Annotated in this window: 98 protein-coding genes and 1 pseudogene (1 of these 99 running past the window's edge); 75 read left to right on the top strand and 24 right to left on the bottom strand. The window is 32.6% G+C overall.

Annotated features, from left to right (window positions below):
* From B7R65_RS10780 to B7R65_RS10770, 3 genes are all read left to right on the top strand, one after another.
* Nucleotides 1-1,548, top strand: partial view of a sensor histidine kinase gene (locus tag B7R65_RS10780; RefSeq protein WP_088042790.1) — the 3' portion only. Its footprint begins 285 nt before the window's first position; the window shows 1,548 of its 1,833 coding nt (coding positions 286-1,833); the start codon falls outside the window, past its left edge; the stop codon is at nucleotides 1,546-1,548.
* Nucleotides 1,529-3,106, top strand: a complete 1,578-nt coding sequence (locus B7R65_RS10775) for a response regulator transcription factor (RefSeq protein WP_088042789.1) — start codon at nucleotides 1,529-1,531, stop codon at nucleotides 3,104-3,106. The genes B7R65_RS10780 and B7R65_RS10775 overlap by 20 nt, the downstream gene beginning before the upstream one ends.
* Before the next feature lie 461 nt (nucleotides 3,107-3,567).
* The gene (locus B7R65_RS10770) at nucleotides 3,568-4,542 is read left to right on the top strand and encodes a phosphotransferase enzyme family protein (RefSeq protein ID WP_088042788.1); all 975 of its coding nucleotides are present in this window, start codon (nucleotides 3,568-3,570) and stop codon (nucleotides 4,540-4,542) included.
* Nucleotides 4,543-5,144: 602 nt separating this feature from the next.
* Here B7R65_RS10770 and pstA read toward each other — a convergent pair.
* From pstA to B7R65_RS10750, 3 genes are all read right to left on the bottom strand, one after another.
* Complete coding sequence (gene pstA / locus B7R65_RS10760) at nucleotides 5,145-6,023, bottom strand: phosphate ABC transporter permease PstA (RefSeq protein WP_088042786.1); 879 nt, start codon at nucleotides 6,021-6,023, stop codon at nucleotides 5,145-5,147.
* Nucleotides 6,024-6,025: 2 nt separating this feature from the next.
* On the bottom strand, nucleotides 6,026-6,970 hold the full coding sequence (pstC, locus tag B7R65_RS10755; RefSeq protein ID WP_088042785.1) for a phosphate ABC transporter permease subunit PstC: 945 nt from the start codon (nucleotides 6,968-6,970) through the stop codon (nucleotides 6,026-6,028).
* Nucleotides 6,971-7,055: 85 nt separating this feature from the next.
* On the bottom strand, nucleotides 7,056-8,012 hold the full coding sequence (locus B7R65_RS10750) for a PstS family phosphate ABC transporter substrate-binding protein (protein WP_088042784.1): 957 nt from the start codon (nucleotides 8,010-8,012) through the stop codon (nucleotides 7,056-7,058).
* Between the two features lie 200 nt (nucleotides 8,013-8,212).
* On the opposite strand from B7R65_RS10750, the gene B7R65_RS10745 reads away from it, so the two are divergent.
* Together B7R65_RS10745 and B7R65_RS10740 are read left to right on the top strand one after the other, a co-directional pair.
* On the top strand, nucleotides 8,213-8,902 hold the full coding sequence (locus tag B7R65_RS10745) for a winged helix-turn-helix domain-containing protein (protein WP_088042783.1): 690 nt from the start codon (nucleotides 8,213-8,215) through the stop codon (nucleotides 8,900-8,902).
* A 189-nt stretch (nucleotides 8,903-9,091) separates the two neighbouring features.
* On the top strand, nucleotides 9,092-10,876 hold the full coding sequence (locus tag B7R65_RS10740; protein WP_483861138.1) for a methyl-accepting chemotaxis protein: 1,785 nt from the start codon (nucleotides 9,092-9,094) through the stop codon (nucleotides 10,874-10,876).
* Nucleotides 10,877-10,977: 101 nt separating this feature from the next.
* On the opposite strand, the gene B7R65_RS10735 is transcribed toward B7R65_RS10740, so the two are convergent.
* The gene (locus tag B7R65_RS10735) at nucleotides 10,978-11,124 is read right to left on the bottom strand and encodes a BH0509 family protein (protein WP_088042781.1); all 147 of its coding nucleotides are present in this window, start codon (nucleotides 11,122-11,124) and stop codon (nucleotides 10,978-10,980) included.
* Nucleotides 11,125-11,558: 434 nt separating this feature from the next.
* On the opposite strand from B7R65_RS10735, the gene B7R65_RS10730 reads away from it, so the two are divergent.
* The 16 genes from B7R65_RS10730 to rfbB all read left to right on the top strand — a co-directional run bounded on the left by B7R65_RS10730 (nucleotide 11,559) and on the right by rfbB (nucleotide 26,551).
* Nucleotides 11,559-12,305 carry a YveK family protein gene (locus B7R65_RS10730; protein ID WP_088042780.1) on the top strand — a complete coding sequence of 249 codons (747 nt, stop codon included), beginning with the start codon at nucleotides 11,559-11,561 and terminating at the stop codon, nucleotides 12,303-12,305.
* Nucleotides 12,298-12,990, top strand: coding sequence for a CpsD/CapB family tyrosine-protein kinase (locus tag B7R65_RS10725; RefSeq protein ID WP_088042779.1), 693 nt, complete (start codon nucleotides 12,298-12,300; stop codon nucleotides 12,988-12,990). The genes B7R65_RS10730 and B7R65_RS10725 overlap by 8 nt, the downstream gene beginning before the upstream one ends.
* A complete protein-coding gene (locus tag B7R65_RS10720) occupies nucleotides 12,987-13,760 on the top strand; it encodes a tyrosine-protein phosphatase (protein WP_088042778.1) in 774 nt (257 codons plus the stop codon). Before B7R65_RS10725 ends, B7R65_RS10720 begins: the two co-directional genes overlap by 4 nt.
* 89 nt (nucleotides 13,761-13,849) lie before the next feature.
* Nucleotides 13,850-14,716 (top strand): UTP--glucose-1-phosphate uridylyltransferase GalU, encoded by an 867-nt coding sequence (galU, locus tag B7R65_RS10715; protein WP_088042777.1) that lies wholly within the window; start codon nucleotides 13,850-13,852, stop codon nucleotides 14,714-14,716.
* A 29-nt stretch (nucleotides 14,717-14,745) separates the two neighbouring features.
* On the top strand, nucleotides 14,746-15,426 hold the full coding sequence (locus B7R65_RS10710; RefSeq protein WP_088042776.1) for a sugar transferase: 681 nt from the start codon (nucleotides 14,746-14,748) through the stop codon (nucleotides 15,424-15,426).
* A 57-nt stretch (nucleotides 15,427-15,483) separates the two neighbouring features.
* A complete protein-coding gene (locus tag B7R65_RS10705) occupies nucleotides 15,484-16,485 on the top strand; it encodes a glycosyltransferase (RefSeq protein WP_088042775.1) in 1,002 nt (333 codons plus the stop codon).
* An 82-nt stretch (nucleotides 16,486-16,567) separates the two neighbouring features.
* On the top strand, nucleotides 16,568-17,647 hold the full coding sequence (locus B7R65_RS10700) for a CDP-glycerol glycerophosphotransferase family protein (protein WP_088042774.1): 1,080 nt from the start codon (nucleotides 16,568-16,570) through the stop codon (nucleotides 17,645-17,647).
* A 94-nt stretch (nucleotides 17,648-17,741) separates the two neighbouring features.
* Nucleotides 17,742-18,152 carry a glycerol-3-phosphate cytidylyltransferase gene (tagD, locus tag B7R65_RS10695; RefSeq protein ID WP_088042773.1) on the top strand — a complete coding sequence of 137 codons (411 nt, stop codon included), beginning with the start codon at nucleotides 17,742-17,744 and terminating at the stop codon, nucleotides 18,150-18,152.
* Between the two features lie 190 nt (nucleotides 18,153-18,342).
* Complete coding sequence (locus B7R65_RS10690) at nucleotides 18,343-19,608, top strand: oligosaccharide flippase family protein (protein WP_088042772.1); 1,266 nt, start codon at nucleotides 18,343-18,345, stop codon at nucleotides 19,606-19,608.
* A complete protein-coding gene (locus B7R65_RS10685) occupies nucleotides 19,595-20,518 on the top strand; it encodes a glycosyltransferase (protein WP_088042771.1) in 924 nt (307 codons plus the stop codon). Before B7R65_RS10690 ends, B7R65_RS10685 begins: the two co-directional genes overlap by 14 nt.
* A 116-nt stretch (nucleotides 20,519-20,634) precedes the next feature.
* Nucleotides 20,635-21,993 carry a glycosyltransferase gene (locus B7R65_RS10680; protein WP_088042770.1) on the top strand — a complete coding sequence of 453 codons (1,359 nt, stop codon included), beginning with the start codon at nucleotides 20,635-20,637 and terminating at the stop codon, nucleotides 21,991-21,993.
* A gap of 15 nt (nucleotides 21,994-22,008) precedes the next feature.
* Complete coding sequence (gene cps2T / locus B7R65_RS10675) at nucleotides 22,009-23,166, top strand: beta 1-4 rhamnosyltransferase Cps2T (protein WP_088042769.1); 1,158 nt, start codon at nucleotides 22,009-22,011, stop codon at nucleotides 23,164-23,166.
* A gap of 34 nt (nucleotides 23,167-23,200) precedes the next feature.
* A complete protein-coding gene (gene rfbA, locus B7R65_RS10670) occupies nucleotides 23,201-24,079 on the top strand; it encodes a glucose-1-phosphate thymidylyltransferase RfbA (RefSeq protein WP_088042768.1) in 879 nt (292 codons plus the stop codon).
* Nucleotides 24,080-24,104: 25 nt separating this feature from the next.
* Entirely contained in the window at nucleotides 24,105-24,674 is a 570-nt protein-coding gene (rfbC, locus tag B7R65_RS10665) for a dTDP-4-dehydrorhamnose 3,5-epimerase (protein WP_088042767.1), read from the top strand.
* Nucleotides 24,671-25,525: a dTDP-4-dehydrorhamnose reductase gene (gene rfbD, locus B7R65_RS10660; protein WP_088042766.1), complete on the top strand. Its 855-nt coding sequence runs from the start codon at nucleotides 24,671-24,673 to the stop codon at nucleotides 25,523-25,525. The genes rfbC and rfbD overlap by 4 nt, the downstream gene beginning before the upstream one ends.
* 3 nt (nucleotides 25,526-25,528) lie before the next feature.
* Nucleotides 25,529-26,551, top strand: coding sequence for a dTDP-glucose 4,6-dehydratase (gene rfbB, locus B7R65_RS10655; RefSeq protein WP_088042765.1), 1,023 nt, complete (start codon nucleotides 25,529-25,531; stop codon nucleotides 26,549-26,551).
* A 69-nt stretch (nucleotides 26,552-26,620) separates the two neighbouring features.
* On the opposite strand, the gene B7R65_RS10650 is transcribed toward rfbB, so the two are convergent.
* A complete protein-coding gene (locus B7R65_RS10650; protein ID WP_088042764.1) occupies nucleotides 26,621-28,150 on the bottom strand; it encodes a glycosyl hydrolase family 28-related protein in 1,530 nt (509 codons plus the stop codon).
* Nucleotides 28,151-28,530: 380 nt separating this feature from the next.
* Here B7R65_RS10650 and B7R65_RS10645 point away from each other — a divergent pair, with 380 nt between their 5' ends.
* The 3 genes from B7R65_RS10645 to wecB all read left to right on the top strand — a co-directional run bounded on the left by B7R65_RS10645 (nucleotide 28,531) and on the right by wecB (nucleotide 32,131).
* Complete coding sequence (locus tag B7R65_RS10645) at nucleotides 28,531-29,850, top strand: hypothetical protein (RefSeq protein ID WP_088042763.1); 1,320 nt, start codon at nucleotides 28,531-28,533, stop codon at nucleotides 29,848-29,850.
* 131 nt (nucleotides 29,851-29,981) lie between these two features.
* The gene (gene tagU, locus B7R65_RS10640) at nucleotides 29,982-30,914 is read left to right on the top strand and encodes a polyisoprenyl-teichoic acid--peptidoglycan teichoic acid transferase TagU (RefSeq protein ID WP_088042862.1); all 933 of its coding nucleotides are present in this window, start codon (nucleotides 29,982-29,984) and stop codon (nucleotides 30,912-30,914) included.
* Between the two features lie 107 nt (nucleotides 30,915-31,021).
* The gene (gene wecB, locus B7R65_RS10635) at nucleotides 31,022-32,131 is read left to right on the top strand and encodes a non-hydrolyzing UDP-N-acetylglucosamine 2-epimerase (RefSeq protein WP_088042762.1); all 1,110 of its coding nucleotides are present in this window, start codon (nucleotides 31,022-31,024) and stop codon (nucleotides 32,129-32,131) included.
* A 158-nt stretch (nucleotides 32,132-32,289) separates the two neighbouring features.
* On the opposite strand, the gene B7R65_RS10630 is transcribed toward wecB, so the two are convergent.
* Entirely contained in the window at nucleotides 32,290-33,219 is a 930-nt protein-coding gene (locus B7R65_RS10630; RefSeq protein WP_088042761.1) for a GDP-mannose 4,6-dehydratase, read from the bottom strand.
* Nucleotides 33,220-33,869: 650 nt separating this feature from the next.
* Between B7R65_RS10630 and B7R65_RS10625 the strand changes: the two genes are divergently transcribed.
* The 7 genes and pseudogenes from B7R65_RS10625 to B7R65_RS10595 all read left to right on the top strand — a co-directional run bounded on the left by B7R65_RS10625 (nucleotide 33,870) and on the right by B7R65_RS10595 (nucleotide 45,240).
* Nucleotides 33,870-35,081: a glycosyltransferase family 4 protein gene (locus B7R65_RS10625; RefSeq protein WP_088042760.1), complete on the top strand. Its 1,212-nt coding sequence runs from the start codon at nucleotides 33,870-33,872 to the stop codon at nucleotides 35,079-35,081.
* A complete protein-coding gene (locus tag B7R65_RS10620) occupies nucleotides 35,074-36,375 on the top strand; it encodes a glycosyltransferase (RefSeq protein ID WP_088042759.1) in 1,302 nt (433 codons plus the stop codon). The genes B7R65_RS10625 and B7R65_RS10620 overlap by 8 nt, the downstream gene beginning before the upstream one ends.
* 177 nt (nucleotides 36,376-36,552) lie before the next feature.
* Nucleotides 36,553-37,833, top strand: a complete 1,281-nt coding sequence (locus B7R65_RS10615; protein ID WP_088042758.1) for a nucleotide sugar dehydrogenase — start codon at nucleotides 36,553-36,555, stop codon at nucleotides 37,831-37,833.
* Entirely contained in the window at nucleotides 37,830-38,636 is an 807-nt protein-coding gene (locus tag B7R65_RS10610) for an ABC transporter permease (RefSeq protein ID WP_088042757.1), read from the top strand. The genes B7R65_RS10615 and B7R65_RS10610 overlap by 4 nt, the downstream gene beginning before the upstream one ends.
* Before the next feature lie 12 nt (nucleotides 38,637-38,648).
* Nucleotides 38,649-39,470, top strand: a pseudogene (gene tagH, locus B7R65_RS10605) (teichoic acids export ABC transporter ATP-binding subunit TagH); the annotation flags it as partial.
* 201 nt (nucleotides 39,471-39,671) lie between these two features.
* Nucleotides 39,672-42,338, top strand: coding sequence for a glycosyltransferase family 2 protein (locus B7R65_RS10600; RefSeq protein WP_088042755.1), 2,667 nt, complete (start codon nucleotides 39,672-39,674; stop codon nucleotides 42,336-42,338).
* A gap of 118 nt (nucleotides 42,339-42,456) precedes the next feature.
* Nucleotides 42,457-45,240: a glycosyltransferase gene (locus B7R65_RS10595; protein WP_256941263.1), complete on the top strand. Its 2,784-nt coding sequence runs from the start codon at nucleotides 42,457-42,459 to the stop codon at nucleotides 45,238-45,240.
* Nucleotides 45,241-45,312: 72 nt separating this feature from the next.
* On the opposite strand, the gene B7R65_RS10590 is transcribed toward B7R65_RS10595, so the two are convergent.
* Nucleotides 45,313-46,140 carry a glycosyl transferase family 2 gene (locus B7R65_RS10590; RefSeq protein ID WP_088042754.1) on the bottom strand — a complete coding sequence of 276 codons (828 nt, stop codon included), beginning with the start codon at nucleotides 46,138-46,140 and terminating at the stop codon, nucleotides 45,313-45,315.
* A 231-nt stretch (nucleotides 46,141-46,371) separates the two neighbouring features.
* On the opposite strand from B7R65_RS10590, the gene B7R65_RS10585 reads away from it, so the two are divergent.
* Entirely contained in the window at nucleotides 46,372-47,217 is an 846-nt protein-coding gene (locus tag B7R65_RS10585; RefSeq protein ID WP_088042753.1) for a UTP--glucose-1-phosphate uridylyltransferase, read from the top strand.
* A gap of 11 nt (nucleotides 47,218-47,228) precedes the next feature.
* Nucleotides 47,229-47,720 carry a VanZ family protein gene (locus B7R65_RS10580; RefSeq protein WP_256941262.1) on the top strand — a complete coding sequence of 164 codons (492 nt, stop codon included), beginning with the start codon at nucleotides 47,229-47,231 and terminating at the stop codon, nucleotides 47,718-47,720.
* Between the two features lie 74 nt (nucleotides 47,721-47,794).
* On the opposite strand, the gene B7R65_RS10575 is transcribed toward B7R65_RS10580, so the two are convergent.
* From B7R65_RS10575 to B7R65_RS10565, 3 genes are all read right to left on the bottom strand, one after another.
* On the bottom strand, nucleotides 47,795-48,223 hold the full coding sequence (locus tag B7R65_RS10575; protein WP_088042752.1) for a DMT family transporter: 429 nt from the start codon (nucleotides 48,221-48,223) through the stop codon (nucleotides 47,795-47,797).
* Nucleotides 48,224-48,237: 14 nt separating this feature from the next.
* On the bottom strand, nucleotides 48,238-48,936 hold the full coding sequence (locus B7R65_RS10570) for a Crp/Fnr family transcriptional regulator (protein ID WP_088042859.1): 699 nt from the start codon (nucleotides 48,934-48,936) through the stop codon (nucleotides 48,238-48,240).
* A 158-nt stretch (nucleotides 48,937-49,094) separates the two neighbouring features.
* Complete coding sequence (locus B7R65_RS10565) at nucleotides 49,095-49,508, bottom strand: pyridoxamine 5'-phosphate oxidase family protein (protein ID WP_088042751.1); 414 nt, start codon at nucleotides 49,506-49,508, stop codon at nucleotides 49,095-49,097.
* 166 nt (nucleotides 49,509-49,674) lie between these two features.
* On the opposite strand from B7R65_RS10565, the gene cax reads away from it, so the two are divergent.
* From cax to B7R65_RS10550, 3 genes are all read left to right on the top strand, one after another.
* Nucleotides 49,675-50,733 carry a calcium/proton exchanger gene (gene cax, locus B7R65_RS10560; protein ID WP_088042750.1) on the top strand — a complete coding sequence of 353 codons (1,059 nt, stop codon included), beginning with the start codon at nucleotides 49,675-49,677 and terminating at the stop codon, nucleotides 50,731-50,733.
* A 24-nt stretch (nucleotides 50,734-50,757) separates the two neighbouring features.
* Nucleotides 50,758-51,363 (top strand): YczE/YyaS/YitT family protein, encoded by a 606-nt coding sequence (locus B7R65_RS10555; protein WP_088042749.1) that lies wholly within the window; start codon nucleotides 50,758-50,760, stop codon nucleotides 51,361-51,363.
* Nucleotides 51,364-51,504: 141 nt separating this feature from the next.
* Entirely contained in the window at nucleotides 51,505-52,308 is an 804-nt protein-coding gene (locus B7R65_RS10550) for a YfkD family protein (RefSeq protein WP_373419566.1), read from the top strand.
* 150 nt (nucleotides 52,309-52,458) lie between these two features.
* On the opposite strand, the gene B7R65_RS10545 is transcribed toward B7R65_RS10550, so the two are convergent.
* Nucleotides 52,459-52,677, bottom strand: coding sequence for a hypothetical protein (locus B7R65_RS10545; protein ID WP_088042748.1), 219 nt, complete (start codon nucleotides 52,675-52,677; stop codon nucleotides 52,459-52,461).
* Nucleotides 52,678-52,974: 297 nt separating this feature from the next.
* Complete coding sequence (gene yfkAB / locus B7R65_RS10540) at nucleotides 52,975-54,096, bottom strand: radical SAM/CxCxxxxC motif protein YfkAB (protein ID WP_088042747.1); 1,122 nt, start codon at nucleotides 54,094-54,096, stop codon at nucleotides 52,975-52,977.
* Nucleotides 54,097-54,294: 198 nt separating this feature from the next.
* On the opposite strand from yfkAB, the gene B7R65_RS21300 reads away from it, so the two are divergent.
* The 11 genes from B7R65_RS21300 (at nucleotide 54,295) to B7R65_RS10485 (ending at nucleotide 68,039) form a co-directional block, all read left to right on the top strand.
* Nucleotides 54,295-54,465 carry an SE1561 family protein gene (locus B7R65_RS21300; RefSeq protein WP_088042746.1) on the top strand — a complete coding sequence of 57 codons (171 nt, stop codon included), beginning with the start codon at nucleotides 54,295-54,297 and terminating at the stop codon, nucleotides 54,463-54,465.
* Between the two features lie 125 nt (nucleotides 54,466-54,590).
* Nucleotides 54,591-56,111: a fumarate hydratase gene (locus B7R65_RS10530; protein ID WP_088042745.1), complete on the top strand. Its 1,521-nt coding sequence runs from the start codon at nucleotides 54,591-54,593 to the stop codon at nucleotides 56,109-56,111.
* Nucleotides 56,112-56,418: 307 nt separating this feature from the next.
* The gene (gene pdaA / locus B7R65_RS10525; RefSeq protein ID WP_088042744.1) at nucleotides 56,419-57,225 is read left to right on the top strand and encodes a delta-lactam-biosynthetic de-N-acetylase; all 807 of its coding nucleotides are present in this window, start codon (nucleotides 56,419-56,421) and stop codon (nucleotides 57,223-57,225) included.
* 200 nt (nucleotides 57,226-57,425) lie between these two features.
* A complete protein-coding gene (locus tag B7R65_RS10520; RefSeq protein ID WP_088042743.1) occupies nucleotides 57,426-58,286 on the top strand; it encodes a DNA-3-methyladenine glycosylase family protein in 861 nt (286 codons plus the stop codon).
* Nucleotides 58,287-58,301: 15 nt separating this feature from the next.
* Entirely contained in the window at nucleotides 58,302-59,684 is a 1,383-nt protein-coding gene (gene rlmD / locus B7R65_RS10515; protein ID WP_088042742.1) for a 23S rRNA (uracil(1939)-C(5))-methyltransferase RlmD, read from the top strand.
* A gap of 319 nt (nucleotides 59,685-60,003) precedes the next feature.
* Nucleotides 60,004-60,729 (top strand): GntR family transcriptional regulator, encoded by a 726-nt coding sequence (locus B7R65_RS10510; protein WP_088042741.1) that lies wholly within the window; start codon nucleotides 60,004-60,006, stop codon nucleotides 60,727-60,729.
* Entirely contained in the window at nucleotides 60,729-62,276 is a 1,548-nt protein-coding gene (gene gntK, locus B7R65_RS10505) for a gluconokinase (protein ID WP_088042740.1), read from the top strand. Before B7R65_RS10510 ends, gntK begins: the two co-directional genes overlap by 1 nt.
* A 20-nt stretch (nucleotides 62,277-62,296) precedes the next feature.
* A complete protein-coding gene (locus tag B7R65_RS10500) occupies nucleotides 62,297-63,643 on the top strand; it encodes a GntP family permease (protein WP_088042739.1) in 1,347 nt (448 codons plus the stop codon).
* Between the two features lie 420 nt (nucleotides 63,644-64,063).
* Complete coding sequence (locus B7R65_RS10495) at nucleotides 64,064-65,212, top strand: sugar ABC transporter substrate-binding protein (RefSeq protein ID WP_088042738.1); 1,149 nt, start codon at nucleotides 64,064-64,066, stop codon at nucleotides 65,210-65,212.
* A 115-nt stretch (nucleotides 65,213-65,327) separates the two neighbouring features.
* Nucleotides 65,328-66,848: a sugar ABC transporter ATP-binding protein gene (locus B7R65_RS10490; RefSeq protein ID WP_088042737.1), complete on the top strand. Its 1,521-nt coding sequence runs from the start codon at nucleotides 65,328-65,330 to the stop codon at nucleotides 66,846-66,848.
* A 15-nt stretch (nucleotides 66,849-66,863) separates the two neighbouring features.
* Nucleotides 66,864-68,039, top strand: coding sequence for a sugar ABC transporter permease (locus B7R65_RS10485; RefSeq protein WP_088042736.1), 1,176 nt, complete (start codon nucleotides 66,864-66,866; stop codon nucleotides 68,037-68,039).
* A 175-nt stretch (nucleotides 68,040-68,214) separates the two neighbouring features.
* Here B7R65_RS10485 and B7R65_RS21090 read toward each other — a convergent pair whose 3' ends face one another.
* Nucleotides 68,215-68,382: a YjzC family protein gene (locus B7R65_RS21090; protein WP_142288236.1), complete on the bottom strand. Its 168-nt coding sequence runs from the start codon at nucleotides 68,380-68,382 to the stop codon at nucleotides 68,215-68,217.
* A 187-nt stretch (nucleotides 68,383-68,569) separates the two neighbouring features.
* On the opposite strand from B7R65_RS21090, the gene B7R65_RS10480 reads away from it, so the two are divergent.
* The 3 genes from B7R65_RS10480 to B7R65_RS10470 all read left to right on the top strand — a co-directional run bounded on the left by B7R65_RS10480 (nucleotide 68,570) and on the right by B7R65_RS10470 (nucleotide 73,588).
* Complete coding sequence (locus B7R65_RS10480) at nucleotides 68,570-70,360, top strand: methyl-accepting chemotaxis protein (protein WP_373419565.1); 1,791 nt, start codon at nucleotides 68,570-68,572, stop codon at nucleotides 70,358-70,360.
* A gap of 819 nt (nucleotides 70,361-71,179) precedes the next feature.
* On the top strand, nucleotides 71,180-72,655 hold the full coding sequence (locus tag B7R65_RS10475; RefSeq protein ID WP_088042734.1) for a protein adenylyltransferase SelO: 1,476 nt from the start codon (nucleotides 71,180-71,182) through the stop codon (nucleotides 72,653-72,655).
* A gap of 246 nt (nucleotides 72,656-72,901) precedes the next feature.
* On the top strand, nucleotides 72,902-73,588 hold the full coding sequence (locus tag B7R65_RS10470; RefSeq protein WP_088042733.1) for a hypothetical protein: 687 nt from the start codon (nucleotides 72,902-72,904) through the stop codon (nucleotides 73,586-73,588).
* Between the two features lie 50 nt (nucleotides 73,589-73,638).
* Here B7R65_RS10470 and B7R65_RS10465 read toward each other — a convergent pair whose 3' ends face one another.
* Nucleotides 73,639-73,812 (bottom strand): asparagine synthase, encoded by a 174-nt coding sequence (locus tag B7R65_RS10465; RefSeq protein WP_088042732.1) that lies wholly within the window; start codon nucleotides 73,810-73,812, stop codon nucleotides 73,639-73,641.
* A 230-nt stretch (nucleotides 73,813-74,042) separates the two neighbouring features.
* On the opposite strand from B7R65_RS10465, the gene sleB reads away from it, so the two are divergent.
* Complete coding sequence (sleB, locus tag B7R65_RS10460) at nucleotides 74,043-74,741, top strand: spore cortex-lytic enzyme (RefSeq protein WP_373419568.1); 699 nt, start codon at nucleotides 74,043-74,045, stop codon at nucleotides 74,739-74,741.
* A 15-nt stretch (nucleotides 74,742-74,756) separates the two neighbouring features.
* Nucleotides 74,757-76,097, top strand: coding sequence for a germination protein YpeB (gene ypeB, locus B7R65_RS10455; protein WP_088042730.1), 1,341 nt, complete (start codon nucleotides 74,757-74,759; stop codon nucleotides 76,095-76,097).
* 264 nt (nucleotides 76,098-76,361) lie between these two features.
* Here the strand turns inward: ypeB and B7R65_RS10450 are convergent, their stop codons facing one another.
* Entirely contained in the window at nucleotides 76,362-77,408 is a 1,047-nt protein-coding gene (locus B7R65_RS10450) for a YeiH family protein (RefSeq protein ID WP_179194835.1), read from the bottom strand.
* A gap of 63 nt (nucleotides 77,409-77,471) precedes the next feature.
* On the opposite strand from B7R65_RS10450, the gene B7R65_RS10445 reads away from it, so the two are divergent.
* From B7R65_RS10445 to chbG, 6 genes are all read left to right on the top strand, one after another.
* Nucleotides 77,472-78,407 carry a LysR family transcriptional regulator gene (locus B7R65_RS10445; protein WP_306298461.1) on the top strand — a complete coding sequence of 312 codons (936 nt, stop codon included), beginning with the start codon at nucleotides 77,472-77,474 and terminating at the stop codon, nucleotides 78,405-78,407.
* A 398-nt stretch (nucleotides 78,408-78,805) separates the two neighbouring features.
* Complete coding sequence (locus B7R65_RS10440; protein ID WP_088042727.1) at nucleotides 78,806-79,111, top strand: PTS sugar transporter subunit IIB; 306 nt, start codon at nucleotides 78,806-78,808, stop codon at nucleotides 79,109-79,111.
* 21 nt (nucleotides 79,112-79,132) lie between these two features.
* Nucleotides 79,133-80,449, top strand: a complete 1,317-nt coding sequence (celB, locus tag B7R65_RS10435) for a PTS cellobiose transporter subunit IIC (RefSeq protein WP_088042726.1) — start codon at nucleotides 79,133-79,135, stop codon at nucleotides 80,447-80,449.
* Nucleotides 80,450-80,708: 259 nt separating this feature from the next.
* Complete coding sequence (locus B7R65_RS10430) at nucleotides 80,709-81,032, top strand: PTS sugar transporter subunit IIA (protein ID WP_088042725.1); 324 nt, start codon at nucleotides 80,709-80,711, stop codon at nucleotides 81,030-81,032.
* Nucleotides 81,033-81,045: 13 nt separating this feature from the next.
* Complete coding sequence (locus B7R65_RS10425) at nucleotides 81,046-82,377, top strand: 6-phospho-beta-glucosidase (RefSeq protein WP_088042724.1); 1,332 nt, start codon at nucleotides 81,046-81,048, stop codon at nucleotides 82,375-82,377.
* A complete protein-coding gene (gene chbG, locus B7R65_RS10420) occupies nucleotides 82,374-83,081 on the top strand; it encodes a chitin disaccharide deacetylase (protein WP_088042723.1) in 708 nt (235 codons plus the stop codon). The genes B7R65_RS10425 and chbG overlap by 4 nt, the downstream gene beginning before the upstream one ends.
* A gap of 120 nt (nucleotides 83,082-83,201) precedes the next feature.
* On the opposite strand, the gene B7R65_RS10415 is transcribed toward chbG, so the two are convergent.
* The gene (locus B7R65_RS10415; RefSeq protein ID WP_088042722.1) at nucleotides 83,202-86,228 is read right to left on the bottom strand and encodes an efflux RND transporter permease subunit; all 3,027 of its coding nucleotides are present in this window, start codon (nucleotides 86,226-86,228) and stop codon (nucleotides 83,202-83,204) included.
* 301 nt (nucleotides 86,229-86,529) lie between these two features.
* Here B7R65_RS10415 and B7R65_RS10410 point away from each other — a divergent pair, with 301 nt between their 5' ends.
* The 3 genes from B7R65_RS10410 to B7R65_RS10400 are packed head-to-tail and all read left to right on the top strand — an operon-like array spanning nucleotide 86,530 to nucleotide 89,529.
* Nucleotides 86,530-88,242: an ABC transporter ATP-binding protein gene (locus B7R65_RS10410; protein WP_088042721.1), complete on the top strand. Its 1,713-nt coding sequence runs from the start codon at nucleotides 86,530-86,532 to the stop codon at nucleotides 88,240-88,242.
* A gap of 40 nt (nucleotides 88,243-88,282) precedes the next feature.
* Nucleotides 88,283-88,741: an RDD family protein gene (locus tag B7R65_RS10405; protein WP_088042720.1), complete on the top strand. Its 459-nt coding sequence runs from the start codon at nucleotides 88,283-88,285 to the stop codon at nucleotides 88,739-88,741.
* A gap of 32 nt (nucleotides 88,742-88,773) precedes the next feature.
* Complete coding sequence (locus B7R65_RS10400) at nucleotides 88,774-89,529, top strand: class I SAM-dependent methyltransferase (RefSeq protein WP_088042719.1); 756 nt, start codon at nucleotides 88,774-88,776, stop codon at nucleotides 89,527-89,529.
* A 53-nt stretch (nucleotides 89,530-89,582) separates the two neighbouring features.
* Here B7R65_RS10400 and B7R65_RS10395 read toward each other — a convergent pair whose 3' ends face one another.
* Complete coding sequence (locus B7R65_RS10395; RefSeq protein WP_256941259.1) at nucleotides 89,583-90,497, bottom strand: bifunctional helix-turn-helix transcriptional regulator/GNAT family N-acetyltransferase; 915 nt, start codon at nucleotides 90,495-90,497, stop codon at nucleotides 89,583-89,585.
* 249 nt (nucleotides 90,498-90,746) lie between these two features.
* Here B7R65_RS10395 and B7R65_RS10390 point away from each other — a divergent pair, with 249 nt between their 5' ends.
* Nucleotides 90,747-91,493, top strand: a complete 747-nt coding sequence (locus B7R65_RS10390) for a TerC family protein (protein WP_088042717.1) — start codon at nucleotides 90,747-90,749, stop codon at nucleotides 91,491-91,493.
* 189 nt (nucleotides 91,494-91,682) lie between these two features.
* Here the strand turns inward: B7R65_RS10390 and B7R65_RS10385 are convergent, their stop codons facing one another.
* Together B7R65_RS10385 and B7R65_RS10380 are read right to left on the bottom strand one after the other, a co-directional pair.
* On the bottom strand, nucleotides 91,683-92,327 hold the full coding sequence (locus B7R65_RS10385; RefSeq protein ID WP_088042716.1) for a FusB/FusC family EF-G-binding protein: 645 nt from the start codon (nucleotides 92,325-92,327) through the stop codon (nucleotides 91,683-91,685).
* A 148-nt stretch (nucleotides 92,328-92,475) separates the two neighbouring features.
* On the bottom strand, nucleotides 92,476-92,742 hold the full coding sequence (locus B7R65_RS10380) for a CD3324 family protein (protein ID WP_088042715.1): 267 nt from the start codon (nucleotides 92,740-92,742) through the stop codon (nucleotides 92,476-92,478).
* Between the two features lie 466 nt (nucleotides 92,743-93,208).
* Here B7R65_RS10380 and anmK point away from each other — a divergent pair, with 466 nt between their 5' ends.
* The 10 genes from anmK to B7R65_RS10330 all read left to right on the top strand — a co-directional run bounded on the left by anmK (nucleotide 93,209) and on the right by B7R65_RS10330 (nucleotide 102,521).
* Nucleotides 93,209-94,357 (top strand): anhydro-N-acetylmuramic acid kinase AnmK, encoded by a 1,149-nt coding sequence (gene anmK, locus B7R65_RS10375; protein ID WP_256941258.1) that lies wholly within the window; start codon nucleotides 93,209-93,211, stop codon nucleotides 94,355-94,357.
* Nucleotides 94,358-94,397: 40 nt separating this feature from the next.
* Nucleotides 94,398-95,492 (top strand): DUF871 domain-containing protein, encoded by a 1,095-nt coding sequence (locus tag B7R65_RS10370; protein ID WP_088042714.1) that lies wholly within the window; start codon nucleotides 94,398-94,400, stop codon nucleotides 95,490-95,492.
* A gap of 178 nt (nucleotides 95,493-95,670) precedes the next feature.
* A complete protein-coding gene (locus B7R65_RS10365) occupies nucleotides 95,671-95,976 on the top strand; it encodes a PTS sugar transporter subunit IIB (RefSeq protein ID WP_088014092.1) in 306 nt (101 codons plus the stop codon).
* 33 nt (nucleotides 95,977-96,009) lie between these two features.
* The gene (locus B7R65_RS10360) at nucleotides 96,010-97,308 is read left to right on the top strand and encodes a PTS sugar transporter subunit IIC (RefSeq protein WP_088042713.1); all 1,299 of its coding nucleotides are present in this window, start codon (nucleotides 96,010-96,012) and stop codon (nucleotides 97,306-97,308) included.
* A gap of 81 nt (nucleotides 97,309-97,389) precedes the next feature.
* The gene (locus B7R65_RS10355; protein WP_088042712.1) at nucleotides 97,390-97,677 is read left to right on the top strand and encodes a hypothetical protein; all 288 of its coding nucleotides are present in this window, start codon (nucleotides 97,390-97,392) and stop codon (nucleotides 97,675-97,677) included.
* A gap of 29 nt (nucleotides 97,678-97,706) precedes the next feature.
* Entirely contained in the window at nucleotides 97,707-99,032 is a 1,326-nt protein-coding gene (locus B7R65_RS10350) for a 6-phospho-beta-glucosidase (protein ID WP_088042711.1), read from the top strand.
* 50 nt (nucleotides 99,033-99,082) lie between these two features.
* The gene (locus tag B7R65_RS10345; RefSeq protein WP_088042710.1) at nucleotides 99,083-99,394 is read left to right on the top strand and encodes a PTS lactose/cellobiose transporter subunit IIA; all 312 of its coding nucleotides are present in this window, start codon (nucleotides 99,083-99,085) and stop codon (nucleotides 99,392-99,394) included.
* 90 nt (nucleotides 99,395-99,484) lie between these two features.
* Nucleotides 99,485-100,396 (top strand): N-acetylglucosamine kinase, encoded by a 912-nt coding sequence (locus B7R65_RS10340; protein WP_088042709.1) that lies wholly within the window; start codon nucleotides 99,485-99,487, stop codon nucleotides 100,394-100,396.
* A 70-nt stretch (nucleotides 100,397-100,466) separates the two neighbouring features.
* Nucleotides 100,467-101,357, top strand: coding sequence for an N-acetylmuramic acid 6-phosphate etherase (gene murQ / locus B7R65_RS10335; protein ID WP_088042708.1), 891 nt, complete (start codon nucleotides 100,467-100,469; stop codon nucleotides 101,355-101,357).
* A gap of 303 nt (nucleotides 101,358-101,660) precedes the next feature.
* On the top strand, nucleotides 101,661-102,521 hold the full coding sequence (locus tag B7R65_RS10330; RefSeq protein WP_088042707.1) for a MurR/RpiR family transcriptional regulator: 861 nt from the start codon (nucleotides 101,661-101,663) through the stop codon (nucleotides 102,519-102,521).
* 58 nt (nucleotides 102,522-102,579) lie between these two features.
* Here B7R65_RS10330 and B7R65_RS10325 read toward each other — a convergent pair whose 3' ends face one another.
* The 3 genes from B7R65_RS10325 to B7R65_RS10315 form a co-directional block, all read right to left on the bottom strand.
* Nucleotides 102,580-103,914: a (Fe-S)-binding protein gene (locus tag B7R65_RS10325; RefSeq protein ID WP_088042706.1), complete on the bottom strand. Its 1,335-nt coding sequence runs from the start codon at nucleotides 103,912-103,914 to the stop codon at nucleotides 102,580-102,582.
* Nucleotides 103,911-105,323, bottom strand: a complete 1,413-nt coding sequence (glcD, locus tag B7R65_RS10320) for a glycolate oxidase subunit GlcD (protein ID WP_088042705.1) — start codon at nucleotides 105,321-105,323, stop codon at nucleotides 103,911-103,913. The genes B7R65_RS10325 and glcD overlap by 4 nt, the downstream gene beginning before the upstream one ends.
* An 81-nt stretch (nucleotides 105,324-105,404) precedes the next feature.
* Nucleotides 105,405-106,526: a CdaR family transcriptional regulator gene (locus tag B7R65_RS10315; RefSeq protein ID WP_088042704.1), complete on the bottom strand. Its 1,122-nt coding sequence runs from the start codon at nucleotides 106,524-106,526 to the stop codon at nucleotides 105,405-105,407.
* Nucleotides 106,527-106,879: 353 nt separating this feature from the next.
* On the opposite strand from B7R65_RS10315, the gene truA reads away from it, so the two are divergent.
* Nucleotides 106,880-107,617, top strand: a complete 738-nt coding sequence (gene truA / locus B7R65_RS10310) for a tRNA pseudouridine(38-40) synthase TruA (protein ID WP_088042703.1) — start codon at nucleotides 106,880-106,882, stop codon at nucleotides 107,615-107,617.
* 62 nt (nucleotides 107,618-107,679) lie between these two features.
* Here truA and B7R65_RS10305 read toward each other — a convergent pair whose 3' ends face one another.
* Both B7R65_RS10305 and B7R65_RS10300 read right to left on the bottom strand, forming a co-directional pair.
* The gene (locus B7R65_RS10305) at nucleotides 107,680-108,903 is read right to left on the bottom strand and encodes an MFS transporter (RefSeq protein ID WP_179194834.1); all 1,224 of its coding nucleotides are present in this window, start codon (nucleotides 108,901-108,903) and stop codon (nucleotides 107,680-107,682) included.
* Nucleotides 108,904-109,295: 392 nt separating this feature from the next.
* A complete protein-coding gene (locus B7R65_RS10300; RefSeq protein WP_088042701.1) occupies nucleotides 109,296-109,718 on the bottom strand; it encodes a VOC family protein in 423 nt (140 codons plus the stop codon).
* 584 nt (nucleotides 109,719-110,302) lie between these two features.
* Here B7R65_RS10300 and B7R65_RS10295 point away from each other — a divergent pair.
* The gene (locus B7R65_RS10295) at nucleotides 110,303-113,830 is read left to right on the top strand and encodes a S8 family serine peptidase (protein ID WP_088042700.1); all 3,528 of its coding nucleotides are present in this window, start codon (nucleotides 110,303-110,305) and stop codon (nucleotides 113,828-113,830) included.
* 205 nt (nucleotides 113,831-114,035) lie between these two features.
* A complete protein-coding gene (locus B7R65_RS10290) occupies nucleotides 114,036-114,890 on the top strand; it encodes a MurR/RpiR family transcriptional regulator (protein WP_088042699.1) in 855 nt (284 codons plus the stop codon).
* Nucleotides 114,891-115,343 lie beyond the last annotated feature (453 nt).

The raw sequence follows: 115,343 nt of genomic DNA, 5'->3' as shown, positions 1-115,343 counted from the left end.
AGGAATTTACTAAACTTGTACTTTAACCGAAGAGAAATCGAACAAATGCATCTTTACATCGAGCGTGGAAAAGATGATTATTCTGTTTACAATGCCAAGGTGAGCGGTAGAGGAAAGCTGTTGAACTTCAATGATTTTCCTGTTTATAAGACTCTAATGAAAGATAAGAAGTTTGTTGAAATTGAATCGACTCATTCGATTAGAAGCTATAATGATCTATCGGATTTTCGAGTTAAACCTGCTAAACAGGTCATATCATTCCATTATCGCTTAATGAATGTTACGACTGACCAATTACTCGGTTTTCTCTCAATTGATGTTAGATTAGACCGTATAAAAGAAATTTTCGATCGAATATATGATAAAGATCGTGAGCAATTATATGTTCTTGATGAGAATGGTAAAGTATTTTATTCATCAAATGAAACACTTATTGGAAAGAAGTTATCTAACTCATGGTACTCACATTTAAATGGGATGAAAGAAGAAAAAGGACAATATGATTTTGAAGGGAAAAACAAACATTTTAAAGGAGTCTATGTTTCAGACCAGGTAAAAGGTAGAGGCACAACATGGACAATTATAAAAAGTATTCCAAACACAAATCTTTATCAGGATGCTAATAAAATTTTAATCATAAATATTACAATTGGTGCACTATCAGTTCTATTTGTTATATTCTTAACGATTCTCGTTTCGGTTAAATTTACAAATCCGATCCACACTCTTATTCGAAATATGAAGAAAATTGAAGAAGGAGAATTAGCAGTTTCTTTTGACACTCTTGGTGATGATGAATTCGGGCAGTTAGGCCAGCATTTTACTTCTATGGTTGAAAAAATCAATGACTTATATATAAAAGAATATAAACTTCAAATAGAAAATAAAACGAATCAACTTAAAGTATTACAATCTCAAATCAACCCACATTTTTTATATAATTCGCTACAGTCTATTGGTACATTGTCATTAAAGAATGATGGTAGGAAGGTCTATAAGCTTTTAACATCCCTCTCTAAAATTATGAGATATAGTATGAGAAACAATGATGATATTGTAACCGTGCTAGACGAGATTAATCATATAAAAGATTATTTATCACTTCAAAATGAACGATACGATGGAAAGTTTACATTCACACTAAGTGTAGATGAGCATTTGTATACAAACCTGATGCCTAAAATGATATTACAACCAATCGTTGAGAATTATTTTAAGCATGGTTTTGAAACAATGCAGAAATTCGGAAAACTAGAAATTGATATTTTCCAATATGATCAGCAATCTATTTGTATCAAATTAATCGATAATGGTGCAGGTGTTTCTCAACAAAAGTTAGAGGGTATTAGAGATTCTTTAAGTAAAGTTGATAAGAACAAAAAAGAGAGCATTGGGCTTAAAAATATATATGATCGGATTCATTTATATTACGGTGAAGATAGCAAGTTTCAAATTGAGAGTAAACAACATGAGAATTTCATAGTCACAATATATTTACCATTAAATATAGATAGAGGACTGATGGGAAATGAAAGTGTTAATTATTGATGATGAAAGGCACGTGAGAGAAGGGATAAAATTATTAGCAAATTGGGAAATGGCAAATACAACAGAGATATTTGAAGCAGAAAACGGACAGATTGCTAAAGATATCATTTTAAAAGAGCGCCCACAAGTTATTTTTACTGATATGATGATGCCAGAAGTAGATGGAAGAGAATTATTGAAATGGATAAAGTCAGAGAAGCTAACGAGTAAAATAATAGTAATTACTGGATATGAAGATTATCAATTTATGAGAGAAGCAATACAAAACGGTGCATCAGATTATCTATTAAAGCCGATTGATCCAGATTCACTAAATGATACATTTATTAAAGCGGTGAAAGAGTGGAGAAAAGAAGAAGATGATAGGATTGAGTCCCATAAGTATTTACAAAAATTATATGAAATTTTACCAATTTATAGAGATCAACAATTAAGTAATGCGATAAATGGAAATTCCTATGATCAAAATTTGCTCCTGAAACTTGAATCGTCAGCAGCGAACAAAGTAGTTGTTTCTATTATTAAGATGAGAAATATCGATGCCTTCGCTGGAATATGGCCTGAGGATCTTTGTTATTTTGCTAGTTTAAATGTTGTGAATGAAATCCTTCAAGAATTAAATGCGGGTATAGCTTTTAGAAATATTCATGCTAAACAAGAAATTTGTCTCATCTATTGGGGAACTAACCCTGAATATGTCTTAAACAATATTGCGGAAATTCTCGCAAAAGTAGTACCTTTTCCGTTCCATATTTCAAAAAGTAAACATTATACCATTGAGCAGTTAAGAGAAGCATATAATGAAGCAAATAGTATCTTATTTGAGTACAATTTATTAGAAACATTAGGAACCCCAATTATAAACAAAGAGTACATAGAGGAATACTCATCAATAAACTTTGTAGAATTAATAAAAATATTAGATCAAATGATGGAAAAACATGATATTTCCATCTTTGATGAAGTCGTAAATCGTATCATCTATCAAATTAAAGAGAGAAATTATTTTTCATACTCACAATTAGAAACTTGGGATCAAGAATACAATTCATTAGTTACGAGATGGATGAAATTGAAATCACTACAGAGTTTTCTTAAATTAGATATTGATACATTTTGGAATATTAAGGGTCAGTTTGAACTGAAAGTATATTTCTCAGCTCAAAGAGAGAAAATTAGTGCGCTTTTTCTTCAACTGGGACAACCGAATAGAGAATTAAATACAATAGAAGAGATTGCTTATTATATCCAAAAAAACTATTCGGAAGAAATTTCACTACAAGAGTTTTCTGAAAAGTTTTATTTGAGTAGAGAATATATTTCCCGTAAGTTTAAGCAAATATATGGTGAAAATTTATCTGATTATCTTGTTCGAACGAGAATTAATAGAGCTAAAGAATTATTGAAATTTCCTAATTTAAAAATTTATGAAATTGCCGGAGAGATTGGATATCAAGATGATAAATATTTCAGGAAGATCTTTAAGAAAATGGTCGGAATGACTCCGAATGAGTTTAGAAAAGATTATGAAATCAATCAAAAACAAATTCACCTTTAATGAATAGTAGCTAAAGCTTATCTGATTTTTGCAGGATTTATTAGTAGTGTTGTGAAATATTTAATAAAGATGGCTCTTCTCGAGAAGATTTTTCCCTATTTTAGAATAACCTTAGTTGATTTCCGCTGCAGGATGCTCGCTTTCCGTGGGCGGGCGCTGAAGCCTCCTTGGGCCCACAGGATGTGGGTCATGCATGCGTTACGACAGGACGTCGTGGTATTAGCATGCCTGCCTTTTTGACTATTGCGGGGTCTCACCTGTCCCGCTACTCCCACAGGAGTCGAGCACCTTCCGCTCCAATCAACTTCTTCATCAAAGGAATGATTTAAAAAAAGAAGCTTTTAGTAAATAAGAATAACCTTAGTTGATTTAAAAAAGCAGTCTTTTAGTAAAAATCGCTTAAATAAAAGAATAAAACCATAATAACTAACCTATTAATTCGAATTCGGAGGTCCAAATAGATGGAACAAACCGTGGAAAGAGTGTTTACAAAAGAAATTTTACAAAATGCAGCTGCTCAATTTGGTTTGAGTGTAGATGAAAAGCCTGTAGGGGAATTTGAAAACTACTTATTTAAAGGGAAAACTGAAGATGGAGTACAACGAATTTTGAGATTAACACATTCGTCTCATCGCTCAAAAAATGCGATTGAAGGGGAACTCAAATTTTTAAAATATGCTCGAGAAAATGGAGCGAATGCAGCGGGATCACTTTTTTCATTAAACGGTAATTTAGTTGAGGAACATGTAGCTAGTGATGGAACAAGCTTTTTTGCATCAATGTTTGAATGGGCAGATGGTCAATTAGTTGATCGTTCGAATCCTAATGTTTGGAACGATCATTTAATGTTTACATGGGGAAAAACAATCGGAAAGCTTCATGCGCTAACAGTTGATTATCCAAATACAGATTCAAGAGAACAGTGGGATGAAGATGCGTATTTAGTTGAAATGCTGAACCACGAAGAAATAGGTCCATATACTAAAAAGCTATTAGAGGAAATTGGCGAATACGAAAGAAATTCAAAATCATATGGCTTAATTCACAGTGATTTACATCTACATAATTTCTTTGTAAATGATGAAGGTGAAATTACAGCATTCGATTTCGATGACTTACAGTATAATTACTTTATTTCAGATATCGCAATTGTCCTTTACTATACAGCCTGGGGAAGTAAAGAATCATTTGAAGAGAAGTCTGCGTTTGCAAAAAAACAACTTTCTATTTTTAGAAAAGGTTACGAAACAGAATATATATTAGATGAAGAATGGTATAGTAGAATTCCAGCGTTTTTAAAATGTAGAGATCATACTTTATATTATGTATTAACAATGAAATTTGAAGGAAAAGAGAAAACACCAAGAGTCATTGAACTTTGTGAGCAATTAAAAGAGCGTATTATGAACGATAAAACAATCATTGACCTAAGTTAATAAAAAGTCCCATAGCGACTATCGCTATGGGACTTTTTGTATATTTTCAATTTGCAGGGGAAGCAAATTTAGAAATGATGTTAAAGTTTTCTTCCGCTTTTCGAATTGTCTAGTTCCAGCGCCTAGCCCCTCGAGGTCATAGGCCAAAGCCCAAAAAGGTGAAATGCAACCTTTACCGTTCTTTGTCTTATGCTTGTGGGCCCACAGGAAGTGGGTCATGCATGTGTTACGACAGGACGTCGTGGTTTTAACATGCCATCCTTTGTGACCAAGGCGCTTCCACTTTTCGAATTGTCTAGTTCCAGCGCCTAGCCCCTCGAGGTCATAAGCCAAAGCCCAATAAAGGTGAAATGCAACCTTTACCGTTCTTTGTCTTTTGCTTGTGGGCCCACAGGAAGTGGGTCATGCATGTGTTACGACAGGACGTCGTGGTTTTAACATGCCATCCTTTGTGATCAAGGCGCATCCACTTTTCGAATTGTCTAGTTCCAGCGCCTAGCCCCTCGAGGTCATAAGCCAAAGCCCAATAAAGGTGAAATGCAACCTTTACTGTTCTTTGTCTTATGCTTGTCGGGGCTGACCAAGGCGCTTCCACTTTTCGATTAGTATCTATTTTGGAATTTGTTACGGATCCAGACAGCGATTCCGTTCATTATGATTAGCATGACAAGCAATACGATAATACCTGCTGCTGCAACGAATTGGAAAGCTTCTTGTGGACGTGATGTCCAGTTGAAGATTTGAATTGGCATTACAGTGAATCCAGAGAATAAATCAGTAGGTACGAATGCTACATATGAAAGTGCGCCTATTACAAGTAAAGGAGCTGTTTCTCCGATTGCACGAGAGAAAGCTAAAATGCTTCCAGTTAAAATCCCTGGTAATGCACTAGGGAAGACGATACGATAAATTGTTTTCCATTTTGTGCTTCCTAACGCATAAGAAGCTTCACGCAGTTGGTTTGGCACTGATCGAATTGCCTCTTGAGATGCAACGACGATTACAGGAAGGATAACAAGTGACATTGTTAATCCACCAGCTAAAATACTGCGGTCAAGATTGAATAATCGAACAAATACTGTTAAACCTAGTAATCCGAAAACGATAGATGGGACACCAGCTAAATTTGAAATGTTTAATTGGATAAAGCGTGTTAAAAAGTTTTTCTTTGCATATTCCTCTAAGTAAATTGCTGTTCCAACACCTAGTATTAAGGAAACTGGAATTACGACAGCCATTAACCACATTGTACCGTATAGGGCAGCTTTTATTCCGGCTCTCTCAGGAATACGAGATGCGAAATTAGTGAAAAAGTCTGCAGATATAAATGAAAATCCTTGCGTTCCAACTCGATAAAGTAAGACCGCTAATACAAATAATCCGAAGATTGTTGATAAAAAGAATAGTTGTGAGCTAAGTTTATTTTTAGTTAATCGTTTACCAATTTTAGCAGAAACTTTATTATGATCTATGAAATTCATTATTATACCTCCTCTTTAAAACGCTTCGAAATAAAGTGTGCAATGATATTCATTACTAGTGTGAAGATAAATAACGTAGTACCGACTGCATAAATACTATAGTAACCAATTGATCCATAGCCTACATCACCTTGGCTGACTTGAGCTATAAAAGCTGTCATTGTTTGAACGGCTTGGGTCGGGTCAAATGAAAATATTGGATTTGCACCGCCAGCAACTGAAACGATCATCGTTTCACCGATTGCACGTGATATTCCAAGTACAAATGACGCGATTACTCCTGACGTAGCAGCAGGTAAGACAACCTTAAGTGATACTTCTAGTTTAGTTGAACCTAAACCATATGCACCTTCACGTAATGAATTTGGTACTGAGCTCATTGCATCTTCCGATAAAGAGGTAATCATCGGTATAATCATAATTCCAATAACTAGACCTGGACTTAGTGCATTATAAATCCCTAATGTAGGAATAATTGTCTTCAATAGTGGTGTAACAAAAGTTAAAGCAAAGAAACCATATACAATTGTAGGAACACCAGCTAAAATTTCAAGAATTGGTTTAATTGTACGTCGTGTTTTATCAGTTGCATATTCACTTAAATAAATCGCTGACGTTAAACCAATTGGAACAGCTACTACTGTCGCAATAATTGAAGTCAATAAAGTTCCTGATATAAGTGGTAAAATACCGTATTCAGGTTTTGATAGAGTAGGATGCCATTGTTTACTTGTAAAAAACTCTTTAATTGAGACCTTGTCAAAGAAGTGGATCGTTTCACTGAATAATGTAAATACAATACCGAATGTAGTGAAAATAGCTACGAGAGCACAAACCAAAAATATTTTTGGCATTAATTTTTCTAAAATCATATCTGTAGAATTTTTTTTCTTCTTATTCGCTGCAATAATTTGACGTACAGGTGAAGCTTTTTTTGTTTCTAGCATTTCAAAAACCCCCTATTTTCATGAATGAAAGAGGTAAGGCTTCATCCGGGTCCTTACCTCTCTTTATTTTTCAATTTAATTCTTTTTATTTTTTAGAAGCTTCTTCTAATTTTTTAAGGTTTTCTTCATATTTCGCATCTTGTAAAGGTACATAACCAACTTCTTCAGCTAAAGTAGGAACATTTTCGTTAGCAAATTTCAAGTAGTCCATAACTTCGGCACGTTTAAGTGATTTTGTGTTTACATAAGTGAAAATTTCACGAGAAAGTGGTGCATAAGTTCCGTCTTTAATTGTTTCTTCTGTTGGAATAACTGCTTTACCAGATTCTGGGTTCACGATAGGTACGATTTTTAATTTATCTTTGTTTTCTTCATAGTAAGCATGACCAAAGTATCCAATAGCGTTTTTCTCACCAGCTACACCAGTTACTAGTACGTTATCATCTTCAGACATTTGAGCATCTTTACGCTCACCAGCCTTTTCTAGGATTGCTTCGTTAAAGTAATCGTAAGTTCCTGAAGCCGTACCTGGGCTGAAGAATTTAATTTCTTCTTTTGGCCAAGCTGGGTTAATATCGTTCCATGTTTTTACTTTGCTATCAACTGACCACATTTTATTTAATTGTTCAACTGTTAATTGATCTACGAAATCATTATCTTTACTTACAACTACTGATAATCCGTCATAAGCTAACTCTAATTGGATATAATCAATTTTATTTTGTTTAGCAATTGCATCTTCTTCATCTTTAATTGGACGAGATGCATTACTTAAGTCTGTTTCACCTTTAGTGAATTTTTCAAATCCTCCACCTGTACCACTGATACCTACAGAAGCGTGTACATCAGGTTGAGAAGAAGTATACTCTTCAGATACTGCTTCCATAATAGGAGCAACTGTTGATGAACCATCGATTAGGATATCTCCAGTTAATTTTTTATCTGAATTGCTTCCTGAAGTTTTGTCTGTATTTCCACAAGCTGCTAAAGATAAGACTGCTGCAGCTGATAAAACTAATAAAGGTTTTTTGATAAATTTCATTTTAAGTTTTCCCCCTAAAAATGGTTGTTTGTATTTCTTACATTTCCTACTTTAAAGGAGAAAAGTTAACTAGCTTTTAACTGAACGTAAAGAATTTGTAAATGTATAGTGAAAGTACCCCTTTTTTATAAATTTCAAATTAAAATGACCGTATAAATAGAAAATAGTAGAAACCAATTTACGAATAGGGGAGAAATACGGTGGAGCAGGTTGTTATCATACAAGATAAAAACGAGATTGAAAGTGTGCTTCAGCAAAGCAAGCAATTTGGGCTGTTTAAAATATGTACCTATTCCTATAGAGATTTTAAAGAAGAGGTACATCTTGGATTTTTAAAAGGTTGTCTAATTTTGAAAAAAAGTCGATCACTAGATGAATTCATACCATTAATAATGAGAATTAGAAGAGTTACAAAAGTTCCTATTATTTTATTAGTGGATATGTATGATTCGTTTGAATCGGCGATTTGCCTAGAAGCTGGGGCTGACGAATATGTTGCTTATCCCATCCATCCTAGAGATCTATCTGCAAGAATAAAAGCAGTAATGAGAAGAAGTTATCAAGAGAAATTTGAGGAAGAAAAAGAAACAATTCTTAATTTCGGTGATATCACAATTTATTTAAACAGAGAAGAAGTATATCGAAATAAAACAAGAATTGATTTAAATGGTAGAGAATTTGCTATCTTATTATACTTGTTAAAAAAGTCAGGGAGAATTGTAACTAGAGAAGAATTGATGGAGGCTATATCTGTTTATAAAAACAAAAGATTGATCGATATATATATTCATGGATTGCGTTCGAAAATAGAAGATCTTCCTAATTTCCCTAAATTTATTCGAACGATTAAAGGGAAAGGATATCGTTTTGAACATGATTACTCAATCTAAGTTATAGGAAAGAACCCTATTTTTTTAAGGGCTATTTTTTTGAAAATTCACATTATCTTTACATTCCATTAATTTCAGGTAAACATTGTCTGAATATACTTACACTTGTAGTTTCTTGTAATAAATTGAAGAAAAGTGGTGTAAGTAGTGAAAGAAGATGATGTAAAAAAAATAAGTAAAAGATCTAAAATGGATAGTAAGCAAATTGTTGAAACTGTTTTTAAAGCTAAAAAACAATTGTTTAATCTATTTAAAAGACTACTTCGAAAACGTACGAAATCGAATGTAGTTACTCTAAAGAAAGTATTCATCGAAAGATTTACACTACAATCTAGATTAGTTTTATTTACTGTATGTTTAATTTCCTTATCCATGACAGTTGTATCTGTTATATCCTATCAAAAAGCTAAAGATACAACTATATCAACAATGAATAGTCGAATTGAACGAGAAGCTTCTATTATGAAAGAAATTTCTCAAAGCTTACAATATCGATACATAGGAAATGAAGAAGGCTACCAAAAAGCCTTAAATACAGTTGTTAGAAATCAAATGGCCAATTTAGCTCAAGATGGATTAGCTGCTACAGCATTTTTTATATCTGAAGATCAACAGGTTGTACCATATAAAGTAAATCTTCATGCAAATAGTCAGATTTTAGAAAATGCAAAAACAGATATAACTAAAAATCAACACGGAGTAAATCAACTAGATTTTGAAAATAAGTCATTTACATACGGATATACAAAAATTAGTGAGTTAAAAGGATATTATGTAGTAGTCATTGATAATAACTCGTTTATGTGGAAGATATATGATATGAAAAAAATCTTTATCTATTCAATATTTATCAGTATTTTGATAACGATAATTGCTACATATTTTGTTGTTAAGAAAATAATTAAACCACTTGAGAAGTTAAGAGATGTGATGAGAGTCGTTCGAACTGGAGATTTAACGATTGAAATCGATACGAATTCAACTATTCCTGAAATCGTCTCACTAACTAAAAGTTTTAAAAGTATGATTGAGCAAATGAGACAAATGTTATCTAATATTGATACAACTACTATATCTTTAGTAAATACGTCAAAAGAATTACAACAAACAGCTGAACATTCTCTGTTTTATACGAAAAATTCATTAGAATCGATGAAAATCGTAAAAATGGGTGCAGAAGAAACGGCAGGTAGTTCTACTACTAGTAATAACGTCTTCCATAATATGAAAGAGGAATCTGAAAGTGTATTACATACAATGAAAAATGTAATGGAAGCATCTGTAATCATGAATAACTCGGCAAAAGATGGTGAAGAAAATGTCAGTTTATTATTACAATCATTTCTTCAAATTCAACAAAAATGTACTCAATTAGAAAGTACGATTCAAGAAGTTTCTAACCATAGAGCTCAAATTTCGAAAGTAGTAGGTTGGATTCGTTCAATTGCAGATCAAACTAAGTTACTTGCTTTAAATGCATCGATTGAAGCTGCAAGAGCAGGGGAAGCAGGTAAAGGTTTTGCCGTAGTTGCTAGAGAAGTTCAAAATCTCGCAATTCAAAGTTCCGAAGCTACTGAAGATATCGCTGAATCGATTAGTATAATGGAGAATATGATCGCTAATGTGACTATGGAATTCAATCATCTAGCAAAAGAATCGGAAAATAGTACGAAAACAGTTAAAACTTCTCGCTCAGCATTTAATTCTTTATTAATAACGATCTCCGACATTAACTCAAAAATAGCAAATATGCATCAAGAACTCTCGAAGTTTAAAGATACATTACCTTTAATGGAAGAAACGACACTTCAGTTTGGTTCAATTTCTCAACAAACACTTGCTAGTGCTGAAGAAATGATGGATGCATCAGATGAACAGATGAAACGGATGGAACAGACATTTGAAAATAGTCAGCAATTAAATACGGTTGCACTTTCATTAACTACATTAACTAATAAATTTAAAGTGAACTAAAAAAGCTAATTGAATCCATCTACAAATGGATTCAATTAGCTTTTATTTTCTATATTATTTAATACTGATCTTTAAACAGTGTGAATCTGATGCTAACTACCTTATTCTGCGTGATGTAACATATACGTGTAAGTTGAGTTATAAATATGCTCTAAATCTGCATCCGTCATAATAACTAAATCTTCAGTTGAAAGTCCTCTCGCCTGCGCTAAAAATTGCACCATGTTTTTTCGTTCTTCTCTACTCATGTTCAACACTCCTTTTAGATTAGTTTTGTTTACTCTGTATTAATACAGTATATTTAATTAATAATTATTATATAACAGAAATTAGAGAATGTGCTATATTTTTTTAAAAAAATTACTAAAAATTAACTTCTATATAAAAAAATCATTTCATGTTATTATTTTATTATATTGATATAATAAATATCGAATAATTTGATTTTATGATGAAATCATTACTAAAGTACTATGTAAATTTTTTAATTGTTGACGAAGAGTGAATTTTCTAATTTTTTTTGACGCTTTTTTCTTCGGATATTAATGATTATTTATGAGTATTTACCTACAAAAAGATTAACTTCAAATACTTTTGATGCTATAATGTCTTAGGTATGCGAAATTAATGATATTTTAACAAAATTTAATATAGATTTAATGAAGTTATTAAGGAGGAAACAATGGAAGAAAAGATTTCTTTAAAAGAACTATTCAACGTATTAAAAAAACGTTTAATTATGATAATTATTATTACATTAATTTTTGGTATAGCTGCTGGTTTAATTAGTAAGGTGTTTTTAACGCCAATTTATGAATCTTCAACACAGTTATTGGTAAACCAAAAAGAAACAGATAGTTCATCAATATATCAAAATAATCAAGTCCAGACAAATATACAGTTAATTAATACGTACAACGTTATAATAAAAAGCCCTTCAATATTAGATGATGTTATTCAACGAATGAACTTGGATTATACAGCTAAAGAATTAAATGAAAAAATCACTGTAGTTAGCCAGAAGGATTCACAAGTATTTGCAGTTACTGTACAGGATCCAGACCCAGAACAAGCTCGTGATATTGCCAATACGGTTGCCTACGTATTTACGAAAAAAATCGGACATATTATGAGTGTAAATAATATAAGCGTTTTAGCTAGAGCGGAAATCAGTGAACATCCAGATCCGATTAAACCAAATACAAAGTTAAATACTTTAATAGGTCTAGTTGTAGGACTAATGCTTTCAGTAGGGATTGCCTATTTATTAGATTATCTAGATAACACAATAAAAAATCAAAAGGAATTGGAAGATTTATTAGGATTGCCTGTTCTAGGAGTAATTTCACAAATGGATGAGGACAATCTAATACCACAACCAAAAAAGTCGCTTCTAGAGAGATTAAGAAAGGGTGGTAAAGGTGTTTAAAAAGAAAAAAACTATAAATAAAAAACGATTTATTGTTACATTTACAAACCCTAAATCGCCAGGTGCTGAACAATATCGTACTGTTCGTACTAATATTCAATTTTCTTCAATCGATAAAGAATTACGCACAATGTTAGTTACGTCTTCTGAACCATCTGAAGGTAAAACGACTACTATTGCCAATCTCGCTGTGACTTATGCGAATCAGGGAAATAAAGTTTTATTAGTTGATGCGGACTTACGAAAACCGCAAATACACTCCTTATTTCAAGTTGAGAATTTTGAAGGATTATCATCTGTTATTGTTCAAAATAAGCTAGTGTCGGATGTAGCACAGAAAACGAAAATTGAAAATTTAAGTGTGTTAACATCAGGCCCGATTCCACCGAATCCATCTGAATTACTATCATCTAGTAAAATGAAAAAATTAGTAGAAAGTCTAAAAACTGAGTACGATATGATTCTTTTTGATGCGCCACCAGTACTTGCTGTTACGGATGCTCAGATTATGTCGAAGAATGTAGATGGAACTGTATTAGTTGTTCGTAGTAATCAGACAGAAAAAGAAAAAGTGCAAAAAGCAAGAGAACTATTAGAAATTGTAAATGCAAAAATTCTTGGTGTCATTCTGAATGGGGTAGAGCAAAATAAGGACACTTATTACTACTATGGTAACGAACAATGATTGATTTACATTGTCATATTTTATACGGACTTGATGATGGTCCTAAAACTATAGAAGAAAGCATTGAAATGGCAAGGACTGCTGTTGCAGATGGCATCCATACAATCTTTGCTTCACCTCATCATCAAAATGGTCAGTATACGACTGAACGAAATGTTATTTTGCAGAAGGTAGACGAGCTTAATAAAGTTTTAAAAAATGAATCGATTCCTTTAACGATATTACCTGCTCAAGAGGTTAGACTTTATGGGGAATTAATTGAAGACTTGCAGAATAATAAAATTGTTACAGTGAATGAAGGGAATCGTTACTTATTGTGTGAACTTCCTTCTTCTACTATCCCATTATTTACTGACAAAATGTTTTATGAATTACAAGCTCAGCGAATTCAGCCGATACTTGTTCATCCAGAACGAAATAAAATTTTACTGAACGAGCCAGATCGTTTATATAAGCTAGTACAAAAAGGTGTGTTGACACAAATAACTGCTTCATCAATAACAGGGCAGTTTGGGAAAACAATCCAAAAATTTTCTTTAAAATGTATTGAATCTAATTTGGCACATGTCATTGCATCAGATGCCCATGATACAAAAAATAGGGTTTTCCAATTAACAGAAGCATATAAATTGATTCGTGATAAATTTGGAACACAAACGGAATTCATGCTAAAAGAAAATGTTCAGGCAATCTCAGATGGAATTGTAATTTATCCAGAAGAACCTATTAAAATAAAACAAAATAAATTGCTAAGTTTACTAGGCTTATAGCAAATTCTAAACACATAGTTAGTAGTTAATCTAATTGTGTGTTTATGTCGTTGAATAATAAAATTAATTTGAATATGGGAGGGAATGCGATGAAAAAAGTAAGAAAAGCGATTATACCTGCTGCGGGTTTAGGTACTAGATTTTTACCAGCTACTAAAGCTATGCCCAAAGAAATGCTTCCGATTGTCGATAAACCGACTATTCAATACATTGTTGAGGAAGCTGTTAAATCTGGAATTGAAGATATCATTATTGTAACGGGTAAAGGAAAACGTGCAATTGAAGATCATTTTGATAATTCATTTGAACTAGAACATAACTTAATAGAAAAAGAAAAATACTCATTACTAGAAGAGGTACAAGCCCCATCTAACATTGAGATTCATTATATTCGTCAAAAAGAACCAAAAGGTTTAGGGCATGCAGTGTGGTGTGCACGAAAGTTTATCGGAAATGAGCCATTTGCAGTTTTGCTTGGTGATGATATTGTTGAGGCGAAAACACCAGGTTTAAAACAACTAATTGACCAATATAATCAAACTTATTCTTCAGTGATTGGTGTACAAACTGTTCCAGAAGATGAAACTTATCGATACGGAATCGTGGATCCTCTTGTTCAAAATGGAAGAAGATACGAAGTGAAAAATTTCGTTGAGAAACCAGCTAAAGGTACGGCTCCATCTAACTTAGCTATTATGGGACGCTATGTATTTACACCTGAAATTTTTATGTTTTTAGAAGAACAAAACATCGGTGCTGGTGGGGAAATTCAGCTAACTGATGCAATTCAAAAGTTAAATGAAATTCAGAGAGTATTTGCATATGATTTTGAGGGTACTAGACATGATGTTGGGGAAAAGTTTGGATTTATTAAAACAACGATTGAGTTCGCATTAAAAAATGATGAATTAAGAGAAGAATTACTAGATTATTTAACAAAATTAGTTGGTAAATAAGAAAAATTTCAAAAGGGTGAGGAACATCGATGAAGACAGCTAAAGTACAAGATTCGCCTTATTATAATTACCCTTTATTAAAGGATGAAAGTATTGAGAAGAGTTTCTTTTATGTAATTTCAAAAAGGTTATTAGACATTGTCGGTTCGTTGGTTGGTCTTATATTATTGCTACCAATTTTTATTATTGTTGCAATTTTAATTAAGATTGAAGATCCAAAAGGACCGATATTTTTTAGTCAAGTCCGTGTTGGAAAAAATAATAAAGAATTTAAAATGTATAAGTTTCGCTCAATGGTTACTGATGCGGAAGAAAAATTACAGCAATTGTTAAAATACAATGAAGTATCAGGTGCTATGTTTAAAATGAAAGACGATCCGAGGATTACGAATATCGGAAAGTTTATTCGGAAAACATCGATAGACGAGTTACCTCAGTTAATGAATGTTTTAATTGGAAATATGTCGCTTGTTGGACCAAGACCGCCACTTCCAAGAGAAGTAAGTGAATATACAAATTATGATATGCAAAGATTACTTGTAACACCAGGATGTACTGGCCTTTGGCAAGTAAGTGCTAGAAATAGTGTAGGATTTGAAGAAATGGTAGAGCTGGATTTAGAGTATATTCAGAATCGAACAATTATATACGATGCAACAATCATTTTTAAAACAATAAAAGTATTATTTGGTTCTAAAAATGCTTTCTAAAATTACTTGTTTAGTAAAGTATTAGGGCATCTAGATGAATAATTACAGGAGTTGGATATGGAGATTACTGAACGAAATATTAACGTAGTAACAGTCACTTATGGAGATAGGTGGGAATATCTTAGAGAAATCATCAATAGGGTATGTTCTTTTGATGAAGTTACATCAGTAATTATTGTTGATAATAATTCATCATACAGTGTGAAAGAATATGTTAAGGGTGAATTTGATAAGTTTTCTGAAAGAATCATTGTAATAAGTTCAGAAGTGAATTTAGGCTCTGCTGGAGGGTTTAAAAAAGGCATCGAAAGGTCATTACAGGAAAAAGGAAGTCTGGTATGGCTATTGGATGATGATAATTTACCGAGTGAAAATTCAATAGAGCATCTAAAGGAAGCAGCTTATAAATTAGAAAATCAAGATAACTATATACTTTGCCTGTATAGAAAAGATTGGAAAGAATTACTTAAAAATAAAGGGCAAAAGTTAAATATGAATAGTTTTTTCCAATTCAGTATTGTTAGTAAAATTAAGAAGTTAATGTCAAAATACTCTAATAAACAAAACATTAAAAAAGATGAATTTGAGGTTTCTGATCTCTTAAATCTTGATTATGCTCCTTATGGTGGTTTGATATTCCCAAAAGAGATAGTTAGCGAAATTGGATTACCGAATGAGGATTTTTATTTATATGTTGATGACACGGAGTTCACTTACAGAATGACAAAGAGTGGATATAAAATATATTGTGTTGTAAATAGCACAATAACCGATCTTGAAAGTTCTTGGTTTAGAAAAAAACACGAGCCTATGTTTTTGAGTTTCTTTAAAACAGAACATTCATATAGAGGGTTAATGAATATTAGGAATAGGGTCTATTTTGAAAAAAAATATAATACTCAGAGTAGTATTATTTATTTTGCAAATATGGTCACATATTTAGTATTTGTTTTATTTATTTATATGCCCAAAAATAAAAATGGGTTTAAAAAGTATCTTTCGATAATAAAATCGATTCGTCAAGGATATGAAGGTAAACTTGGAAAAGATATTAGGTAATAAGACTAATTAGAAAAAATGTGTATTAACTATATGATTTCAATTGAATATAAAACTGATATTGACTTAGGAAAGGTTTAATATGAAAAAAAAGGTTATTATACATTCAATGTATTTGAAAAATATGGATTCATTTATTGATTATTATAAAAAAAATGGACTAGATAAATGGATAAAATTAATAAAAATAGAGTCTGGAAAAAGTAAAATTTCTACAGATTATATTAAAAAAATTTATTACACATTATTTAGAAATTATGATGCCATAGTTTCTGATTATCCAACAACTCTTCTTGAGAATAAAAAAGCTACCAGTATTGCAATGGGGCATGGAACTGCAATAAAAAGATTTCCTTCCACCGCTGAATTAAAGCATAAAAAAAATCTCAAATTAAGTAAAACGGTTAAATCAGCTGATTACTTTGTCACTACAAGTGATAGACAGAACAATTTGGAATATAGAAATCCTATATTGGATCAATATTCTAATAATGAATATATATCATTAGGTCTTCCTAAAAACGACTATTATTTCGATGAGAAGAATGTAATAAATACAAATAAAAAGATTAGAGAAAAGTTAGGGTTCTTAGATAATCAATTTATTGTAGTTTATGCCCCTACTTGGAGAGATTTTAAAAGTGGGAATGAAAGAATAACAAAGAACGATTTAATAAAAATAAATAAATTATTAAAAGAACTCAATGGATACTTAATATATAGACCACATCCTTTAGGTGGTACGTTTGATGGGGATATTCTGGAAGAACTTAAACTAGAAAATATTATTCCATCCAGTTCGATTGATATAGATTTATTTGAAACATTATGTATTTCAAATGCTTTAATATCAGACTATAGTTCAATTGCAATTGAATATCTTCCACTAAAAAAACCAGTGTTATTCTTTTTATTTGATCAAGAAGAATATGAAGTTGAACGAGGTATTGAATTTGACTACTTAGATTCATCGATTTCACCTGGAGTTGTAGTCAAGACGGTTGATGAATTAATAAATGAACTGAATAATGTGATTGAAAATAAATATCAAGATTCTTATTGGGTAAATAGAAGAAAAATATGCCTTGAAAATCATTATAAATACCCAGATGGTAAATCTGCTGAAAGAATTTGGAAGTTAATATTAAAAGAATTAACTTAAGCATTAATATTAGAAAAATGTATCGTAGAGAAATAAAATGATTTCCTAATTTAATACTTCTTTATGTTAAAAAATGTATAAAGGGAGTGGAGAGATGAAAAAAGTAATTACTTACGGTACTTTTGATATTTTGCATTACGGTCATATTAATATATTGAAAAGAGCTAAATCTTTAGGTGATTACCTAATAGTAGGATTATCATCTGATGAATTTAATAAATTAAAGGGTAAGAAATCTTACTATAGCTATGAACACAGAAAAGCAATATTAGAAGTTATAAAATATGTTGATGAAGTGATTCCAGAAGATAATTGGGAACAGAAGGTAACCGATGTAATGGAACATGATGTAGATATTTTTGTAATGGGTGATGATTGGGAAGGGAAGTTTGACTTCTTAAAAGACCATTGTGATGTTGTCTATTTAAAAAGGACACCAAATATCTCAACTACAAAAATAAAGCAAGATTTAAAAAAAGATGTCAAAGTATTAATTAAAAATTAAAAATTCAAGTCAAATTTCTAGCAAGAGATAAAAAAGTAAAATAATTCTAAATGATATACTTGAACATGTTTTAAGCAACTTTTTATTTAGTGATATATTTATTTGTTCTAGAAATAGCTGTTATTTTAAAATATTACGTTTTTTGTGACTATTTAAAGTTTAGTTAGATACGTGATTTTAGAGGTGAATAATGAAACTAAATAAAATAGTTGTTAATAATATACTTCAAATGGGCTTTATTCAAATGATTAACTATTTATTTCCATTAATAACAGTCCCATATTTATTACGAACAATTGGTTTATCAAATTATGGAATTATATCTGTTGAAATTTCAATCGTTCAAATTCTATTAATATTCTCTGATTATGGTTTTACTTTTACAGCAACACAACGTATTGCTGTGAATGACAAAATTGATGGCAAATTAGTAAGTGTCATCTATACGTATAAAGCGATAATGGCGCTTTTTATTGCATTTATAATGGTCGGAACACTTTTTATCCTAGATTTAAATAAAGAAATGATCGTCTTCCATATTGGCTTTTACTTTTTTTTCCTTTCACAATCGTTGATTCCTTCATGGTTGTTTAGAGGTATTAATAAAGTAAGTTATGTGTCAATTTTAACTGTTGTATCGAAACTATTAACCCTTTTATTAATGTTTTTGTTAATCGTAAAAAAAAGTGATTATTTTTTATTGGGAGTAGTATATGCAGTCCCAACTATGTTGACTTGTATAGTTGCACAGATACTTGGAAGAAAACATGGATTAAATTTTAAGAGAATTAATCGTAATTCGATAATAACTGAAATTAGTGAGGGTAAAGATATATTTATTTCAAACATTGTTGGTGTTTTATATACATCATTAAATGTAATAGTTGTTTCGTTTTTCGGTGGAAGTTATGCTGCGGGTATTTACGCAACATGTGAAAAATTGATTGGTTTAGTGAATAGTATCACAAATGCTGTATCACAAGCTGTTTATCCAACAGTTTGCAAATATATTGTTAAACAAGAATCGAAAATTGAACAGATTAAAGTATCAATCAAATATTTTGGTTGGTGGAATATTTGTACATTTATTGGTGGAATATTAATTTTGATTTTAGCTCCATTGCTATTAAAAATAATTACTGGTACCCAAGTAACTAACACACAAGTACTTACATTAAGAATAATGAGTTTTATTCCTTTTTTGATTAGCTTAGGACATTTATTTGGAATTCAAACGCTTATTCCTCTAAAAAAATCAAAATCAGTAAGAAACGCTGTGACAGTAGGTGGAGTAATTAATATAACTTTAGGGATGTTGCTATCATGGATGTTTAATGCACCTGGAACAGCAACCGCAATTCTATTGTGTGAAGTAGCTGTAGTACTAAATGAATACTTTTCAATCGTGTCTTATGTTAAACAAAAGGAAGGCGGTGTAAAAATTGTCGTCGATTAACTTGAATGCCATCATCGTAATATACAATAAAAAAATCGAAGAGTGTCCAACATATATCGGTGTTGAACACATTCTTTCTGAAACCAAAGCTGAACATATTCATAAAGTATATATATTTGATAATTCAACAGATAAAGATATAAGAGAACATAATCAGCAGTTTATAAATGCTCAACAATTGGATGTTATCAAATATATTACGCTTTTTAATAATGTAGGACTTGCTAAAGCGTATAATACAGTTTTAAAAATGATTAGTGAGGATAATTCCACACGTTTTGATTTAAGTTCGAAATGGCTTCTTATACTTGATCAAGATACTGAATTAACGAAAGAATATATTGAAGCTTTTTATAATGAGTATCAAAATAATTCTAAAATCGGATCATATGTGCCAAGAATTTATGGTAAACACCATATAATTTCTCCTTTAAAAGTAAACAGAAAATATTTTGGAGATAGTTTTGATATGGCAGATCAAGAACCATCTGGTTTGTTAACTCAAAGATTTTCCGCAATTAATAGTTGTTCGATAATAAATGTTGGCGTTCTTAAAGAATTGAATGGGTTTAATGAAAACTTTCCAATCGATTACTTAGATTACTATACTTACTATGCAATGTGGAAAAAAGGATATTTAGTTTATTGTTTAGATGTAGATATTAATCATGATTTATCATTCGATACTTTTGGTGAAGTAGGTTTTGGACGTTATAAAATCTTTCTAAATAGTCAAAGTGAGTATGTTTACGAAGTTGAAAAAAATAGTAAAAAGATGATTTTGTTAGCAAGTTTTCACAATTATCGTAGACATGCATTAAGAACATTACGCAATAGAAGGCTAATATTTTTTGTGAAGGGCTCTTTAATTAGTGCGAAAAATGTTATTAGAATAATTAATAAGAAATGATAAATATATTGTATTCGAAATGAAAGTATTTATTGATAAAGCTTATATTTGGATCTCCGTGGCAGGTCTTTGAAATGTGATTTTTAAATAAGAAAATATCGAAAGGAGGTAGAACTTTGAAAATACTCCATTACTCTTTGGGTTTACCACCATTTCGGTCCGGTGGTCTTACAAAGTATTCTCTAGATTTAATGAATACACAACAAGATTTAGAAAATGAAGTTTTGTTACTATATCCCGGTAAATATTCCATTAATCCTAATCAAAGAATTATTAAGAATAAACCCTACAATCAAATTAAGGTGTACGAGCTGATAAACCCCTTACCTATCCCTCTATTAAATGGTGTAAAAGTTCCAGAACTATTTATGAAAAAAACAAAAGTTGAGGTATTTGTTGATTTCTTATTAAAAATTAAACCTGATGTTGTTCATATTCATACGTTAATGGGTTTAAATAAAGAATTTATTGAGGCGTGTAAACAATTAAAAATTAAGACTGTATTTACAACTCATGATTATTTTGGAATATGTCCTACAGTTAATCTGTTAAACAGTAATGGAAAAGTTTGTGAAAATTTTGAAGAGGGTAAAGGTTGTATTTCATGCAATGCGAATGGATTTAGTATGCCAATGGTGTTCTTGATGCAATCATATCCTTACCGATATTTAAAAGACAACTCCTTGGTAAAACAATTGAGACAAAAGAAAAAAAGTCAAAAAAGCGAAATGCTTGAATTGGATAAATCTGATTCACAAAATGATGAAGTAGATGAGGGACTTGCAGAACAATATAAATTTTTGAGGAATTATTATATTGAAATGTTAAATCTGATTGATGATATTCATTATAACAGCACAATTACAATGAATGAATATCAAAAATATCTCACTCCAAAAGGAAAATATATTCCAATAAGCCATTCAAATATTCGAGACAATCGTATAGTTAAGAACTTTGATAAAGATAAACCACTACAGCTAGGTTACATAGGGCCAATGGATTCATATAAAGGATTTCATTTTTTAATTAATAGTTTAGAGAAATTGAAACTTCAAAATAAAAAATGGCATTTAAATATATATGGAGATGACCGCGTAATCGAAAGTTTAGAAAAAAATTATTACACCTTTAAGGGAAGATTTAACTACTCTGAATTAGAAAGAATCTTTTCTGAAATTGATTTATTAATAATTCCAAGCCAGTGGAAAGAAACATTTGGGTTTATAGGTTTAGAAGCAATGACACACGGTGTTCCAGTATTAGTATCGAATACAGTTGGTTTTAAAGATGTTTTAAGTAACGAAACTGGGATGATTTATGATGGAAGCCAAATTGACTTACTAAATAAAATAAAAAGTATCATTATTGATAGGAATATACTACAAAAAATGAATCAACATATAGTAGAACTGGAATTTAATTTTAGTATGGTTCACCATGCGAAAGAAATGATTTCATTTTACAAAAGTTAAGGAGCTTATATCAGAATGAAGGATATATTTATTATTGGGTCAAAGGGTATTCCGGCAAACTATGGAGGATTTGAAACCTTCGTAGAATTTTTAACGGAAAGAAAAGTAAGTTCCCAACTAAAATATCATGTAGCATGTTTAGCAGAAGATAATAAAGAATTTGAGCATAACGGTGCAAGATGTTTCAATGTAGCTGTGCCAAACATTGGTCCTGCTCGTGCTGTTTTGTATGATATTAAAAGTTTAAAGAGTTGTATTGAATATATAGAAAAAAATAAGATTCAAAATGCAATAATTTATATCCTAGCTTGTAGAATAGGACCGTTTTTACCATACTATAAAAAGAAATTATCTTCATTAGGGGCAAAAATTTACATTAATCCAGATGGACATGAATGGAAACGAAGTAAATGGAATAAGGCTATTCAAAAGTACTGGAAAGTATCAGAGAAATTAATGGTCAAACATTCTGAATTAATCATTTGTGATTCAAAAGGGATCGAAACGTATATCCAAAATGATTATAAAGAATTTTCGCCTAAAACAACATTTATCGCTTATGGTGCAGATACAAGTGTTTCGTCACTTCATGACGATGATACTAAACTAATCGATTGGTTTAAGAAAAAAGGATTACAAAATGATGAATATTATTTAATTGTAGGACGATTTGTACCTGAGAATAATTACGAATTAGTAATACGTGAATTTATGAAATCTAATTCAACTAAGAACCTTGCAATTATTTCTAATGTAGAAAAAAATAATTTTTACGAAGGTCTACTCGCTAGAACAAAATTTGATACTGATTCACGTATAAAATTTGTTGGTACTGTATATGACCAAGAACTGTTAAAAAAAATTCGTGAAGAAGCATTTGGTTATTTCCATGGACACGAGGTTGGTGGTACGAACCCTTCATTGTTAGAGGCGTTAGCATCTACACAGCTTAACCTACTATTAGATGTAATCTTCAATAGAGAAGTAGGCTCGGTTGGAGCAGTTTATTTTACGAAAGAAGAAAATTCTTTGGCGGATTTAGTAAACAAGGTCGAACGATTTTCAAAAGAAGAAATTTCAGATTTAGAATCAAAAGCAAAAAAACGAATAAAAGAAGAATATTCATGGAGTAAAATTATTTCTGAATATGAGGAAGTATTCCTTAATAACTAAAATTGAAAAAATAAGACATCTAGGAGATATGCAGATGAAAGGTATTATTTTAGCTGGGGGAAGTGGAACTCGCTTATACCCATTAACGATGGTAACAAGTAAACAATTATTACCGGTTTATGATAAACCAATGATTTATTATCCTCTTTCTACATTAATGTTAGCGGGCATTCGAGAAATTTTAATTATTTCAACACCTGAAGATACTCCACGATTTGAAGCACTATTAGGAGATGGTTCTCAATTTGGACTTTCATTGCAGTACAAAGTACAGCCAAGTCCAGATGGATTAGCACAAGCCTTTATTATTGGTGAAGAGTTTATTGGTAATGATCCAGTTGCGATGGTGCTAGGAGATAATATTTATTATGGTAGTGGAATGCGTAAAATTTTATTAAATGCTGCTAAAAAAGAAAGTGGATCAACAGTTTTTGGCTATCACGTAAATGATCCAGAACGTTTTGGTGTTGTTGAATTTGATGAAAATGGCAAAGTATTAAGTGTTGAAGAAAAACCAAAAAAGCCAAAATCAAATTACGCAATCACTGGCTTATATTTTTATGATAACCGTGTCGTAGAGATTGCGAAAAATGTAAAACCATCTGAGCGCGGTGAATTAGAAATTACTGCTGTAAACGAAGCGTATTTAAAACTTGGTGAGTTAGAAGTATCACTACTAGGTCGTGGATACACATGGTTAGATACAGGGACTCATCAAAGTCTTGTTAGTGCGACAAACTTTGTTAGAACTGTAGAAGAACATCAAGGAATAAAAATTGCTGCTCTTGAAGAAATAGCATTTATCAATGGATGGATTAGTAGAGAGCAATTACTTGAAGCAGGTGAATCATTAAGTAAAACTGGCTATGGACAATATTTAATGAAGGTAGCAAACGGAGAAATTAAATATTAATTCAGGGATAGCGAGGAATGAATCAATGAAAAAAACAGAAACGCCAATAAAAGATTTATTTGTACTTGAACCAAATGTATTCGGGGATCATCGAGGTTGGTTTATGGAAACTTATAGTGAATCAAAGTTTACTGAGTTAGGTATTAATTTAACTTTTGTTCAAGATAACCAATCATTTTCAGCAACAAAAGGGACTTTACGCGGTTTGCATTATCAATTAAACCCAAAAGCTCAATCGAAATTAGTTCGTTGTACTAGAGGGTCGATTTTTGATGTAGCAGTTGATATACGAAAGGGAAGCCCAACATTCGGTCAGTGGTTTGGAATTGAACTTTCAGCAGAAAATAAAAAACAACTGCTTATACCTCAAGGGTTTGCGCACGGATTTATGACATTAATGGACGATGTCGAAGTTCAATATAAGGTAGATGAACTTTATGCTCCTGATTGTGACCGAGGAATTATTTGGAATGACCCATCGATTGGAATCGAGTGGCCTATTGATATTCAACCAGTATTATCTGAAAAAGATGAAAAAGCTCCTTTATTAAAAGATGCAGAAATGAATTTTTCATATGGAGATAAAAGTGAATGAAAATAATCGTTACAGGCTATAATGGTCAACTTGGATTTGATGTTTTCCATACAGGTAAACGTGTTGGTTTAGAAATGATCGGAATAGGTAGAGAAGAATTAGATATTACAAATGAACAAGATGTATATAAATTCGTAGATAGTGTAAAGCCAGATGCAATTATCCATTGTGCTGCATATACAGCAGTTGATAAAGCTGAAGATGATCAAGAAAATTGTTGGAATGTGAATGTTGAGGGTTCTAGATACTTAGCAAAAGCTGCTGAAAAACATAACGCAAAATTTATGTACATTAGTACTGATTATGTATTTAATGGTCAAGGTGAAAAGCCTTTTACTGAAGAAGATTTACCTAGTCCAATTGGGTACTATGGTTTAACGAAGTATGAGGGTGAAAAAGTTGTTCAAGAACTTTTGGAAAAATGGTTCATCGTTCGTATTTCATGGGTATTTGGAATAAATGGAAATAATTTTATTCGTACGATGTTGAAGTTATCTGAAACTAGAGATGAATTGAATGTAGTTGGTGATCAATTTGGTTCACCAACATATACGTATGATTTGTCTCAATTATTAATTGAGATGATTGTAAGTGAGAAATATGGAATTTACCATGCAACTAATGAAGGCTATTGTAACTGGGCTGAGTTCGCAAAAGCAATTTTTAATGAAGCAAATAGAAATGTAAAAGTAAATTCTATTACATCAGAAGAGTATCCGACCCGTGCCATTCGTCCGAAGAATTCTCGATTATCTAAGCAAAAATTAATTGTTAACGGATTTAAAAAACTACCATCATGGCAAGAGGCTATGAAGCACTACATCAAGGAATTAACACATGAGGTGAAATGAAAAATGACAAAGAAAAAAGTATTAGTAACTGGTGGAGCCGGCTTTATTGGTGGGAACTTTGTTCAATACATGGTTGAAAAATATCCAAACTACGACATCTTCAATTTAGATTTACTAACTTATGCGGGCGATTTAACGAAGCATAAAGAAATCGAGCAAAGAGATAACTATCATTTTGTGAAGGTTGATATTGCAGATCGTGAAGCAGTAATGACATTATTTGAAAATGAAAAATTTGATTTTGTAACGCATTTTGCTGCTGAAAGCCATGTTGATCGTTCGATTACTCATCCAGAAATTTTCGTACAAACAAATGTACTAGGAACACAAGTTTTATTAGATGCTTCTAAAAAACACGGAGTTTCAAAATTTGTTCATGTTTCGACAGATGAAGTATATGGTGAGTTAGATTTCGATCCAACAACATTTTTTACAGAAGAGACACCATTACAACCAAATAGCCCGTACAGCGCGAGTAAAGCGTCATCGGATTTATTAGTCCGTGCATATCACGAAACATTTGGATTACCGATGAATATAACACGTTGCTCTAATAATTATGGCCCATTCCATTTTCCAGAAAAATTAATTCCACTTACAATTTCTCGTGTATTAAATGAAGAGAAGGTACCAGTTTATGGAGACGGAAAAAATATCCGTGATTGGTTACATGTATTAGATCATTGTGCAGCAATTGATTTAGTATTACACAAAGGTGTAAATGGTGAGGTTTATAATGTTGGTGGTCATAATGAAAAAACTAATTTAGAAGTAGTTAAGACTATCATTGAAGCATTAGGAAAGTCCGAAGATTTAATTGAGTTTGTAACCGATCGATTAGGCCATGATAGACGTTATGCCATCGATCCAACAAAATTAGAAAAATTAGGATGGAAACCAACTTATTCATTTGAAACAGGTATTAAACAAACAATTGAATGGTATCTGGATAATAAGTGGTGGTGGGAACAAATCATAAGTGGTGAGTACAAGAACTACTTTGAAAATCAATATAAAATTCAATAAACAAAATTAAATGACTAATTTAAGTCTACCGAAATTGGTTGCCTTAAATTAGTCATTTTCATTAGTTAGTTAATAATTACGAGACACTTCGAACCATTTTCCAGTAGTAAACCGAAATTTTATTAAACCGAATTTTGGGAGTGATGTATTAGTAAAGTTTTTTAATATTAGTTCGGAGCTATTTTTTATTTTTACATTATTATTGAATGCAATTATTGTTACTTCATTACCACTAAAAGTATCAGAAAAGCCTTTTATTTCCATTGTTTCAGTTGGATATAAATTAAATTGATTCAAACCATCTACTTCTATAAAGTTCGGATTATCTGTAATAGTTTTTGTAACGTTATTTATTGTATTTAGCCCGTTTTTATCTATATTATTTGTTGATGTACAATCACCTTCTAATGAATAGATTGAATTCGGGGCATGATTATTATTTACATAAATATTTTTAGAAGATTCATCAACTTTTATGGCATATTTTTTAATAGAAGATAAAGAATTATTACCATAATAATGATCTGCTTGACCAACCTGAGTAATAATATTGCATGATATATTTATATTCGCTGTTCCTGAGCCAATATGAATACCAGTCATACTAGGATTTTGTATTGTATTATTAGAAATGTTTCCAATCATTTCATTTGTTTTTTCGAAAATATCCCCTTTTTGAATTGAAATGGCAGGGGACGGTACACGTTGACCACTCCATGGAATATTATTATTTGAAATAAGAAAATTGTTAATTCTTTTTAATATAATTGCTTCCGTACCTGCTTCAAATAGGTTGTTACCTATTATATTAACGAAGTTTCCGAAGTCAATATTTATATTATTTAATTTAGTTTGATTTTTACTTGTGTGACTAGAAAAGAAGAAAGTATTCCCTTTAACAATTAAGCCGTCAACACCTTTACCGTATATATGGGAATAATTTATGCCTGAATCAGCTTGATTATTGATAAATTGGAAATCTCCTATTGAATAGTAGCGTCCGGATTGGAAAAAATTGTCACTATCAATGTATAAACAATAATTTGCTGAATGGAAAACATTGTTACTAATTAGGACTCTAGATGTGTGTTGTTCAATAGGTTTTGGTCGTACATAAATGCATTTATCGTAATTGAAAAATGTACAATTATAGATACGCCCTTTTCTTGCGTTCTGTAATTCGATTGCATTTTTATTCTTTGATATAGAATATCTTCGAAACGTTAGTCCTTCTATACGAAAATCTAAATCATTTACATTTTTCTGATCACCAACAACAATGCAACCATCGAGAATCGTACCATTACCAAAGAGGTGAACATCTTTAGAAGTTAGTTTAATTTCAGTTACTTTATAGTAACCAAATGGAAAAAATACTGAACCTCCTTTTGAAGGGGAGACAGATGAAATTGCTTTATTAATAGCTTCGGTATCGTCTGTTATACCATCGCCTTTGGCACCAAACCATTTAACATTAATGCCACGGTCGCCGAATTCATTATCAATCTTTACAAAATTTTCAACAATCTCTCTTAAACTAAAATTGTCTGTTTCAACCCAATAATTCATTTTTAAATTTGAAGTTTTTTTAGAGCTCATTTTTATGCCTCACCTATAATTGTAATTTTAAGAGATTGATATGTATTATTTGAAAAAAATAAAGGTTATTTTATCTCAAATATTATATTGTAAGTAAAGTTATTATTATTAGGGAAAGATAAGAGTGCATTATCTGAAAAACCTAAATATATTTAACTATTCAAAAATAACTATAAAGTTATTTTTACATTATAATAATAAGAGTGGAATCTTAAAGGATTTCCATTTTTTGTAATATTAAAATGACGAAGGTTTTTTAATGAAAATTGTCTAATTTCGTAATAATAAACAAAGTATATACCTAAAATAGATCGAAATTAAATAGTGAAAATGAACTAACTATTAGCATAAATTAAAAGGATGTTTGGAATGATGTTCGGATGAAAGAAAATAGTACAAGTATAAATCAAAATATTATAGTAAAAATTTACACATATTATTTTGTTACTTCAATTCTATTGGTTGCAGGTAATAAAACAATAACCGAATTATTTTTACTTTTAGGGGAACGGAAATTTGGGATTTTATCAAAGGAAAGGATTATATTATTGGCGTTTTTATCACTAATAGGAACGACAATATTATTCTTAAGACGAAATTTATTTATCACAAAAAAAACACTGCTCGCTATATATCTGATACTAATTTTCGTTTTATCTATTTTTATACTAGCTTTTACGAATAATCTTGGTGTTAAGAAATTTTTTGACGAAGTATTTTATTATTATTGGATCGCATTATTTTTTATGTTTTATGGAATGAAAATTACCTTTATCGAGGAAGTAAATGTTAAAAAAATGTTTGGAATATATATCCTTGCACAGTGTTTTTTAGGAATCATGCAATATGTTCTTAGAAAACCGTTTGTAATAACCACTTATAAAGGTGAACCATTATTAAATACAATTTATTATTTAAATGGAATTAGCTCTGCAAACGACATCCTTTATTATATGGGGGCGCAAGTTCGTGCTTTTGGATTAACTGACAGTGGCTTAACACTTGGCTTGTTTTCACTAGCTCTTTTTAGTGGTTACTTCTATACTGTTTTTTCGAAAAGAAAATTTGAAAAGTTAATTAGTCTATTCATTATTTTTGTTACACTGCTTTGTTCCTTTATGACTATCACGAGGAATATTTATTTAACTGGTTTATGTTTGATAATCTTATTAATATTTTTGAAATCAGTTTCTAGTTTTAAAGTGAAGATAGTTAAAATTTATTACTTAAGTATGATTATTTTTAATTTTATATTTGTTACTTCGGCAGAAATTTTTATTAATTTATTAAGTACTAAATTTACAAATTTTAATTTTAGTACTTTATATAGTCGCACAATTGGCTATCATCAAGTGTTTAACCAAATAGAAATAGATTTTGTACATATATTATTTGGTTCTGGAGTCGTACCTTCAAGGCAATTATTTATCGATAATGATTTTTTATTTATTTTTGCAAATGTTGGAATAGTTATCTATGTAATGGTACAAATAATAATTATCTGTGTCTTATTTAAAGGTCTTAACGGGCTTTTAAGCAATAAGTATAACTCAAGTTTTATTAAAGGATTAATTGTTTTTTTAGCCAGTTATCCAATTATCAGTTTAATAAATGCTGTTATTTATGTTTATTTCCCAATCGCACTTATCATTTATGCTCTATTATTGAACATGGATAAAAAACACAACAGTGTAATTTGATTATTGAGAATTCAAAGAAAATATACAGGGAATAGTTAGATATAGTAAAATAGTCATGTTAGTTTACAAAAATTAAGGATAAATGAAGGAGAATCGTTTTGTCTAGAAGAGAAAAACATTCAAAAAATAAAATGTCTACAACAAAGAAAGTTTTAATAAGCATATTAACTGTGTTGGTATTAATTGTTGCCGGAGTAGGTGTTTATGCTTATACAATTTATAATAATGTAAATAAAACTTCAGAGAAAATTCATAAAGATATTAAAAAGACTGATAAACGTGAAGAACAAGTCAATGTTGAGAAGAAACAACCATTTTCAATTTTATTAATGGGTGTGGACCATCGTAAAGGTGATGTAGGCCGTGCAGATTCGATGATTTTATTAACTGTTAATCCAGAAAAGAAAACAACAAAAATGGTTAGTATTCCACGAGATACTCGTACAGAAATAGTAGGTAAGGGAAAAGTAGATAAATTAAATCATTCTTACGCATTTGGTGGCGTGCAAATGACAATTGATTCAGTTGAAAATTTCTTAGATGTTCCAGTCGATTATTATTTAGAAGTTAATATGGAAGGTTTCAGAGATATCGTTGATGCAGTTAATGGCGTTGATGTTGTAAATGATATGGATTTTACTTACGAAGGAACACATTTTAAAAAAGGTCCACTTCATTTAAATGGGGAGTTAGCTTTAAAATACTCTCGTATGCGTAAGTTAGATCCAAGAGGAGATTTTGGACGTCAAATGCGTCAACGTCAGGTAATTGAAGCTGTAATTAAAAGAGGTGCTAACGTTTCATCTTTAGGAAATTATCAGGATATTTTAAAAGCAATCGAAAAAAATGTATCTACGAATTTAAATTTAAATGAGATGATTTCAATTCAAAAAGATTATCGAGACGCGGCAAATAAAATTGATGAAATTCAAATTACAGGTAAGGGAACAAAAATAAACGGGATTTATTATCTAATAGTTTCTGATGAAGAAAAAAATTATGTAAAAGCCGAGCTGAAAAATAACCTTGGTTTAAATGATACAAATACTACAGGAACTAAATAAAATTCATTTACTTTACATTTATAAATGTAATTCTTTACGAAGTAAGTTATGATAGGTAGGTACATAAGTGATCTACCTATTTATCGTGAAAAAAGGAGAATTGAAAAATGACAGTTAAAGTAATGACAATTTTTGGGACAAGACCTGAAGCGATTAAGATGGCTCCACTTGTTCTTGAGCTTGCAAAATATCCAGAACAAATTGAATCAATTGTTACGGTTACAGCTCAGCATCGTCAAATGCTTGATCAAGTATTAGGGATATTTGAAATTACGCCTGATTATGATTTAAATATAATGAAAGATCGTCAAACATTAATAGATGTAACAACTCGCGGACTTGAAGGTTTAAATAAAATAATGCAAGATGTGAAACCGGACATTGTCTTAGTACATGGTGATACGACTACTACTTTTATTGCGAGTCTTGCTGCATTTTATAATCAAATTGCAATTGGTCATGTTGAAGCTGGTTTACGTACTTGGGATAAGTATTCACCTTACCCAGAAGAAATGAACCGTCAATTAACAGGTGTTATGGCAGATATGCATTTTGCTCCAACTACTAAATCTGCTCAAAACTTAATGGCTGAAAATAAAAAAGAAAATACAATTTTTATAACAGGTAATACTGCAATTGATGCGTTAAAAACGACTGTAAAAGAAGAATATTCACATCCAGTACTCGATACAGTTGGAAATGATCGTTTAGTATTAATGACCGCTCATCGTCGTGAAAACCTTGGTGAACCTATGCGTAATATGTTTAAAGCGATTAAACGATTAGTAGAAAAACATAATGATATTCAAGTTGTTTACCCTGTTCATATGAATCCTGTTGTTCGTGAAATTGCGAATGAAATTTTAGGTGAAGATAACCGTATTCATTTAATCGAGCCTTTAGATGTTATTGACTTCCATAACTTCGCTGCTAGATCGCACTTAATTTTAACAGATTCAGGTGGCGTACAAGAAGAAGCACCTTCATTAGGAGTTCCAGTATTGGTTCTACGTGATACAACTGAACGCCCAGAAGGTATTGAAGCTGGAACGTTAAAATTAGCTGGAACTGAGGAAGAAGTAATTTTCTCTTTAGCTGATGAACTATTATCTGATGAAACAGCACATGCAAAAATGTCGAAAGCTTCGAATCCGTATGGTGATGGAGAAGCATCACGTCGAATTGTTGAAGCGATTATTAACCATTTTAATAAATAAAACGAAATGCGGAAGGTGTTTGTCCAACAGCGACAAGCATAAGACTAGGTTAGATAAAGGGTGTTTTTAACTTTTGTTTGGACATTTGATTCTGACCTCGAGCTACTAACGCGTGAAGCTAGACAATAAAAAAGCTGGTCACTGTTTTTATACAATGATCAGCTTTTATTTTTATAATAATTAATTGTTTTCTCTAGTCCATTAAACAAAGAATATTGAGGTGTCCACTTCAATAGTTTTTCGGCTTTATCGCAAGTTAGATAACTATACTTAATATCTCCTGGACGTTCTTCTTCATATTCTAATTCAATTTTCTGTTCGATTACTTTTTCTGCAGTCTCTATAAGTTCATGAAGTGTTGTAGGGATATTCGTACTAATATTGCATGTATCATTTATTGGATGCTCACTTGCCAATAAGTTAGCGTGTACAATATCATCTACAAAAATAAAATCTCTTGTTTGTTTTCCGTCTCCATATACTGTAAATACAGAATTCGTTACAATTCGATCCACAAGTATACTTATTACGCCACCCTCACCCTTAGGATCTTGACCTATCCCATATACATTCGCATAACGGAAGACTGAATAAGGAATGTCATATAAATCATGATAATTTTTAATATACATTTCAGGTGCAAGTTTTGAAACGCCATAAAATGAGATTGGTATTGTAGAGTGTTCCTCATCTACTCCTAAATAATTAGGATTCCCGTAAATTGCTGCAGAGGACGAGTAAACCAATACAGCATCCTTCTCTTCTTTAAGCTGTCTTAAAGATTCGAGTACATTAATTGTACCTAGTATATTTATACTTGCATCTTCTACTGGATTTTGAATAGAGAACTGTACATCTATTTGAGCGGCATGATGATTTATTATGTCTGGTTTTTCTTTTAAAACGACTTCTATAAATTGTGGACTTCGAATGTCCATTTCATAAAATGTGACGTCATTAGGAATATTATCTATTTTGCCAGTTGTTAAATTATCAATGATTATTACTTCAAATCCATTAGATTTATATGCTTGTACTAGGTTTGAACCAATAAAGCCAGCTCCGCCAGTAACAATTACTTTTTTCATGATGAATCTCCTCTAATATATAAACTTTCAATTGACTTAGTCGTTACCTTTATAATTTCATCTTACCATAATATAGGAGTATTAATCCATTTATCCAATATTGTTGGATGTAGAAAGATATTTCAAACGAACGGTATATAAATGGTGAACATCCTTCTTCTAGAATGACATTTCATTGTTCATACTAATATATAGATACGTATTTAGGCTTTTACCTAAAAGAATGTTGTTTTTATAGCATTAAGCAAATGGTTACTAAACAATTTTATTCGTAGGAGAAAGTGATAATCTCCTGCTGGAGCAACGGGACAGGTGAGACCCCGCAGTGGTCAAAAAGGTAGGCATGCTAATACGTCGACGTCCTGTCGTAACGCATGCATGACCCACATCGTGTGGGCCCAGGAGACTCAGATCGACTCCACGAAAAGCGAGTAACCTGGAACAGAAATCCACCAAAAACCTATTAAATAGCAACAAAGTTTACAAATGCATCCTAAATTTAACACAAGTGTATTCATAAGGTAATAGATTATCCACATAATTTATGCTAAAATTATTTTGTTTTGTAGCATTTTGTAGAACGTTGTAAAATGTAGATTTGGAATTGATAGACTTTCGACTTTTGTCAGCTGAAGGAGGTGCAGTCGATTATGTCATCAAAAAAACGAATTCTCTTAATATCTCAGCATTTTTATCCTGAAATCGGTAGTGCAGCAAACCGAATGAAGAATATATATTTAGAGTTACATTCAAAAGGTTACGATGTAAAAGTGTTAACATTAGAGCCTCGTTATCCTAGTAAAGAGTTATATGAGAATGAACGATTCTGGGATAGTGATTTAAATGAAGAAGATGTTATTCGAATTGAACCACTTGTAAAAAAACATTCAACGAGCATTATAAAACGATTATTTCTTTATTTAGAAGTAATGTTTCGTTTTATTATAGAGATCCTTCGATATAAAAAAGATGTAGATTATGTTTTTGTTACTTCACCACCAATTTTTGTCGGTGTTGCAGGTTTAATTGCTAAATGGAAATTAAAAGCTCCGCTTATTTTGGATATAAGAGATTTATGGCCAGAATCCATTATTGGTGTTGGTGTCTTTTCAAATCCAATTATTCTGTCTACTGCATTTAAACTTGAGGACTTATTATATCGCAAAGCAACAAAGATTATTGTAAATAGTCGTAGCTTTATTAAATATATGAGCTCAAAAAATGTACCAGTAGAAAAGATATACTTTATGCCAAATTCCTTAACTGAAGAAGAATTAAGTATTGAAGTAGCTAAAAAGATCAAAGACACTAAAAAAACTGTAATTTATACAGGGAATTTAGGTCTCGCTCAAGATATACAAAAGCTAATAAAAGTAGCTGAAAAATTAAAAGATGAAAAAGAAATTCAATTTACAATCGTAGGTTATGGATATCATTTAAATCAATTAGAAAACGTGATTAAAGAGAAAAACTTAAGTAATATAAATCTTCAATCAGCTCGATCAAGAAACGATACATTACGTTTAGTAGCTGATGCTGATATTGCTTATGTTAGTCTAGTTGATAAAGATGTATTCAAAACAGTTTTACCGGGCAAAATCATTGATTATATGTGCGTGCGAAAACCGATAATTGGTGATGTTTCAGGTTATGCTAGTGAGATTATTAATACATCAAATTGTGGGATTGTCTCAAAAGAGAATAGCGTAGATGATTTAGCAAGTAATATTTTAAAGCTAGCGAGTAACGAAGAGCTATGCAGTGAACTTGGACAAAATGGTTATCAATATGCATATGAACAACTAAGATGGAAAACCAACATTCATGTGCTAGAAAAAGCGATGGAGGACATCGATGAATAAAAAAGTTTGTGCATTTGTATTTAATCATTTTACAAATGATGCACGTGTACTTAGAGAATGTTCAGCGTTAGTAGAAGCAGGATATGAAGTAGATTTAATTGCACTGCATAATTTTGAAATGAAGGACTTACCTAAAAAAGAGCAGCGAAAAGAAGGATTTAGAGTCATTCGAGTGAATGATCGTTTACCAATGATTTTAAGATGGCCATTCATAATCGCAGAGTTTGTTAAAAATATTTTTGCGATTAATGTTATTACCAAAATCCTATCATTAATACTTGTGTTAATTTGTTTGATTTCCGCACCTATAACTACTATTATAACTGTCATCTTATTGATGTTGTTTAGCCATAGAATTGTTAAGGTTGCCAGCAGAAGAGCTTATTCGATACTTGAAATGACTTTTTATGGTGTAAGAAGAAACTATGATATTTACCATGCGAATGATTTAAATACGTTACCACAAGCTATTGTCGGTGCAAAGTTATTTCGACGTAAAAAGCTAGTTTATGATTCTCATGAAGTACAATCGAGTCGTTCTGGTTACGAAAATCCAATCTTTGGTAAAATCGAAAAATTTCTAATTAAATTTATTGATATTATGATTCATGAAAATGACACTCGTGCGAAGTTTACTCAAGACTTATACAATATTCCTTATCCAGAAGTTATTCACAACTATCCTTTCGTTTCACACCCAGAAGAAAGCCACTCAGTGAATTTACATAAACTAGTTGGCATTTCTGAAGATGAACCAATCCTTTTATATCAAGGTGGCATTCAAAAAGGGCGTGGCTTAGAGCAAATCATCCAAGCCGCACCAAAATATAAACGAGGAACAGTAGTATTTATTGGAGATGGAAAAATAAAACCGAATTTGATAAAACTTGTGGACGAGTTACAATTACATGATCGAGTAAAATTTATTGATAAAGTGCCTGTAGACGAATTGTTGAACTATACAAGAAATGCGTACTTAGGTTTTCAAGTATTAAATAATATAAATTTTAACCATTATTCTGCATCCTCGAATAAACTTTTTGAGTATATGATGAGCGGAGTTCCAGCAATAGCGTGTAGTTTCCCTGAAATTCAAAAAGTTGTAGAAGAAGAAAAAACTGGGATATGTGTAGATTCACATAATCCTGATTCGATCGCAGATGGTGTGAACTATTTATTGGATCACCCTGAGCTACGCGATGAAATGAGTAAAAACTGTCTTATCGCTCGAGAAAAGTATAATTGGAATGAAGAGAAGAAAATCTTCATCAACATTTATAGGATGTTATTTTGATTCAATGATAATTAAAAATTATATGAACATAATACAAATATAAGTAAATCGAGTATAAAAATATTTGAAGTATAAGTAGATTAGAGATAGAATGTAATATGGCGATTAGCTAGTAATTTCACATATATTTGTCGAAGAAAAAGACAATGAAAATAATCGAATGTGAGGGAATTTATAATGAAAATTTGTACTATGGGTTTAGGATATATTGGATTACCTACTTCAGCAATGTTTGCTAAGTATGGTGCAACAGTTGTCGGGGTAGACCTATTTCCAGAAGTAGTTAATAAATTAAATAACGGTCAGATCCATATCGAAGAGCCAGGTTTAGGTGAAGTTGTAAAAGATGTTGTTGAAAAAGGAAACTTCCGAGCTTCATTAACTCCTGAAGAAGCTGATGCATTCATTATCGCAGTACCAACACCTAATAATGACGATATGTATAAATCATGTGATTTAAGCTATGTACTAAAAGCAACAGAAACTGTACTGCCATTCGTAAAAAAAGGTAATGTAATTATTGTTGAGTCAACAATTGCTCCTCGTAGTATGGATGATCATGTTAAACCACTTGTTGAAGCAGCTGGTTTTACAGTTGGTGAAGACATTTTCTTAGTACACTGTCCAGAGCGTGTTTTACCTGGTCAAATTCTTCATGAATTAATCCACAACAACCGTATCGTTGGTGGAGTAACAGAAGCATGTTCAGAAGCTGGTGCGAAAGTTTACGGTTTATTTGTAGAAGGCGAAATTATCAAAACTGATGCAAAAACAGCTGAAATGTCTAAATTAATGGAAAATACTTTCCGTGATGTAAACATTGCATTAGCAAATGAATTAACAAAAATTTGTAATGTGCTTGAAATTAACGTATTAGATGTAATTCAAATGGCAAACAAGCACCCACGTGTAAACTTACACTCTCCAGGACCTGGTGTTGGTGGACACTGTTTAGCTGTTGACCCTTACTTCATCGTTGCAAAAGCACCAGAACAAGCACAAATGATTAACTTAGCTCGTGGTATTAACGTTTCAATGCCTGAGTACGTAGTTAATAATGTAAAAGAAATGGTTAGCGGAGTTGAAAATCCAAAAATCGCAGCTTTCGGCGTAACATACAAAGGAAACGTTGATGATATGCGTGAAAGTCCAGCAATGGATATTATTGATATTCTTCGTAATGAAGGTTTAGAAGTAGCAGTTCATGATCCACATGTTGAATCAGACACATTTAAATTATTATCTGCTGAAGAAGCGGTTAAAGATGCTCATGTTCTTTTAGTACTAACTGATCATGATGAATTTAAAACAATGAATACTGATGAATTAGCAGAAAAAATGGCTAATCCAGTACTATTCGATACTCGCAATTGTGTGAAAACAAATGAGGGAAAAATGCAATTTGTGAACTTCGGTAACTTGTATAAAGTAGTAAACTCTAAAAAGGTTACGGTATGAATTCGATAAAAACTGTATTATCCGAACAATTTAATAATATTTATATGATCGGTAGACTGTCTGCATATGAGCTTAAAAAGCTCTATGCAAACAGTTTTCTTGGCGGTATATGGATATTTTTAAATCCGATGATACAAATTGCAGTATATGGTGTAACATTTGGGCTAGGTATACGTGGAGGAGCACCAGTGCATGGTATTCCTTATTTTACTTGGATGGTTTGTGGTTTGATACCTTGGTTTTTTATAAGCGCATCGATCATGCAAGGTTCGAATGCAATCTATCAAAGAATAAACACTGTAGCCCGAATGAATTTCCCTCTTAGTATTACACCGACGTATGTAATAGTTGCCCAGCTTTATACACATTTAGTATTAATGATTTTAGCAATAGCTATTGTGTCACTTTCTGTTGGTATAAGTAATATTCATATTTTTGAATTGATTTATTTTATTTTCTCAAGCTTCTGCTTCTTAGTAGCATTGTCGTTTATTACTTCGACGATATCAACTATGATGAGAGATATACATCTATTAATTCAACAAATTACAAGGTTATTACTTTATTTAACACCGGTATTATGGGAGCCAAGCGACAAGGCTCCACAATTATTATTAAATCTAATGAAGCTAAATCCGTTTTTCTACGTTGTAGAAGGTTATCGTTCCGCGCTAATATACGATGACACATCGTTATTCTTAACTTCATATACACTTTATTTCTGGGGCTTAGTATTAGTAATGTTTGTCTTAGGTACGACATTGCATATTAAGTTTAGACGAAATTTCGTGGATTATTTGTAAAGGTGAATGCCTATGAGTATAAAAGTTGAATTTAAAAATGTTACTAAAAAATATAAGATGTACACTCGACAAACTGAGAAGTTAAAGGATTTGTTCACGTCTAAAGAAAGTGGAGATTTTCACTATGCTTTAAGTGATGTTTCATTTACAGTTGATTCTGGTGAAATCGTTGGGATAATTGGTTTAAATGGTTCTGGTAAAAGTACCATGTCCAATTTAATCTCTGGTGTGACAATGCCTAATGAGGGAGAAGTAAATGTGAATGGTACTGCTTCACTCATTGCAATTTCTGCAGGTTTAAATGGTCAATTATCTGGCTTAGAAAATATTGAATTAAAAGGCTTAATGATGGGGTTAAGCAAAAAACAAATTCAAGAAATCACACCGAAAGTAATTGAGTTTGCTGAGGTTGGTAAATTTATTAATCAACCTGTTAAAAATTATTCAAGTGGTATGAGATCTCGTCTTGGCTTTGCTATCTCTATTAATATTGACCCTGATATACTAGTTATTGACGAAGCACTATCTGTTGGTGACCCTACTTTTACACAGAAATGTCTTGATAAAATGAATGAATTTAAAGATAATGGAAAAACGATTTTCTTTATTAGTCACTCACTTGCTCAGGTAAAATCATTCTGTACGAAAGCGATTTGGGTTCATTACGGTAAAATTAAAGATTACGGTGATGTACTGCCTGTAACTGCACAATATCAAAAATTCTTAGCTGATTATCAACAAATGACGCCAGAAGAACGCTTGCAATTTAAAGCAGAACAATTAAAAGAAAATAGTCATGGATTACTGATGACAAATGATGTTAATACTAAAAAAGGATTATTTGATATATTTAAAAAGTGATATCAATTACATCTCAAATAGTTTTAATTACTGATACACGCCGCTTTTATATATTGCACTAAAAACACTCTTTAACTATTGAACAAATTTGAGCAGATCGCTTATCAATAGTTAGAGTGTTTTTTCATAAAAAATGCTTTATTGCAGTAACCTGTTTTGAAATGGAGTGACGAAATGAGTAATACGTTTTTTAATAGAACGAAAAATATACTTAAAAAAGCTACTGGTTCTTTGGTATTAAATACGAAAAATCGTAATGAAGAAAAACGTTGGATTATTAATAGCAAAACCGAAACAGAACCTACATTTAATATGAAAGATTTTAATCTAAAATATGAAGATGAGGCTCTAAAGAAAAGTTCATACAGTAATCATAAAAAATGGCTTTCTGAATTTCCTATTAGTAATGGGAGCAAATATTATTTAAGACATGACCTTACATTAGGTATTCTTTCAGGTGAACAATTTTTTCGTACATATGAACCTGTAGCAAATACGGTAAAAGTAGATGAAAAGAATTATCAAACTTTGGATAAACGAATCGATGTTCTTTTAATTGCTTTTGATTTAGAAAATCTACCTAAGGAATGGAATGGATTAGGTAGCTCTACTTCAGATACGGTTCGTAATAAATTAGTTAAATTAATTAATCACTTTAAAAAACAGTCAACTAGGGTGATTTATTATTCTTTAGATGAATCAGAAATTTATAAGAGAGTCAATTCTGTTATTCCAGAAACTGACGCCGTTCTTACGATCCAAAAAAGCAGTGCAGATTATTTCATATCTGAAAATTTACATAATAATGTTCACGTTTTAAAGTTAGGGATCAATCCGGTGATTCATAATCCGATTGGTACAAGACTTCATAAATATAAGAATAAGGTAGCTCTATACGAATATTGGGATCCAAAAAATCAAAGACGTAAAAATACGTTAAATTCTTTCTTTACAAGTGCAGTAAATAGTGAAAATGAAGTTATTTTATATGATTCATTGCTAGATAAAAATGATAAAACAACCATTTTTCCAAAGGAGCTTCAAGGATTTCTTGCACCTACTGTTAATTACGAATATAAATATTCATACTTAAAGTTCTTTCAATCAATTTATATGTTTAATGAATATAAAGAGAAATACTTCCCATTTAATCGTAATTTAATGGAATTCATGGCATTAGGTAATACGCTTATTACTAATTATCATTCAGATATTCATAACCGCTATCCAAATGTGTATTTGGGTTACTCTAAAACAGAAATTAAGGAAATTTTAAGTAAGTATAGTGATAATGATATTTATGAAAATCAAATGGCTGGAGTACGAAATATTTTCAAACAAGATACAGTGTTCGAACGTTTTGAAGAGTTATGCTCAATCCTGAATATTGATTTCATTAAACGAGAACGAAAAATAGCTGTTATTACAAAAGCAAAAACAGAGCATGTTGTTGAAATGTTTAATTATCAAACGTATCCTTATAAAGAACTCATATTAGAATCTGAATTAACAAAGGACATAGATAATCAGTATGATATGATTGCGTTTTTTAATGATGAATATCAATACGGTGAATTTTACTTAGAAGACTTAGTAAATGGGTTTAAATATACATTTTGTGACTACATTTCAAAGGATTCTAAACAGATAAAAGGGAATGAACCAAGTGGAGCTGAACACAATTATGTAAATGTTCTGAGTGATAAATACGCTACGTTATTTTGGGCAAAATCATTCTCATTATCTTCTCTAGTAACATTAGAAAATGGTGCGGCTTTATCGAATGGCTATATGATAGATCCATTTGAATTTGAAAAAAGAACTATTAGTCAGAATAAGATTGCCAATAAAAAATATAAATTTTCAATGATTATTCCGGTATATAATAACGGGTTGTTTTTATTGAATAAATGTTTTCAGAGCCTAAAGCGAAGTAGTATGTTTGATGAAATGGAAATATTAATTATTGATGATGGATCAACAGATAATTTCACACCAAATATTGTTAAAAGACTTAATAGGCAATATGAAAACGTAAGATGTTACTTCTTTAATGATGGAGGAAGCGGAAGTGCTTCTCGTCCACGTAATAAAGGAATCGAACTGATTACAACAGAATTTATTACTTATCTAGATCCAGACAATGAAGCGGTTAATGATGGTTATGCAAAATTGTATGACGAAATTTCAACAAATGATTTTGATATGGCGGTAGGAAATATCTATCGAGTATCTGATCGTGAAATGCGATTAAACTTTGTAAGTGCATTGAAAACTGTAAATAATCAGCAGGATGTCATTGAAGATACAAGAAGAGTCTTCATAGAAGCAGCCTTTAAAATTGCGAGTATCCAAGCACTTCTAATTCGTAAATCGCTCATTATAGATAATAATTTAGAAATGGTTGTAGGAGCTGCTGGTGAGGATTCTCTATTCTTTAAGGAACTAGTTATTTTTTCTAAGAAAATAAAACTAGTTGATGAAGACATACATATTTATTATGCAGATGTTGAGGGGTCAGTAGTAAATACAATAACAGCGAATTTTTTCAAAAAGTACTATTTGGTTCAACCTTATCAAGTCAAATTTTTGAAAGAACAATCTTTATTCACGGAGTATGCTGAAAGACGTTTTGAGTATTATTTCAAAGAGTGGATTTTGAAAAAACTAATGCAAGTAAAACATGATGATGCGCTCGAAGCTGTTAAATATTCCATTCAAATTTGGGACTATTATAAAGATTATGTAAATATTACAGAACCAGTAGTTGCAAGATTTGCAGAACTAAGTAAACTAAAAGAGTATGACAAAATTGTAGATGAATTTGTTAGTGCAAAATGATTGACTAAAGAAATAGAACAGTCTTATAGAATGATGCCAATTGTATAAGAGTAATGTAAAGAGGAGAAAATATAAATACCTCAACAACTTGATTAACCATTTGAATGGGGGAGAAATTTTGTCTGATAATCAGAAAAAGAACTCTGAACTTAAACTGAAAGTGAAGAGATCACTTGAGATTGATCCGAAAACGGATAGTCCACTATTAATTAATCTTAAAAAGGTTGTACGAAAATCAATCCGTACTGTTCAGTTAATTAATAATGGTCAAATTATTCCAGTCTTAAAGAAGAAGCTTAAAGGCGGAACAAATACAAATAATAAAAGTACTAAACAACGTAACATGACAGCAGCAGAAAAGGCAGAATATATTAACTTCCTTAAAGAAAATAGTGATAAAGGGTATTATGATGAGGTCAAACCATTAATTGATAAGATTCCTGTGAGTAATGGTAGTCGTTATTATCCTGGAATAAACGCAAATATTGGTATTATTGCTGATGAATTTTTATTTAATTCATTTAACGGTATAGCTAATTTTGTTTATATAACAAAAGATAACTATATGGAATATGTGAATACATTAGATGTATTTATCGTTGCTTCCGCATGGAAGGGATTGAATAATGAATGGAAAGGTATTGCTGTTGCAAATAACCGCACAGTAAGGGAAGAACTTTTCAAAATTATTGACATCTATAAATCGAATGGAATTAAAACGGTTTTTTATTCAAAAGAAGATCCAGTTAACTACGATCGTTTTATTGAGATTGCTCAAAAAACGGACTATATTTTAACGACAGCTGAAGAGGTTGTGGATCAATACAAAATTGATTGTAACAACGAAAAAGTTGACGTACTTAAGTTCGGTGTAAATCCTTTATATCATAATCCGATTGGTTTCAAGAAATATCGTAGAGAGAAAGAAGTATTCTTTGCTGGTTCTTGGTACAAAAAATATCCACAACGTGAAAAGGATTCTAAAACGATATTTGATGGGGTTATTAACGCAGGTTATAAATTAAAGCTTATTGATCGAAATTATAATTTGTTTTTAGAACAACATTTTTTCCCGAAAAAATATGTGAATTATATTTCTCCTTCCATAAATCATGAAGATTTGCAAAAAATTCATAAGCTATATGATTGGTCACTTAACTTGAACTCTGTAAAGTATAGTCCAACAATGTTTGCGAACCGAGTTTTTGAATTACAAGCACTTGGAAACTTAATGCTATCGAATTACAGTATGTCGATTAATAATAAATTCCCGAACGTGTTTATCGTTCATGATTCAAATGAAATTGAACATATTCTTAAAGGCTATTCAAATGATGAGTTATATAAGCAACAAGTACAAGGAATTCGAAAAGTAATGACTCATGAAACAACTGTACAGCGTTTGGAGAAACTCCTTCAATTTGTAGGTTTTCCACATAATCCATATCAGCGCTCAGTTGCAGTAGTCGTTGAAGAAAAAACTGATAAGATTCAAGAGATGTTTGATTATCAATCATATGAAAATAAACATTTATTAACAATTGGGGAGTTTACAGAAGCAGTAAAAGATCAATATGATATTATTGCATTTTTCCATGAAGAGAAAGACTACTTTGAGTATTATTTAGAAGATATGATTAATGCTTTTAAATATACAAACAGTACGTATATAACAAAAGATGGTTTTTACGATGGTGAAAACTTAATTGATGGAATAGAGCATGATTACGTTTCAGTCATGAAAGACAAGTACCGAACACTTTTCTGGGCTGAATTATTTAGTGTAAATAATTTAATTGATATGAATGGTGAAATCGCACTTGTGAATGGATATAGTGTAGATCATTTTGAATTCAATAACCAAATTAAACAAGTTCAACGTGCTAAAAAGAATTATAAGTTTTCAGTTATTATTCCAGCTTACAATAATGGAGAATACTTATTAAACAAATGCTTCAATAGTCTAAGAAGAAGTACGATGTTTGAAGAGATGGAAATCATTATTGTTGATGACGGTTCAACTGATTCATATACACCGACAGTTATTAAACGAATTGAAAGAGAGTACTCTAATGTAACGACTTATTTCTATGCTGATGGAGGTAGTGGAACAGCTTCTAGACCTCGAAACAAAGGTGTTGAAATGAGTACAACAGATTATATTACTTTCTTAGATCCTGACAATGAAGCAGTAAATGATGGATATGCTGAGCTATACAAAGAAATCGAAGGAAATAAATTTGATTTTGTTGTAGGGAATATTTATAGGGTATCTGATCGAGAAGTACGCTTGAATTATGTAAATGCTGTGAAGGATGTGAACAATCAACAGTATGTGATCAGTAATAATACGAAAAAAGTATTAGTTGATTCTTCATTTAAAGCAGCTAGTATTCAAGCATTACTTGTTAAAAAGTCATTAATTACAGATAATAATTTACGAATGGTAGAAGGCGCAGCAGGTCAGGATACACTTTTCTTCCACGAATTATTACTAAATGCTAATAATGTTAAATTAATTAATTTAGACATTCACATTTACTATGCAGCGGTATCTGGCTCAACTGTTAATACGATAACAAAGAATTTCTTTAGAAAGTTTAAAATCCTAGAAGTTGAAAGAATCGAAGCGTTGAAAAAGTATGAGATTTTAGACGAATACTTAGAGAAACGTTTTGAATACTACTTCAAAAATTGGTATTTAGCGAAATTAAAGAAAATAAAAGAAACTGATGCAATGGAATCAATTGAAATTCTATGCAGTATTTGGGATATTTACAAAAACTATATCGACCCAATCGATCCTGAAATTCTACGTTTTTCAAAATTAGCTGAGAAGCGTGATTTTGAAGGAATATATAACGAGTACGTAGTAACTGAAACCGAATTAATAAATGTATAAATTTAGTCTTAAAGAAAAGGAACCCTATAGGGTTCCTTTTTTGATTATGCTCTTTTGTTTTTTATTTTAAAGTTACTTCATATTTCTAACTTTATTTATATAGACAATCGTATCTTCGAGTTCTAATGGGTTATGTCCTTGTTCTTTATTTGAATATAGTTCTATAGTTAAGCGGTTGTAAGCTACAGTATCTTTAAGTGTATTTAATCCTCTAACAAATGGCATGAAGTGTTTTACAATGTCATGATCACACGCAGTGTTTTGTAGATAAAAGACATATGGCACATAATTAATTTCTTTAAAGAACTCGAGCACACTTAATCTAGACGCATATTTTTTTACTGATTCTTCAGTCGAAATTGTTGGATGGGCTGCTTCAAGTAATCGATTTACATGTGACTGATAGTAATTTGGAATAATCGTTTGTGGATTATTTACTAAAGCCTTAGAACCTTTTATAAAACCAGCAAGAATCATCGACATAAATCCACCACCTGATGAACCGTAAAATAATGTCTCTTCTGCCTTAACAGTTAATTTCTTCATTAATTTTTCAATGATTTTAGCCATTCTTTCTAAGAAGAACGTCTCATCATTACCGTGTCCCCACCCTAAACTCATTTCACCTAAATAAAGTGTAGGATCATTATAATAAATCATATTTGAATCAAAGTGTTCAGTCCAAGAGTGTCGTTGGAAAATTGGTGGCTTCATTTTAGCAGGATCATATGCACCAGAACCAAATACAAGTAGTTCATTAGAAGATGAGTTGGCTCTAATTAAGAACTCATATTTTACATTATCCCAATCGATTGAAAGGATGAACGGAGTAGTTCCAGATAAGTTTAATTCTTCAATATTTTCGAATGTAGTATGGATACTTTGATATTTATTGAGCATTATTTTCACTCCTTTTGCTGGATATGTAGTTTCCAAACTTAAGTATACATATAATTTTATCGATAAATCAACGTAATCGCCTATTTTTAGTTAAAGAAATGACAGATTTATTACGATATAAAGAATAGAAAGTTTATTGATCTTTAAGTTCTTTGTAACTGATTGTAATTGGTTTATAAAAGTTGAATTTTAACAAAAACATCTTAGATGACGTAGAAAAGAGGAAATCAATTGAAAAAGATTAGAAAAGCAATTATACCAGCAGCTGGTTTCGATACTAATTTTTTACCAGCAACAAAAGCTATGCCAAAAGAAATGTTACCAATTATTGATAAACCAACTATTCAGTACGTAGTAGAAGAAGCAATCGAATCTGGTATAGAAGATATCATTATTGTCACAAGTGGTGGAAATCATGCGATTGAAGATCATTTTGATTTTATTCAAAAACACGATATTCTTGAAATTTATTCAAATGTAGAAATAAACTTTGTCCGACAGAACGAACCTAAAGGACTTGGAAATGCCGTGTGGACTGCAAGGAAATTTATTGGTGATGAACCTTTTGCAGTTTTATTAGGCGATGTGATCATTAAATCTGGCGAGCCTTGCTTGAAGCAACTTATAAACATCTATGAAAAAATGATGACTAGTATAATTGGCGTAAAAAGTATAAGCGAAAATGAAACGAATAAATTTGGAATCATTGACCCACTTCAGAAAATTGATTTATTATATAAAGTACGTAGCTTTGTTGAAAAACCTTCTCTTGGAGCACAGCCATCTAATCTAGCGATAATGGGAAGATATATTTTAACTCCAGAAATATTTACATTCTTGAATGAACAGCAAACTGAAGGTGGGGAATATATCGAATTAACAGATGCAATCAACAAATTAAATGAAATTCAAAGAGTCTATTCCTATGAATTTAATGGCAAAAGTTATGAAGTCAGTACAAAACAAAGTTATATTAATACGATTATTGAATTTGCTTTGCAAAGAGATGAACTAAGAGAAAATATCATTTCATTTATGGAAATGAAAATAGAAGAAATGCAAGTAAGTCAAAAATAATAACAAGAGGATTGAGAATAATATTACGAAAAAATATTTTTATTAGTTACTGGATTCCGGTTCTTTTGATTGCTGGTGGTATATTTTATTCATCATCAACACCATATAAGGATCAAGATATTAGGCCACAATTAAATCAGCTTGATAGTATCTATCGAATAGTTGACCACTTTGATTTTATTCATTTCACATATGCTGGTAAAGTAATAAGTATAGATGAACTTGGAGTTGCAGGATTTAGTGAGTTTTTTATTCGTAAGCTAGCGCATTTTTCAGTATTTTTATTACTAGCTTTTTTTACAACAAGATTAGTAAGTCTATACAAAAAGAAATTTTTTGCTTTAGGATTAGTGTTAACAATACTTTATGCTGCTTTAGATGAGTTTCATCAATCCTTTACTGCGGATCGTACACCATTAGTTCAGGATGTAATAATTGATTCCTGTGGAGCTATTATTGGCGCTAGTATATTTTTATTCTTGTATAGAAAATCTCGTAAATAACAAAATAATTAGTCATAAAGAAGGCATTGCTATTAGTTCAATGCCTTTTTATTTCTTTAAGAATTGATCAGCTTTTATTTAATTTTGAATACTAATACTCCGGATATCATCATTGCAATCCCAATCATTTTCGGTGTACTAAATGGAACTTTTTCAACGCCAAACAACCCAAATGTATCAATTAGTAAAGCTATTATTAACTGTGAGATTAGTAAGATTGAAACGGAGTAGGCTGGACCAATCGAAGTGATTCCTTTCATAACGCTATAAACAATTACAACTCCTAATGCTCCTCCAATAAGATATAATTTATTAGTTTCAGTAATTTTACTGAAGGAACCGTCTTTAACCATTGTTAAAATGAGTAATGATACGATAAAACCTAATCCATGGACTAATGCATTGGTTTGCCAGAGTCCGATTTTATCACTAGCCTTAGCATTAAAAACCCCTTGTATACTTATAAAAATACCTGCAATAATCGAATAGATGATACCCTGCATACTAATTTCTCCCCCTACTCATAAATACTTCCTTTTGCTAATGACTTTAGCTTTTTAACGTCTTTAACATGTAAACTACCATTTTTTCGTTCAATGATATTCTCAGAACTAAATTTATTTACGACTCTATTTAAATGTCTGTAGCTAGTTCCAAGTAATTCAGCAATTTCTGTAAGCTTTGAGGTCTTTATTTCATTGGCAAATGAAGAAGCGTCGTCTGCTAATAATGTGGATACTAGGTAACTTGCAAAGCGGTTTTCAACAGGGAAAAGTAGATTTATACTTGAAAAATTTGAAAATGTATAGAGTTTGTAACTAACATTTTTAAGAAGAAATTTTAAGAAGGCTGAATTACTGGAAAGTGTTTCGTGTAAAATTCGATTACTAATCCCAATTACTAAACTTCTATTAACTGCTTCCACATTGCTTCTTACTTCTGAATGATTAATAAATTCTACATCGCCTATTAAAGCTAACGGATTGTTAAACCTTAATAATAAGGACTTCCCGTTTGGTAGAGAAATAGATATTTTAAATTTTCCTTCAACCAAGATAAATAATCTATCTAATATCTCTCCGCTTCTACAAAGAATTTCCCCACTGTCTAATTGAAATAATTTCATTTCGCTAAAGACAGTCTTATCAAATATTTGATCTAAGTCATATTTACTTACAAATTTATTTAAAAGATTTTCACTAACGATTTCTTTCATTTTCAATCCCCAATCCCCCATCAACTAGTTAAAAGAACGATATGTTTATTAAAATACATTTTGTTAAACAAAAAAAGGACATATGTCCTTTTTGAATAAGTATTCCCATTCAAATTTAAAAAATCTTATCTAAAAAGATAAGATTTTTTACACATTTACTATTTTAATGTCATAAAAGTAGGTTCACTTCCAGCTTTATCAACATAACCGATCTTAACTGGATTCATCTTTATTAATACATAGTTAGGATCGTCTGGACCTTCAAGCCATCTTGCTAATTCATTCGTCCATACCTTTTCTTCTGAATCAGCGTTTTCAATGATCTCTGCCTTGGCAAACATTTCAACAAAATTATCGTCTAAACGGTCTCCATCATGCCCTAAAAGTAAATGTACATTAGGATTGTTACTAATATCATCTACTTTTTTTGAATTTTTGTTGGTTGCAATATAGGGTGTTAATCCACGAAAGAAAAATATCATAAAGCAACTATGGGGAAAATCTTCTCGGATTGTAGTAAATATACCTAACTGTTTTGCTTTTAAAACTTTCATAATGTTCTCTTGTATCATTTATTTAACTCCTTTCTGCTTAATACATGAATTCTAATTTATAATTGTCGGGTCTGTGTGAGTGACCTCCACATTAAGTGTTTGTTAATTGATTTTGATTTAAACCTATTTTTTTAGTTCTTTTGCATATGATAGTAAATAAGGAAAAATATTTAGGAGGTTCGTAATGGCTCATCGTTTATTTTTTATCATTACATTTATTGGCGTTCCAATTTCAATTATTGGGAGTATGATGCATTGGAATGAAATATTATTATTTACAGTATTTTGTATAACAATCATTGCATTGGCTGGAATTATGGGTAGAGCGACTGAAAGTTTAGCAATTGTTGCTGGCCCGCGAATAGGTGGATTATTAAATGCAACTTTTGGGAATGCAGTAGAGTTAATTATAGCTATTATTGCATTACAAAATGGTTTAGTTGAAGTAGTACTAGCTTCATTAACTGGTTCTGTAATAGGAAATTTGTTACTAGTTGGTGGGTTATCATTTTTTGTAGGGGGATTAAAGTTTAAGCGTCAAAGTTTTAATGTGTATGATGCGAGACATAACTCAGGTTTGTTAATATTTGCAGTTGTACTAGCCTTCGTTGTACCAGCAATCTTCGCAGTGAAAATGACGAAAAGTGAGACGATGACACTAAGTGTAGGTGTTTCTATCATCTTAATGGTATTGTATTTGGCAGCTTTATATTTTAAATTAGTTACTCATCGAGGAGTTTATGTAACGAAAGAGACTGAGGATGTAGCAGAGCATGAAGAAGCTGAATGGGGTAAGTGGAAAGCAATAATAATTTTAGCTCTAGCTACTATTGCAGTAGGGTATGTATCTGAGAAACTAGTCCATACATTTACAACAGTTGGTGACAAATTTGGTTGGTCTGAGTTATTTATAGGTATTATTATCGTAGCGATTGTTGGTAATGCTGCAGAACATGCTTCGGCAATTGTGATGGCATATAAAAATAGAGTTGGCATTGCGGTAGAAATTGCAGTTGGATCATCTTTGCAAATTGCAATGTTCGTTGCTCCAGTTTTAGTCATTTGTTCACTTTTTATGGGAAGTAGAATGCCATTAATTTTTTCAACACCTGAATTAGTTGCCATGGTTACATCCGTTTTCCTTACGATTGCAATTATGAATGATGGTGATACAAACTGGTTTGAAGGGTTAACACTTTTAGGCGCATATGTTATTATGGGAATCGGTTTCTATTTATTATAACGGTTGAATTGAAGGTGGTAATACTTGAAAGTAATACGGATATTATTTTATGTAATTGGGTTACTAATTTTAACATTAGGTATAAGTTTAGCTATTAGAGCGGGTTTAGGAGCAAGTGCCTGGGATGCACTAGCGGTTGGTGAATCGACTACATTTGGTCTATCAGTTGGTACTTGGATTATTATAAACTCATCAATACTTTTGTTCGTAAATGCATTTTTACAAAAAAAGAGACCAGATTGGCTTGCTGCTATTACGTTTATATTAATCGGTCGATTTCTTGATTTATGGTTATACATAGGTGTAGATCAACTATTTGCAGGGAATGTCATAATGAGATATATACAATTAATTTTGTCTATCTTTTGTATGACACTTGGGATTGCAATATATTTGCAAGCTAAATTTCCGTTGAGCCCCATTGACGATTTAATGATTTCATTAAATAGACGTTTTGGAGTAAGTTTAGGGATTGCTAAAACAATTGGTGAAGTATTTGCACTAGTATTGGCGTTTATCTTACATGGTCCTATAGGAATCGGAACAGTATTAATTACATTTAGTATTGGACCTATTCTTCAAAGAGTAAGAATTCCCATTGAAAATTTATATGCTAAACTCAATTCATAAGTAGGATTCTTTTTTCAATTAGGCTCTGTTAATACAGATCCGTCAATTAAGTTAAAAAGAGAGATTTGAAAATACATATATTTACAAAAAATGTTCATGCTAAGAATAAATAATTTCCTTATTTACGAAAGGAGCATGTACATGTTTAAATGGATGAAATCATTCATACTTTTAAATATAGTTTTCTTATCAATTTCTTTAACTAATTCACAAAAATCTTTTGCTGCAAAATCTGATCTAAGAGTTCCAGGTTTTGCTTCAAATGTATCAAAAGAAAATACGTATCCAAATCCATCTCAAGATTTACCAGAATTGCAACCAGGTGAATTAGCAAAGCAATTACTAGATTCATCGAATGTTAAAATTGAAAATCCCAATTTAATTCGCATGTTTAATGAGTCTTCAGTTGGAAAAGCACCATTTGCAGTTGGTTATAATGCAAAGATTTTTCTAGGTGTATGGCCTTTAAATTACGAATCAAATGAAACAACAATAAATTGGCAATATAAAAAGGTAAATACTAACTTTCTCGATAACCGAGGAGAAAAAAATTATAAACAAGTAAAATACTATCAAAATTCACAACTCATCATTCGTGGTGGTTTAACATCAAAAGTAAGAGATGCAGATGACGTAATAAATTTAATGATGCATGATGCCTCAGAAAAAACAACATTACCATTGGCATTTCAAACGGTCATAGGTGCAGGGACTAAAAATGAAAGAGTTTATAATGTACCGCCGAAGAGACTTGGCTACTTATATACTTATGCACCAGCAGTAAATGAAAAAGGAAAAGTTACTTTTGGAGAAGTCTATCTAATTTTAAAAGGCAATAAGAAATCATTACAAGTAAAAAATGTCATTTCTCAAGGAATTGGAGCATGGATCCCAGTACAAGATTACGTATCATTTGGCTATGTGACATCAGTGCATCCAAGATAGTGTTTCTTTTGAAAAATTTTCAATAAATAAATAGTAAAATCCATAAGAACAAACTTACTTTATGATAGGTTTGATCTTTCATTTCGGTCGTTTTAGAAATGCATAGTAGAAAAATTAAAAAAGAATGCCATCTTGTTAAGAGGCATTCTTTTATTTTTGATTTAGATTTTGGATTTGTTCCCAAGTTAGATTTTCTAGTTGTCCCCAAGTAATTCCACTCTTTTTTTCCTTTGCCATTACTTTTACAGAATGAAAAGGATTATGAAATGGAGTTACGATTGTGAAACCGATAAGGAATAATGATAATGTTTTTAAAAAATGTCTTCTATCTACTGTGTCAGTCTTAGGTGAGGTTTGATTTGAATGCATTAATTGCCACCTCAATTATAAAAATATTAGTATATTAATAAGTGAAATGTATGCAAGATCTGTTGGTGACTGATTTAGAAATAGTAGAAGATAATCAAAGATGCCAATGTGCTTAATACATATTTCTACACTATTTATGCTATTTTACATTCATTCGACAAGTTAAAACAGTGCTTTTTTTCACATTTTATTAAAAATATTACATAAAAATGTAAAAATTGTAAAAAAACAAAACACCTCGCATTATTAGGCTTTACGTCTAACAATTTGAGATGTTTTAAAATAGATTATTTTATTTTAGAAAGTAAGCTTTGTATTTTTAGTCGTAAAATCAGTCGTAGGATAATAGCTATTTTTAACTAGTATATTAGGTCCTAAACATTTTACAGCAGGACAGTGACAGCTCAATTCTTTTGCTGTTTTAGATTCCATCCATTTGTCGTATGCATATTGAAGTGTGTTATCTTTTATATTCCCAAGGTGTGGAACATCGCCAAAATCAGTTACAATAATACTTCCATCAAATATATTTACGTTTAATCGTGATCGTCCATCCGGGTCGTTTCGTAGAGTTACATTTTTGCTATTATATAATCTTTGTATGATTTCTAATTCATTTTCTTCATCACTACAAGGATAAAATGGTAAAGTTCCAAAGAGCATCCAAATATTTTCATCGCGAACATCTAATAATGTAGAAATTGCATTACGAAGTTCGTCTTTTGATAGTACCTCAAGATTACTTGCGAAATCACTTGCGTACATTGGATGAACTTCATGACGTTGACATTTCATTTCATTAACAATTTGTTTATGGATTTTTTCTAAATAAGGTAATGTACGTTTATTTAGCATAGTTTCAGCGGATACCATAACACCTGCTTCTGCAAGACGTTGACTATTTTCGATCATATTATCAAATAATTTTGCTCGTTGTGCATATGTAGGTTTACGTTCCATCATCGCAAAACCAGCTTCAACAAATTCATCAACAGTTCCCCAGTTATGTGAAATATGTAGGACATCTAAGTAAGGGATAATCTTTTCATAGCGTTCAAAATCTAGTGTAAGATTTGAGTTAATTTGAGTACGTACACCTCGTTCATGAGCGTACTTTAATAAAGGAACAACATATTCGTTAAGCATTTTGTTAGAAAGCATTGGCTCCCCACCAGTAATACTAATACAACGAAGCTTCTCGATTTCTTCTAAGCGGTTTAAAATTAATTCAATTGGTAAGGCATTAGGATCCTTTGGCTGAAGTGTATAACCTACCGCACAATGTTCGCAGCGCATATTACAAATGGTTGTTGTTGTAAACTCAACATTTGTAAGTATGTTTTTACCATACTCTTCAACATCCATATATGCTTCCCAAGGATCATATGTAGGTGTTATTTGTTGTAATAGACTTTTCATGTAAAAACTCCTTTAGGGTACTTCAAAGCACCCATAAGTATTAGATAAATTTAATTTTTCCTCAACTATTATAAGTAAGAAACATAATTGTTGTATAGATATAACGTTCCGAAATTTAAAAAATGTCGAAAATCTACGATATATAGACTAAAAAGGGTATAATAAGCCTATAAGTGTTTAAGAAGGAGCGAGAGATTTATGTCAAATTCAGTTGAACAATTATCCTATATAAAAGAACGTTTTAATACAGTTATGGAGACAATTGAATCGTTAGAACCGGAAGAATTAAGTCTAGAAGAGCTAGATCAATTATTGTCAGTATTAGATGACTTAGAAAATAAGTGTCGCGAAGTTAATCGTGCTGAATAAAGTCCATTTTAATGGGCTTTTTTTATGGTGAATAATCCGTTTTATTAAACCGTTTATTTAAAATTGTATTATAATAAAAAGGGGAACATTCTGTCTTTTTTATAAAGGGTTGAGGGGGAGCAGTAATGCAACAGTTACAAGAGAGTATTTATCAGTTAATTGTAGAAACATCAACGAACCTACCAAAGGATGTGCGTAAAGCCATTCGACAAGCGAAAGCAAATGAAAGTGCAGGCACTAGAAGTGCGATTGCATTAGAAACGATTACAAATAATATCATGATGGCTGAAGGTGATGTTTCACCTATTTGTCAGGACACTGGTATGCCAACTTTTAAAGTGAAAACGCCAGTTGGGGTTAACCAGCTTGAAATAAAAAAAGCAATCTTTGCAGCGATGGAACAAGCGACTAAAGATAGCAAGCTTCGACCAAATTCAGTTGATTCATTATTTGGAAAAAATAGTGGGAATAATTTAGGACCAGGTACTCCTGTTATCAAATTTGAACAACATGAAAGTGAGTATATTGATATCCGCCTAATATTAAAAGGTGGCGGTTGTGAAAATAAAAATATTCAATATAGCCTACCATGTGAATTAGAGGGACTTGGAAAGGCTGGTCGTGATCTAGACGGAATACGTAAGTGTATTTTACACAGCGTATACCAAGCACAAGGACAAGGCTGTAGTGCTGGCTTTATTGGTGTAGGAGTTGGTGGAGATCGTACAAGTGGTTACGAACTTGCGAAAGATCAACTTTTTCGTTTAACAGATGATGTTAATCCGATTGAAGAGCTAAGAGTAATGGAAGACTATATTTTAGAAAATGCAAATAAGCTTGGAGTGGGAACGATGGGCTTTGGTGGAGAAACAACTCTACTAGGCTGTAAAATCGGAGTGATCAATCGTCTACCTGCAAGTTTCTTTGTTTCAGTTGCTTATAATTGTTGGGCGTTTCGTCGTTTAGGAATGAAAATTAATGCTGAATCTGGTGGGATTTCAGAATGGATTTATCGCGATGGTGAAGAAATTAGCTTCACAAATGAGTCTGAAACAACTGAGAAACCACGTGAAGTAAAATTAGTAGCTCCTATTACAGAAGAACAAATTCGGGAATTAAAAGTTGGAGATGTTGTTTCAATTAGTGGCATGATGTACACAGGCCGTGACGCAATTCACCATCATTTAAAAGACCATGATTGCCCAGTAGATTTAAATGGTCAAATTATTTATCACTGTGGCCCAGTAGTTTTAAAGGATGCTGATGAAAAATATCACATTAAAGCAGCAGGTCCAACAACAAGTATTCGTGAGGAGCCATATCAAGGGGATATCATGAAGAAATTTGGTATTCGCGCTGTAATTGGTAAAGGCGGTATGGGCGAAAAAACATTAAAAGCATTAGGAGAGCACGGTGGAGTGTACTTAAATGCAATTGGTGGAGCAGCACAATACTATGCACAATGTATAAAAGAAGTAAAAGGTGTAGACTTCCTGGAATTTGGAATTCCTGAAGCTATGTGGCACTTGCAAATTGAAGACTTTAAAGCAGTCGTTACAATGGATTCACATGGTAATTCATTGCATAAAGAAGTTGATAAAGATTCACTTCAAAAGCTTGCAACGATGGCTGAGAAAGTATTCTAATAAAAGGATGAGCAATGTTATTCATTTCATTTGAATGGATGACATTGCTTTTTTTGTGACTTTTTCTAATGATTTGGCACCTTATTAAAAGATTGTTGATTTAGGGAGGCTTTATTACAGTGTATTGATTGGAGCGGAATGCTAAAAATATTTATATATTTTGCAAACAAAAATAATGAAAATAAGAAACATTTTTTTTAGTGTTATGAAAATTTAGTACTTTAAACTATTTGATTTAAAAAGTAGTTCATTTCGTTAAATATTTCTAACATATTTACAAATACTAATCTCAAGTGAGGTGATAGAATTGAAAAAATTGGCATACATTATCCCATTTCTTATAGCGATTCTACTCGTATTACCAGGAACGACTTTTGCTTATAGCAATGCCCCACATAATTGGGGAATTGTACGAGCGAAAGATGAAGTTCCACCTGATGCAGGTGAGTTGTTTAATAAAATGCTTTCTCGAAATGGATCAGTCTATTTAGGGGATACGAAAAAAAAGGATATTTACTTAACTTTCGATAATGGTTATGAAAATGGGTATACTCCTAAATTTTTAGATGTACTGAAAAAACATAAAGTACATGCAACTTTCTTTATTACAGGTCATTATATTAAAGCGAATCCAGAATTAGTTAAACGGATGGTCGATGAAGGTCATATCGTAGGAAATCATTCATGGAGTCATCCTGATATGACTACGCTTGGTGATGCAAGAATTGTTCAGGAATTAGAACAGGTCAAGATGGCCTATCAAGAATTGACAGGACGTACTGATATGAAATATTTCCGTCCGGCAAGAGGAGTATTTAGTGAGCGTACTTTAGCAATCGTTAATCGTGAAGGGTATGAAAATGTTTTTTGGTCCCTTGCTTATGTTGATTGGAAAGTAGATCAACAACGTGGGTGGAAATACGCGCATGACAATGTGATGGAGCTCATTCATCCTGGAGCAGTTATATTAATGCATACTGTTTCAAAGGATAATGCTGAAGCTATGGATGCAATTATTACTGATTTACATAAAAGAGGCTATACTTTCAGAAGCTTAGACGAATTGATGTTAGAAAGAAGTGGATTTAATCCATATTTTTATCTACCTAAATAATAAAAACTGTTCTTGTATTATACAAGGACAGTTTTTATTTTGATTTTCGCAATTTATTGATTCTAACTTAAAAAGTGCTAAATTCAAATTCAGTATGACAGAGATATTTTGTCAATCGAAGACTATGTTTTCAAGAAATTTCAACCTTAGTACTCCATGTGCTATAATACACATCAGAGTATGTAAGGAGGAACGGGAGTATGTGGAAGGAAGAGGTATCTCTTAATACACCTTATCAATGGGATGAAGTATTAAAAAGATTAGTACATGAGCCAACATTTTCAGTCCATTCGGCCGAAAAGCGTTTAAGTATTCCACTTTATATTGATGAAACTCATGCAGTTGTAAAAGTGAAACAAATAAATGATGATCCGGTTCGATTTGAAGTCATAAGTGAACACGAAAACAAAACAAAAATCCTCAATGAAATTTCAACTATCTTACAGTGGGAAACACAATTTGAAGAATTACATCATCATTTAAGACAAACTACTATAGCTCCTCTAATAGATCTATTCGGACATACACCAATTACCGTTTCAAATGACCCTTTTGCATGTTTGATTTCATGTATTATTCATCAACAAATTCAACGTACATTTGCGATTCAAGTAACGAAAAAATTTGTTCGAATGTATGGAGAACGAGTTGGTAATGCTTGGTTTTTTCCTACACCTGAAAAGATTTCATCGTTAACAATTGATGAATTAAGAGATTTACAACTTAGTACTCGAAAAGCTGAATATATGATCGGAATAGCAAAAGCTTGGAGTGAAGGCGTATTAAACCATCATCAATATCGTTCAATCTCTTCGGAAGAAATTGCTAAAGAGTTGATTAAACTAAAGGGAGTCGGTCCGTGGACTGTCGAAAACTTCTTACTTTTTGGTTTAGGTAGAAAAGATATCTTCCCTGTTGGCGATGTAGGAATACAAATTGCGCTTCAAAAACTATTAAATTTAGATGGAAAACCTTCAAAAGAGATAATGGAATATGTGAAAGAGCAAGTTTCTCCATTTGGAAGCTACGCTGCTCTTTATCTTTGGAAGAGTATAGAATAATGGAGAGTTGTATAAATGAGTAATCAATTAACAAATAAATTAGAAGTAGGACAATCCTTTCCTTTAACAATTAAACGCATTGGAATTAATGGAGAAGGAGTAGGATATTTCAAACGTCAAGTTGTCTTCATTAAAGGAGCATTACCTGGTGAGGAAGTAGTAGCAGAAGTGACAAATGTTCGTAATGGATTTGCAGAAGGAAAAATTCAACGTATTCGAAAATCATCCCCAGATCGAGTTGAGCCTACTTGTAAAATTTATGACAAATGTGGTGGATGCCAAATTCAACATGCTTCTTATGAAGGTCAACTTCAATATAAACAAGATATCGTTATTCAAGCGATGGAAAAGTATGCGAAGGATTTGTTAGAAAAAACAACCATAAAAGATACGATTGGTATGGAAAATCCATGGAATTATCGTAATAAAAGTCAGCTTCAAACTGGACTTGAAAAAAATAAAATTATCGCTGGATTATACTCACAAAACTCACATAATGTTGTGGATATTGGTCACTGCCCAATTCAGCATGAAGATTTAAATAAAGTAACTGGTAAAGTAAAGAAAATTTTAACTCGTCTTAATATCCCTGTTTATAATGAACGTAAAAATAAGGGTGTTATTCGTACAATTGTTGCGCGAGTAGGTTTACGTACTGGCCAAATTCAATTAGTTCTCGTTACTGGAACGAAAGACTTCCCTCAAAAAAACGAGCTAATTAGCGAGATTCAAAAAAGAATGCCTGAAGTAACAAGTCTAATGCAAAATATTAATAATCAAATGACCTCAGTTATTTTTGGTAGGGAAACAGTTTATTTAGCTGGAGAAGAAGTAATTGAGGAAAAACTTGGCGATCTTTCATTCGAATTATCAGCAAGAGCATTTTTCCAATTAAATCCTGAACAAACAGTTAAACTATATGATGAAGTAAAAAAAGCAGCAGCATTAACTGGAACAGAAAAAGTTGTTGATGCTTATTGTGGTGTAGGTACGATTGGACTGTGGATAGCGAAAGATGCTAAAGAAGTGCGTGGCATGGACGTAACAAAAGAAGCGATTATTGATGCGAAACAAAATGCGCTAAGTCATGGTTTTACAAATACTCATTACGAAGCTGGTGAAGCAGAACTAGTATTACCAAAATGGTTAAGGGAAGGTTGGAAGCCTGATGTGATCGTAACAGATCCACCTAGAACAGGCTGTGATGAAGAGTTTTTAAACACAGTTTTAAAGATTAAACCAAAGAAATTGGTTTATGTTTCTTGTAATCCTTCAACTTTAGCTAGAGATTTAAAAGTATTAAGCTCTGCGTATGATGTGAAGTATTTACAGCCAGTCGATATGTTCCCACATACTAGTCATGTGGAATGCGTGGCGCAACTTATTTTAAAAGTGTAACTAACAATAAACTTCTGACAAACTAATTAAAGCTTTGACAGATTCATAATAAACCTTTGATAAAGGCACGAGTAGGGAAAAGGAAAAAGGGACGATTGCAGTCACTTCAAGCCTTTTCCCTATTTTTGTATCAAGATTTTAAGAAGGCAACTCACCCAATTTCGGGAGTTGCCTTTTATGTTTCTAGTAGCGACTTTTTTACAACGTATCGTGAAATAATAAATACGTATTCTTACAATGAAATAAAGCGCTTGCATTTTTAGAAATAAATTATATAATACTTGTATACAAGTATACTAGTAAAAAAGAGGGTGAACAAATGAAAGAATCAAAGCAATGTTTATATCCTGCAAAATGGCTATCAAAAGCTTCAGCGGGTGATCGTGTAACATATGAATTAAGAATGCAGATTATTTCAGGTCTTATTGAAAGCGGTACCACCTTATCAGAAAATAAATTGGCTGCCGATTTTGATGTGAGTCGTTCCCCTATTCGGGAAGCATTAAAAACTTTAGCATCTGAAAATTTGATTCGCTTAGAGAGAATGGGTGCAGTTGTCATTGGATTAACAGATAAAGAAATAGAAGAAATCTATGATGTCCGATTACTTATCGAAACGTTTGTATTTGAACGGCTGGTAAAATTAGACACCAATGAATTAGTAAAGGAACTGAGTAAAATTCTCGAAATGATGAAAATCGCTATAAAATACCAAGATGCCGATGAGTTTGCATTTCAAGATGTTTTATTTCATGAAACGATTATACGAGCGATTAGTCATTCTTACATCATGATGATCTGGAATAATGCAAAACCGGTAATGGAAGCATTCGTCCTTTTATCCATGCGAGTTCGTTTCAAGGAAAACTATGAAGACTTTCCACGCATTGTTGAGAATCACCAACTTTATATTGATGCAATCGATACAAAAAATAGAGACCTCATGATTCAATCATTACATCAAAACTTTGATGATGTACAAGGAAAAGTAGAAGACCTTTGGAGGTCTCAACAAATGCTTTCTAAAGGAGTAGACCAAGAATAATGAAAAGCTATATGTTAGGGTTAGACATCGGTACGACAAGCACAAAAGCCGTTTTATTTAGTGAAAAAGGCGAAGTTTTCCAACAAGAGAATATCGGTTACCCACTCTACACACCTGATATTTCGACAGCTGAACAAGACCCAGAAGAGATTTTTACGGCTGTGGTACAAGCTATTTCGAAAATCATGAAACAACATCCGCAAAAAGAGATTTCGTTTATTTCTTTTAGCAGTGCGATGCATAGCCTTATTGCCATGGATGAAAATGATCAACCACTAACACCATGTATTACATGGGCAGATAATCGTAGTGAATCATGGACACATAAAATTAAAGATGATTTAAATGGACATGAAGTCTATAAACGCACAGGAACACCGATTCACCCGATGTCACCTTTAAGCAAGATTACTTGGATTGTGAACGAACGACGAGAGATAGCTGCTAAAGCTAAAAAATATATCGGAATTAAAGAATATATATTTAAAAAGTTTTTTGACCAGTACGTTGTCGATCATTCCCTTGCTTCAGCCATGGGCATGATGAATCTCAAAACACTAGATTGGGATGAGGGAGCCTTACGAATTGCGGGGATCACAACTGAGCAACTATCTAAGCTTGTTCCTACCACCGAGATTTTTACCAACTGTAATCCTGATTTGGCTAGACAAATGGGGATTGATCCACAAACTCCCTTTGTAATTGGTGCAAGTGATGGCGTACTTTCCAATCTTGGTGTGAATGCGATTAAAAAAGGCGAAATTGCGGTCACAATTGGAACAAGTGGGGCGATTCGAACTATTATTGATCATCCGCAAACAGACGAAAAAGGACGAATATTTTGCTACGCATTAACTGAAAAACATTGGGTCATTGGTGGACCAGTAAACAATGGCGGGATGGTTTTTCGTTGGATACGTGATGAATTTGCAGCTTCAGAGGTAGAAACAGCGAAAAGACTAGGTATTGATCCATATGAAGTATTAACAAAGATAGCTGAAGGTGTAAGACCGGGGGCTGATGGATTGTTATTTCATCCTTACCTAGCGGGTGAACGTGCACCATTATGGAATCCTGACGTACGCGGCTCATTCTTTGGCTTAACGATGGCGCATAAAAAGGAACATATGATTCGCGCTGCTCTTGAAGGTGTTATTTACAACTTATATACAGTATTTTTAGCATTAATTGAATGCATGGAAGGACCAGTAACTCGAATCCAAGCAACTGGTGGGTTCGCAAGATCAAACGTATGGCGTCAAATGATGTCCGATATTTTTGACTTGGAAGTGGTCGTGCCGGAAAGCTATGAAAGTTCTTGTCTAGGTGCTTGTATTTTAGGACTCTATGCAACAGGGAAAATAGAATCATTCGAAGTAGCTTCTGAAATGGTGGGAAGTACCCACAAGCATGTACCTAAGAAAGAGGCAGTACAAGAGTACAGACATTTATTGCCTATCTTTATTAACCTATCGCGAGTGTTAGAAGAAGATTATAAACGTATTGCAAATTATCAAAGAGGATTAATTAATAAAATAAATAGATAAATATACGGGGGGAAATATCAATGCCATTGGTTATAGTAGCAATAGGAATTATAGCATTACTTATTTTAATCATGGGTTTAAAGTTAAACACGTTTATCTCATTAATAATTGTCTCGTTTGGCGTAGCTTTGGCTCTTGGAATGAAACTAGATGAGATAGTCACCACAATCGAAGCTGGATTAGGTGGAACACTTGGTCATTTAGCATTAATCTTTGGACTAGGTGCGATGCTTGGTAAGTTGATCGCGGATTCTGGTGGCGCGCAACGTATTGCAATGACTCTTGTTAACAAATTTGGAGAAAAGAATATTCAGTGGGCTGTAGTTGCAGCTTCATTCATTATCGGAGTAGCTTTATTCTTCGAAGTAGGATTAGTATTATTGATTCCAATCGTATTTGCGATTTCAAAACAATTAAAGGTTTCTATTTTGTATCTTGGAATACCAATGGCGGCTGCTTTATCTGTAACGCACGGTTTCTTACCACCGCACCCTGGTCCAACTGTAATCGCAGGTGAATATGGCGCAAATATAGGTGAAGTTTTACTTTACGGTTTAATTATTGCGATTCCGACTGTTATAATCGCAGGTCCTTTATTTACTAAGATTGCTAAAAAATTGGTTCCTGAATCATTTAATAAAACAGGAAATATTGCCTCATTAGGCGAACAAAAGGTTTTTAAACTAGAAGAAACACCAGGATTTGGTATCAGTGTATTTACTGCTATGCTTCCTGTTATTTTAATGGCGATTGCTACAATTATTACTTTACTTCAAGAAACAGTAGGATTTGAAGATAATCATGTACTTGCTATTATCCGTTTTATTGGAAACGCATCCACAGCAATGGTGATTTCCTTACTATTTGCAATCTATTCAATGGGATTAGCTAGAAAAATTCCAATCAAAGAAGTGATGGATTCTTGTACAACAGCAATTACACATATTGGTATGATGCTCTTAATCATCGGAGGCGGCGGTGCCTTTAAACAAGTATTAATTAATGGTGGAGTAGGTGACTATGTAGCTGAATTATTCAAAGGCACTTCGTTATCACCGATTTTACTAGCATGGATCATCGCTGCAATTTTACGTATTTCATTAGGATCTGCAACAGTTGCATCTCTAACTACTGCTGGTCTAGTTATCCCAATGTTGGGTTCATCCGATGTAAACCTTGCTTTAGTTGTTCTTGCAACAGGAGCAGGTAGCTTAATTGCATCACATGTTAATGATGCTGGTTTCTGGATGTTTAAAGAATATTTTGGTTTAAGCATGAAAGAAACTTTCTCAACTTGGACATTACTTGAGACAATTATTTCGGTTAGTGGATTAGGATTTATTCTATTACTAAGTTTATTCGTATAGTGTTAAAATGCAGCAGCATGGATTTTAATCATCCGTGTACAAGGCGGAGCATGCTTTAAAAAACTAGATAAAAGTAAAGAATTAAAAAAATCATCTTTAAATAAAGAAGAGAGAACTTTTTATGTTCTCTCTTTTTTTCTATCCTAAATTCTAGGTAAGTTTCTTTAAGTTAAAAATAAGCGCATTTAGGTCTGACTTTTTTTAAAGTCGAGATACTTAAATCTTTGTATTACTGTATAAATATATCCAAATGTCTAAATAATGCTAGTTTTATAGAAAGGAATGAAACCGTTTTCTAAAACAAGTTAAATAAGTACAGGTAATAGACAAATGAGTGAAGGAAATAGGGAAGCGTTTCCAAATAAATCCGTGATACCTTAAATATGTAAACGTAATCAGAAAAAATAAGGGGGAAGCGTTTTGAAAAGTTTAAAAAAGATTTTAGCAATTTTTTCAGTTCTTTTGGTGTTTGCTTTTGCTGCTGCAGGATGTGGCTCTTCTTCAACATCTAATGATAGCTCTTCAGTTGGTAAGAAAAATAAAGATGGCAAAGTTGATATCGGTATCGTTTTACCTACAAAAGATGAGCCACGTTGGACTCAAGACGAAACACGATTTAAAGATGCTTTAAAAGATACAGATTATTCAGTTCAGATTTTATTCTCACAAGGGGACTCTGCTAAAGAGAAAGCAAATGTTGATTCTTTAATTGCAAAAGGAATCAAAGTTTTAATTATTTGTCCTCAAGACGGCGCTGCTGCTGCTGCTTCAGCTGAAGCTGCAAAAGCTGCTGGAGTGAAAGTTATCTCTTACGATCGCTTAATTACAGGTACTGATGCTGTTGATTACTATGTATCGTTCGATAGCATTGCTGTAGGTGCTGCACAAGCACAATATCTTGTAGATCATGCTTCAGGCGAAAAAGGTCAACCTTTAAACCTATATGCAGGAGCTGCAACTGATAACAACGCATTCTTATTCTTCCAAGGTGCTTGGAGTGTTCTTCAACCAAAAATTGCTGATGGTACATTCAAAGTTGTGAATTCACCAGAGGCAGTTAAATTAAAAGATAAAGCTGAATTAACTCGTGACGAAGAAGGAAAAATTATTGGTCAAGTAACAACTAACTGGGATTTCAACGTTGCGAAGACATTAGCTGCATCTAACTTAACAAAAGCTTCAAAAGCAGATAAAGGTGATGTGTTAATCCTTGCTCCAAATGATGGAACAGCTCGTTCTATTGCTGACACATATAAGGCAGACAAAGATATCACTTCATATGTGATTTCTGGTCAAGATGCTGAACAAGCTTCTATACAGTACATCATCGATGGAAAACAATCTATGACTGTATTTAAAGATGTTCGTACATTAGTTACAGATGCAATTGCTACTGCTACATCAATCTTAAAAGATGAAACACCTGATGCTTCAGGAGTTACAAACAATGGTAAAGCAGATATCAAAACAAAACAAACTGACATCATTGTTGTTGATCATGACAGCGTACAAAGTGCATTAATTGATTCTGGTTACTATCAAGCTTCTGATTTTACAGGACTAAAGTAATTAGATGAAAATATATTAATCTAGCAAAATAGTGATGGAGCCTCCCGTCACTATTTTGTTAGTTATTCCATTTGTTTTTTACTGAATCTATTTGTAATTTCAGGAGACGGATCATATGAGTGAATTTATATTAGAGATGAGAAACATCTCAAAAGAGTTTCCAGGTGTTAAGGCCTTAAGTGACGTAAACTTTAAGGTAAGAAAAGGTGAAATCCATTGCTTAGTAGGTGAAAATGGCGCTGGAAAGTCAACCTTAATGAAAGTTTTAAGTGGTATATATCCGTTTGGAACATATACCGGAGATATTATTTTTGGAGATGAAGTTCAAAAATTTTCAAAAATAAGTGACAGTGAAAAAAAAGGTATCGGTATCATATATCAGGAATTATCTCTTTTTCCTGAACTATCAGTATACGAAAATATATTTATTGGTCATGAAATTAAAAAAGGAATGACCGTTGATTTCAATGAAACAATTGTAAAAGCAATTGAAATGTTAAAAAAAGTAAAATTAGATGTTAATCCCGATGTGCAAATAAAAGAATTAGGTGTTGGTAAACAGCAACTTGTTGAAATAGCCAAAGCACTAAGTAGGGACGTTAAGTTATTAATTCTTGATGAGCCTACTGCAGCATTAAATGAAGATGATAGTGAAAATCTACTGTTCTTAATGAATGAATTAAAGAATCAAGGGATTTCATGTATTATGATTTCACACAAATTGAAAGAAGTAATTGCAATTGCAGATACAGTAACAGTACTTCGAGATGGGCACACTATTTGCTCATTAGATAAAGATAAAGGTGAAATTAGCGAAAATACAATTATTAAACACATGGTTGGTCGTGAAATTGATGATATTTATCCAAAACGTCCTAATCAAAAGTTTGGTGAGGTTTCTTTAGAATTGCAAGATTGGAATGTTTATGATCCAAAGTTAGGTCGTAAAATTCTTCATAATATAAATTTAAATGTTCGTAAAGGTGAAATTATTGGGATTGCTGGACTAATGGGATCTGGTAGAACAGAATTAGCGAAAAGTATTTTTGGTAATCCAACTAGTTTCAAACTCGATGGTTCTATTTTAATTCAAGGTGAGAATAAGCGTTTTAAGCATCCGAAAGATGCGATAAAAGCTGGAATTGCTTATGTAACTGAGGATCGTAAAGGTGACGGTTTGATTCTCGAGCAAGATATTAAAAATAATATTTCAATTACGAACTTATTCAAGATTTCAAAATCAAGTGTTATTAATCAACATGAAGAAATAGTAGTTGCGAATGATTATCTAAATAAGTTAAATATTAAAGCTCCGTCAATTGCTTCAGTTGTTGGGAAATTGAGCGGAGGTAATCAGCAAAAAGTATCATTAAGTAAATGGTTATTTACAAATCCAAATGTACTTATCCTAGATGAACCGACACGTGGAATCGACGTAGGTGCCAAATTTGAAATATATTCATTTATGAATCTTTTGGTTGATCAGGGCATGAGCATTATCATGATTTCCTCTGAACTTCCAGAAGTACTTGGTATGAGTGACCGAATTTATGTAATGGCAGAAGGTAAAATAACTGGGGAATTATCAAGAGAAGAAGCAACGCAAGAGAGTGTAATGGCCCTTGCTACAGTTTAAGAGAGGTTGAATAAAATGAATTTTTTCCAAGAAGCAGGTATTTTATTAAAGAAAAACATTCGTGAGTATGGAATGTATATTGCACTTGCTGTAATTATGCTAGTTTTCACAATAAATACAGACGGATTATTTATGTCCTCTCGTAACTTAAGTGATTTAATCAACATGACAGGTTATGTCGCAGTTCTTGCTGTAGGTATGACACTTGTCATTGTAATTAGACATATTGACCTTTCAGTTGGTTTTGTGGCTGGTTTCCTTGGAGCAGTTGTTGCTCTATTTTTAACAAAGTATGGATTGCCAGTTTGGTTATCAATTGTGGCAGTTCTTGTAATCGGCGCAATAATAGGCTTAGTTAACGGATTTTTTGTTGCCCAATTAGGAATTCCTTCATTCGTAGTTTCATTAGCAGGAATGCTAATTTTCAAGGGATTATTACTGATGTCCCTTGTTCATACTGGTACGATTATCACTTCAAATGAGAATTTCAAAGCGATTGGAAATGGTTATATTCCGAGCTTTGGAAATTGGAACGATTTACATGTTTCGACATTAATAATTGGGGCACTTTCAATCATTCTTCTTATTTGGAGTGACTTTAAGAAGCGAAGTGTTAACATCACTTACGGATTTGAAGTGCTTTCAATGCCAATGCAAATATTAAAATTATTATTTATTTCTGGAATAATTGGTTATATTTGTTATATTCTAGCGGGATACCAAGGAATTTCTTGGACTGCGGTAATCATGTTAATAGTAGTAATAGTTTATCACTTTATTTCAACTAAAACTCCTTTAGGGCGTCACATTTATGCTGTTGGTGGAAACCCAGAGGCTGCACAACTAAGTGGAATTAGTGTTAAAAAGATTACTTACATTGTGTTTGGATCAATGAGTATGCTTGCAGCTCTTTCAGGAGTATTATTTACAGCAAGACTTGCATCTGCATCGCCTCAAGCAGGTACAATGTTTGAGTTGGATGCAATCGCTGCTGCTTATGTCGGTGGTGTTTCTGCTGCAGGTGGTGTTGGTAAAGTAACAGGTACGATTATTGGTGCATTCGTAATGGCTTCATTAACGAGTGGAATGAACTTGATGGGAATCGATATATCTTACCAATACATCATTCGTGGTGCGGTTCTTGTTCTTGCAGTTGTGTTTGATGTAATTACACGAAATAAAGGAAAGTAATGAGAGTTCGAATTTTTAAAACAGAAACAGTCGATTTTCACTGACATGTTTCTGTTTTTTTTTCAATTTCGAAGTTTTGTAATTTTATATTTTTATGAAATGGAGATATAAAATCATAGTAAAACAAAAAACAGTCCTACTCATAAGTAAGCTGTCTTTTTGTTTTACTAAATTTTTATTGTTCATGCTTCCAATTTGTAGAATGACCAGAGGAAGGACAACTTGGGAACTTTTGTCCTGCAGTTAATTCAATGTGATCACCATCTGCATCTATATAATGACCTGTTTCCATAACTGTTTCACCTGTTTTATGTGAGTGGTGATGTTCTTGATTCTGTGCCATGAAATTCCTCCTATTATTGTAAAGATAAAACTCAACAATAATTATATTGCCCTTTAGGCTTGCGTTTATTCGAGATAAGCGCTAGCTACAGTAGTAAAAATTTTTACCTTTTAAAACGGTAAAAGTTGGAGTGGTGATTAGTTAGGTAGTAATTTATAGTTTAGTTGTTCAATCATATTTGTTACTTATGTATAGCATCATGTTACTTTTTTCACATAACATTTTAAGCATCTTTATATTATTTTTGCTAGCTGAAAAGGAGAGAGAAATGATTCGCAATTTAAGTACTAAAACAAAAATTGGGTTTTTGGTTTTTTTATTTATTTTCTCTATGTCATTAATACAGTTAATTGGATACATAAATATGTCGCAGATGAGAGAAAACACCGAGGTGATGTACAAAAGTAGAGTAATACCTACTAATGACTTTGCTAAATATAGATTGAACAATCGAATGATTATTGCAGATATGTGGCAATGTTTTACTGATGGCGTTGATGAAAATACTGCTAAGGAAATCGAAAAAGATATAAATGCTCGTTTTAAAGAAAATAATGAGCTACTAAATAAATATAAAACCACGAATATGACAACTGAAGAAGGAAAAATTATTGAAGATATTCAAAAGATACTTCCAAGTTTTGAGACAAATATATATAAAGCAATTGAGCTTGGTAAATTAAATGAAAATGAAGAAGCTATTAAAATCTATTATTCTGAAATAAATAATTATCAGAATCAATTAACTTCTAAATATGATGAATTAGACAATTTGAATTTAAAGATTTCCGAAAAAACATATCAAAAAAATAAAGATATTGCCTCCAGTGCAATATTTAACTCATTCAAAGTAGTTATTGCTACCACAGTCGTGATTTTAATATTAGGAAATTATATTGCACGGTTAATTGTAAATCCAATAAAGCAATTAATGATAGGTTTACAGGCAACAGAGAGAGGGGATTTAACTAAAGAAGTTGTCTATGATTCAAAGGATGAAATCGGTATTTTAGTCTCAGCCTATAATCAATCAACATGCAAGTTAAGGGAGATAATTAACCAAATACATGAGGCATCAGATCAATTTGCCGTATTTTCAAGCCAGCTTTCTGCAAGTGCTGAACAAACGAGTGAAGCTAGTGAACATATTGCAACTGTAACTTTAGAGTTTGCAAGTGACTCAGATAATCAAGTAACTACGGTAATAGAAGCCTCCGAAACTATTCAAGGGATGGTTGGACAAACACAACTTATTGGAAATAATTCGATAAGAGTAAACGAAGTTGCGAAAGAAGCAGAGAAACTATCATTTGAAGGAAGCAATGTCATTAAACAGGCTGTTGAGCAAATGGACGCCATCTATGAAAAGATAAGTTATCTTAATAACGTGATTCATGAATTAGGAGAACGCTCTGGAGAAATTGGCGAAATTGTTCGAGTGATAACAGGAATTGCCGACCAAACAAATCTATTGGCATTAAATGCAGCAATTGAGGCAGCTCGAGTAGGTGAACATGGAAAAGGATTCGCAGTAGTTGCAGCAGAAGTTCGTAAATTAGCGGAAGAATCAGCTGCTTCTGCAAGTAAAATATCAAAATTAATAAATGCTATTCAAACTGAAGTAGTCAAAGCGGTAGATTCAATGGAACAAACTACAAATCAAGTCGAAATCGGAACAGATAATGTTAATCATGCAGGTAAATCATTTGGGAAAATTCAAGCATCAGTACATCAAGTTTCAGTCCAAATCCATGAAGTATCTTATTCAGTACAGGAACTAGTAGCCGGTACAGAACAAATGGGTCATGCGATTGAATTGATAAATACAACTGCCCAAAAATCAGCAGAAAGAACACAAAATATTTCGGCTGCAACTGAGGAACAACTGGCAACTATGCAAGAGATTGCTGCTTCCTCATCTGCTTTAGCAAATTTGGCAGAAGACTTAAAGAGAAGAGTTAATGTATTTACGTTCTAAGTGAACTACGAAATTATTATGGATGTAGATAAAAATGAATGTAATGATTTCTTGAAATAGATAGATTTAGTAGTAGAAGGATTGCATGAGTGTATGTGTAGACTGGAGGAAACGTTATTTGTGGAAGGTTTTGTTAGTGGTGCTTTTTTCTTGCTATTTATTAATTTGGATTGAAACTTTAAAAAAAGATGAAGAAAAGCTTTAAACTCTTTGTTGTTCACTTGAAAATTGGTTGGAATGACGTGACTAAATTGTTAATAGGTGATTCAAATGACTACTAATGCAGTTATTGAAATTAGCTTGTTCGAAATGAGTTAGGGTATCGGCTAGATGATTTGTGTATTTCAGTAAGAGCAGACATTTGGATAAGTTGAAATAACTGAACCATCAAGTGTTTTTTATATAAAGTGGGAAGTGAATGAAATAATATATTTCAAAAATCAAAAATTGTTAATTATAAAAAGCAAAGAGAGTGTAAATAGTATCTCTTTGCTTTTTATGTAGACAGTGTATTACTCAAGTTGATAAAAAAATATAATCGTCTTACTTAATATTATGAAAAATACATATTCAAAAGTATACTTAAGCAAAGTACATATCATAACTGCCTAAATACTTATAATGTTTCAACTCCGAGTGCTACAGAATAATAAACTAATGGAAGTCAAAACTAATAACTGTCTTTTGCTAAAGTTTTTTCTTTATAATGGTCAAAAACTTTTAGAAAAAGAACCTGTGTTGAAATAGAGAATAATGACTTTTGTTTAATGATATTCATAAAATTAGAGTACAAAATGATAAATAAAAGGAGGAGATCAAATGAGTAATAGTAGAGAAATAAAAGAAACAGGATGGAATTTCGACAATAGTTACGCCCGTTTACCAGAATCATTTTATTCGAATCAAAGCTTAAATCCTGTAAGCTCACCAAACTTGATCATACTTAATAAGTCTTTAGCGGTATCAATTGGATTGAATGTCCAGGAACTTGATAGCGAAGATAATGTAGCCGTTTTTGCTGGCAATAGGGTTCCAAATGGTGGTTCTCCACTCGCTCAAGCTTATGCTGGACATCAATTCGGACATTTTAATATGTTAGGAGATGGCAGAGCTTTGTTGCTTGGGGAACAGATTACTCCAGGTGGTACACGTGTAGATATACAACTTAAAGGATCCGGAAGAACGGTATACTCTCGCGGGGGAGATGGGCGAGCGGCACTTGGACCGATGTTACGAGAATACATTATTAGTGAAGCAATGTTTGCACTTGGTATTCCAACTACACGAAGCCTTGCAGTTGTGACAACAGGTGAGTCAATAAGACGTGAAGTCAATTTGCCAGGTGCGATCATGACTCGTGTGGCTTCTAGTCATATTCGAGTAGGAACCTTTCAATTTGTTTCAAAATGGGGAAGTATAGAGGATCTTCGTGTTTTGGCAGATTATACATTGCATCGACATTTTCCTGACATTGAAAATACGCCGAACCAATATCTATCCATGCTTCAGGAAGTAATTAAACGACAAGCATCATTGATTGCCAAGTGGCAATTAGTTGGATTTATTCACGGTGTTATGAACACTGATAACATGACGATTAGTGGAGAAACGATTGATTATGGACCATGTGCTTTCATGGATACGTATGATCCTGCAACGGTATTCAGCTCTATTGACGTTCAAGGTCGTTATGCTTATGGAAATCAGCCACAAATGGCGGGGTGGAATCTTGCGAGGTTTGCAGAAACACTTTTGCCACTGATTCATGAAAATGAAGAGCAGGCTCTGGAATTAGCACAGAACGTGATTTCTGAGTATCCGAAAATGTATCATTTAAATTGGTTAACAGGTATGAGGGCAAAGCTGGGATTAAAAAATGAAGAGGAAGATGATGAGACATTAATTAAAGATCTTTTAAGTATGATGCAGAAATCCAAAGCAGATTATACTAATACTTTCCGAGCATTAACTTTAGAGAAATTTGACGATTCAGTACTATTTGGAACCTCAGACTTTTTAAAATGGCATGAGTTATGGCAGGCAAGAATAGGTAGACAACAGGATTCGAAAGATGTAGCGCGTGAATTGATGCAAAAAAGCAATCCTGCTGTAATCCCTCGAAATCATCGAGTTGAGGCTGCACTAGAGGCAGCTGTAGAAAAATCTGATTATAGCGTAATGGAGAAGCTTCTAAAAGTTCTTGCAGCTCCATATGTGCACACTTCACAAAAAGATGAGTACTGTAAGCTACCTGAGCAGTCGGATCGTCCTTACCAAACTTATTGCGGGACATAATGAAAGACTTATGATGAATATAAAGGGGGAAGATAATCATTATGATTTTTTCCTCTTTTTATTGATTAACTCTGTAATTGAATTTTGTTGATATTTAATAATACGCCCACGAAAAGTGAGTATCCTGAAGTGGAATTCAACAAACCTTTTTAACATGGCCAATATATTAAAAGAAGTAAGTGGCAAAAAGAACAATTCTAGATAATATTATCTGAATAATCAGAAATGAATTAAGGAGAAATTGTGATGAAGAAAAGGTTAGGTTGCTTACACGCTCATTTTTCAAATATTGATCATATCGAAAAAGCATTTTTTTCTTACAATATTGAGTTAATTCATTTTGTTGATCCAGCATTAATCTACCGAGTTTCAAATGATCAATATTTTGGAGATTCAGAGGCTCGAAATAAAGTGAAAGAGCAGATTGAATGGATCGCAAAATGTAATGTTGATGCAATTTTAATTACTTGTACAAATTATATTGCCTTATTAGAAGAGGAGCAATTAAGAATATCGATACCAATTATAAAGATAGACGAACCTTTTTTTGATTACCTTTTAAGTATAGAAGGACCCCAAACAATTTTATTTACTAACCCTTCAACAATTGAAGGAACAATGAATCGCTTAAAAAGGCATGCTAGTAATTATCAAAAGGAAATAGAAATTGATGTGATGGTAATTAACAATACATTTAAATTATTAATGGAGGGGTTAATAGATGAATATAATCAAGAAATTATTAAGTTTTTAAAACGTATAAATTGTGACGGAAATGGAGCAATTTCTGTTGCTCAATTGTCAATGGTGTGTGCCTCGGAACAATGTAATTCATCCATTATTAATCCATTACTTCCTTTGGTTTCTAGTATTGTTAATCGATTAAAATTAGAAAAGAAAATAGAACCGAGTAAGGTAAATGTGAAAGTTTAATTTTACTTAAAAGTAAATAAAAAGGAGAGCATTACGCTCTCCTTTACTACTTAACGTCGATGCTCAACAAGATCAATCGCACCTAAAACAATATGTGCTAAACCGAAGCCAAAAACCGTGTTTGCAATCATCTTGTTAGAACCACGTTTTTGTTTCATTGCGTATCCTGTTGCTGTAACAGCGGAACCGAGTACAGTTGGGATTAGACCTTCACGTATATTCAAGAATATCCCTCCACACCGATGATGGTAGTAGGTGTAGTTACACCATATTGTTAATATGAACATTTCAACCTATTTCTATGTGCTGTGTAATTATTGGAGTGAAAATTTTTAAAAAAGGACCTTACAGGTCCTTTTTTTATTGTTGTTACATAATTTGGGAAATCCTTGAAAAAAATACTAATGAATAGATTGATACCTATGGAGGTCTTTTAATGAAGAAATTAGTTTTTATGAAAGGTCCGTTAATATTTGGGATTGTTTTTGTCATCCTTTTTGTATGTAACGGTCAAGAGAGGGATGTTAAGGCGTTTACAAATCAAGTACTTCAAATAGGTGCTACCGGAGAAGATGTAATTGAATTACAGTCTCGTTTAAAGTATAACGGCTATTACACTAGTAAGGTTGATGGGGTATTTGGATACAACACATATTGGGCGGTTAGGAATTTCCAAAATAATTTTGGAATGCCAGTTGACGGAGTCGTAGGTGCAAAGACAAAAGCAATGCTTGTAAAAGCAACGAAATACGAAAAATCAGGCGCGGGTAATACTGGATCAAATGTTCCTAGCGGATATTCTCAAAATGATATTCAATTAATGGCGAATGCTGTTTATGGCGAATCGCGTGGCGAACCTTATATCGGTCAAGTTGCTGTTGCAGCAGTTATATTGAATCGAGTTAGTAATGCTTCGTTTCCAAATACAGTATCAGGTGTAATTTTTGAGCCTGGTGCATTTACAGCAGTAGCGGATGGGCAAATTTATTTAACGCCTAATGAAACAGCCAAAAAGGCAGTGTTAGATGCAGTAAATGGATGGGATCCTAGTGAAAATGCACTCTATTATTTTAATCCAGATACAGCAACGAGTGCTTGGATTTGGAGCCGCCCACAAATTAAACAGATTGGCAGACATATATTCTGTCGATAGGAAAGGAGTACGTTTATGATCAAAGGTGTCTTAATTGCTGCTTTAACAGTTGGAATGATTGGTACAACATACTGGGGTTATTCAGAGAGCAAAGCGAAAAAAGAAATTAAAGTTCAAGCGGAGAATAACTATCAAAGGGCATTTCATGAGCTAACATATGAAGTCGATTTATTGCATGATAAAATCGGTGATACATTAGCTATGAAATCAAAATCATCACTTTCTCCAGCGCTTGTTGAAGTTTGGGGGCTATCATCTCAAGCACATTCGAATGTAGGACAGCTTCCACTTAGATTATTACCGATAAATAAAACAGAAGAATTTCTAAGTAGTATTGGTGAATTTAGTTATCGGACTGGTGTACGTGATTTAGAAAAAGACCCATTGAATGAGAATGAATATGCTACTCTTCAAAAACTATACGATAATTCAGCTGAAATACAAGGCGAGTTACGCAAAGTACAACATATGGTCTTTAAAGATAAATTACGTTGGATGGATGTAGAGCTTGCTTTCGCGAAGGAAAGAACGCCTACGAACAATGTTATCATTAATGGATTTAAGTCGGTTGAGCATAATGCCACTTCTTATACAGATCCAAATGCAGATCCTTCACTGACAAATTTTAAAGTTAATCGCACAAATCTTGCAAATGTAAAAGGTAAAGAGATAACTAAAAATGAAGCAAAAGAAATTGCTCAAAAGTTCTTAGAGTTAGATGGGACTGAAAAGATAAAAGTAGAATCAACAGGTAAAAAAGTAGATGACCATTATTATAGTTTGGAGATTAAAGAACGTAAAACGAATAGTGAAATCTATATGGACATAACTGAAAAAGGTGGGTATCCAGTATGGGTAATCGATAATCGTGACATAAAAGCTCAAAAAATTGATTTGAATAGGGCATCTCTAAATGGGTTGAAGTTTTTAGAACGGAATAAATTTAAAAATATGGAGCTTACACAAAGTTCACAATATGACACAATTGGTGTATTTACATATGTAACTAAGATAAATGGAGTTAGAATTTATCCTGAGTCTGTTACGATGAAAATTGCACTTGATGATGGAAGTATAGTAGGTTTTTCAGCAAGAAATTACTTGTCAGCATATACAGAACGAAAAATGACAAAACCTGAAATATCAGTAGAAGAAGCAAGGAAAGGGATTAGTTCGAATATCAAAGTAATGGAAGAACGCCAAGCCATTATTCTAAATAAATTGAACCAAGAAGTACTGTGTTATGAATTTGTTGGAACTAGAGGAAATGATACGTATCAAGTTTTTATTAATGCGAAAACTGGAATTGAAGAACAACTAAAGAAATTAAATAATGTAGTAGAATTTTATGATTAATAATATCGAAGAATTTAGACTTTTGTCCACAATGATTGTTTCTGTACAAGAAGTTTTTGTTAAGGCAAAGTGAAAGTAAAAAGTTAATTTGAGCGGATATGCGATACTCCTGTGGGATTATTCAAATAGAATCTTATTTTACAAATAATCTGTTTAAATTAGTAAATATTATAAGGTTTTTTCCTAGTAGAAAATTGAGCGTTAATGAAAAAAAGACCGATGAACATTTGTTAAATACAAGCGTTCATCGGTCTATTTTTAATACTAGATAAGAATATAACTATAATAAGTAAGAATTGATAAGAGAAAGGAAGTTATTAAAATGGCAATCAAAGGACGGATTGCTTTTGTCCTTACTTCTTTAATGTTTATGTTCAAACCAAGTCCTGTCATGGCCATTGTAAGAATGAATGTTGTCGCTAGACTAATTGAGCTAGTAAACTTAGTCGAAACGATGATGAAGTGTCCAAAAAAGTAACTACCAATAAAGCTCATAAAGATAAAGCCAATTAAAAACCAAGGGAAGTCTATATTTGGTGTATCTTCTATTTTGCCTTTCTTTTTCTTCCAAAACATAATGACAAAACATAATGGAATTAATAGAAATACACGTGTTAATTTAGATAAAAGTGCCATTGCAAGCGCATCTTCACCTGCTGGAGCGGCAGCTAATGCGACATGTGCAATTTCATGTAGGCTTATACCAGCCCAAGAGCCATAATCTATCGGACTAATACTCAAGAAAGGAAATAAAAGTGTATAGACAATCGAAAAAATTGTTCCCACTAATGCAATGATTCCGATTCCCATTGCTGTGTCTTCTTCTTTCGAATCAATAATTGGAGATATTGCTGCAATTGCAGCAGCTCCACAAACTCCAGTTCCTACACTTAATAATATTGAAAGTGATGTATCTGCCTTAAGCCATTTAGCTATGATCATTAAAACAATAATCGAAAATAGTATTGTTGCTGTACCCCTTAGTAATAAGGGGATTCCTTGATGGAAAATAACGTTCAAATTTAGTTTTAAACCATATAATATGATTGCAAATCTCAATAAAATTTTTGATGAAAATTGAATTCCGACGCGAAATTTTTCTGGGTAGTCAAAAAGTTGGCGATAAACTACGGAAAGAAGTATTGCACATGCAAGTGGTCCAATATGATCAAATCCAGGTATTTTAGAAATAACAAAACCTAAACTTGCCATTATAAATGTAAATCCGATTCCTAAAAGTTTAGAACCTTTAATCCTTTTTTCAAATCTTGGTTCATTTGGGTTCGGAAGAGTAATAAATTTTTGCTCCATTATTTTCATCCTTTCTTGCTATCTAGTTCTATCGTATAAGATTTTATATCATAAGAAAAATAAATGATTATAATAGTTATAATAGGTAAAAACGATACTAAGGGAGAACTTATGGACCATTTATTATCAGTGTTTATAAAAGTAGCAGAGAAAAGGAATTTTTCGAGGGCGGCTGAAGAGCTTCATATGACTCAGCCATCAGTGAGTCAACAAATACAATTACTCGAAAAACACATAGGAACTAAGCTTTTAATTAGGACAAATAAGCATGTTCAATTAACGAAAGCAGGAGAGATTGTCTTTTCGCATGCAAAGGAAATTACAAGTTTATATAAACGCATGTCAACTTTAGTAAGTGATTTGATGAATGAGGCAACCGGTTTATTAAAAATAGGTGCCAGCTATACTTTTGGCGAGTATGTGCTTCCACATATTTTAGCTAAGTTGAAAACTTTGTATCCCGATGTGATTCCATCTGTGCAAATAGGAAATACACGTGAGATTGTTCAAGCAGTTTTAGGACATCAAATCGATATTGGCATTGTCGAAGGAGACGTAGTTAATCAAAATTTATTTATAAAAGCGTTTGCAACAGATGAAATGTATATTATCGCTGGTATAAATAGTGAGTTTGATATAGATAAAGAAGTGTCAATTGAACAATTGGAACAACAGACGTGGATTGTACGGGAAGAAGGATCAGGAACGAGGGAAGCGACAGAAAGACTATTTAATAGATTACAAATACGTCCGACTACGCTAATAGAATTTGGTAGTACTCAATTAATTAAAGAAGCAGTTGAGGCAGGGGTAGGAATAACCTATTTATCTGAACTTACCATGAAAAAAGAAAAACTATTAAATACAATTCTTTTTCTCCAAGTAAAAGGGACACCAATTAAACGTAATTTTTCTATCATTTCAGAGGCATTTCAGCTACAAACGAAGTCGATGAATGTATTTATTGAATGTATTGAAAATCACTATGAAAACGAATAGTAACTTTTCAATAATTTGTATCTTTTAAATTACATTGTTGGTATTTAATAGAATTCGATTCTGCCTAAACAGAATTTTTAAAACGACATTAATTCATAATAGCAAATGGAAACAAGAAGGGTTGTCATCAAGCGATGATTTCTCTTCTTTTTTATGAGTTTCTTTCCTCAAAATATTCGTAAGTGGATTAATAATATTTTTCTTAACGAAAAAATAAAATAAGCAAAAAAAATATTTGAATTTGTCCTATTGTAAAAAAAGCTGAATATATATTAGTTGAGAAAATATTTTGGGAAGAAAGGAGTAGTTCAATCGAGTTTTTGGAGCAGAATGGGGAAACAAGATGATTAAAACGGAAATTATGTAAACGTTTTCGTTTAACGGCAAGGAGGGGTTAAATGAACATATTGTTATGTTGTGCTGCCGGTATGTCAACGAGTCTTTTAGTAACTAAAATGGAAGCGGCTGCAAAAGAAGAAGGAATTGAAGCTAAGATTTGGGCAGTAAGTGCTAATGATGTGAAAAATCATCTTGATCAAGCAGATGTATTACTTGTAGGTCCCCAAGTTCGGTACTTACTCCCGCAATTGAAAAAATCAGGATTAGAAAAAGGAATTCCGGTAGATGCCATTAACCCAGTCCACTATGGGATGTGTAAGGGTGCGGAAGTCCTAAAATTTGCAATCGATTTAATAGGTTCATAATTTCATATAGGGGTGATTTGTGTGGCCAACTTTACTCAAATGCTAGAAGAGAAAGTAATGCCGGTTGCTGGAAAGATTGCAGGTCAAAAGCACTTGCAAGCATTGCGTGATGGAATTATTTTAACATTACCTCTAATTATTATTGGTTCTATTTTCTTAATTTTAGGCTTTTTACCATTTGATGGTTATCCAGAATTTATGGCAAGAACATTTGGTGACGCATGGTTGACTAAGCTTTTATATCCTGTAAATGCGACATTTGATATTATGGCACTTATCGCGGGATTTGGTATTGCATATCGACTCGCTGAACATTACAAAGTGGATCCACTAAATGCTGGTGCAATTTCGATTGCTTCGTTTCTTCTAGCAACTCCTAATTTCACAATGTTTACTCCAGAGGGAGCAACCGCAGCAATTCATGTTGGTGGAGTTCTACCTATGGCGTTTCTAGGAAGTAAAGGGCTGTTTGTTGCTATCCTAATTGCATTATTTTCGACAGAAATTTATCGATGGATCATCCAAAAAAATATTGTTATTAAAATGCCTGATGGAGTACCGCCAAGTGTTAGTAAATCGTTTGTTGCTTTATTTCCTGCATTCTTAGTTATCCTTTGCGTATGGATTATTCGTTTATTAATTGAAAATACACATTACGAAACTTTACACAATGTTGTTGGAGACTTGTTACAAGATCCACTAAGTAAACTAGGAGGATCATTGGCTGGTGCATTAATTGCTGTCTTTTTAATTCAACTATTATGGTCTGTAGGTCTACATGGTGCAGCTATCGTTGGTGGTGTAATGGGACCAATTTGGTTAGCAGCGACTGATGCAAACCGTTTAGCATTACAAGCTGGACATGAAATGCCACATGTTGTTACGCAACAATTCTTTGATATTTTTATTTATATGGGTGGCTCTGGTGCGACAATCTGTTTTGCTCTCATGATGTTATTCTTAGCAAAGAGTCAGCACGCCAAGCAGTTAGGACGGCTATCTATTGGCCCTGGTATCTTTAATATTAATGAGCCGATTACTTTCGGTGCTCCAGTCGTAATGAATCCATTACTACTTATTCCGTTTATTTTAGCTCCACTAGTTCTTGTTCTTACCACATATATAGGAATGAAAACTGGGTTTGCTCCAAAAACTTCAGGAATTGCTATTCCTTGGACTACTCCTCCTATTATTGGTGGATGGCTAGCTACAGGTGGTAACTGGAGAGGATCTGCAATGCAATTGATTAATCTTGTTGTTGCATTCTTCATTTACTATCCATTCTTTAGAATGTGGGATAAGCAAAATTTACAAGCTGAAAAAAGTGCAACAAATTAAAAAAGGAATAAAGGAGCTTGCCTATGGCAAGCTCTCAGACTGTTGACAAACGCTAGTTTTCTTCGTTGATTCGCCTTCTTGCGGTGTTCATACCGTCTAAAGTTACTCCACTCCTCATCAGAATTCGCGCCTCGAAAGACAAGCGCTATCAGTCAGTTTGAGTGTTTCTAATTATACATTTTGTCTACATGCTAGAAGCTTGCCCTATGGCAAGCTATTAGTATTGTGATCTTCAAATCTATGAGAAGGTGTGATTCCGATGACGAAAGAAGAATTGTACAACCTTTCTTTTCAATTAATTTTGCACAGTGGTAATGCAAGAAGCCTTGCAATGGAAGCGATCTATATGGCAAAAGAAAAGAAGTTCGAGTTAGCGTTAGAAAAACTTTCTGAGGCTGATGGTGAATTTACACATGCTCATCGTTTTCAGACACAACTGATTCAAGCAGAGGCTGGTGGTGAAGAATTTGAAACTCCAATCATTCTGATCCATGCACAAGATCATTTAATGACGGCAATGACATTAAAGGATTTGGCAAGAGAAATTGTTGAGCTTCGTCAGGAAATAAATACGAACAAATAGGAGGCTAAAGAAAGTGAAAAAATCGATTAAAATTACAACGATTGGTGGAGGTTCAAGTTATACTCCAGAGCTTGTTGAAGGCTTTATAAAACGATATGATGAGCTACCTTTACGCGAGCTATGGTTAGTAGATATTGAAGAAGGAAAAGAAAAACTAGAAATTGTTGGTGATTTAGCTAAACGTATGTTCCAAAAGGCTGGTCTTCCAGTGGAAGTACATCTTACGCTGGATCGAAGAGAAGCTCTAAGAGATGCAGATTTTGTAACGACTCAGTTTCGTGTAGGATTACTTGAAGCACGAGCAAAAGATGAAAGAATACCTTTGAAATATGGTGTCCTTGGTCAAGAAACGAATGGACCAGGAGGTTTATTTAAAGGACTTCGGACAATTCCTATCATTTTAGATATTGTGAAAGACATGCAAGAACTATGTCCAAATGCTTGGCTTGTTAACTTTACAAATCCAGCGGGTATGGTGACAGAAGCAGTACTTCGTTATACAGATCATCAAAAGGTTGTTGGACTATGTAATGTGCCAATTGGGATGGAGATGGGTATTGCAAAGCTTATGAATGTAGAACATTCACGAGTAAGAATTGACTTTGCTGGCTTAAATCACATGGTATATGGTTTAGATGTATTTGTTGATGGTGAAAGTGTTAAAGATCAAGTAATTGAATTTTTAACAAATCCTGAAAACTCTAGTTTTGTTAAAAATATTCAAGGATATGGATGGGAACCAGAATTTATCAGAGCATTAGGCGTTCTTCCATGTCCATATCATAGTTATTATTATAAAACGAGAGAAATGGTTGAAAAAGATATTAAAAATGCTGAAACTGTGGGAACACGTGCAGAGGTTGTAAAAAAATTAGAAGATGAACTCTTTGAATTGTATAAAGATCCAAATCTTTCAATTAAACCACCACAGCTTGAAAAGCGCGGGGGAGCTTATTATAGTGATGCTGCAGTCAGATTAATATCTTCTATTTATAATGATAAAGGTGATATTCAGCCAGTAAATACGATAAATAATGGATCAATTGCTAGCATTCCAAATGATTCGGCAATTGAGGTTAGTTGTGTGATTACGAAAGATGGTCCAAAACCGTTAGTTATGGGGGACTTACCAGTTCAAGTCCGTGGACTTGTTCAACAAATTAAATCTTTTGAAAGAGTGGCTTGTGAAGCAGCAGTTACTGGCAATTACGATCAAGCTGTACTTGCATTGACAATTAATCCTTTAGTAGCTTCTGATAAGATTGCTAAACAAATTGTAGATGAAATGTTAGAGGCACATAAAGCACATTTACCGCAATTTTTTAAAGGGGTAAAAAATTCATGATTAAACTAATTGTAAATGCAGATGATTTTGGGTATTCAAAAGGAATCAATTACGGAATCATCGAAGCTCATAAGAATGGAATTGTAAATTCAGCTACGATGATGATGAATATGCCAGGTGTTAGTCATGCAGTCGAGCTTGCTAAAGAAAATCCATCACTTCAAGTAGGAATTCATCTTGTTTTAACGTGCGGAAAACCCTTTTTAAATGACGTGCCATCACTTGTAAACGAAAAAGGAAACTTCAAAAGTAGAGGTGAATTCCTTGAACACAAAAATATTTCACTTGATGAACTAGAGAGAGAGTGGACTGCTCAGATTGAAAAATTCTTGGAAACGGGACTAACACTAACTCATTTTGACAGCCATCATCATGTTCACACTGTTCCAGAGTTTTTACCAGTTGTTCAAATGATAGCTCAAAAATATAATTTAAGTGCAAGACGTATTTCAGAGCGTGCGTTAGAAAATGTACCTCCATTTACAGATGTATTCCTACATGACTTTTACGGGGATGGTGCTACATACGATTATTTTGACAAACTTATGACACTTGTTAGTGAAGGTCAGACGGTTGAAGTAATGTGTCACCCTGGATATCTTGATCATGAGATATTAAATAATTCTTCTTATACGACTGATCGAGTAAGGGAAACTGAAATATTATCAGCTGTTAAACTTCCTAAGGAAATTGTATTGTTATAGATTACTAAAGTAACGCTTTTAAATAGATTTATTGGAATAGCATAGGAATCATCAAGCGATGATCCTTATGCTATTTTTTTGAACCAAAAACCCAGCTCATAAAAGAGCTGGGTCAACTTTTTAGACATTTACTGATTTATTTGAATCCTTTTGACTCCGTTGTTTCTTAGATTTTCTAAAGTATAACAACTCGTAAATTACAGGGATTACAATTAATGTTAATAATGTGGAAACGGTAAGTCCACCAATAACAACGACTGCTAAACTTTGAGATACTAGACTACCTGTTTCTGCTTTCTTAAATAATAATGGAAGCATAGCACAAATCGTTGCAACTGCAGTCATGAGAATTGGTCTAATTCTAGTTACCGCAGCATCGATGATCGCATCTCTTAAAATCATTTGTTTTTCTTTTTGTTTCACTCGATCTAATAATACAATCGCATTTGTTACAACAATGCCGATTAGCATAAGTGCACCTAAAAGTGCAGTCGGCTCAACTGCTATGCGACTAATGATTAGAGCTAGAACAGCTCCAATTGCTGCCAATGGTAATGAGCATAATATTGCAATTGGGGCACGGAACGTTTTAAACGTAATGATCATAATTAGGAAAACTAATCCGATTGAGACTAACATGATCATATATAAATCTGAAAAATCCTGAGATTGCTGTGCAAGTGCTCCACCGATATAAACATTTACACCATCTGCAATTTTCATGCCTTTTGATTGTTTGTCTCCAAAAATAGCTTTATTGATGTTTTTATTAATATCTGATAGTTTATCAGCCTTAACTTCTGCTGAAATACTTAAATACGTATCGCCGTCTTTATGATAGAGATTAGTTGGCTTTTCTTCTTTTTTAACCGTTGCAATTGTTGAAACTGGAACCATACCTGTTTTTGTCATAATTGGAATTGATTGAAGATCACTAGGTGTAGAAGGTTTCAATATTGGCTCAAGGTAAACATCAGTTGGTTGTTGATCAATCGAAACTGTTCCAAGAGGAGTTCGATTTAGCATGACAAACAATTGTTGAGATATTTGTTCAACATTACCTTTTGTAGGATCAACTTCTAAAGAATAAACTGTTTTTTTATCTTCTTCATTTGTTGTAACTTTCTTGATGCCGTCAATATTTTTTAGTTTATTTTTAATATCACTTGCTGTTTTTTCTAACTCATTTAAATCATTTCCTACGATATCAATAGTAATTTGAGTTTTTGCTCCACCAAATAGTGTAGATGCTAAAGCATTAAGCTCAGCTCCGGAGTATTGACTTTTTTGAGTATTAATTTGTTTTACTACTTTATCTGTAAGTTTTTTATCTTTTAGTGTTATTAAAAAGATTGCTTGAGTAGAAGAACGAACATCACCATATTTGGCCGCATCTGCAGTACTTCCTAATTGAGTGTATACACCTTTTACACCATTTTGGTCTAAAATATAATTTTCTAGTTTAAGAGTATTTGCTTTTACTTCTTCAATAGGAGTATTACTTGGATAGGTTAAAGTTGTTTGGACGAAATCTGAAGATGAATTATCAGTTGCACCTTTTGGCATTGCAAAATAAGTGCCGATTGATCCTATAAATAATAGTAATGAAACAACAATTACAACCCATTTATGATTTAATGACCATGTAAGTAATTTTTTATAACGAACTGAAGGCTTATGAGAAGATAGTTTAGCCTTTTTAAGGAAGAATGCACTTAATAATGGTACGACTGTTAATGCTACAAATAATGAAGCTAATAAAGAGTAAGTAATTGTAAGAGCGAATGGAAGCATGAAATCCTTTAGACCAGTGCTTATAATACCTATTGGTAAAAACACCGCTACCGTTGTTAATGTTGATGCTGTAATGGCACTTCCAACTTCTTTTGTTGCTTCGATAATCATTTGTACAGAAAATTTTTCAGTTTGTGTTTTTCTGAAAATATTTTCAATTACAACGATGCTATCATCAACTAAACGACCAACAGCTACTGCAACACCACCTAATGTTAAAACATTCAACGTGATGCCAGATTGTGAAAGTAAAAATAAAGTTAAACATAGTGATAATGGGATCGAAACAATCGTAATTAGAGTTGAACGAATATTTCTCAAGAATAGCATAATCACAATCGTTGCAAATAAAGCTCCGAGTAAAACCTCTTTAATCATTGCATGTACCGAAGTTTTAACCATATCAGAAGTTGCAACCATGACACTTGAATTCAGATTCTTATATTTTTTATTTAATTCTTTCGTAGCTGTCCTAACATCTTTTGTAATGCTCACTGCATTTGAATTACTGTCTTTTGTTACGATTAATAATAAGCCATCTTTTCCGTTTATTCTTGTAATATTACTATCAGGCTTTTTTACTTCAATGGTTGCAATATCAGCTAGTTTTACATTTCCAGCAACAGTAAGATTTTTTACTTTATCTAAATTATCTATAGTGCCTACAACTTTAATATTACTAGTCTTTTGATTAATAATTCCTTCGCCAACAGAGATAGCTGAATTTTGACCACGAATGACGCTCATAATGCTTTCCAACGAAACTTTTTTCTGAGCTAGTTTCGCATTGTCGATTTTTAATGAGACAAATGATTTTTCTGTACCATATGTTTGAACATTCGCGACACCTTTAATGTCTTTAAAATAAGGGATTACTTTTTTGTTTGCAAATTCAATATTAGTAGGAGTTAATCCATCTTCAAATGTGATTGCCACATCTGCTATTGGAATCATTGATGTATTTAATTGAACAATTGTAGGTTTACTTACATTTTGAGGAAGATTGATGTTACTTAATGATTCTTGAACTTCTTGCTTAGCTTCTTTCATACTTGTTCCAGACTCATAATATAAATCAACTTTTGAAAAACCATTACTTGTGCTTGAATAAATATGACTTTTTCCTTTTACGCCCGCAACTGCATTTTCTACCTTAGTAGTTACTTGATCCTCCATTGTTTTTGAATCAGTACCTTGCCCCATAACGATTACTGAAACAACAGGCTGATCAGCAGCAGGTAAAAATTCCATTGGAAGCTTGCTATAACTTAAGACTCCAATTAATAAAATAAGAACTGATAAAAAGGTTATGGCCGCCTTATTGTTAAAGGCCCATTTCGTAAACCAAGACATAAGAACTTTCCTCCTTTATGGTAAAATTACCCAGTGACACACAACAAGGTGAATCGTAACACACTAAATTGAAAAAAAATACATTTTATTGCGAATTTACAAAATATTTACGGGCAATATTCGACACTTGGGAGGACGAACACGTTCATTTTGTACTTTATAGTCTATTAAAATTGCAATTAGTTTATACTAATCTTTCATTTTGGATTGTCAGTAAAGATAGCACACTTAAATCTCATGTGGTAATGTATACATATCAGACTAACCAGTCTATTTAGTAGAATTGAGGTGCTGTATCCTTATGATTAAACGTTTTTTTAGTTATTATCGTCCTCATAAAAAGTTATTTTATATAGACTTTTTTTGTGCTTTATTAGTTGGATTAATGGAGTTAGGATTTCCTTTAGCCGTTTCGTGGTTTATTGATAAGCTTCTGCCACAAGGAAATTGGAGCACGATTATTTCTGTAAGTATTGGACTTTTAGTACTTTATTTAATGAGTTCAGGAATGCAATTTGTCGTTAACTATTGGGGACACAAACTTGGAATAAATATTGAGACGGATATGCGCCGGGAACTATTTAATCATGTACAAAAACAATCATTCCGTTTCTTTGATAACACAAAAACGGGTCATATAATGAGTCGAATCACGAATGATTTAATGGATATTGGTGAATTAGCTCATCATGGACCTGAGGATTTATTTATAGCAATTATGACCTTTATTGGAGCATTTTCGATCATGCTTACAATTAACGTTAAGTTAGCTCTTGTCGCCATTATTATCGTACCATTTCTTGTCTGGCTAATTTCTTACTCAAACATGAAAATGAATTCTTCTTGGAGTCAAATGTATGGCAATATTGCGAATGTAAATTCACAAGTGGAGGATAGCGTTTCTGGAGTTCGAGTTGTACAATCATTTACAAACGAACAATATGAAATGAAAAGATTTGAAAAGAATAATCAGTTTTTCCGTAAGACAAAATTAAATGCTTATAAGGTTATGAGTTGGAACCTATTGGGAATTTATGTTTCAACCCGTCTGATGACTCTCATAATTTTAGTGTTTGGAGCTTGGTTAAGTTTTACTAAAATTTTATCATATGGAGAGTTAGTAGCTTTCATTCTTTATTTAAATACTTTATTTAAACCAATAGATAAAATTAGTGCTTTACTTGAACTATATCCTAAAGGGATGGCAGGGTTTAAGCGATTCACTGAGTTAATTGATAATGAACCTGATATTGAAGATATTCCGGATGCAATTGAAGTAAAAACATTAAAAGGGTACATCAATTTTAAAGATGTTACATTTGGATATGAAAATAAACGAACGATTTTAAATGATATGACGTTTTCAATTGAAGCTGGAAAAACAATTGCTTTTGTGGGTCCATCAGGTGCGGGGAAAACGACGATTTGTTCTTTAATTCCTCGTTTTTACGATGTATTATCAGGTACAATTTCAATTGATGGAATCGATATACGAAATATGACTAAAGAATCACTACGTTCTAATATAGGGATCGTCCAACAGGATGTCTTCTTATTTACAGGGACGTTAAGAGAGAATATTGCGTATGGTAAGTTAGATGCTACGCAAGAAGAGATTGAAGCAGCAGCAAGAAAAGCTCACTTGACGGATTTAATTGCATCACTTCCAAATGGATATGAAACTGAAATTGGTGAAAGAGGATTAAAACTTTCTGGTGGTCAAAAACAGCGTTTAGCTATTGCAAGGATGTTCTTGAAAAACCCGCCAATTTTAATACTTGATGAAGCCACATCAGCCCTTGATACTGAAACCGAAGCAATTATTCAAGAAGCATTAAATGATTTAGCGAAGGATCGAACTACCCTAATCATTGCCCATCGATTAGGTACAATTAAAAATGCAGACAGAATCTTAGTCATTACAGAAGAAGGTATAGCTGAAGATGGAACGCATATGGAACTTTTATCGCAAGAAAATGGGATATTTGCGAAGCTTCATGCCCATCAACATTAATAAAATGAACTGGCACAGTATACCTAGGGGATGAAGTTAGATGGATTTTAAATTATCTAGTCGAACGAGAAGGCTTTTTGCTTCATGGATAGATGGAATCGTAAGTATGCTATTTTCAAAAATAGGATTACTTTTATTTGGATTATCTAATGAAGAGTATTTAGATACATTTTTGTATAGTAGCATTTCGATGTGTCTATTTACGCTTTTAATTCTCGGAATAACAATCATGTTAAATATTATCATTCCTACTTATATTTGGAATGGACAAACCATTGGGAAGAGAATATTAAAAATTCAGGTGGTTAAAGATTCAAATGATCGTGTTGATATTAAGACAATAACATTACGTTCGTTCTATCTCATAGGGGTACTTAATCTTCCTACAATAACTGTTGTATTTAGTGTTATTAGTATTATTGATATATTATTTATTTTTAGGAAAGATAAAAAAACATTACATGATTTAATCGCAAAGACTAAAGTAGTTTATTACTGATAAAATACACTTATTTTAAGGGAATCAGATCCATGAATAATTTAGAAAATTTTACTGGTAAGGCAGAGGTTTACTCAAAATATAGACCAATTTATCCAAAGAAATTTATTGATTATTTACTTGCTACAAATGATTTAAACGAAGAGAGTAATGTTGTAGATATAGGTTCAGGCACGGGCATACTAAGCAGACAATTACTTGAAGTAGGGATGAAAGTGATTGCAATTGAGCCGAATAATGACATGCGAAGTACTGCTGAACATTCTTTGAAACATTACAGTGGTTTTCAATCAATCGAAGCTACAGCTGAACATTCAACGTTAAATGATAATAGTATTGACTTAATAACAGTTGCCCAGGCATTCCACTGGTTTGATAAAGAAAAATTTAAAGCAGAATGCCAACGTATTTTGAAGAAAGACTCTAAAGTTTTACTAGTTTGGAATAGTAAAGACTTATCGAAACCATTAATGATGGAATTACAGGAGATATGCAAAAAGAACTGTCCGAAATTTAAAGGATTTAGCGGGGGAATAGAAGATAACCCGGAAATATATATTCAGTTTTTTAAAGATGGAAAATATGAATATCAGTCTTATCAAAATGATTTAGAAGTGGATTATGAAGGGTTTTTAGGCAGAAATTTATCGTCATCATTTTCACCTGTGAAGACAGATAAAGAGTATGGTCATTTCATTTCTGCATTAACAAATTTATTCAAGAAATATAGTGTTAACGGGAAAATTATCTTACCAAATATAACGAAAAGTTATTTGGGACAAGTGTGAGAAAAAAAAAGCAACGTATCATTGTGGTACGTTGCTTTTTTATTGGTTTTTGTTTAAATAGATAAATCAAGATCCCATCTTTCTTCCAGTAACTTTGAGCCAGTCCATTCAAAATTAGGTTTTTCTTCAGTTAATGAGAAACCATACTTTTTATATAGATAGCGAGCTGATTCTAGAGCATTTACTGTCCATAAAAATATATGTAGATAGTTTTGTTCTTTACAGAAGTTGAGTGCTGTTTCGATTAGTTTTTTACCGATGCCCATTCCATGATAATTTTCAGCTAGTATAAACCATCTTAACTGTGCAATTGAGTCGCTAGATTTTGTAATGGCAATTGAGCCGACAATTTCTCCATTTATTTCAGCTACCCACAGTTCGCCACCCTCATTATTAATTAGAAACTCTGTTAAACCTTTCATGACATAATATTCAAAGATACGTCCAAATTGGTATGTCGTACTGTAAATTTTACCATGAATATATGCGATATAACCCACATCACCTGGTAGAAATGGACGGATAGTAATGTCTGGTTTGGAAAATTGTTGTTGAGAGAAAGTATTCTCTATACATTCCATTGATGAAGCTAGTTTAGATAGTTCAGTCATTGATAAATTATCTATCATTTTCTCGACGCCACGACTTGAATCTTCAGCTAGTTTTTTGTAAATTTCTTTCCCTGTATCAGTTAGAAAAAGAGAATACTGACGTTTATCAATCGTGGACTGTCTTTTAGCGATGATATTTTCCTCTTCAAATCGTTGAATAATACGACTTAAATAACCACGATCAACTCCTAGCTTTTCACTAATTTCTGAAGCAGTGCAGCCAGTGTTGTAGTTAAGTTCAGTGATGATGCGTGCTTCAGTTAATGGAAAAGGTTGATTATAAATTTCCTGGTCAATCTTACCTAATATATTTGCATAGTATCTGTTAAATTTACGTATTTTTTCAATATAATTCATAATCGTCACCTTCAATTTTCAGAAATTTTAGATTGCTAATACTATAAAATATATAGTTGACTATGTCAACTATATTGCGCGGATGATTGAGTACGTAATAGTTATATTAAAATTAGCTTTTAACCTCATAAATTAAAAAATGTAACAGAATAGTTGGAAATTTGGATAAGGAAGTTGCAATAAAGGGAATATATTGGAAAAGAAGGTGATTCAATCTATCCAAATATTTATTATTTTTAAGGGGGAAATATGGAGCTATCTTTATTATTGGAGTTTGGATGGGTTTTAATTATTTTGATTTTGTTGGAAGGTTTATTGTCTGCTGATAATGCTTTAGTTTTAGCTGTAATGGCAAAGCATTTACCAGAAGAACAACAAAAGAAAGCAATAAATATTGGGTTACTATTAGCGTTTATATTTAGAATAGGTGCTATTTTTATTATTTCATTCCTTTTTCACGTTTGGCAAGTTCAAGCTATTGGAGCTGCCTATTTAATTTTCATTGCATTGAAACATTTACTAAAAAAACACGATGATGGCAAAGGAAAAAAACAGAAGAGTTTTGGAATGACTGTTGCCCAAATTTCATTAGCAGATATCGCATTTGCGATCGATTCGATTTTAGCAGCAGTAGCTCTAGTAATTGATTTACCTGATACAACTATGGATGATATTGGCGGAATGGATGGAGCTAAATTTATTGTCATCATAATTGGTGCAATTGCAGGACTAATTGTTATTCGATTTGCTGCAAGCATTTTTGTTAAGTTATTGACAGAACGACCTAGTCTTGAAACGGCGGCAATGTTATTGGTAGGATGGGTTGGAGTTAAGTTATTAATGCATACACTTGCTCATCCATCGCTTCATATTATTTCTCACGAATTTGTAGAAGGACCAATTTGGAATACCATTTTTTGGTCGATAATGCTTCTTATTGCTTTAGGTGGCTGGTTTCTATCTAAAAAGAAGACAAAAAATACTAATGAAGAATAAGAATTTTATATTATTTTTAGTTCAAAAGTATAAATAGATTAACAAACGCGTGGATTAAAATTCACGCGTATTTATTTTAGAAATATGTAGTTAGTTCAAATGATTAATGAACGAGAATTAATAAGATATTCTTTTCCTTCACAATCGTAGAATTGCTTAACACAATGTTGATGATTCTAAATACTGATCCTACTTATCCTCTTTTATCAACATAATAAAATCATTCAGTTTATTTAAAGTAGTAATATTTTGATTACACTTTTGGCTGTCTAGGCATATGTAATTGCCTCTTTGAATAAAAGTGCCTTCTAATTTTCCTTTCGTTTTAGTCATAAACATCCCTAAATCTTCAAACTTATTACAAATAGTACAATTTCCTTTTTTATTCAGTGGCTTAAAAGTTCCTTGTAAACCAATCAGTTTTCCGTTGAAATAAGTAACGATAAATTTAGAATTAGAGCCTAAATCATCCCACCCTAGATATGTCATTTCCGTTAGTTTTATATCCTTTGATATTGGGAGTTTTAGCTTTTTAGCTTTAGGAAATAATTTTTTAATTGATTGTTCTGAGACTTCTTTAAATGGAAGGACAAATGGTTGTAGTTGATCTAAGACTTTTTCTGCACGATCTGAATTTTTTATATCATTAATGGGATTTAGTAACTGTTGCTGAACTTCTGTTAAATCAGGAAATAAGCTAAACACTCTCTCACTAACGAGAGATTTTAATGCATTAAGAACGGCTTTATCGTTTACAGATGTATATCCATTAATTAGTATTTGGATTTGATATTTAATAAAATTATATTGATCACTTCTTATAAAGGGTTCCATTTTATTCACTCCTTATGGCAATTTATTAGTCCCTCATAGCATTTAATTTACTTGAGTTGTGAAGTTTTTAAAATGGTCTAAATGATTAAGAAACAAACTCGCCATAACAAAAAGCACTGATCAAAGTTTATCAGTGCTTATTTTTATGTTATTTAGTGGTGTAAATAATTTTTTTAATTGTTTCAACGGAGAGATAATAATCATTGGCTAATTGGTCAATTGTTATTCCATTCTTAAATGAAGTTTTAATTGATTTGTTTCTATCATCAATTAGCTTTCGTGTTCCAGAACGTGAGCCCCATTTCTGATGAGTTTTTTCAAGTTTAGGAATATAGATTGTTTCTCCTTGAATATATTTTTGAATTTCAACTATTAGTTTTTCTGGTAATATAGCCGTTGCTTTTACATATGCCATTTCTGCCAGCTCCTTATTCTTAATTTATAAAATAAGGTGCAAAGCCAATGGATTAGAAAAACTTACTTGGGCGATTATTTAAAAAGTCACTCCCATGCAAAGTATCGCCTTTCTAATACTAGGCTTTGCATGAGCTGATGATTTATCTGACAAATTAACTGCACTTGTCATATCATATCACCTCCTAAAAAATTTTAGTCATTTATTAACGATAATTATAGCCGATTCATTAAAGTTATGCATAATCTCCTCACTTTTTTTCTCAAATAATTATATACAGGAGTATTTAAACTAGTATCCAAGATGAAAAAAGTGTGTCCGAATAAGGTTTATATAAATGATGAATTTTATATGAAATAACGTTAAAATAATGTGCATTTATTGAAAGTTTGAATTTGTTTTCTTTTACAAAAAAGATAATCTGTTTTAAGGTATTAGGTATAAAAATAAAAAGGAGTGAGATATATTGGGTTTTGCAGTAGGGTTAATGTCTGGGACATCGTTAGATGGTATTGATGCTGCGTTAGTTGAGTTAAAAGGTAGTGGTCTTGATACTGAAGTTAAATTAATTGATTTCATGACAATCGCAATTGACGATAGCTTATTAAAAGAGACCATGGATGCCATATCACTTGTTTCCTCTAATGCACAACATTTATGCAGTTTAAATTTTAAGCTTGGATATGCATTTGCGGATGCAGTGAAACAAATTTGTGATAAGAATCAGTTGTTATTAAATGATCTTGATTTTATTGGATCACATGGTCAAACGATTTATCATCAACCTGAAAAAGAGGAACATTTTATTCAATCTACATTGCAATTAGGTGAACCAGCAGTCATTGCTTATGAGACAAAAACAAAAGTTGTTTCAAATTTTCGGGTAATGGATATGGCAGCAGGTGGATATGGGGCACCACTAGTTCCATATTCAGAATTGCTACTTTATAAAAATAAATCTAAATCAAGATTATTACAAAATATAGGCGGAATTGGAAATGTGACCGTTATACCAAAAAATGCTTCGTTAAATGATTTAGTAGCATTTGATACTGGACCGGGTAATATGATTATTGATGAAATTTGTAAGCGTTTTTTCAATGTATCATTTGATGCGAATGGTGATTTGGCTGCACAAGGTATAGTAAATGAAAGATTGCTAGAAAGATGTATGAGTGTCCCGTATATTTTGGCGCAGATTCCAAAAACTACTGGTAGAGAATTATTTGGAGCACAATTTGTTGACCAGATAATGGATGAATTTAAAGAGATTTCTTCGTATGATTTGATTGCTACTATGACAATGTTTACAGCTAAATCAATCGCAGAAAACTATAAAAAATTTATTTTTCCGAATCAGTCGATAGATGAAGTTATTGTTGGTGGCGGAGGAAGTCATAATAAAACGTTATTACGCATGCTTCAAGAGTTGTTGATAAACGATTGTAAAGTATTAACTCAAGAAGATATTGGTTATTCTTCTGATGCCAAAGAAGCAATTGCATTTGCTGTATTAGCAAATGAAACTTTACATGGAATACCAAGTAATGTGCCTAGTGCAACTAAAGCTGGTCGACCAGTTATTTTAGGAAACATTACACCGGTTCCTTATTAATGATTACAATTTGAGGAAGAACAAATTAGGAGGAAAAATCGTGAAAAAATTAGGTGTTTCAATTTATCCAGAACATTCAACGGTTGATAAAGATAAAGATTATATTAAGTTAGCTCATGAATATGGCTTTAAACGAATTTTTACTTGTTTATTATCTGTTGATGGAGATCAAGAGAAAATTATGAAAGAATTTAAAGAAATTATTGATTATGCAAATAGTCTTGAAATGGAAGTAATGGTTGATATTGCACCACGAGTATTTGGTAAACTAGGTATTTCTTATAATGACCTTTCATTTTTTGCTAATTTAGGAGCTTATGGTATTCGATTAGATTTGGGCTTTACTGGAAATGAAGAGTCAATTATGACGTATAATCCCTATGGATTAAAAATCGAAATTAATATGAGCAATGCTACAAAATATTTAGAAAATATATTAGCTTATAAACCTAATCAATCAAATTTAATTGGTTCGCATAATTTTTATCCGCATCGTTATGCAGGGCTAAGTTATAACCATTTTGTAAAATGTAGCGAAGAATTTAAAAAACATGGAATACGTACAGCCGCATTTATTAATTCGCAAGCAGCTACGTATGGTCCATGGCCTGTTTCAGAAGGACTTTGTTCTTTAGAAATGCATCGTAATTTATCTGTCGTAACGCAAGCAAAACATTTATTTTACTCAGATTTAATTGATGACGTTATTATTGCAAATGCATATGCTTCTGAAGAAGAATTTAAACAACTTTCTGAGTTAAATAAACATGGTAAAGATTTATTTACGTTAAATATAAACTTATACGATACAATTACACCTCTTGAGAAAAAAATCGTATTGGACGAGTTTCATTTTTATCGTGGTGATGTTTCAGACTATTTAATCCGTTCAACACAATCACGTGTAAAATATAAGGAGGAAGAGTTTAAACCAACTTATACACCACATATTCGTAGAGGTGATATTCTCGTTGAAAATGAATTATATGGTCAGTATAAAGGTGAATTGCAAATAGCGCTTCAAGATATGGAGAATTCAGGTAAAACGAATATAGTAGGCCGCATTTCGGAGGAAGAAATTTTCTTATTAGATTTCTTGCATCCATGGAGTAAGTTTCAGTTTAAGGAAAACTAACTAATTTATAACTGTTTGAGAAGATGTAAAAAATTTTTTTGCATCTTCTGAAATTTTATTTCATTTTTAAGTTATAATAATTGAAATTTTATTTTAATGAGAATATAATTGTTTTATAGAAAACGTTTTCAGTTTTTCAAATCTTTTTTTATTAATTTTATATTAGGAGGATAAGTTCATGAAGGTATTATTTGTATGTGCAGGCGGTATGTCTAGTGCGATTGTAGTAAACGCTCTGAAAAAAGAAGGAGAAAAAAACGGATTAAATCTAGATGTTTTAGCAGTCGGAACCCAAGAGTTTGCTGAGGAAGTGAAGAATGGTTGGGATGTAGCCATGGTTGCACCACAAGTAAGACACAGATTTGATGGTTTTAAGGCTTCATCAGACGAGGCGAATGTACCATGTGCTGTCATTCCACCTCAAGCTTATAGTCCACTTGGTGGCCCAACATTATTAAAATTAGTTCAAGAACTAGTTAAGTAGTCTAATATTTTGTCATATAAAGGAGAATAACAAATGGATAAGTTTATTGCATTTTTGGAAAACAATTTATCAACACCAATGGCAAAGCTATCTGAACAAAAGCATTTACGAGCTATTCGTGATGGTGTAGTTTCAGCGTTACCATTTATCATTTTTGGCAGCTTATTCTTAATTATTGCTTTTCCACCAGTTCCTGCAGATTCTGCAGTTGGTGTATGGGCAGCAAATCATATTGCGGAAATATTAATCCCGTATCGACTTACAATGTTCATTATGACCCTGTATATAACTTTTGGGATTGGATATAGTTTGTCTCAAAGCTATAAACTAGACCCGCTTTCTGGGGCATTATTAGCTGGATCAGCGTTTTTATTTACAACTGGTGTTCAAATGATTGATAAGGTAGGATTTGTATTACCAATGGCCAATATGGGTGGTCACGGACTTTTCGTTGGTATGATCACTTCTATTTTTGCGGTTGAAGTATTACGTTTTTGTAAGACAAAAAATATTACAATTAAAATGCCGGATTCCGTTCCTAGCTCTGTAGCACGCTCTTTTGAAGCACTTATTCCTGTAACAGTTGTTTTAACAGTAATGACTTTAATTACAGTTGTATTTAAAGTAGATACACATTCTCTTGTAGACAAAGCAGTAGCTCCACTAATTAGTGCGGGTGACTCGTTACCTGGAGTGTTAGTACCTGTATTCTTAATTACATTTTTCTGGGCATTTGGTATCCATGGGGTATCGGTAGTAGGCGCAGTTGCACGTCCTGTTTGGGAAGTTTATTTAGCAAATAACTCTGCAGCCGTTGCAGCTGGTAAAGTAGGTAGTCAGCTACCACACATTGCTCCTGAAACTTTCTTCCAGTGGTTTATTTGGATCGGTGGTTCAGGTGCAACATTAGGCTTAGTAATTGCAATGTTAATTGCAGGAAAATCTAGTTATTCAAAGGCACTAGGAAGAACAGCAATTATCCCAAGTATTTTTAACATTAATGAGCCAGTAATTTTCGGGATGCCGATTGTATTAAATCCTGTATTAATTATTCCATTCATGATCGTTCCAATAATTGGTGCAACAATTTCTTATCTAGCAACAGCTGCGGGATTAGTTAATCCAACTTACGTAATGGTTCCGTGGACTTTACCTGCTCCAATCGGTGCATATTTATCAACTGGTGGGGATTGGAGAGCAATTATCTTAGTTGTAATCAATTTAGCTATATCAATTGTAATCTATTTACCATTCTTCAAAATGTACGATAAAAAATTGCTAGCACAAGAATCTACTATTGAAATCGATAATAGTGTAAAAGTATCTTCTTAAAATAATAGTAAAGGGAGTTTTGGACAATTTCTCCAAGCTTCCTTTATTTATTACTAAATAAGCAAGAAAGGAATTTTAAATATGAACACTACAAAGAATCTCCATTTTTTTAGTTATAAAGCTGCTATTGTATTTTTTGTATTTATTCTTGCGTTTAATCTTATCTTTAATCCTGTTCTACTCTTTATTGGAATGAGTAAAAATCTGGCAGTATTTATCACAAATAGCATAGGTCTGAGTGTAGGACTTACAAGCGTGATCGTATTTATTGAAGGTAAGTTTAAGAATAAGAAACAAGCTTCAATTTTATTTATTTCATTATTAGCTTTCTGCATCGTGACTTGTTATATTGTTGTATTCAATTCATAAGAAAAATATGAAATGAAGGTGTGTTCAAAATGAATAAAAAAAGAGGAATTAAAATCGTGACAATTGGTGGTGGTTCAAGTTATACACCAGAACTAGTTGAAGGATTTATAAAAAGATATCACGAGCTTCCTATAAGGGAACTTTGGTTAGTAGATATTGAGGCTGGCAAAGAAAAGTTAGAGATTGTCGGTAGTTTAGCAAGACGTATGGTAAAACAAGCAGGAATTCCTATGGAAATCCATTTAACATTAGATCGAACATTAGCTTTAAAAGATGCGGATTTTGTTACAACTCAAATGCGTGTTGGTTTACTAGAAGCTCGTATTAAGGATGAACGTATTCCTCTGCAATTCGGTATGATTGGTCAAGAAACAAATGGTGCAGGTGGCCTATTTAAAGGGCTTCGAACAATTCCTGTTTTATTAGAGATTGCAGAAGAAATGCAACAACTTTGTCCGGAAGCTTGGTTAATTAACTTCACAAATCCAGCTGGTATGGTTACTGAAGCTTTATTACGTTATAGCAATCATAAAAAAGTAATTGGTGTTTGTAATGTACCTATCAATATGACAATGACAATTGCCAAATTACTAGAAGTAGAAACAGGTCGTGTTCACATCGATTTTGCAGGATTAAATCATATGGTATATGGACTGCATGTTTATGTTGATGGAAAAGAAGTCACAGAACATGTTTTAGAATTATTAGCAAATCCAGAAATACAAATGACCATGAGAAATATTGCTCCACTACCATGGCAAAAAGAATTTTTAATGTCTTTAGGGGTACTTCCTTGTCCGTACCATCGATACTATTACAAGACTAAACATATTTTAGAAGAAGAATTAGAATCTTTTAAATCAGGGACAACAAGAGCAGAAGTTGTAAAGAAATTAGAAGATGATTTGTTTGAATTATATAGGGATGAAAATCTAGCTATTAAACCACCTCAACTTGAAAAAAGAGGAGGAGCATACTATAGTGATGCTGCCTGTAGCTTAATCACATCTATTTATAATGATAAAAAAGATATTCAAGTTTTAAATGTGCAAAACAATGGATCAATTCAAGGGATACCAAATGAATCGGCTGTTGAAGTAAATTGTATTGTAACAAGGCAAGGGCCGATACCTGTTTCAATTGGTGAATTACCACCACAAATAAATGGGCTTGTTCAACAAATTAAATCATTTGAACGAATAGGGGCTGAGGCTGCTGTCACTGGTTCATACGAAAAGGCGTTGTTAGCTCTAACAATTAATCCTTTAGTTCCAAGTGATGAAGTTGCTAAAACAGTATTAGATGCTTTATTAGAAGCACATAAAGATTTCTTACCAGCATTTTATAAAAATTAAGTATCCATTTATAAACTGAAAAAATATGAATATAGATGAGGAGAATATATATGAATAACGAACAAGAAATTTTTGAAATTATCTCACACGGTGGAAACGCGAGGTCTTTAGCTTATGAGGCGCTAGAAGCTGCAGAAAAGAATGACTTCGAAACAGCTGACCGTTTAATTGAAGAGTCTCATGTAGAAATTGGCAAAGCCCATAAAACTCAAACAACTTTAATACAAGCTGAACTAAATGGACAACCTTGTGAGAAATCACTTTTAATGATTCATGCACAGGACCATTTAATGACAGCTATGAGCGAACAAAAATTAGTTGAACATATCATTCGTTTGCATAAAAAATTAGCTGAAAAATAATCGGTTTTAATATTAACTAATAAGAAAAAGTAATAATTTTAAAGTAATCGTTTAAGAATAATCTGGGAATTTAGGTAGGGGGCAGCTAAGATGCAATACATTATTAGCGTTGATGGTGGAGGAACTAAAACAGAGGCAATTGCTTATGATTTAGAAGGCAATGTTATTAGCCAAGGATATTCTGGGTACAGTAATCTACTTATTAATGAAAAAGAAGGAATCAATCATATAATTGAAGCCATTGAGAACTGTCTTCTCCCTTTATCAAAAGAGAATTGTTTATTTTTATTTTTAGGATTAGCTGGATACGGAGGAATTAAAGATATCAATCCTTTAGAATCGGCGTTAAATGAGTCATTCCGCATTCCTTTTAAAATTGTAAATGACGCGCGTCTTGCTCATGCGGCTTTGCTTAATGGAAAAAGTGGAGTTTTAACAATTGCAGGTACAGGATCTGTGTGTATCGGTTTGGATCAAGAGAAGATTGTGACAACAGGTGGATGGGGACACTTGATAGGTGATGAAGGAAGCGGATACTGGATTTGTATGGAAATATTTAAAAATATCACACAAGAATTTGATGAGAATATTCAGCTAAGTTATTTATCTCAGAAATTAATAGAAAAATTACAATTAAATGAAGTAGATGAACTTAAACAATATATCTATCATAATCCAAAAAGCGTGATTGCTTCACATGTTCCTTTTATCGTAGAAATGGCAGGTATGGGAGATTTAATTGCTTTAGATGTCTTAGAACGAGCAGGGAAATTACTTGCGAAAACTACACTACAAGCGATAAAAAAACTAAAGCTACAAGGAGCACCTCGAGTTGCAATTAAAGGGAGTATTCTACAGCACATACAGATTGTTCAAAATTCTTTTGTTCATTCAATTCGAGAGCAATATCCATCAGTCAAGTTTTATACGGACCATATTTCTTCAACATATGGTGGTTATCTTTTAGCGATGAAAGAAATAAATATATGCATAAAAAAGTAAGTATAAATCGAGAAATACAAAAAATATTTAGATTACAGTAGTAGTAGTCAGTATTAAGTAGAGGTGCAAAATGTTAGAAAACTTAACAACTGAAATTAGAAATGAACGCACGAGTAACTTAGACCAATTAAGGGTTGATCAGTTTTTAATGATAATGAATGATGAGGATCAAAAGGTTGCTATTGCAGTGCGAGAGCAAATACCAACTATCTCGGAGGTCGTTCGACATGTCGTTGAATCTTTTCGAAATGATGGAAGATTAATTTATGTTGGTGCTGGTACTAGTGGACGAATTGGATTATTGGATGCTGTCGAATGTCCTCCAACATTTGGAACAAATCCAAGTGAGGTAATAGGTTTAATTGCTGGTGGAAATTCAGCATTTATTAAAGCTGTTGAAGGTGCAGAAGATAGTGAAGAATTAGGGAAAGCAGATTTAATAAATATTTCAATTACTAAAAATGATATCGTTATTGGCATTGCAGCATCAGGCAGAACACCTTATGTCATTGGTGCATTACAATATGCAAATGAAGTTGGCGCAAAAACAGTCGCAATTGCATGTAATAAAGATTCAGAAATTGGAAAAGTTGCATTGCATAAAATTGAAGTAGATAATGGACCAGAAGTATTAACAGGATCAACCCGTTTAAAAGCGGGTACGTCTCAGAAGCTAATTTGTAATATGATTTCAACAGCATCAATGGTCGGAATTGGAAAAGTATATAAAAATCTCATGGTTGATTTGCAATTAACAAATGTTAAGCTTGTTGATCGTGCGAAGAGAATTATAGTTGGAGCGACTGGTTGTGACTATGAAGTTGCAAGTGAATATCTAAAGAAAGCCAATAATCAAACAAAAGCAGCAATTGTTATGATTTTGACTGGTATGACTTTTGATGAAGCAACTAAAAGCCTAAATCAAGCTCAAGGATTTATTAGTAAAATAGTAGAAGAATAAGTACAAGGAAGCGACTACTAATCACTTGAATATTAGTAAGTCGCTTTTCTATTAAGTTCTTTTTAGCGTTTATAGTAAATACACTAAAATTTGTTTATAATCAAGTAAGTATCGTCATCTTAGATTGGATAATCTAATAAGCTTCTTTAGTAATTAATTGGCTATCACCCGACCAATGGAAAGCCAAGCATCCTAGAGTAGGATTTAACAAAGCACCAAGTTTAATAGAAACAAAGTTTATGATAATAGCAAATTAATAGAATTAGAAATAAGATATAAAATAGAGAGAGTTGAGTAGGGTATATGAATGCATTAAATGGCGGATTAATCATGTTAAAAGAAATGTTATTTAAACTTCCTCCATCTGAACGAAGAGCAGCAAAATATATTATAGAAAATCCAGATAAATCCATTCAATTTACAGTATATGAGCTTGCTGAAAAAAGCCAAACTAGTAATTCTGCAATCATTAGATTATGTCGTTCTTTAGGGCTAAAAGGGTATCAAGAGTTAAAGCTTCGAATTGCTGGAGATATCATTACAACAACAGAAACAGGAAATAGAGACATCCATTCAGGTGAATCAACTAGTTCCATAATCCAAAAAATGATGAATAATAGTATCCAAGCTATAAAAGATACAAGTGATATTTTAAATGTTAGTGATTTAGAGGAAGCTGTACAGGTTATTTCCAAAGCTAGAAATATTTATTTTTTTGGCGTTGGTGGTTCGATGGTCGTAGCCTTAGATGCACAGCAAAAGTTTTTGCGTATTAAAAAATATACATCTGCATTTACAGATTTACATTTGTTAGCAGTTCAAATTGCAAATCATGAGGAGAATGATGTATTAGTTGGAATTTCATTTTCAGGTGAAACGGTAGAAGTCCAGAAAGCACTTCGTATTGCGAAAGAAAATGATGTGAAAACGATTAGTATTACTGGATTTGGTACAAACTCCGTATCTTGCTTAGCGGATATAAAATTGTTCAACTCACCGAATAGAGAAGCGACATTCCGTAGTGGAGCAACTTCTTCAAGAATGGCTCAGCTGCACGTGATTGATATTTTATTTATGGCCGTTGCTACACAAGAATATGATCAAACGATTCAGTATATCGATCAAACAAGGACTGCGATTAAATCCCTACATGGTAAAAAATAATGAATAGAAAAGTAAACAAACCTTTGTAATTAGTCACAAAGGTTTGTTTTTTTATAACTTATGCTTCAGTATATTCAGCAGCTTTTAAAAGTAAATCGACAATGTGAACTACATCTACTTTATCCGATTGATTCTCTCTTTGTACACCCAATTTCATTTGTAATAAACAACCAGGATTAGCTGTAACAATTGTTGTTGCTTGAGTTTTAGTTACTTGCTTCATTTTGTAATCTAGAATTTGCATCGACATTTCAGATTCAACTATGTTGTAAATACCAGCTGAACCACAACAACGATCTGCATCTTTCATTTCATGATACATCGTATTTTGAATCGATTTTAGTAAAGTTCTTGGAGCAGAAGACGTTTTCATCACATTTCTTAAATGACATGAATCTTGGTAAGTGATTATTTGCTCAGGTAGACGTAAATTCACTTTTTTATGAAACTCAACTTCTACTAAAATCTCAGATATATCTTTTAATTTATTTTTAAACGAAATTGCACGCTCTTTCCAAATTGGATCATCTTTAAGTAGGTGGTCATAATCGATTAGGAATCCACCACATCCACCTGCGTTTGTAATGATAAAATCTACATTTAAATTCTCAAAGGCTTCTATATTTTTCTTTGCCATTTCTTTTGCAATATCTTTTTCACCACTATGTCCATGTAAAGCTCCGCAGCAAGCTTGGTCTTTGGGAATCACTATTTCACAACCTGCTAACTGTAATAGCTTCATAGTGGCATTATTTGTTTCCAAAAACATTGTATCCATCAAGCATCCAGAGAAGAATGCTACTCTACTAACTTTCTTCTCAATAGAAGGCAGGAAATCAGGTCGTGATTTCATTTGTCTCATTGTAGGTACTTTTGGTAAAACTTTTTCCATTGCGGATAAATTGCTAGGAATCAACTTCATAATGCCTGATTTTCTAGCAACTACTTGTAATCCTGTTCGTTGATATAATCCTAAAAGTCCTACTGCTAATCTCATGCGTTTTTGATGTGGGAATAGTTCTTTAAAAATTATATTACGAACAGCTCGAGCAGGTAGGGAGTGCTTTTTATGCTGTGCAATAATATCCCTAGCTTCTTCAAGTAAATGGCCATATTTCACTCCAGAAGGACAGACAGGTTCACATGCACGACAGCCGAGACAAAGTTCAAGTGTGCGTTCGACATCTTCATCGGGTTCGATCAGACCGTCTGTTACTGCCTTCATTAAAGCGATTCGACCTCTAGGTGAATGAGATTCTTTTTGACCAGATTCGATATAAGTGGGACAACTTGGTAAGCAAAAACCACACCGCATACAGTTTAATAGTTCATCTTCATTCATTCGTTCTTTAAATTGTTGTTGAATAGATTGTTGCTCCTGAAGTGTTGTCATTTCGACACCAACATTCTTTTTCGGCTATCCTTTGCAAAGACTTTTCCAGGATTCATTATATTATTTGGATCTAGCGCAGTTTTTACTGCTAACATAGCAGCGATCCCTTCTTTGCCTAGTTTTAATTCTAGATAAGGTGCTTTAACGATCCCAACTCCATGCTCACCAGTAATGGTTCCGCCGAGTTCGATTGCTTTCTCAAAAATCTCAGCAAAAGCCATTTCTACACGTTCCATTTCGTCATGGTCACGAGCATCTGTTGGACATGTAGGATGAAGATTCCCGTCACCAGCATGACCAAATGTGCAAATTTTTACATTATACTTTTCAGCAATTAGGTTGATAGCATTCACCATATCAGCAATTTTTGACCGAGGTACAGTAGCGTCTTCCAAAATTGTAGTTGGTCTTAATTGTGCTAAAGCGGAAAGGGCAGAGCGTCTAGCCGTTCTTAATGCAATTGCTTCTTCTTCAGATTTTGCTATGCTGACAGAGATACATTTTTCTTGCAAACAAATTGTTTTAATCAATTCGATATCTTTATTTACAACAGCCTCTGGTCCGTCTTGTTCAATTAATAATACGGCCTTTACATCAGTTGGAAGACCAATCTGAGCAAAATTTTCTACAACTTCAAGTGTCGGTTGATCCATAAATTCTAAGGAAGTTGGAATTATTTTATTAGCAATAATTTTAGAAACAGTTTTGGCAGCGTCTTCTAAACTATCATATAAAGCTAGCATAGTTTTTTTTGTTTCTGGCATTGGGATGAGTTTTAATGTAGCTTCAGTAATAATGCCAAGTGTACCTTCTGATCCTACGAATAAACGGGTGAAATCATAACCTGCAACGTCCTTAGCCAGCTTTCCACCAGTTCGGATAATATCGCCGTTCGCTAACACAATTTCAAGTGCAATGACATAGTCACGTGTGACACCGTACTTTAAACCTCGTAAGCCACCAGAATTTTCATTAATGTTTCCACCAATTGTTGAGATTTTCATTGAGCTAGGATCTGGTGGATAAAATAATCCTTTTGCTTCGATTTCGTTAATCATATCTAGTGTGATTACACCTGGTTGAACTGTAATAGTTAAGTTTTCTTCATCAATTTCAAGAATTTTGTTTAAATGCCTAAATAAGATGACAAGTCCACCATTTGTAGGACAAGTACCACCACAAAGATTTGTACCCGAGCCTCTTGGTACGATTGGAATATTAAATGCATTACAGATTTTAACGACTTCGGAAACTTCTTTAGCAGTACGAGGACTAATGACAGCATCTGGTAATGATTGAAGATTTGGAGTGGCATCGTAGGAATAAACGAGTCTTTCTGCTTTAGAATCATCGAAATTTTCAGTTCCAACAATAGCTATAAACTTTTGAGCAATGTCTTTTGTAATCATATCTTTTCCCCCTATTATTATAATTCAAGTATAAAGAGTAATATGAGTGATAATCTATGGAGAAATCTATAGAAAAAACACCTAAAATAGGTGTCTTTTTGTAGAATCATCCAACAAACTAATGCCGATATAGATTTTACATAAATCATGAATGTCTCTTGGATTTAATTTCGTTAGTTCTGTTATTTTGTTGAGTCGATATAGAAGCGTATTTATATGGATATGCAACGAAGAAGCTGTCATTTTTAATGATTGGTTTTGTCGAATAAATTCTTGAATCGTTAGGAGTAAATCTTGCTCGGCCAAAATCGGAGCAATTGTTCGATTAAGAAATGTATTTTTTACGTCATGTGAAAGTTCTTGAAGTATTAAATCAATGGTTAGGTCCTCATCGAATATGATCGTTTTCGTTTTTAGAGATACTTTTAGTGAGCGGATCGCTTGATGATATGATTTACTCAATAATTTCGGGGGCATAGTTTGACCAACACCAACTGAAACTGGAAGATTTAATCTGTTTTGTAAAAAAGATTGAATTCCTTGTACGATTTTATTAATTTGACTTCGATTTGATAATTTGTCAGCCACTATTAGAACAAGTAAACGATTGTTTCCCCAACGAATAGATAATTCCCCATTTTGTTTATTTGTTAAATCGAGAATTATTTGCCTTATATCAAGAGGAATATTATTTTTATTCTCCCATTCAAAAACAATAACCTGTCTTCCTAGAGTTAAGTCTATATGTAGCATGTGTGAGCGCTCTAAAAATGAATCATCCCACTCGTCAAGTTGAATCCAATCAAAAACAAATGTTTCGAGTGATCTTTGTGTAATATCAATTTGATCAGTGTAATAGTTTTCTCTAATCAGGAGTTCAGTCATCCGACGTAGCATCTCGCCAAATGGTGAGATCGTTTCAGGATTCCCTGTGATTCCAATTACACCTACCATTTCATTTTGAAAGAAAATAGGAAGATTAATACCTGCTTTAACTCCCTTTAATCGTTTTTCATCTTCAGTCGTAATAATAAACGTTTTTCCTTGGTTGATAGCAAGTAAAGAACCCTCGTGAAAGGTACCAGTTCGAGCTGAATCAGTACTCGCAATAATAATCCCGTCAGTATTTATGATTATGATATCTTCATGTATAAGTTTTCTAACTTCATTAATAATTTTTAAAGCTAAATCATTCAGTACCATGTTATTCTCCAATCACTTTATATACCTTTAGTATAAAGAAAAATCCCATTATTAATAAGGGACATATGATAAAAATTAAAATAATGGTAAAGTGTATGAGGAGGAACAGGAGAAATGTGAGCTTTCTTCATATTTTTTCCAATGTTTAGTTGAATTTAAAGTAGATTAAATGTTAAAAAGGATAAAATACATAATAGCTAAAAAAAGATTAGGCTTTTTTCTAAAAGATTGCTGTTTTTTGATATTCTTTATGCAGATGGTTATCAAACAATACCTTGCCAATAGCAGTAAAACTTATGAAAACAGCCAAAATTTAACTGACATAACATTAATGATAATTAAAGGAGTATAAAATGAACAATTATAAATTAATCATTCAATATGACGGCGGGCGATATAAAGGCTGGCAAAGACTTGGCAGTGGAGAAAATACGATTCAAGGTAAAATTGAAAATGTACTATCAGAGATGATAGGTAGACCAATAGAAATAATCGGCTGCAGCAGAACAGATGCAGGGGTTCACGCTTTTTCACAAATTGCTAACTTCAAAATCAAGGAGAACCTTCCTGAAACAGACATTAAGAATTATTTAAATCACTATTTACCACAGGATATTAGCGTTAAAGAAGTTACGATAGAATCTGAACGATTTCATGCTCGATATAATTCCAAAGCTAAAACGTATTTGTATAAGGTTTGGAATGAAGAATATTCAAACCCATTTATGCGAAGATATAGTATGCACGTAGAAGAAAAATTGGATATAGAAAAAATGAAGCAAGCAGCTAAGTATTTTTTAGGTGAGCATGATTTTACAGCATTCTCAAATGCTAAATCTAAGAAAAAAAGCATGGTTCGCGAAATCTATTCAATCAAATTTGAAATAAAAGAAGGATTTATTCAAATTAGAGTGAGCGGTGATGGCTTCCTTTATAATATGGTAAGGAAAATTGTCGGTACATTAATAGAAGTTGGATTGGGAAAATTAGATGCGAAGGCTATTTCAAAAATGATTGAATCAAAGGATCGGGGCCAAGTGAGTAGTCTTGCTGATCCAGCTGGATTATATTTGGAAAAAATTGATTTTTAATTTATTAAAAAGATGAATTGATATGGAATGGGAGCATTGGATGATATTTTTCTAATGCTTCTTTATTTGTCATGAATAGGATGTTCATCAATTAAAACGGGCTTTTCTTTTAAGTAGAAAGTGAGAACGCAACAAATTAAAAGAAGGATCAAAACGAAATAAACTGAATGAATCCAAGTAGGGTGATTTCCCTTCACAATTTGCATTGAAGCAATGACGACTACAGCACCTAGATTTCCAGCCATTAGCAAAAGACCAGTGGCCGCACCAGATTGCTTTTGACCAACTAACTCCTCTGTAACTGATAATAGTAAAGCAAAAGCAGGTAAGAAGACAAATCCTAGTAAACTTCCAAATATGAGAAGATGTGAGAAATGACCACTTGTACAAAGAGGATAAGTAAGTAGTAGTGGACAAATGATTGTAAATAAAATGAACGGTTTTCTCTTTCCAAAAAAGTCGGATAGGACAGGAATTACAATTGACCCAATGATTCCACCAATAATTAATGAACCACCTACATACCCAGCTTGTTCAGAAGAAACACCATATGGTTTTAATATTTGTTCGATCCAAGAGGTTAATCCATTAAAAACACCTAATCCTAAAAAAGAAATAATATTTAGTAAAATGAATTGTTTATTTTTTAATAAACCTAATTGTTTACTAAAACTAGCACTCAAATCAATATTCTGACCGTTTGTATCATTCGGAATGCCAATAAGGAAAAAAATAAGTGTAAAGAAAACTGTAAGAAGGGCCATGATTACTAATGTTTCTTGAAATCCAATATGCTCGACCAAATAAGGTGTTGCAGCCAGAGCGAATGCCATACCAATAAACATTCCCACTGTACCAATACCTGTTGCAGTGGCTTGTTGATTTTTAGGAAACCAATCAATAACTAGTCTCGAAATCGCATTTAGTATATAAGGCTGCCCAATAGCGATGCCTATTTGCCCAATCAACAAAATTGAAAAGCTAGAATCAAAAATACGGAGGCAAGCGAAGACTGACATAAAGATTCCACCTATTAATATGCTATAGCGGTAGCCTCGGCGATCGATTACTTTTCCTGAGTGAATTGAGAGTAAAATGTAGATAAAGGGAAAAACCGTTAATAACCAATTAATATCTGATTCGGATACATTGTAATGAGACTTTATAAAGGATATTAGTGGAGCAAAATTAAGCCAGAGCATTTGACTAATTCCCGCTAGCGCAGCAAATGCCAATAAAACTGTCCAACGATTAGAAACTCGATTGAATATTTTAATAGGATTCAAACTAAACACATCCTTGTGAAAATTATATTTATAGTTGAATATATGACAAGCAACATCTTGTATAAAACCTTTTAAACCATTATTTATTATTTTTAATTGTGTTAGTAAATGAAAAGCCATTCTCTTAGATTATTGTTTTTAATAAGGAGTTGTTAAATCAAACAGTAAATAAAGAGGAAGATTGGAGTAGAGGGTGCGACTTCATAGGTGCGAATGAACCGAGGATGCAAAGCTATCGCCTCACGGAAAGCGAGCATGTTAGAGTGGAAATCTACAAAAGTCAAAAGGAACATTACAACAAAGTTTCGAAAAAAGCCAACAGAAAAAAAAGATAGAGAGTCTCTCTTTAAAAGAAGGACTCTCTATCTTTTTATGTATATTTTAAAAATTAATTACATTCCACCATTGCCGTGGTTAAACATCCATTGAGTGCCGAATTTGTCTGTTAGACTGCCGTAGCATTTACTCCAAAATGTTTCTTGAAGCTCCATAGTTACTTTTCCGCCATCACTTAATTTATTAAATACAGATTTAAGCTCATCAATGTCTTCGCTTAAAAATGAAAGATAAAAGTTGTTTCCTTCAATATAAGGGAATCCAGGGAAAATATCCGAAAACATAATATTACTTCCACTAATATTAAGGCGAGTGTGCATAACTAAATCTTTCGCTTCCTCTGGAAGTGGGTATTCTGGGTTCGGTGGAGTTTGTCCAAAAGTCATAATTTCCGGCTTTTCTGTTCCAAAAACCTCTGCATAAAACTCAACTACTTCACGTGTATTACCATTAAAATTAAGATAAATATCGATTGCCATTTGCGTCACTCCTAGATATTTGTTTGTAAATCATTTCCATGACCTATATTTACTATTTTATCCAATAATTACTTATTTAACAAACCATCATTCTGAAATAATCAGAATTTTTTCGACATAATAATGAAAACATAAAAATAGAAACTATTTTTGTCTGGAAAACGGGTAGTAAAGCTTATGAAATATAAAAATTCTATACTCCTAATGTACTATTTAAAGACGGAAGTTATATTTAATCTCCGCTACATTATCTCTAATTTAGCTTAATATGGTCTTAATTAATAAACATTAACCAGATTTATAAGATACATTTCGATAATCCTCGACTATTACTGATAAAACCTTCTCTTTTTTTATTCTTTTTTTAGGATTTCTATTAAATTGAATAAGCTAAAAGTCCCTTCAAATGTCCCAATAGGCTTAATTAAAGAAGATATTTAAAATTAATATTGTATTAAACTCTGTAATTAAAAATTAATGATTACGGGAGATTCATAGTGTAATAGAAATTTCTTTTAAATCTATTTCAATTTTAATAGATTTCTAGCAGTTTTATATTAAAAAAACGGTTGAGGAGAGAAAAAATGAAAAAAAGAAAAAGTCTTCCTTATAAGGTGTTAGCAACGGCAACCTTAGCAGCAATGATGTTAACGACAACTGGTTATGCAGAAGGAACTCAACAAGAACAACTGCCAGCTCCAAGTTTAGAAGAAATTGTAAAACAAGGCCAAAAGATATTGATTGATGAAAGTAAGCAAACTGATGGTGAAGAAGTAGATAGGTTTGGATATAAGAATTTAAATGAAAATGGACAAGTTAAGCCGTATCAGCCGAATGATAAAATTCGATTAATTGTTGAAGTTGAACAACCAGAAGCAGTAGATCATTCTGACCAAAGTAAAAAAACAAAGTATAAAGAAAAGCAGGATGAAGTAATTTCAAAAATTTCAAAAGAAAGATCTACTCCTAAAATAAATCAACGTTTTTATGAAGGATTCAATGGGTTTAGTTTAGAAACTGAGTTTCGTAATGTAAAAGAAATTCAGGAAACTCCGGGTGTAACTAATGTACATATTGCACGTATGTTCCAACCTTCTATGGGTGCTAGTAAAGAATTAGTACAAGCTCAAAAAGTTTGGCAAAGTTATGGATACGAAGGAGAAGGATTACTTGTAGGAATTGTCGATACAGGAATTGACTATACACATCAAGATATGTCGATTACGAATAAGGGAAAAGCGAAAGAGAAGTGGACACAAGATAGTATTAAAGGAAAACTAGCAGAAACAGGTGTAGGAGATGTATGGTACAGTGATAAGGTTCCAACCGGATATGACTGGGCTGATCATGATACAGACGTAATTCCACACAGTGCAGGGAATTCACATGGGATGCACGTTGCGGGTACAGTAGGAGCGAATGGTGACGAAGCAAATGATGGAGTAAAGGGTATTGCACCAGGTGTTCAGCTGTTAGCAGAAAAAGTTTTCTCTGATTCTGGTAATGGAGGAGCATATGAAGATGACATTATTGCTGGAATTGAGCACGCTGTAACAATGGGTGCAGATGTCATTAATATGAGCTTAGGTTCAGATTCAGGATTTGTTAGTGAAGTAGATGATCCAATTCAAAAAGCCATCCGTGAAGCGACTGAACAAGGTACCCTTGTAGTTGTGGCGGGGGGGAATTCTGCTTATAGTACACAAAATAATTTGTTACAATCTTCTGCAAAACCATATGCTGAAAATCCAGATATTGGTACAGTTGGAGAACCAGGTGTAAGTCCTTTCGCGTTATCTGTTGCTTCATATGAGAATACAAACATACATATGAATACACTTCAAGAAGAAAATGGATTACAGCTTCCATATAAAGATCAAACACAATATAACTTCAACCTTTCTAAAGTGTTATCACCGCTTGAATCTTATGAAATGGTATATGTTGGAGAAGGTAAAACAGCAGATTTTAAAAATCTTCCTGATTTAACAGGCAAGATTGTTGTCGCAAAACCAAAGGTTAAGTATGCTACATACTCCTTTATTCAATCTGAAGCAAGCAAGAAGAAAGCAAAAGCAGTTATCCTTGTTCCTGCAAATGAGGATATTGATTACCCAAGAGTTTATTGGAGTACTTATTCTTTATTTCCGCAAGCAGCTACGACAAGTAAAGCGATCGGTGATGCATTAATTTCGAAGTTAACGAGTGGTTATATTGTAAAAATGAAACCGTCTAAAGGGGTATATATTGACAATCCAGATAAGAACACGATGTCATATTTCTCATCTTACGGAGCTCCACATACATTAGACTTTAAACCAGAAATCTCTGCGCCGGGAGGAAATATTTACTCAACGGTACCAGGTAATGGCTATGAAGTGATGAGTGGTACATCGATGGCAACTCCTCATGTTTCAGGTGGCTCAGCTTTAGTATTACAATCGCTTTACGAAAAAGGCTTAAAACATTCAGAAGAAGCGGCGTTAAAAGCAAAAATTGCTTTAATGAATACTTCTAAACTAGTACAGGATCCTCGCACAAATAATGAAATACCATACTCACCACGTGTTCAAGGATCTGGTTTAATGCAAATTCAAAATGCTATTAAAACGCCTGTACTTGTGACAAGTGAGAAAACTCCTCTTGAGCAAGCAGGAGCAGTTGCGTTAAAAGAAATTAAAACGAATAACATACATTTCAAATTAAATGCAGAAGCTCTTCAAAATGTGAATGTAAAAGATTTAGAATATCAAGTTTATGTAAATGTTTTAAAAGATGGCAGAGAAACAAAAGAATTTGACTTAGACTATGATGGAAAGCTAGATTCAAAAGAATATTTAACGTTAAAAAGTGAGCGTATCCAAGGTGCTACAGTAACTGTAAATGGTGAAACAGTAACAGACACGGAAGGAAAGACATTAAAAATCAAGCCTGGACAAGAGAAGAATCTAGATGTTCAGATTCAACTTCCATCAAGCTTAAAGAATGGTTCATTTGTTGAAGGGTATGTACGTCTTGTTCCATCCGGAAAAAATAGTGATTCAGCAGTACCGTTAACAGTTCCTTACATGGGATATTTTGGTGAATGGGATGAGCCTCAAAATATTGATCCAGCTGCGTATGAAAAAGATGCATTCTTAGGTTATACGACGCTTTGGAATGATGAAATTGGAGCAGAAAATGTATACCCATTAGGATATGATCCAAGAACTGGAAGATTTAATATGGATCGAATTGTAATGTCTCCTAATACTCCATTGAAAGTAGTGTACCCATCATTTACTGTACTTCGTAACTTAGCTAAAACAGAAATGTACGTTGAAAATGATAAAGGTGAATTACTTCAATACTTAGGTGATTTTAGTGAATATACTGGTAAGCCGTGGAAATTCCGTAAAAACATTATGTCTTACAGAGACTATTTGAATACTGGATATGGTTGGGATTTAAAGGATCAAAATGGACAGTTAGTGAAGGATGGCGTTTATAACTATGTAATCAAAACAACACTTGATTATAGTGGCGCGAAGCCACAAATCGTAAAATTGCCATTTCATATTGATTCAGTTGCTCCAGTTGTTTCAGATATTAAAGTCACGCCTAAAGATGGTCAATATGAAATCTCATTCAAAGCGGATGATGTTGGAAGTGGTTTTAATGGAGCGATTGTCTGGTATAACGGAAAATATAAGCCATTACCACAAGGTGCAACATCTACTCTTGTAAAAGAAGAGCCAAAAAGCGTAGTAGTATTAGGAGCAGATTATGCACTAAACCACAGTTATACAGTTTGGGGAGACACTTCTTATATTAACGATGGAATGCTTGTTAGCGCCTTCAGTGTATATCCAAATAAAAATGTAAATGCAAAAACTCCTGCAGGAATCAATGCATTTGCAAATAACGCTGTAAATTGGAAAGTTTATGTTAAAGATGCTAATGGTAATGTAGTTGATTCTTTAGATGCGGAAAATAAAACTGAAATTCACTTAAAATGGACTCCAGAAGCAGATGTTCCAAATGGTACGTATACAGTATCTGCTGATGTGACTAGTAAGGATGGTTTTAAAGTAACAACAAAAGCGCAGACTGTTACAGTATTACAAAAATAAAGATTTAAAAAGTAAAAGTGCAGGGAGATGTTTCCTGCACTTTTTTATGAGCCTTTCTAAAGGATTGTTGTTTATAAAAAGGTTTTATTGTTAGTAAAGAAGATACCTTCTCAAAAAAACGTTTTAATTTATTATATCCATATGATTTTTGAAAATTTTGGTCCATAATAGAAGATAATTGATAATCGGAGAAGGTGTTTAGTAAATGAAACATTTAACAATTTTATCCAAAATTGAAAATCATATGGAAAGATTTACTCAAGCAGAAAAGAAGATTGCTATTTATATTATGGAACATGCTGAAATCGTTCCTAATTTAACTACTAAGGACATTTCTCATAATACAGGTGCAAGTGAAGCGAGTGTTGTAAGATTCTGTAAAACGATAGGGATCGGTAGCTTTAAAGCTTTTAAACTCGCTCTAGTTCGCGATTTAACAGTAGCTGAAATGAATATTAATGATTTTTCAGTTATGGAGAAAAAAGATACACCTTACGATTTATTTAATAAAGTGACTTATGTTAATAAGGCATCAATCGAAGCAACGGTTTCTACTTTAGACAAAAGAGAACTAGAGAAAGCCACACAAGAAGTAGTAAAGGCAAATAAAATCATATTTTATGGTGTAGGCGGTTCTGCTGTTTCTGCAATTGACGGAGCATATAAGTTTACAAAAATCGGCTATCATTCAATTATGTCCCCAGATTTTCACATGATGATCAATGTAGTAGGACATTTAGAAGAAGGCGATGTATTTGTAGCGATTTCAAATTCAGGTCAGACAAAAGATGTTTTAGAGTTAGCTCGTTTTGCAAAGAAAAAAGGTGCCACTCTAATTGCAATTACAAGATTAGGAAAGTCGCCTTTATTTAAAGAAGCTGATATCAAACTATGTACCCCTGACATAGAACAAGATAGTCGAATAGGAAGTATCGCGTCTAGAATGGCTCAACTAAACATAATAGACGCACTATACGTGATTAGTTTTAACCAAATAGGCAACAAGATTTCCGACAAATTACACGAATCCAGCGAAGAAGCCAACAAACTTCGCAGGTGAAAAGAAAAGCGGAGGCGACTGTTTAGGCCCGACAAGCATAAGACAAAGCCCGATGAAGGTTGGTTTTTAACCTTCGTTGGGCTTTGACTTATGACCTCGAGGGACTAGGAGCCGGAGCTGGACAGGAAGAAAAGCGGAGGCGACTGTTTAGGCCCGACAAGCATAAGCCCAAGCCCGAAGAAGGTTGGTTTGTAACCTTCGTTGGGCTTGGGCTAATGACCTCGAGGGACTAGGAGCCGGAGCTGGACAGGAAGAAAAGCGGAGGCGACTGTTTAGGCCCGACAAGCATAAGCCCAAGCCCGAAGAAGGTTGGTTTGTAACCTTCGTTGGGCTTGGGCTAATGACCTCGAGGGAATAGGAGCCGGAGCTGGACAGGAAGAAAAGCGGAGGCGACTGTTTAGGCCCGACAAGCATAAGCCCAAGCCCGAAGAAGGTTGGTTTGTAACCTTCGTT

It is taken from the genome of Bacillus sp. EAC (assembly GCF_002156875.1).
Lineage (GTDB): Bacteria > Bacillota > Bacilli > Bacillales > Bacillaceae_G > Gottfriedia.
This window is presented reverse-complemented; position numbering and strand designations above follow the sequence as displayed.

Bases quoted from the DNA above. Each gene is read 5' to 3' on its own strand.
- B7R65_RS10610 (WP_088042757.1), top strand. From the start codon at position 37,830: ATGAATTCGATAAAAACTGTATTATCCGAACAATTTAATAATATTTAT.
- rfbB (WP_088042765.1), top strand. From the start codon at position 25,529: ATGACAAAGAAAAAAGTATTAGTAACTGGTGGAGCCGGCTTTATTGGT.
- B7R65_RS10325 (WP_088042706.1), bottom strand. From the start codon at position 103,914: ATGACAACACTTCAGGAGCAACAATCTATTCAACAACAATTTAAAGAA.
- B7R65_RS10570 (WP_088042859.1), bottom strand. From the start codon at position 48,936: ATGAAAGAAATCGTTAGTGAAAATCTTTTAAATAAATTTGTAAGTAAA.
- rfbC (WP_088042767.1), top strand. From the start codon at position 24,105: ATGAAAAAAACAGAAACGCCAATAAAAGATTTATTTGTACTTGAACCA.
- B7R65_RS10400 (WP_088042719.1), top strand. From the start codon at position 88,774: ATGAATAATTTAGAAAATTTTACTGGTAAGGCAGAGGTTTACTCAAAA.
- B7R65_RS10710 (WP_088042776.1), top strand. From the start codon at position 14,746: ATGAAGACAGCTAAAGTACAAGATTCGCCTTATTATAATTACCCTTTA.
- B7R65_RS10410 (WP_088042721.1), top strand. From the start codon at position 86,530: ATGATTAAACGTTTTTTTAGTTATTATCGTCCTCATAAAAAGTTATTT.
- B7R65_RS10475 (WP_088042734.1), top strand. From the start codon at position 71,180: ATGAGTAATAGTAGAGAAATAAAAGAAACAGGATGGAATTTCGACAAT.
- B7R65_RS10510 (WP_088042741.1), top strand. From the start codon at position 60,004: ATGAAAGAATCAAAGCAATGTTTATATCCTGCAAAATGGCTATCAAAA.
- chbG (WP_088042723.1), top strand. From the start codon at position 82,374: ATGATTAAACTAATTGTAAATGCAGATGATTTTGGGTATTCAAAAGGA.
- B7R65_RS10735 (WP_088042781.1), bottom strand. From the start codon at position 11,124: ATGAGTAGAGAAGAACGAAAAAACATGGTGCAATTTTTAGCGCAGGCG.
- truA (WP_088042703.1), top strand. From the start codon at position 106,880: ATGAACAATTATAAATTAATCATTCAATATGACGGCGGGCGATATAAA.
- B7R65_RS21090 (WP_142288236.1), bottom strand. From the start codon at position 68,382: ATGGCACAGAATCAAGAACATCACCACTCACATAAAACAGGTGAAACA.
- B7R65_RS10470 (WP_088042733.1), top strand. From the start codon at position 72,902: ATGAAGAAAAGGTTAGGTTGCTTACACGCTCATTTTTCAAATATTGAT.
- B7R65_RS10395 (WP_256941259.1), bottom strand. From the start codon at position 90,497: ATGAATTATATTGAAAAAATACGTAAATTTAACAGATACTATGCAAAT.
- pstA (WP_088042786.1), bottom strand. From the start codon at position 6,023: ATGAATTTCATAGATCATAATAAAGTTTCTGCTAAAATTGGTAAACGA.
- B7R65_RS10415 (WP_088042722.1), bottom strand. From the start codon at position 86,228: ATGTCTTGGTTTACGAAATGGGCCTTTAACAATAAGGCGGCCATAACC.
- B7R65_RS10705 (WP_088042775.1), top strand. From the start codon at position 15,484: ATGGAGATTACTGAACGAAATATTAACGTAGTAACAGTCACTTATGGA.
- B7R65_RS10775 (WP_088042789.1), top strand. From the start codon at position 1,529: ATGAAAGTGTTAATTATTGATGATGAAAGGCACGTGAGAGAAGGGATA.
- B7R65_RS10740 (WP_483861138.1), top strand. From the start codon at position 9,092: ATGGATAGTAAGCAAATTGTTGAAACTGTTTTTAAAGCTAAAAAACAA.
- glcD (WP_088042705.1), bottom strand. From the start codon at position 105,323: ATGATTACAAAAGACATTGCTCAAAAGTTTATAGCTATTGTTGGAACT.
- B7R65_RS10315 (WP_088042704.1), bottom strand. From the start codon at position 106,526: ATGGTACTGAATGATTTAGCTTTAAAAATTATTAATGAAGTTAGAAAA.
- B7R65_RS10365 (WP_088014092.1), top strand. From the start codon at position 95,671: ATGAAGGTATTATTTGTATGTGCAGGCGGTATGTCTAGTGCGATTGTA.
- B7R65_RS10650 (WP_088042764.1), bottom strand. From the start codon at position 28,150: ATGAGCTCTAAAAAAACTTCAAATTTAAAAATGAATTATTGGGTTGAA.
- B7R65_RS10450 (WP_179194835.1), bottom strand. From the start codon at position 77,408: ATGGAGCAAAAATTTATTACTCTTCCGAACCCAAATGAACCAAGATTT.
- B7R65_RS10690 (WP_088042772.1), top strand. From the start codon at position 18,343: ATGAAACTAAATAAAATAGTTGTTAATAATATACTTCAAATGGGCTTT.
- B7R65_RS10565 (WP_088042751.1), bottom strand. From the start codon at position 49,508: ATGATACAAGAGAACATTATGAAAGTTTTAAAAGCAAAACAGTTAGGT.
- B7R65_RS10620 (WP_088042759.1), top strand. From the start codon at position 35,074: ATGAATAAAAAAGTTTGTGCATTTGTATTTAATCATTTTACAAATGAT.
- sleB (WP_373419568.1), top strand. From the start codon at position 74,043: ATGAAAGGTCCGTTAATATTTGGGATTGTTTTTGTCATCCTTTTTGTA.
- galU (WP_088042777.1), top strand. From the start codon at position 13,850: ATGAAAAAAGTAAGAAAAGCGATTATACCTGCTGCGGGTTTAGGTACT.
- B7R65_RS10405 (WP_088042720.1), top strand. From the start codon at position 88,283: ATGGATTTTAAATTATCTAGTCGAACGAGAAGGCTTTTTGCTTCATGG.
- cax (WP_088042750.1), top strand. From the start codon at position 49,675: ATGGCTCATCGTTTATTTTTTATCATTACATTTATTGGCGTTCCAATT.
- B7R65_RS10730 (WP_088042780.1), top strand. From the start codon at position 11,559: ATGGAAGAAAAGATTTCTTTAAAAGAACTATTCAACGTATTAAAAAAA.
- B7R65_RS10390 (WP_088042717.1), top strand. From the start codon at position 90,747: ATGGAGCTATCTTTATTATTGGAGTTTGGATGGGTTTTAATTATTTTG.
- B7R65_RS10345 (WP_088042710.1), top strand. From the start codon at position 99,083: ATGAATAACGAACAAGAAATTTTTGAAATTATCTCACACGGTGGAAAC.
- B7R65_RS10530 (WP_088042745.1), top strand. From the start codon at position 54,591: ATGCAACAGTTACAAGAGAGTATTTATCAGTTAATTGTAGAAACATCA.
- ypeB (WP_088042730.1), top strand. From the start codon at position 74,757: ATGATCAAAGGTGTCTTAATTGCTGCTTTAACAGTTGGAATGATTGGT.
- B7R65_RS10430 (WP_088042725.1), top strand. From the start codon at position 80,709: ATGACGAAAGAAGAATTGTACAACCTTTCTTTTCAATTAATTTTGCAC.
- B7R65_RS10355 (WP_088042712.1), top strand. From the start codon at position 97,390: ATGAACACTACAAAGAATCTCCATTTTTTTAGTTATAAAGCTGCTATT.
- tagU (WP_088042862.1), top strand. From the start codon at position 29,982: ATGTCTACAACAAAGAAAGTTTTAATAAGCATATTAACTGTGTTGGTA.
- B7R65_RS10615 (WP_088042758.1), top strand. From the start codon at position 36,553: ATGAAAATTTGTACTATGGGTTTAGGATATATTGGATTACCTACTTCA.
- rfbA (WP_088042768.1), top strand. From the start codon at position 23,201: ATGAAAGGTATTATTTTAGCTGGGGGAAGTGGAACTCGCTTATACCCA.
- B7R65_RS10630 (WP_088042761.1), bottom strand. From the start codon at position 33,219: ATGAAAAAAGTAATTGTTACTGGCGGAGCTGGCTTTATTGGTTCAAAC.
- B7R65_RS10295 (WP_088042700.1), top strand. From the start codon at position 110,303: ATGAAAAAAAGAAAAAGTCTTCCTTATAAGGTGTTAGCAACGGCAACC.
- rfbD (WP_088042766.1), top strand. From the start codon at position 24,671: ATGAAAATAATCGTTACAGGCTATAATGGTCAACTTGGATTTGATGTT.
- B7R65_RS10750 (WP_088042784.1), bottom strand. From the start codon at position 8,012: ATGAAATTTATCAAAAAACCTTTATTAGTTTTATCAGCTGCAGCAGTC.
- wecB (WP_088042762.1), top strand. From the start codon at position 31,022: ATGACAGTTAAAGTAATGACAATTTTTGGGACAAGACCTGAAGCGATT.
- B7R65_RS10480 (WP_373419565.1), top strand. From the start codon at position 68,570: ATGTATAGCATCATGTTACTTTTTTCACATAACATTTTAAGCATCTTT.
- gntK (WP_088042740.1), top strand. From the start codon at position 60,729: ATGAAAAGCTATATGTTAGGGTTAGACATCGGTACGACAAGCACAAAA.
- B7R65_RS10550 (WP_373419566.1), top strand. From the start codon at position 51,505: ATGTTTAAATGGATGAAATCATTCATACTTTTAAATATAGTTTTCTTA.
- B7R65_RS10575 (WP_088042752.1), bottom strand. From the start codon at position 48,223: ATGCAGGGTATCATCTATTCGATTATTGCAGGTATTTTTATAAGTATA.
- cps2T (WP_088042769.1), top strand. From the start codon at position 22,009: ATGAAGGATATATTTATTATTGGGTCAAAGGGTATTCCGGCAAACTAT.
- pstC (WP_088042785.1), bottom strand. From the start codon at position 6,970: ATGCTAGAAACAAAAAAAGCTTCACCTGTACGTCAAATTATTGCAGCG.
- rlmD (WP_088042742.1), top strand. From the start codon at position 58,302: ATGAGTAATCAATTAACAAATAAATTAGAAGTAGGACAATCCTTTCCT.
- B7R65_RS10520 (WP_088042743.1), top strand. From the start codon at position 57,426: ATGTGGAAGGAAGAGGTATCTCTTAATACACCTTATCAATGGGATGAA.
- B7R65_RS10350 (WP_088042711.1), top strand. From the start codon at position 97,707: ATGAATAAAAAAAGAGGAATTAAAATCGTGACAATTGGTGGTGGTTCA.
- tagD (WP_088042773.1), top strand. From the start codon at position 17,742: ATGAAAAAAGTAATTACTTACGGTACTTTTGATATTTTGCATTACGGT.
- B7R65_RS10770 (WP_088042788.1), top strand. From the start codon at position 3,568: ATGGAACAAACCGTGGAAAGAGTGTTTACAAAAGAAATTTTACAAAAT.
- yfkAB (WP_088042747.1), bottom strand. From the start codon at position 54,096: ATGAAAAGTCTATTACAACAAATAACACCTACATATGATCCTTGGGAA.
- B7R65_RS21300 (WP_088042746.1), top strand. From the start codon at position 54,295: ATGTCAAATTCAGTTGAACAATTATCCTATATAAAAGAACGTTTTAAT.
- B7R65_RS10290 (WP_088042699.1), top strand. From the start codon at position 114,036: ATGAAACATTTAACAATTTTATCCAAAATTGAAAATCATATGGAAAGA.
- B7R65_RS10360 (WP_088042713.1), top strand. From the start codon at position 96,010: ATGGATAAGTTTATTGCATTTTTGGAAAACAATTTATCAACACCAATG.
- B7R65_RS10600 (WP_088042755.1), top strand. From the start codon at position 39,672: ATGAGTAATACGTTTTTTAATAGAACGAAAAATATACTTAAAAAAGCT.
- B7R65_RS10625 (WP_088042760.1), top strand. From the start codon at position 33,870: ATGTCATCAAAAAAACGAATTCTCTTAATATCTCAGCATTTTTATCCT.
- B7R65_RS10445 (WP_306298461.1), top strand. From the start codon at position 77,472: ATGATTATAATAGTTATAATAGGTAAAAACGATACTAAGGGAGAACTT.
- B7R65_RS10385 (WP_088042716.1), bottom strand. From the start codon at position 92,327: ATGGAACCCTTTATAAGAAGTGATCAATATAATTTTATTAAATATCAA.
- B7R65_RS10490 (WP_088042737.1), top strand. From the start codon at position 65,328: ATGAGTGAATTTATATTAGAGATGAGAAACATCTCAAAAGAGTTTCCA.
- B7R65_RS10500 (WP_088042739.1), top strand. From the start codon at position 62,297: ATGCCATTGGTTATAGTAGCAATAGGAATTATAGCATTACTTATTTTA.
- B7R65_RS10380 (WP_088042715.1), bottom strand. From the start codon at position 92,742: ATGGCATATGTAAAAGCAACGGCTATATTACCAGAAAAACTAATAGTT.
- B7R65_RS10700 (WP_088042774.1), top strand. From the start codon at position 16,568: ATGAAAAAAAAGGTTATTATACATTCAATGTATTTGAAAAATATGGAT.
- B7R65_RS10485 (WP_088042736.1), top strand. From the start codon at position 66,864: ATGAATTTTTTCCAAGAAGCAGGTATTTTATTAAAGAAAAACATTCGT.
- murQ (WP_088042708.1), top strand. From the start codon at position 100,467: ATGTTAGAAAACTTAACAACTGAAATTAGAAATGAACGCACGAGTAAC.
- B7R65_RS10645 (WP_088042763.1), top strand. From the start codon at position 28,531: ATGAAAGAAAATAGTACAAGTATAAATCAAAATATTATAGTAAAAATT.
- B7R65_RS10440 (WP_088042727.1), top strand. From the start codon at position 78,806: ATGAACATATTGTTATGTTGTGCTGCCGGTATGTCAACGAGTCTTTTA.
- B7R65_RS10545 (WP_088042748.1), bottom strand. From the start codon at position 52,677: ATGCATTCAAATCAAACCTCACCTAAGACTGACACAGTAGATAGAAGA.
- B7R65_RS10720 (WP_088042778.1), top strand. From the start codon at position 12,987: ATGATTGATTTACATTGTCATATTTTATACGGACTTGATGATGGTCCT.
- B7R65_RS10300 (WP_088042701.1), bottom strand. From the start codon at position 109,718: ATGGCAATCGATATTTATCTTAATTTTAATGGTAATACACGTGAAGTA.
- B7R65_RS10340 (WP_088042709.1), top strand. From the start codon at position 99,485: ATGCAATACATTATTAGCGTTGATGGTGGAGGAACTAAAACAGAGGCA.
- B7R65_RS10330 (WP_088042707.1), top strand. From the start codon at position 101,661: ATGAATGCATTAAATGGCGGATTAATCATGTTAAAAGAAATGTTATTT.
- B7R65_RS10590 (WP_088042754.1), bottom strand. From the start codon at position 46,140: ATGCTCAATAAATATCAAAGTATCCATACTACATTCGAAAATATTGAA.